This window comes from Streptomyces sp. R302 (assembly GCF_012927245.1).
Lineage (GTDB): Bacteria > Actinomycetota > Actinomycetes > Streptomycetales > Streptomycetaceae > Streptomyces.
Genome location: NZ_JABBGE010000008.1, coordinates 337,745 through 453,087 on the forward strand (window position 1 = coordinate 337,745; position 115,343 = coordinate 453,087).

Annotated in this window: 88 protein-coding genes, 1 pseudogene and 1 riboswitch (2 of these 90 running past the window's edge); of the genes and pseudogenes, 63 read left to right on the plus strand and 26 right to left on the minus strand. The window is 73.4% G+C overall.

The window, feature by feature from the left end:
- The 12 genes from HHL19_RS25770 to HHL19_RS25825 all read left to right on the plus strand — a co-directional run.
- Positions 1 to 154: the 3' end of a dihydroorotase gene (locus tag HHL19_RS25770; RefSeq protein WP_169092719.1), read on the plus strand. Its footprint begins 1,133 nt before the window's first position; the window shows 154 of its 1,287 coding nt (coding positions 1,134–1,287); its start codon lies beyond the left edge, outside the window; the stop codon is at positions 152 to 154.
- The gene (locus HHL19_RS25775) at positions 151 to 732 is read left to right on the plus strand and encodes a hypothetical protein (protein ID WP_346768484.1); all 582 of its coding nucleotides are present in this window, start codon (positions 151 to 153) and stop codon (positions 730 to 732) included. The genes HHL19_RS25770 and HHL19_RS25775 overlap by 4 nt, the downstream gene beginning before the upstream one ends.
- Positions 729 to 1,868 (plus strand): glutamine-hydrolyzing carbamoyl-phosphate synthase small subunit, encoded by a 1,140-nt coding sequence (gene carA / locus HHL19_RS25780; RefSeq protein ID WP_169092720.1) that lies wholly within the window; start codon positions 729 to 731, stop codon positions 1,866 to 1,868. The genes HHL19_RS25775 and carA overlap by 4 nt, the downstream gene beginning before the upstream one ends.
- Entirely contained in the window at positions 1,861 to 5,169 is a 3,309-nt protein-coding gene (carB, locus tag HHL19_RS25785; protein ID WP_169092721.1) for a carbamoyl-phosphate synthase large subunit, read from the plus strand. Before carA ends, carB begins: the two co-directional genes overlap by 8 nt.
- 55 nt (positions 5,170 to 5,224) lie before the next feature.
- Positions 5,225 to 6,337, plus strand: coding sequence for a quinone-dependent dihydroorotate dehydrogenase (locus HHL19_RS25790; protein ID WP_169092722.1), 1,113 nt, complete (start codon positions 5,225 to 5,227; stop codon positions 6,335 to 6,337).
- Positions 6,334 to 7,179 (plus strand): orotidine-5'-phosphate decarboxylase, encoded by an 846-nt coding sequence (gene pyrF, locus HHL19_RS25795; protein WP_169092723.1) that lies wholly within the window; start codon positions 6,334 to 6,336, stop codon positions 7,177 to 7,179. Before HHL19_RS25790 ends, pyrF begins: the two co-directional genes overlap by 4 nt.
- Positions 7,180 to 7,485: 306 nt before the next feature.
- A complete protein-coding gene (locus HHL19_RS25800; protein WP_030493613.1) occupies positions 7,486 to 7,809 on the plus strand; it encodes an integration host factor in 324 nt (107 codons plus the stop codon).
- A 73-nt stretch (positions 7,810 to 7,882) separates the two neighbouring features.
- On the plus strand, positions 7,883 to 8,446 hold the full coding sequence (gene gmk, locus HHL19_RS25805; RefSeq protein WP_169092724.1) for a guanylate kinase: 564 nt from the start codon (positions 7,883 to 7,885) through the stop codon (positions 8,444 to 8,446).
- A gap of 46 nt (positions 8,447 to 8,492) precedes the next feature.
- On the plus strand, positions 8,493 to 8,765 hold the full coding sequence (rpoZ, locus tag HHL19_RS25810) for a DNA-directed RNA polymerase subunit omega (protein ID WP_018564174.1): 273 nt from the start codon (positions 8,493 to 8,495) through the stop codon (positions 8,763 to 8,765).
- Positions 8,766 to 8,872: 107 nt separating this feature from the next.
- Positions 8,873 to 10,087, plus strand: a complete 1,215-nt coding sequence (gene coaBC, locus HHL19_RS25815) for a bifunctional phosphopantothenoylcysteine decarboxylase/phosphopantothenate--cysteine ligase CoaBC (RefSeq protein ID WP_169092725.1) — start codon at positions 8,873 to 8,875, stop codon at positions 10,085 to 10,087.
- 261 nt (positions 10,088 to 10,348) lie between these two features.
- Positions 10,349 to 11,557, plus strand: a complete 1,209-nt coding sequence (metK, locus tag HHL19_RS25820) for a methionine adenosyltransferase (RefSeq protein ID WP_169092726.1) — start codon at positions 10,349 to 10,351, stop codon at positions 11,555 to 11,557.
- 97 nt (positions 11,558 to 11,654) lie between these two features.
- Positions 11,655 to 13,793, plus strand: coding sequence for a primosomal protein N' (locus HHL19_RS25825; RefSeq protein ID WP_169092727.1), 2,139 nt, complete (start codon positions 11,655 to 11,657; stop codon positions 13,791 to 13,793).
- 77 nt (positions 13,794 to 13,870) lie between these two features.
- Here HHL19_RS25825 and HHL19_RS25830 read toward each other — a convergent pair whose 3' ends face one another.
- Positions 13,871 to 14,389 (minus strand): hypothetical protein, encoded by a 519-nt coding sequence (locus HHL19_RS25830; protein WP_169092728.1) that lies wholly within the window; start codon positions 14,387 to 14,389, stop codon positions 13,871 to 13,873.
- A 345-nt stretch (positions 14,390 to 14,734) separates the two neighbouring features.
- Between HHL19_RS25830 and fmt the strand changes: the two genes are divergently transcribed.
- The 12 genes from fmt to HHL19_RS25890 all read left to right on the plus strand — a co-directional run bounded on the left by fmt (position 14,735) and on the right by HHL19_RS25890 (position 25,356).
- Complete coding sequence (fmt, locus tag HHL19_RS25835) at positions 14,735 to 15,667, plus strand: methionyl-tRNA formyltransferase (protein WP_169092729.1); 933 nt, start codon at positions 14,735 to 14,737, stop codon at positions 15,665 to 15,667.
- Positions 15,664 to 16,002 (plus strand): hypothetical protein, encoded by a 339-nt coding sequence (locus HHL19_RS25840; protein WP_169092730.1) that lies wholly within the window; start codon positions 15,664 to 15,666, stop codon positions 16,000 to 16,002. The genes fmt and HHL19_RS25840 overlap by 4 nt, the downstream gene beginning before the upstream one ends.
- A 58-nt stretch (positions 16,003 to 16,060) precedes the next feature.
- Positions 16,061 to 17,473: a transcription antitermination factor NusB gene (locus HHL19_RS25845; RefSeq protein WP_169092731.1), complete on the plus strand. Its 1,413-nt coding sequence runs from the start codon at positions 16,061 to 16,063 to the stop codon at positions 17,471 to 17,473.
- A gap of 118 nt (positions 17,474 to 17,591) precedes the next feature.
- Positions 17,592 to 18,275, plus strand: a complete 684-nt coding sequence (rpe, locus tag HHL19_RS25850; protein WP_169092732.1) for a ribulose-phosphate 3-epimerase — start codon at positions 17,592 to 17,594, stop codon at positions 18,273 to 18,275.
- 121 nt (positions 18,276 to 18,396) lie between these two features.
- Positions 18,397 to 19,461, plus strand: coding sequence for a sugar-binding domain-containing protein (locus HHL19_RS25855; protein ID WP_169092733.1), 1,065 nt, complete (start codon positions 18,397 to 18,399; stop codon positions 19,459 to 19,461).
- 120 nt (positions 19,462 to 19,581) lie between these two features.
- Positions 19,582 to 20,019, plus strand: coding sequence for a ribonuclease domain-containing protein (locus HHL19_RS25860; RefSeq protein WP_169092734.1), 438 nt, complete (start codon positions 19,582 to 19,584; stop codon positions 20,017 to 20,019).
- Positions 20,006 to 20,311 carry a barstar family protein gene (locus HHL19_RS25865; RefSeq protein WP_169092735.1) on the plus strand — a complete coding sequence of 102 codons (306 nt, stop codon included), beginning with the start codon at positions 20,006 to 20,008 and terminating at the stop codon, positions 20,309 to 20,311. The genes HHL19_RS25860 and HHL19_RS25865 overlap by 14 nt, the downstream gene beginning before the upstream one ends.
- A 149-nt stretch (positions 20,312 to 20,460) precedes the next feature.
- Positions 20,461 to 21,141: a DUF998 domain-containing protein gene (locus HHL19_RS25870; protein WP_169092736.1), complete on the plus strand. Its 681-nt coding sequence runs from the start codon at positions 20,461 to 20,463 to the stop codon at positions 21,139 to 21,141.
- Between the two features lie 47 nt (positions 21,142 to 21,188).
- A complete protein-coding gene (locus HHL19_RS25875) occupies positions 21,189 to 22,550 on the plus strand; it encodes a histidine kinase (protein ID WP_169092737.1) in 1,362 nt (453 codons plus the stop codon).
- A 5-nt stretch (positions 22,551 to 22,555) separates the two neighbouring features.
- On the plus strand, positions 22,556 to 23,239 hold the full coding sequence (locus tag HHL19_RS25880; RefSeq protein WP_169092738.1) for a response regulator transcription factor: 684 nt from the start codon (positions 22,556 to 22,558) through the stop codon (positions 23,237 to 23,239).
- Between the two features lie 156 nt (positions 23,240 to 23,395).
- Positions 23,396 to 24,838 carry a GuaB1 family IMP dehydrogenase-related protein gene (locus HHL19_RS25885; RefSeq protein WP_346768485.1) on the plus strand — a complete coding sequence of 481 codons (1,443 nt, stop codon included), beginning with the start codon at positions 23,396 to 23,398 and terminating at the stop codon, positions 24,836 to 24,838.
- Between the two features lie 86 nt (positions 24,839 to 24,924).
- Complete coding sequence (locus tag HHL19_RS25890; RefSeq protein ID WP_169092740.1) at positions 24,925 to 25,356, plus strand: hypothetical protein; 432 nt, start codon at positions 24,925 to 24,927, stop codon at positions 25,354 to 25,356.
- On the opposite strand, the gene HHL19_RS25895 is transcribed toward HHL19_RS25890, so the two are convergent.
- Positions 25,322 to 26,356 (minus strand): GDSL-type esterase/lipase family protein, encoded by a 1,035-nt coding sequence (locus tag HHL19_RS25895; RefSeq protein WP_346768486.1) that lies wholly within the window; start codon positions 26,354 to 26,356, stop codon positions 25,322 to 25,324. The two genes, HHL19_RS25890 and HHL19_RS25895, sit on opposite strands and share 35 nt — an antisense overlap.
- Positions 26,357 to 26,689: 333 nt before the next feature.
- Between HHL19_RS25895 and HHL19_RS25900 the strand changes: the two genes are divergently transcribed.
- From HHL19_RS25900 to HHL19_RS25915, 4 genes are all read left to right on the plus strand, one after another.
- Positions 26,690 to 28,177, plus strand: a complete 1,488-nt coding sequence (locus HHL19_RS25900; RefSeq protein ID WP_169092742.1) for an amino acid permease — start codon at positions 26,690 to 26,692, stop codon at positions 28,175 to 28,177.
- A 10-nt stretch (positions 28,178 to 28,187) separates the two neighbouring features.
- A complete protein-coding gene (locus HHL19_RS25905; RefSeq protein WP_043223665.1) occupies positions 28,188 to 28,643 on the plus strand; it encodes an Lrp/AsnC family transcriptional regulator in 456 nt (151 codons plus the stop codon).
- A 276-nt stretch (positions 28,644 to 28,919) separates the two neighbouring features.
- Positions 28,920 to 29,726, plus strand: coding sequence for a carbon-nitrogen hydrolase family protein (locus HHL19_RS25910; protein ID WP_169092743.1), 807 nt, complete (start codon positions 28,920 to 28,922; stop codon positions 29,724 to 29,726).
- Between the two features lie 63 nt (positions 29,727 to 29,789).
- On the plus strand, positions 29,790 to 31,490 hold the full coding sequence (locus HHL19_RS25915; RefSeq protein WP_169092744.1) for an NAD(P)/FAD-dependent oxidoreductase: 1,701 nt from the start codon (positions 29,790 to 29,792) through the stop codon (positions 31,488 to 31,490).
- A gap of 12 nt (positions 31,491 to 31,502) precedes the next feature.
- Here HHL19_RS25915 and HHL19_RS25920 read toward each other — a convergent pair whose 3' ends face one another.
- A complete protein-coding gene (locus HHL19_RS25920; RefSeq protein ID WP_169092745.1) occupies positions 31,503 to 32,210 on the minus strand; it encodes a DUF5995 family protein in 708 nt (235 codons plus the stop codon).
- 521 nt (positions 32,211 to 32,731) lie between these two features.
- On the opposite strand from HHL19_RS25920, the gene HHL19_RS25925 reads away from it, so the two are divergent.
- Positions 32,732 to 35,614, plus strand: coding sequence for a LuxR family transcriptional regulator (locus tag HHL19_RS25925; RefSeq protein WP_240981862.1), 2,883 nt, complete (start codon positions 32,732 to 32,734; stop codon positions 35,612 to 35,614).
- A 132-nt stretch (positions 35,615 to 35,746) separates the two neighbouring features.
- On the opposite strand, the gene HHL19_RS25930 is transcribed toward HHL19_RS25925, so the two are convergent.
- Both HHL19_RS25930 and HHL19_RS25935 read right to left on the minus strand, forming a co-directional pair.
- On the minus strand, positions 35,747 to 37,147 hold the full coding sequence (locus tag HHL19_RS25930; protein ID WP_240981863.1) for an MFS transporter: 1,401 nt from the start codon (positions 37,145 to 37,147) through the stop codon (positions 35,747 to 35,749).
- A 296-nt stretch (positions 37,148 to 37,443) separates the two neighbouring features.
- Positions 37,444 to 38,721 carry a cytochrome P450 gene (locus HHL19_RS25935; protein ID WP_169092747.1) on the minus strand — a complete coding sequence of 426 codons (1,278 nt, stop codon included), beginning with the start codon at positions 38,719 to 38,721 and terminating at the stop codon, positions 37,444 to 37,446.
- A 204-nt stretch (positions 38,722 to 38,925) separates the two neighbouring features.
- Between HHL19_RS25935 and HHL19_RS25940 the strand changes: the two genes are divergently transcribed.
- Together HHL19_RS25940 and HHL19_RS25945 are read left to right on the plus strand one after the other, a co-directional pair.
- The gene (locus HHL19_RS25940) at positions 38,926 to 40,236 is read left to right on the plus strand and encodes a cytochrome P450 (protein ID WP_169092748.1); all 1,311 of its coding nucleotides are present in this window, start codon (positions 38,926 to 38,928) and stop codon (positions 40,234 to 40,236) included.
- The gene (locus HHL19_RS25945; protein WP_169092749.1) at positions 40,233 to 41,969 is read left to right on the plus strand and encodes an acyl-CoA dehydrogenase family protein; all 1,737 of its coding nucleotides are present in this window, start codon (positions 40,233 to 40,235) and stop codon (positions 41,967 to 41,969) included. Before HHL19_RS25940 ends, HHL19_RS25945 begins: the two co-directional genes overlap by 4 nt.
- A 94-nt stretch (positions 41,970 to 42,063) precedes the next feature.
- Here HHL19_RS25945 and HHL19_RS25950 read toward each other — a convergent pair whose 3' ends face one another.
- The gene (locus HHL19_RS25950; RefSeq protein WP_240981864.1) at positions 42,064 to 42,774 is read right to left on the minus strand and encodes a TetR/AcrR family transcriptional regulator; all 711 of its coding nucleotides are present in this window, start codon (positions 42,772 to 42,774) and stop codon (positions 42,064 to 42,066) included.
- Between the two features lie 125 nt (positions 42,775 to 42,899).
- Here HHL19_RS25950 and HHL19_RS25955 point away from each other — a divergent pair, with 125 nt between their 5' ends.
- Positions 42,900 to 43,799, plus strand: coding sequence for an aldo/keto reductase (locus HHL19_RS25955; protein WP_169092751.1), 900 nt, complete (start codon positions 42,900 to 42,902; stop codon positions 43,797 to 43,799).
- Between the two features lie 19 nt (positions 43,800 to 43,818).
- Complete coding sequence (locus HHL19_RS25960) at positions 43,819 to 44,211, plus strand: DUF427 domain-containing protein (protein WP_169092752.1); 393 nt, start codon at positions 43,819 to 43,821, stop codon at positions 44,209 to 44,211.
- A gap of 82 nt (positions 44,212 to 44,293) precedes the next feature.
- On the opposite strand, the gene HHL19_RS25965 is transcribed toward HHL19_RS25960, so the two are convergent.
- The 8 genes from HHL19_RS25965 to HHL19_RS26000 form a co-directional block, all read right to left on the minus strand.
- Positions 44,294 to 45,853: an FAD-dependent monooxygenase gene (locus HHL19_RS25965; RefSeq protein WP_169092753.1), complete on the minus strand. Its 1,560-nt coding sequence runs from the start codon at positions 45,851 to 45,853 to the stop codon at positions 44,294 to 44,296.
- Positions 45,850 to 51,513, minus strand: coding sequence for a type I polyketide synthase (locus tag HHL19_RS25970; protein WP_169092754.1), 5,664 nt, complete (start codon positions 51,511 to 51,513; stop codon positions 45,850 to 45,852). Before HHL19_RS25970 ends, HHL19_RS25965 begins: the two co-directional genes overlap by 4 nt.
- A 113-nt stretch (positions 51,514 to 51,626) precedes the next feature.
- Positions 51,627 to 56,708 (minus strand): type I polyketide synthase, encoded by a 5,082-nt coding sequence (locus HHL19_RS38215; protein ID WP_346768488.1) that lies wholly within the window; start codon positions 56,706 to 56,708, stop codon positions 51,627 to 51,629.
- Between the two features lie 54 nt (positions 56,709 to 56,762).
- Complete coding sequence (locus HHL19_RS25980) at positions 56,763 to 65,945, minus strand: type I polyketide synthase (protein ID WP_169092756.1); 9,183 nt, start codon at positions 65,943 to 65,945, stop codon at positions 56,763 to 56,765.
- Positions 65,946 to 66,086: 141 nt separating this feature from the next.
- Positions 66,087 to 67,049 (minus strand): 3-hydroxybutyryl-CoA dehydrogenase, encoded by a 963-nt coding sequence (locus HHL19_RS25985; protein ID WP_169092757.1) that lies wholly within the window; start codon positions 67,047 to 67,049, stop codon positions 66,087 to 66,089.
- Positions 67,046 to 68,053 (minus strand): ketoacyl-ACP synthase III, encoded by a 1,008-nt coding sequence (locus HHL19_RS25990; protein ID WP_169092758.1) that lies wholly within the window; start codon positions 68,051 to 68,053, stop codon positions 67,046 to 67,048. The genes HHL19_RS25985 and HHL19_RS25990 overlap by 4 nt, the downstream gene beginning before the upstream one ends.
- A gap of 1 nt (position 68,054) precedes the next feature.
- Positions 68,055 to 69,398 (minus strand): crotonyl-CoA carboxylase/reductase, encoded by a 1,344-nt coding sequence (ccrA, locus tag HHL19_RS25995; RefSeq protein WP_169092759.1) that lies wholly within the window; start codon positions 69,396 to 69,398, stop codon positions 68,055 to 68,057.
- Between the two features lie 420 nt (positions 69,399 to 69,818).
- Positions 69,819 to 71,039, minus strand: a complete 1,221-nt coding sequence (locus tag HHL19_RS26000; protein ID WP_169092760.1) for an MFS transporter — start codon at positions 71,037 to 71,039, stop codon at positions 69,819 to 69,821.
- 107 nt (positions 71,040 to 71,146) lie between these two features.
- On the opposite strand from HHL19_RS26000, the gene HHL19_RS26005 reads away from it, so the two are divergent.
- Positions 71,147 to 72,277, plus strand: a complete 1,131-nt coding sequence (locus HHL19_RS26005) for an ROK family transcriptional regulator (protein ID WP_169092761.1) — start codon at positions 71,147 to 71,149, stop codon at positions 72,275 to 72,277.
- A 244-nt stretch (positions 72,278 to 72,521) separates the two neighbouring features.
- Here HHL19_RS26005 and HHL19_RS26010 read toward each other — a convergent pair whose 3' ends face one another.
- The gene (locus HHL19_RS26010) at positions 72,522 to 73,280 is read right to left on the minus strand and encodes an SDR family oxidoreductase (protein WP_169092762.1); all 759 of its coding nucleotides are present in this window, start codon (positions 73,278 to 73,280) and stop codon (positions 72,522 to 72,524) included.
- Positions 73,281 to 73,416: 136 nt separating this feature from the next.
- Positions 73,417 to 75,810 (minus strand): chitinase C-terminal domain-containing protein, encoded by a 2,394-nt coding sequence (locus tag HHL19_RS26015; RefSeq protein WP_169092763.1) that lies wholly within the window; start codon positions 75,808 to 75,810, stop codon positions 73,417 to 73,419.
- 245 nt (positions 75,811 to 76,055) lie between these two features.
- Positions 76,056 to 76,186, plus strand: a riboswitch (FMN riboswitch).
- Between the two features lie 175 nt (positions 76,187 to 76,361).
- On the opposite strand from HHL19_RS26015, the gene ribD reads away from it, so the two are divergent.
- From ribD to HHL19_RS26065, 10 genes are all read left to right on the plus strand, one after another.
- Positions 76,362 to 77,447 carry a bifunctional diaminohydroxyphosphoribosylaminopyrimidine deaminase/5-amino-6-(5-phosphoribosylamino)uracil reductase RibD gene (gene ribD / locus HHL19_RS26020; protein WP_169092764.1) on the plus strand — a complete coding sequence of 362 codons (1,086 nt, stop codon included), beginning with the start codon at positions 76,362 to 76,364 and terminating at the stop codon, positions 77,445 to 77,447.
- 2 nt (positions 77,448 to 77,449) lie between these two features.
- On the plus strand, positions 77,450 to 78,058 hold the full coding sequence (locus HHL19_RS26025; RefSeq protein ID WP_169092765.1) for a riboflavin synthase: 609 nt from the start codon (positions 77,450 to 77,452) through the stop codon (positions 78,056 to 78,058).
- A gap of 56 nt (positions 78,059 to 78,114) precedes the next feature.
- Positions 78,115 to 78,690, plus strand: coding sequence for a nicotinamide mononucleotide transporter family protein (locus tag HHL19_RS26030; protein ID WP_206325562.1), 576 nt, complete (start codon positions 78,115 to 78,117; stop codon positions 78,688 to 78,690).
- On the plus strand, positions 78,687 to 79,958 hold the full coding sequence (locus HHL19_RS26035; RefSeq protein ID WP_169092767.1) for a bifunctional 3,4-dihydroxy-2-butanone-4-phosphate synthase/GTP cyclohydrolase II: 1,272 nt from the start codon (positions 78,687 to 78,689) through the stop codon (positions 79,956 to 79,958). Before HHL19_RS26030 ends, HHL19_RS26035 begins: the two co-directional genes overlap by 4 nt.
- Positions 79,959 to 79,993: 35 nt before the next feature.
- A complete protein-coding gene (ribH, locus tag HHL19_RS26040) occupies positions 79,994 to 80,491 on the plus strand; it encodes a 6,7-dimethyl-8-ribityllumazine synthase (RefSeq protein ID WP_169092768.1) in 498 nt (165 codons plus the stop codon).
- A gap of 46 nt (positions 80,492 to 80,537) precedes the next feature.
- Positions 80,538 to 80,810 (plus strand): phosphoribosyl-ATP diphosphatase, encoded by a 273-nt coding sequence (locus HHL19_RS26045; RefSeq protein ID WP_031005643.1) that lies wholly within the window; start codon positions 80,538 to 80,540, stop codon positions 80,808 to 80,810.
- A gap of 99 nt (positions 80,811 to 80,909) precedes the next feature.
- Complete coding sequence (gene hisG, locus HHL19_RS26050) at positions 80,910 to 81,758, plus strand: ATP phosphoribosyltransferase (RefSeq protein ID WP_169092769.1); 849 nt, start codon at positions 80,910 to 80,912, stop codon at positions 81,756 to 81,758.
- A gap of 35 nt (positions 81,759 to 81,793) precedes the next feature.
- On the plus strand, positions 81,794 to 82,246 hold the full coding sequence (locus HHL19_RS26055; RefSeq protein ID WP_169092770.1) for a PH domain-containing protein: 453 nt from the start codon (positions 81,794 to 81,796) through the stop codon (positions 82,244 to 82,246).
- A 256-nt stretch (positions 82,247 to 82,502) separates the two neighbouring features.
- On the plus strand, positions 82,503 to 83,840 hold the full coding sequence (locus HHL19_RS26060) for a hemolysin family protein (RefSeq protein ID WP_169092849.1): 1,338 nt from the start codon (positions 82,503 to 82,505) through the stop codon (positions 83,838 to 83,840).
- Entirely contained in the window at positions 83,837 to 84,892 is a 1,056-nt protein-coding gene (locus HHL19_RS26065) for a hemolysin family protein (RefSeq protein ID WP_169092771.1), read from the plus strand. The genes HHL19_RS26060 and HHL19_RS26065 overlap by 4 nt, the downstream gene beginning before the upstream one ends.
- A gap of 4 nt (positions 84,893 to 84,896) precedes the next feature.
- Here the strand turns inward: HHL19_RS26065 and HHL19_RS26070 are convergent, their stop codons facing one another.
- The gene (locus HHL19_RS26070; protein WP_169092772.1) at positions 84,897 to 86,831 is read right to left on the minus strand and encodes an AAA family ATPase; all 1,935 of its coding nucleotides are present in this window, start codon (positions 86,829 to 86,831) and stop codon (positions 84,897 to 84,899) included.
- Between the two features lie 308 nt (positions 86,832 to 87,139).
- Positions 87,140 to 87,769: a hypothetical protein gene (locus HHL19_RS26075; protein WP_169092773.1), complete on the minus strand. Its 630-nt coding sequence runs from the start codon at positions 87,767 to 87,769 to the stop codon at positions 87,140 to 87,142.
- A 181-nt stretch (positions 87,770 to 87,950) separates the two neighbouring features.
- Between HHL19_RS26075 and HHL19_RS26080 the strand changes: the two genes are divergently transcribed.
- Positions 87,951 to 89,312, plus strand: coding sequence for a peptidase C39 family protein (locus tag HHL19_RS26080; RefSeq protein ID WP_169092774.1), 1,362 nt, complete (start codon positions 87,951 to 87,953; stop codon positions 89,310 to 89,312).
- 753 nt (positions 89,313 to 90,065) lie between these two features.
- Here the strand turns inward: HHL19_RS26080 and HHL19_RS26085 are convergent.
- The gene (locus HHL19_RS26085; RefSeq protein WP_169092775.1) at positions 90,066 to 90,866 is read right to left on the minus strand and encodes an alpha/beta hydrolase; all 801 of its coding nucleotides are present in this window, start codon (positions 90,864 to 90,866) and stop codon (positions 90,066 to 90,068) included.
- A 116-nt stretch (positions 90,867 to 90,982) separates the two neighbouring features.
- Between HHL19_RS26085 and HHL19_RS26090 the strand changes: the two genes are divergently transcribed.
- Positions 90,983 to 91,618: a TetR/AcrR family transcriptional regulator gene (locus tag HHL19_RS26090; RefSeq protein ID WP_240981865.1), complete on the plus strand. Its 636-nt coding sequence runs from the start codon at positions 90,983 to 90,985 to the stop codon at positions 91,616 to 91,618.
- Positions 91,619 to 91,675: 57 nt separating this feature from the next.
- Here HHL19_RS26090 and HHL19_RS26095 read toward each other — a convergent pair whose 3' ends face one another.
- Positions 91,676 to 93,991: an ATP-dependent RecD-like DNA helicase gene (locus tag HHL19_RS26095; RefSeq protein ID WP_169092776.1), complete on the minus strand. Its 2,316-nt coding sequence runs from the start codon at positions 93,989 to 93,991 to the stop codon at positions 91,676 to 91,678.
- 617 nt (positions 93,992 to 94,608) lie between these two features.
- On the opposite strand from HHL19_RS26095, the gene HHL19_RS26100 reads away from it, so the two are divergent.
- From HHL19_RS26100 to HHL19_RS26150, 10 genes and pseudogenes are all read left to right on the plus strand, one after another.
- Positions 94,609 to 95,295 carry a hypothetical protein gene (locus tag HHL19_RS26100; RefSeq protein ID WP_169092777.1) on the plus strand — a complete coding sequence of 229 codons (687 nt, stop codon included), beginning with the start codon at positions 94,609 to 94,611 and terminating at the stop codon, positions 95,293 to 95,295.
- A 5-nt stretch (positions 95,296 to 95,300) separates the two neighbouring features.
- Positions 95,301 to 95,726, plus strand: a complete 426-nt coding sequence (locus HHL19_RS26105; RefSeq protein ID WP_169092778.1) for a hypothetical protein — start codon at positions 95,301 to 95,303, stop codon at positions 95,724 to 95,726.
- A gap of 2 nt (positions 95,727 to 95,728) precedes the next feature.
- The gene (locus HHL19_RS26110; RefSeq protein WP_169092779.1) at positions 95,729 to 96,703 is read left to right on the plus strand and encodes a DUF6083 domain-containing protein; all 975 of its coding nucleotides are present in this window, start codon (positions 95,729 to 95,731) and stop codon (positions 96,701 to 96,703) included.
- A 563-nt stretch (positions 96,704 to 97,266) separates the two neighbouring features.
- On the plus strand, positions 97,267 to 97,518 hold the full coding sequence (locus HHL19_RS26115) for a hypothetical protein (protein WP_169092780.1): 252 nt from the start codon (positions 97,267 to 97,269) through the stop codon (positions 97,516 to 97,518).
- 73 nt (positions 97,519 to 97,591) lie between these two features.
- A complete protein-coding gene (locus tag HHL19_RS26120; protein ID WP_169092781.1) occupies positions 97,592 to 98,437 on the plus strand; it encodes a helix-turn-helix transcriptional regulator in 846 nt (281 codons plus the stop codon).
- A gap of 49 nt (positions 98,438 to 98,486) precedes the next feature.
- A complete protein-coding gene (locus tag HHL19_RS26125) occupies positions 98,487 to 99,086 on the plus strand; it encodes a hypothetical protein (protein ID WP_169092782.1) in 600 nt (199 codons plus the stop codon).
- The gene (locus HHL19_RS26130; RefSeq protein ID WP_169092783.1) at positions 99,083 to 99,358 is read left to right on the plus strand and encodes a hypothetical protein; all 276 of its coding nucleotides are present in this window, start codon (positions 99,083 to 99,085) and stop codon (positions 99,356 to 99,358) included. Before HHL19_RS26125 ends, HHL19_RS26130 begins: the two co-directional genes overlap by 4 nt.
- 234 nt (positions 99,359 to 99,592) lie before the next feature.
- Positions 99,593 to 102,079 (plus strand): hypothetical protein, encoded by a 2,487-nt coding sequence (locus tag HHL19_RS26135; protein ID WP_169092784.1) that lies wholly within the window; start codon positions 99,593 to 99,595, stop codon positions 102,077 to 102,079.
- A 298-nt stretch (positions 102,080 to 102,377) separates the two neighbouring features.
- Positions 102,378 to 102,518 (plus strand): annotated as a pseudogene (locus HHL19_RS37695) (peptidase C39 family protein); the annotation flags it as partial.
- Positions 102,519 to 102,593: 75 nt separating this feature from the next.
- On the plus strand, positions 102,594 to 102,749 hold the full coding sequence (locus tag HHL19_RS26150) for an SCO1431 family membrane protein (RefSeq protein WP_169092785.1): 156 nt from the start codon (positions 102,594 to 102,596) through the stop codon (positions 102,747 to 102,749).
- Positions 102,750 to 102,761: 12 nt separating this feature from the next.
- Here the strand turns inward: HHL19_RS26150 and HHL19_RS36870 are convergent, their stop codons facing one another.
- Positions 102,762 to 103,151 (minus strand): hypothetical protein, encoded by a 390-nt coding sequence (locus tag HHL19_RS36870; RefSeq protein WP_206325941.1) that lies wholly within the window; start codon positions 103,149 to 103,151, stop codon positions 102,762 to 102,764.
- 355 nt (positions 103,152 to 103,506) lie between these two features.
- On the opposite strand from HHL19_RS36870, the gene HHL19_RS26160 reads away from it, so the two are divergent.
- Both HHL19_RS26160 and HHL19_RS26165 read left to right on the plus strand, forming a co-directional pair.
- Positions 103,507 to 104,571 carry a hypothetical protein gene (locus tag HHL19_RS26160; protein ID WP_206325934.1) on the plus strand — a complete coding sequence of 355 codons (1,065 nt, stop codon included), beginning with the start codon at positions 103,507 to 103,509 and terminating at the stop codon, positions 104,569 to 104,571.
- Positions 104,572 to 104,581: 10 nt separating this feature from the next.
- Positions 104,582 to 105,685, plus strand: a complete 1,104-nt coding sequence (locus HHL19_RS26165; protein WP_169092787.1) for a phosphotransferase family protein — start codon at positions 104,582 to 104,584, stop codon at positions 105,683 to 105,685.
- An 11-nt stretch (positions 105,686 to 105,696) separates the two neighbouring features.
- Here the strand turns inward: HHL19_RS26165 and HHL19_RS26170 are convergent, their stop codons facing one another.
- Positions 105,697 to 106,065 (minus strand): hypothetical protein, encoded by a 369-nt coding sequence (locus HHL19_RS26170; RefSeq protein WP_169092788.1) that lies wholly within the window; start codon positions 106,063 to 106,065, stop codon positions 105,697 to 105,699.
- Between the two features lie 225 nt (positions 106,066 to 106,290).
- On the opposite strand from HHL19_RS26170, the gene HHL19_RS26175 reads away from it, so the two are divergent.
- The 4 genes from HHL19_RS26175 (at position 106,291) to fxsA (ending at position 110,270) form a co-directional block, all read left to right on the plus strand.
- Complete coding sequence (locus HHL19_RS26175; RefSeq protein WP_030493658.1) at positions 106,291 to 106,731, plus strand: Lrp/AsnC family transcriptional regulator; 441 nt, start codon at positions 106,291 to 106,293, stop codon at positions 106,729 to 106,731.
- 9 nt (positions 106,732 to 106,740) lie between these two features.
- Positions 106,741 to 108,369 (plus strand): amidohydrolase, encoded by a 1,629-nt coding sequence (locus HHL19_RS26180; protein WP_169092789.1) that lies wholly within the window; start codon positions 106,741 to 106,743, stop codon positions 108,367 to 108,369.
- Between the two features lie 444 nt (positions 108,370 to 108,813).
- Positions 108,814 to 109,590 carry a polyprenol monophosphomannose synthase gene (locus HHL19_RS26185; protein WP_169092790.1) on the plus strand — a complete coding sequence of 259 codons (777 nt, stop codon included), beginning with the start codon at positions 108,814 to 108,816 and terminating at the stop codon, positions 109,588 to 109,590.
- Positions 109,591 to 109,673: 83 nt separating this feature from the next.
- The gene (gene fxsA / locus HHL19_RS26190; RefSeq protein ID WP_169092791.1) at positions 109,674 to 110,270 is read left to right on the plus strand and encodes an FxsA family membrane protein; all 597 of its coding nucleotides are present in this window, start codon (positions 109,674 to 109,676) and stop codon (positions 110,268 to 110,270) included.
- A gap of 139 nt (positions 110,271 to 110,409) precedes the next feature.
- Here the strand turns inward: fxsA and HHL19_RS26195 are convergent, their stop codons facing one another.
- The 4 genes from HHL19_RS26195 to HHL19_RS26210 all read right to left on the minus strand — a co-directional run bounded on the left by HHL19_RS26195 (position 110,410) and on the right by HHL19_RS26210 (position 113,892).
- On the minus strand, positions 110,410 to 110,784 hold the full coding sequence (locus HHL19_RS26195; protein ID WP_015032218.1) for an RNA polymerase-binding protein RbpA: 375 nt from the start codon (positions 110,782 to 110,784) through the stop codon (positions 110,410 to 110,412).
- A gap of 255 nt (positions 110,785 to 111,039) precedes the next feature.
- Positions 111,040 to 112,413: an MFS transporter gene (locus tag HHL19_RS26200; RefSeq protein WP_169092792.1), complete on the minus strand. Its 1,374-nt coding sequence runs from the start codon at positions 112,411 to 112,413 to the stop codon at positions 111,040 to 111,042.
- Between the two features lie 49 nt (positions 112,414 to 112,462).
- Positions 112,463 to 113,227: a glycerophosphodiester phosphodiesterase gene (locus tag HHL19_RS26205; RefSeq protein WP_169092793.1), complete on the minus strand. Its 765-nt coding sequence runs from the start codon at positions 113,225 to 113,227 to the stop codon at positions 112,463 to 112,465.
- Positions 113,224 to 113,892, minus strand: coding sequence for a hypothetical protein (locus tag HHL19_RS26210; RefSeq protein WP_169092794.1), 669 nt, complete (start codon positions 113,890 to 113,892; stop codon positions 113,224 to 113,226). The genes HHL19_RS26205 and HHL19_RS26210 overlap by 4 nt, the downstream gene beginning before the upstream one ends.
- 133 nt (positions 113,893 to 114,025) lie before the next feature.
- On the opposite strand from HHL19_RS26210, the gene HHL19_RS26215 reads away from it, so the two are divergent.
- Positions 114,026 to 115,343: the 5' portion of a PLP-dependent aminotransferase family protein gene (locus tag HHL19_RS26215; protein WP_169092795.1), read on the plus strand. It continues 182 nt past the right edge of the window; only the first 1,318 of its 1,500 coding nucleotides appear in the window; it begins with the start codon at positions 114,026 to 114,028; the stop codon falls past the right edge of the window.

Sequence of the window (115,343 nt, forward strand, 5' to 3'; positions counted from 1 at the left end):
CCTGGTCGATCCGGCTTACCGTGGGACGGTGGACCCCGCGGACTTCGCCTCCCGCAGCCGCAACACCCCCTACGAGGGCCGTGAGCTGCCGGGTCGCGTCACCCACACCTTCCTGCGGGGCCGGGCAACGGTCATGGACGGGAAGTTGGCGTGACACACACCATCGCAAGCGCGGCCCTCGCCGCGGAGCAGAAGTCGGCCGAGGTGACCGACTGGGCCGGCCGCATCGGCTGGGTCGTCGGACTCCTGCTCTTCGTCGCCTTCGTCTACTGGCTGATGCGCCAGGGCTGGAAGTGGCGCGGCAGCCTCCAGTCGGACCTCCCGCCGCTCCCCGAGGTGCCGGAGACGACGGGTGACGCCAAGCTGACGATGGAGGGCCGCTACCACGGCTCCACCACCGCCGGGCAGTGGCTCGACCGGATCGTCGCCCACGGCCTCGGCACCCGCAGCCGCGCCGAGCTCACGCTCACCGAGGCCGGGATCTCGGTCGTCCGCCCCGGAGCGAACGACTTCCTGATCCCCGCCGCCGCCCTGCGCGAGGCCCGTCTCGACAAGGGCATCGCCGGCAAGGTCCTCGCCGAGGGCGGGCTCCTGATCGTCACCTGGGAGCACGGCTCCACCCTCCTCGACTCCGGCTTCCGCTCCGACCGGGCCGCCGAGCACACGGCCTGGGTCGAGGCCATCAACTCCATGAACCCCGCAACCACCACGACGGAAGGCATCGCACGATGACGACCTCCACAAGGGGAGCCCAGGCTCCCGCCGTACTCGTCCTGGAGGACGGCCGCACCTTCCGCGGCCGCGCCTACGGGGCCGTGGGGGAGACCTTCGGCGAGGCCGTGTTCTCCACCGGCATGACCGGCTACCAGGAGACCCTCACCGACCCGTCGTACGACCGCCAGATCGTCGTCGCCACCGCCCCCCAGATCGGCAACACCGGCTGGAACGACGAGGACGACGAGTCCAGCCGCATCTGGGTCTCCGGCTACGTGGTCCGCGACCCCGCCCGCATCCCGTCGAACTGGCGCGCCAAGCGCAGCCTCGACGACGAGCTGGTCGCCCAGGGCGTCGTCGGCATCTCCGGCATCGACACCCGCGCCCTCACCCGCCACCTGCGCGAGCGCGGCTCCATGCGCGCCGGTGTCTTCTCCGGCGAGGCCCTCGCCCCCGAGGCCGAGCTGCTCGCCCGCGTGCAGGCCCAGCCGCACATGAAGGGCGCCAGCCTCTACGAGGAGGTCGCCACCAAGGAGCCGTACGTCGTCCCCGCGATCGGCGACAAGAAGTTCACCGTCGCCGCGATCGACCTCGGCATCAAGGGCATGACCCCGCACCGGATGGCCGAGCGCGGCATCGAGGTCCACGTGCTGCCCGCCACCGCCACCGCCGACGACGTGTACGCGGTGAACCCGGACGGCGTCTTCTTCTCCAACGGCCCGGGCGACCCGGCCACCGCCGACGGCCCGGTCGCGCTCATGACCGCCGTCCTGGAGCGCAAGACCCCGCTCTTCGGCATCTGCTTCGGCAACCAGATCCTCGGCCGCGCCCTCGGCTTCGGCACCTACAAGCTGAAGTACGGCCACCGGGGCATCAACCAGCCCGTCCAGGACCGGACCACCGGCAAGGTCGAGGTCACCGCGCACAACCACGGCTTCGCCGTCGACGCGCCCCTCGACAAGGTCTCGGAGACCCCCTTCGGCCGCGCCGAGGTCTCCCACGTCTGCCTGAACGACAACGTCGTGGAGGGCCTGCAGCTGCTCGACCAGCCCGGCTTCTCCGTCCAGTACCACCCCGAGGCGGCCGCGGGCCCGCACGACGCCGCGTACCTCTTCGACCGCTTCGTGACCCTCATGGAGGCCGAGCGTGCCTAAGCGCACCGATATCCAGTCCGTCCTGGTCATCGGCTCCGGCCCGATCGTCATCGGCCAGGCCGCCGAGTTCGACTACTCCGGCACCCAGGCCTGCCGGGTCCTCAAGGCCGAGGGCCTGCGGGTCATCCTGGTCAACTCCAACCCGGCCACGATCATGACCGACCCGGAGATCGCCGACGCCACCTACGTCGAGCCGATCACCCCCGAGTTCGTCGAGAAGATCATCGCCAAGGAGCGCCCCGACGCCCTCCTGCCCACCCTCGGCGGCCAGACCGCGCTCAACACCGCGATCTCCATGCACGAGCAGGGCGTCCTGGAGAAGTACGGCGTCGAGCTCATCGGCGCCAACGTCGAGGCCATCCACAAGGGCGAGGACCGCGACCTCTTCAAGGGCGTCGTCGAGGCCGTCAACGCCAAGATCGGCCACGGCGAGTCCGCCCGCTCGGTCATCTGCCACTCCATGGACGACGTCCTCAAGGGCGTCGACGAGCTGGGCGGCTACCCCGTCGTCGTCCGCCCCTCCTTCACCATGGGCGGCGCCGGCTCCGGCTTCGCCCACGACGAGGAGGAGCTGCGCCGCATCGCCGGCCAGGGCCTCACGCTCTCCCCGACCACCGAGGTGCTCCTGGAGGAGTCCATCCTCGGCTGGAAGGAGTACGAGCTGGAGCTCATGCGCGACAAGCACGACAACGTCGTGGTCGTCTGCTCCATCGAGAACTTCGACCCGATGGGCGTCCACACCGGCGACTCCATCACCGTCGCCCCGGCGATGACGCTCACCGACCGCGAGTACCAGATCCTCCGCGACATCGGCATCGCGATCATCCGCGAGGTCGGCGTCGACACCGGCGGCTGCAACATCCAGTTCGCGGTGAACCCCGACGACGGCCGCGTGATCGTCATCGAGATGAACCCGCGCGTCTCCCGCTCCTCGGCGCTCGCCTCCAAGGCCACCGGCTTCCCGATCGCCAAGATCGCGGCCCGGCTCGCCGTCGGCTACACCCTGGACGAGATCCCGAACGACATCACGGAGAAGACCCCGGCGTCCTTCGAGCCCACGCTCGACTACGTCGTGGTCAAGGCCCCGCGCTTCGCCTTCGAGAAGTTCCCCTCCGCCGACTCCACGCTGACCACGACCATGAAGTCGGTCGGCGAGGCCATGGCCATCGGCCGGAACTTCCCCGAGGCCCTCCAGAAGGCCCTGCGCTCCCTGGAGAAGAAGGGCTCGCAGTTCGCCTTCACCGGCGAGCCCGGCGACAAGGCGGAACTCCTCCGCGAGGCGGTCCGCCCCACCGACGGCCGCATCAACACCGTCATGCAGGCGATCCGCGCCGGCGCCACCCCCGAGGAGGTCTTCGACGCCACGAAGATCGACCCGTGGTTCGTCGACCAGCTCTTCCTGATCAAGGAGCTCGCCGACGAGCTGGCCGGCGCCGAGAAGCTGGAGCCCGCGCTCCTCGCCGAGGCCAAGCGCCACGGCTTCTCCGACGCCCAGATCGCCGAGATCCGCGGCCTGCGCGAGGACGTCGTCCGCGAGGTCCGGCACGCCCTCGGTGTCCGCCCGGTCTACAAGACGGTCGACACCTGCGCCGCCGAGTTCGCCGCGAAGACGCCGTACTTCTACTCCTCCTACGACGAGGAGTCCGAGGTCGCGCCGCGCGAGAAGCCCGCCGTGATCATCCTCGGCTCCGGCCCGAACCGCATCGGCCAGGGCATCGAGTTCGACTACTCCTGCGTCCACGCCTCCTTCGCCCTGAGCGACGCCGGCTACGAGACCGTGATGGTCAACTGCAACCCGGAGACCGTCTCCACGGACTACGACACCTCCGACCGCCTGTACTTCGAGCCGCTGACGCTGGAAGACGTGCTGGAGATCGTCCACGCCGAGTCCCTCGCGGGCCCGATCGCCGGCGTCGTCGTCCAGCTCGGCGGCCAGACCCCGCTCGGCCTCTCCCAGGCCCTCAAGGACAACGGCGTGCCGGTCGTCGGCACCTCCCCGGAGGCCATCCACGCCGCCGAGGACCGCGGCGCCTTCGGCCGCGTCCTGGAGGAGGCCGGCCTGCCGGCCCCCAAGCACGGCACCGCCACCACCTTCGCCGGCGCCAAGAAGATCGCCGACGAGATCGGCTACCCGGTCCTGGTCCGCCCCTCGTACGTGCTCGGCGGCCGCGGCATGGAGATCGTCTACGACGAGGCGCGCCTGGAGGCGTACATCGCCGAGTCCACCGAGATCAGCCCCACCCGGCCGGTCCTGGTCGACCGCTTCCTCGACGACGCCATCGAGATCGACGTCGACGCCCTCTACGACGGCACCGAGCTCTACCTCGGCGGCGTCATGGAGCACATCGAGGAGGCCGGCATCCACTCCGGCGACTCGGCCTGCGCCCTCCCCCCGATCACCCTCGGCGGCTTCGACATCAAGCGGCTGCGCGCCTCCACCGAGGCCATCGCCAAGGGCGTCGGCGTCCGCGGACTGATCAACATCCAGTTCGCCATGGCCGGCGACATCCTCTACGTCCTGGAGGCCAACCCGCGCGCCTCCCGGACCGTGCCCTTCACCTCCAAGGCCACCGCCGTCCCGCTCGCCAAGGCCGCCGCCCGCATCTCGCTGGGCGCCACCATCGCCGAGCTGCGCGCCGAGGGCCTGCTGCCGAAGACCGGCGACGGCGGCACCCTGCCGCTCGACGCGCCGATCTCCGTCAAGGAGGCCGTGATGCCGTGGTCGCGCTTCCGCGACGTGCACGGCCGCGGCGTGGACACCGTCCTCGGCCCGGAGATGCGCTCCACCGGCGAGGTCATGGGCATCGACGCCGTCTTCGGCACCGCCTACGCCAAGTCGCAGGCCGGCGCCTACGGCCCGCTGCCCACCAAGGGCCGCGCCTTCATCTCGGTCGCCAACCGCGACAAGCGCTCGATGATCTTCCCGGCGCGCGAGCTGGTCGCCCACGGCTTCGAGCTGCTCGCCACCTCCGGCACCGCCGAGGTCCTCAAGCGCAACGGCATCAACGCCACCGTCGTGCGCAAGCTCAGCGAGGGCGAGGGCCCGGACGGCGAGAAGACCGTCGTCCAGCTCATCCACGACGGCCAGGTCGACCTGATCGTCAACACCCCGTACGGCACCGGCGGCCGCCTCGACGGCTACGAGATCCGTACGGCGGCGGTGTCCCGCGGCGTCCCGTGCCTCACCACGGTCCAGGCGCTCGCCGCGGCCGTCCAGGGCATCGACGCCCTCAACCACGGCGACGTCGGCGTCCGCTCCCTCCAGGAACACGCCGAACACCTGACCGCGGCCCGCGACTAGCAGCCACCGAGGGGGACACCGGAAACGGTGTCCCCCTCTTCATGAGGACACCACCATGTACAAGCTCTTCTTCCAGCTCGTCTTCAAGCGCATGGACCCCGAGCAGGCCCACTACCTCGCCTTCCGCTGGATCCGGCTCGCGGCCCGCGTCCCCGTCCTGCGCACCTTCGTCGCGGCCGTCCTCGCGCCCCGGTACGAGGAGCTGCGCACCGAGGCCCTGGGCCTGCGGATGCACGGCCCGTTCGGCCTCGCCGCCGGCTTCGACAAGAACGCAGTCGCCATCGACGGCATGGCGATGCTCGGCTTCGACCACGTCGAGATCGGCACGGTCACCGGCGAGGCCCAGCCCGGCAACCCCAAGAAGCGGCTCTTCCGCCTCGTCCCGGACCGGGCCCTGATCAACCGCATGGGCTTCAACAACGAGGGCTCCGCCGCCGTCGCCGCCCGCCTCCACGCGCGCGTGCCCGTCTTCAGGACGGTCGTCGGCGTCAACATCGGCAAGACCAAGGTCGTCGAGGAGGCCGACGCGGCCGCCGACTACGTGAAGTCCACCGAGCGGCTCGCCGCCCACGCCGACTACCTCGTCGTCAACGTCTCCTCGCCGAACACCCCCGGCCTGCGCAACCTCCAGGCCACCGAGTCGCTCCGGCCGCTGCTCACCGCCGTCCGCGAGGCCGCCGACCGCACGGTCACCGACCGCCGCGTCCCGCTCCTGGTGAAGATCGCCCCCGACCTCGCCGACGAGGACGTGGACGCCGTCGCCGACCTCGCCGTCGAGCTCGGCCTGGACGGCATCATCGCCACCAACACCACCATCGCCCGCGAGGGCCTCGGCCTGGCCTCCGCCCCGGCGCTCGTCCAGGAGACCGGCGGCCTCTCCGGCGCCCCCCTCAAGGAGCGCTCCCTGGAGGTCCTGCGCCGCCTGTACGCGCGCGTGGGCGACCGGATCGTCCTGGTGGGCGTCGGCGGCATCGAGAACGCCGAGGACGCCTGGCAGCGCATCCTCGCCGGCGCCACCCTGATCCAGGGCTACAGCGCCTTCATCTACGAGGGGCCGTTCTACGCCCGCGCCATCCACAAGGGCCTCGCCGCGCGGCTCGCGGCCTCCCCGTACGCCACGATCGCCGAGGCCGTCGGCGCCGACCACCGAAAGGCCGCCACACGATGACCCTCTCCTTCGGCACCCGCCTGCGCTCCGCCATGGACGCGCGCGGCCCGCTCTGCGTCGGCATCGACCCGCACGCCTCCCTGCTCGACTCCTGGGGCCTCGGCGACGACGTCGCGGGCCTGGAGCGGTTCACGTACACCGTGGTCGAGGCGCTGGCGGAGACCGTCGCCGTCTTCAAGCCGCAGGCTGCCTTCTTCGAGCGCTTCGGCTCGCGCGGCATCGCCGTCCTGGAGCGCGCCACCGCCGACCTGCGGGCCGCCGGCGGCCTGGTCGTCATGGACGCCAAGCGCGGCGACATCGGCTCCACCATGGCCGCCTACGCGGAGACCTTCCTGCGCAAGGACTCCCCGCTCTTCTCCGACGCGCTCACGGTCTCCCCGTACCTCGGCTACGGCTCCCTGAAGCCGGCCGTCGACCTGGCCCGCGAGTCCGGCGCCGGCCTCTTCGTCCTCGCGCTCACCTCCAACCCGGAGGGTGCCGAGGTCCAGCGCGCCGTGCGCACCGACGACCCGGCCGGCCGCACCGTCGGCGCGACGATGCTCGCCCACCTCGCGGAGGAGAACGCGGGAGAGACCCCCATGGGCTCCTTCGGCGCGGTCGTCGGCGCCACCCTCGGCGACCTCTCCTCCTTCGACCTCGACATCAACGGTCCGCTGCTCGCCCCCGGCATCGGCGCCCAGGGCGCGACCCCGGCCGACCTCCCGGCCGTCTTCGGGGACGCGGTCCGCAACGTGGTCCCGAACGTGAGCCGCGGCGTGCTGCGCGCCGGACCGAGCGCGTCCGCCCTGCGGGACGCGGCGACGCGCTACGCGGACGAGATCCGGGCCGCCGTCGCCGGCTGACCCCGCCGACCCGCCTCCGGGCCATCCCCGCAGGTGGGAGCGGACGGCGACCCCGGGCCACGTCCCGTCGTGCCACTTGACGAAATCTTGGCAGAAATCCGGGTCGTTATGCCGGAAAAGTCCCGGTCGGCAGAGGCTGACCAGGACTTTTCCGCTGTTCTCGCTGACTGGAGCGGCCACGGCCGCTAGTCTCCGGGGCAGGGCAGGCGTCCGACGGCCACGTCGTCGGGCGTTGCTCCACTGGTGTGGCTCGACCAGGCCTCACCGGTCCGTATCCGACAGATCGACATCCGAGGTGACGTAGGCGTGGCTCTTCCGCCCCTTACCCCTGAACAGCGCGCAGCCGCGCTCGAGAAGGCCGCCGCGGCTCGCCGGGAGCGGGCCGAGGTCAAGAATCGACTCAAGCACTCCGGCGCCTCCCTCCACGAGGTCATCAAGCAGGGCCAGGAGAACGACGTCATCGGCAAGATGAAGGTCTCCGCCCTCCTTGAGTCCCTGCCCGGCGTCGGCAAGGTCCGCGCCAAGCAGATCATGGAGCGGCTCGGCATCTCCGAGAGCCGCCGCGTCCGCGGTCTCGGCTCCAACCAGATCGCCTCCCTGGAGCGCGAGTTCGGCGGCGCCGGCGCCTGACCCGGCGCACCGGTGGGTGCCCGATCAGGGACACGCGTCCCGGGCACCCCGGCGATACTGGAATAATCGCCGCATGGCAGCAGAGGTACGTCCGCGGCTGACCGTGCTCTCCGGCCCCTCAGGGGTCGGCAAGAGCACGGTCGTCGCTCATATGCGCAAGGTCCACCCCGAGGTCTGGCTCTCGGTGTCGGCCACGACACGAAAGCCCCGCCCCGGCGAGAAGCACGGCGTCCAGTACTTCTTCGTCTCGGACGACGAGTTCGACAAGCTGATCGCCAACGGCGAGCTCCTCGAGTGGGCCGAGTTCGCGGGCAACCGCTACGGCACCCCCCGCAGCGCGGTCGTCGACCGCCTGGAGAAGGGCGAGCCCGTGCTCCTGGAGATCGAACTCCAGGGCGCGCGCCAGGTGAAGGAGTCCATGCCGGACTCCCGGCTGGTCTTCCTGGCCCCGCCGAGCTGGGAGGAGCTGGTCCGCCGGCTCACCGGCCGCGGCACCGAGTCGCCCGAGGTCATCGAGCGACGCCTGGCGGCCGCCAAGATCGAACTCGCCGCCGAGTCGGAGTTCGACACCACGCTCGTCAACACCTCCGTCGAGGACGTCGCACGCGAGCTGCTAACGTTGATGCACGTAGTCTGATCTTTCTGATCTTTCTGATCTTTTATCCATCTTCGGAAGGTAGAGCGTGTCCTCTTCCATCACCACGCCCGAGGGCATCATCAACCCGCCGATCGACGAGCTGCTCGAGGCCACGGACTCGAAGTACAGCCTCGTGATCTACGCGGCCAAGCGCGCGCGTCAGATCAACGCGTACTACTCGCAGCTCGGTGAGGGCCTGCTGGAGTACGTGGGTCCCCTCGTCGACACCCACGTCCACGAGAAGCCGCTCTCGATCGCCCTGCGCGAGATCAACGCGGGTCTGCTGACCTCCGAGGCCGTCGAGGGCCCCGTCCAGTAAGCGTTGCGTTCGTCACTCCAGGCCCGGCGGTCCTTCCGCCGGGCCTGTGGTGTCTCATGGAGTCGTACGCAATCCGAGAGCGCGCACCCGCGTGGGGAGAGGCAGCCGTGACCAAGCCGAAGGTCGTCCTGGGCGTGAGCGGCGGGATCGCCGCCTACAAGGCGTGCGAGCTGCTGCGCCGGCTCACCGAGTCGGGCCACGACGTCCGCGTCGTCCCCACCGACTCCGCGCTCCACTTCGTCGGCGCCGCCACCTGGTCCGCGCTCTCCGGCAACCCCGTCTCCACCGAGGTCTGGGAGACCGTCCACGAGGTGCCGCACGTCCGCATCGGCCAGGGCGCCGACCTCGTCGTCGTCGCCCCCGCCACCGCCGACATGCTCGCCAAGGCCGCCCACGGCCTCGCCGACGACCTCCTCACCAACACGCTGCTCACCGCGCGCTGTCCGGTCGTCTTCGCCCCCGCCATGCACACCGAGATGTGGGAGCACCCGGCCACCCAGGAGAACGTGGCCACGCTCCGCCGCCGCGGCGCCGTCGTCATCGAACCCGCCGTCGGCCGCCTCACCGGCGTCGACACCGGCAAGGGCCGGCTCCCCGACCCCGGCGAGATCTTCGAGGTCTGCCGCAGGATCCTCGCCCGCGGCGTCACCGCCCCCGACCTCGCGGGCCGCCATGTCGTGGTCAGCGCCGGCGGCACCCGCGAGCCCCTCGACCCGGTCCGCTACCTCGGCAACCGCTCCTCCGGCAAGCAGGGCTACGCCCTCGCCAAGGCCGCCGCCGCCCGCGGCGCCCGGGTCACCCTCGTCGAGGCCAACACCGGCCTCCCCGACCCGGCCGGCGTCGACGTCGTCCACGTCGGCACCGCCGTCCAGCTCCGCGAGGCCGTCCTCAAGGCCGCCGCCGACGCCGACGCGGTCGTCATGGCCGCCGCCGTCGCCGACTTCCGCCCGGCCGCGTACGCCACCGGCAAGATCAAGAAGACCGACGACGGGGGCGCGCCCACCATCGAGCTGGTCCGCAACCCCGACATCCTCGCCGAGCTCTCCGCCGACCGCGCCCTGCCCGGCCAGGTCGTCGCCGGCTTCGCCGCCGAGACCGACGACGTGCTCGCCAACGGCCGCGCCAAGCTCGCCCGCAAGGGCTGCGACCTCCTCGTCGTCAACGAGGTCGGCGAGCGCAAGACCTTCGGCTCGGAGGAGAACGAGGCCGTGATCCTCGCCGCCGACGGCACCGAGACCTCGGTCCCGTACGGCCCGAAGGAAGCCCTCGCCGAGACCGTCTGGGACCTCGTCCTGCCCCGCCTGCGGGAGCTCTCCGCCTGACACCGGGGGAGGGCTCCACCGCGTCCAGAGAAGGTCCGGGGTGCGCGAAACGCCGGGGCGCGAGTGATCTCCGCCCTACGGAACGTGCTCCCCGGACCCCTCCCGCGGCCGGTTCGCCCCACCTGATCGCATTCGTCAGGCGAGACACCTGGTCCATCCGGCGACCCGGCCCGATAGACTGTCCGTGGAACGTCGCGGGGCGCAGCCCCCTGCCGGTCCGCGAAGAGATAGCCAGCAGCCGCTGCAACCCCAGGGAGCGTTGTGTCCCGTCGTCTGTTCACCTCGGAGTCCGTCACCGAGGGACACCCCGACAAGATCGCTGACCAGATCAGCGACACCATCCTCGACGCGCTGCTCCGGGAGGACCCCACCTCCCGCGTCGCCGTCGAGACGCTGATCACCACCGGCCTCGTGCACGTCGCGGGCGAGGTGACCACCAAGGCGTGGGCGGACATCCCCACCCTCGTGCGCAACAAGATCCTCGAGATCGGGTACGACTCCTCGAAGAAGGGCTTCGACGGCGCCTCCTGCGGCGTCTCGGTCTCCATCGGGTCGCAGTCCCCCGACATCGCGCAGGGCGTGGACACCGCCTACGAGAAGCGCGTCGAGGGCGACGAGGACGAGCTGGACAAGCAGGGCGCCGGCGACCAGGGCCTGATGTTCGGCTACGCCTCGGACGAGACCCCCGAGCTGATGCCGCTGCCGATCCACCTCGCGCACCGGCTCTCCCGCCGCCTCACCGAGGTCCGCAAGAACGGCACCATCCCGTACCTGCGCCCCGACGGCAAGACCCAGGTCACGATCGAGTACGACGGCGACAAGGCCGTCCGCCTCGACACGGTCGTCGTCTCCTCGCAGCACGCCTCGGACATCGACCTCGACTCGCTGCTCGCGCCCGACATCCGCGAGTTCGTCGTCGAGCACGTCCTGAAGGAGCTCGTCGAGGACGGCATCAAGCTCGACACCGACGGCTACCGCCTGCTGGTCAACCCGACCGGCCGCTTCGAGATCGGCGGCCCGATGGGCGACGCCGGCCTCACCGGCCGCAAGATCATCATCGACACGTACGGCGGCATGGCCCGCCACGGCGGCGGCGCCTTCTCCGGCAAGGACCCGTCGAAGGTCGACCGCTCGGCCGCCTACGCCATGCGCTGGGTCGCCAAGAACGTCGTCGCCGCGGGCCTCGCCTCCCGCTGCGAGGTCCAGGTCGCCTACGCCATCGGCAAGGCCGAGCCCGTCGGCCTCTTCGTCGAGACCTTCGGCACCAACGCCGTCGACAACGAGAAGATCGAGAACGCCATCGGCGAGGTCTTCGACCTCCGCCCGGCCGCGATCATCCGCGACCTCGACCTGCTCCGCCCGATCTACTCCCAGACCGCCGCCTACGGCCACTTCGGCCGCGAGCTGCCCGACTTCACCTGGGAGCGCACCGACCGCGTCGACGCCCTCAAGAAGGCCGCCGGCCTGTAGCCCACCCGCACCACCCCCCGGAAGCCCGGCACCCCACGAGGGACGCCGGGCTTCCGGCGTACTCCCGCTGTCCGAGCCGTCTGGTAGGTATGGGGCTGTGAGCAGCGAGAAGGGGAACGGGGAGAGCGGCGAGGGGCCCGAGCAGCTTGCGCTCATCCGGGAGACCGTGCGGAAGGCGAAGGTGCCGAAGGCGAAGCCTCGGACGTGGCGGGGGGCCGCGCTCGCCAAGGAGCTGCCGGTCGCGCGGGTGGTGGTGAACAAGGGGGTGCTGCACCTCGACCAGTTCTTCGACTACGCGGTGCCCGAGGAGCTCGACGAGGTCGCGCGGCCGGGTGTGCGGGTGCGGGTGCGGTTCGGGGCCGGTTCGGGGCAGGTGCGGGGCGGGCGTCGGGAGGGCGGGCGGCTGATCGACGGGTTCCTCGTCGAGCGGCGGGCCGTGTCCGACTACTCCGGGCCGCTGGCCGCGCTCGCCGACGTCGTGTCGCCCGAGCCGGTGCTCGGGCCCGAGCTGCTCGCGCTCGCGCGGGCCGTGGCCGACCGGTACGCGGGCAGCCTCGCCGACGTGCTGCAGCTCGCCGTGCCGCCGCGCAACGCCGCCGCCGAGCGGCGGGCCTCGCCCGCGCCGCTGCCGGCGCCCGGGCCGCCGGAGCCGGGCACCTGGGGGCGGTACGAGCAGGGGCCGGCGTTCCTGGAGTCGCTGGCGCGCGGCGGGACGCCCCGGGCGGTCTGGACGGCACTGCCGGGGCCGCACTGGGCCGAGGAGATCGCCCGCGCGGTCGCCGCCACGCTCGCCTCCGGGCGCGGCGCCCTCGTCGTCGTGCCCGACGGGCGGGCCGTCGGCCGCGTCGACGCGGCGCTGACCGCCGTCCTGGGGGAGGGGCGGCACGCGGTGCTCACGGCCGAGGCCGGGCCCGAGAAGCGGTACGAGCAGTGGCTCGCCGTGCGGCGCGGCTCCGTGCGGGCCGTCGTCGGCACCCGAGCCGCCATGTTCGCGCCCGTCCGGGACCTGGGCCTCGTCGTCATCTGGGACGACGGCGACGGCAGCCACAGTGACCCGCACGCCCCGCAGCCGCACGCCCGCGAGGTGCTGCTGCTGCGCGCCGCGCACGACCGGTGCGCCTTCCTGCTCGGCGCCACCGGCTGCACCGTGGAGGCCGCGCAGCTCGTCGAGTCCGGCTGGGCCCGGCCGCTCGCCGCGAGCCGCGAGGAGGTGCGCAGGGCCGCGCCCCGGGTGCGTACCGTCGGCGACGACCTGCTCGCCAGGGACGGGGCCGCCCGGGCCGCCCGGCTGCCGTCGCTCGCCTGGGAGACCCTGCGGGACGGGCTGCGCGCCGGACCGGTGCTGATCCAGGTGCCCCGGCGGGGGTACGTGCCCCGGCTCGCCTGCCAGCAGTGCCGGACGCCCGCCCGCTGCCGGCACTGCGCCGGGCCGCTCGAAGCCCCCGACCAGCGCGAGCTGCACTGCGGCTGGTGCGGGCGCGAGGCCCCCGACTGGCACTGCGAGGCGTGCGGCTCGACCCGGCTGCGCGCCCAGGTCGTCGGCGCCCGCAGGACCGCGGAGGAGCTGGGCCGGGCCTTCCCCGCCGTACCGGTACGCACCTCCGGCCGCGATCACGTCCTGGACCGGGTCCCGGACCGCCCCGCCCTCGTCGTCTCCACCCCCGGCGCCGAACCGGTCGCCGACGGCGGCTACGCGGCGGCGCTGCTGCTCGACGGCTGGGCCCTGCTCGGCCGCCCCGACCTGCGGGCCGGCGAGGAGGCGCTGCGCCGCTGGATGGACGCGGCCTCGCTGGTCAGGGGGCAGGCGGACGGCGGCACCGTGGTGGTGGTCGCCGAGCCGACGCTGCGGCCCGTGCAGGCGCTCGTCCGCTGGGACCCCGTCGGGCACGCCCAGCGGGAGCTGGCCGAGCGGGCCGAGCTGGGCTTCCCGCCGGTCTCCCGGATGGCCGCGGTCACCGGGCCGCCCGAGTCGGTGGCGACCTTCCTCGCGGGCGCCGCGCTGCCCATGGACGCGGAGGTCCTCGGGCCGGTGCCGCTGCCGGTGGTCCGCCCGGGGTCCGTCCGCCGGCCCGGCGACCCGCCGCCCGGCGAGCAGTGGGACCGGGCGCTCGTCCGGGTCCCGCCGGGCAGTGGCGCGGCGCTCGCGCAGGCCCTCAAGCGCGCCCGGGCGAGCCGTCAGGCGCGCGGCACCGGCGACCCCGTCTGGGTCAGGGTGGATCCGCCGGACATCGGCTGACGGACGACGGAGCGGACACGACGACGGCCGCCGCCCTCTTCGGCAGGGTGCGGCGGCCGGTCGTCGGCTCCGCGCGGTCAGCCGTTGCGCGGGCTGGGGAAGGCGGGGGAGCGGGGCTCCTCGCGGAGGGCGGCGCTGCCCGAGGTGGGCTGCGGCGGCATGCTGCGGGCGGCGGGCACCGACGGCAGGGTGCGGGTCACGCCCGGCTCGGCGCCGTGCTGCTCCGGCTCCACCGCGGGCTGCTGGGGCGCCCGGCGGGCACCGTAACGGCGGTGGACGGCCTGCTTGGTGACACCCAGCGCGGAACCGACGGCGTCCCAGGAGAACCCGAGGGAGCGGTCGAACTCGACGGCCGCGGTCACCAGGGTCTCGACGCTGTCGCGGAGCTCCTGGGCGAGCCGAACGGTGGGGGCGGGGGCGCGGCCGTAGACGACGAAGCCCGTGGACGGGCCGGAGCGGCGAGGGCGGTAGACATTGCCCAGCTGGGCCGTGAGCGTGCGCAGTGCGTCCACCTGCCGCCGGACCCGCTCGATGTCCCGCACCAACAGGTGCAGACTCGCCCGGGCTTGGGCGTCGTGGGTTGCGTGGTCGGCCATGTGAAAGCCTCTCGAACCGGCGATGGAAGGGCGGGCGGCCGCAGGGGGACGGCAGCCCGATTCGGTCAATCTCTCTTGACCAACGCGCCACCGGGGCTTGGGTCACGCTGCGGGGGCGTACACGCATATGCGCAGGGCGCTCACCGTCGCGCACGCCCCCTCCCTCCGCGCGCCGCCGTGCCCGTCCTCCCCGCCGTGCCCTCCCGGCCGTGCCTCCCCGCCGCGTCTTCCCCGCCGCGCCCTCCCCGGTCGGGGCCGTCTCGTCCCCCCGGGCCCGCGTCGGAGACAGCGCCTAGACTGGTGCGTCGCTCGCAACGCCCCCGGACAGACAGGCAGTCGCCACCCATGAAGCTGGTCTTCGCAGGCACCCCCGAGGTCGCCGTTCCCGCCCTGGACGCTCTGCTCGCCTCGGGCCGGCACGAGGTGGCGGCCGTGGTCACCCGGCCGGACGCGCCCGCGGGGCGCGGGCGGCGGCTCGTGGCCAGTCCGGTCGCGCAGCGGGCCGAGGAGGAGGGCATCGAGATCCTGCGGCCGGCCCACCCGCGCGACGAGGACTTCCTCGCCCGGCTGCGCGAGATCGCCCCCGACTGCTGCCCGGTCGTCGCCTACGGCGCGCTGCTGCCGCAGAAGGCCCTCGACATCCCGGCGCACGGCTGGGTCAACCTGCACTTCTCCCTCCTCCCGGCCTGGCGCGGCGCCGCCCCCGTCCAGCACGCGGTGATGGCGGGCGACGAGGTGACCGGGGCGAGCACCTTCCAGATCGAGAAGGGCCTCGACTCCGGGCCGGTCTACGGCGTGATCACCGAGGAGATCCGCCCCACCGACACCAGCGGCGACCTGCTCACCCGGCTCGCCTTCGCGGGCGCCGGGCTGCTCTCGGCGACCATGGACGGCATCGAGGACGGCACCCTGAAGGCCGTCCCGCAGCCCGCCGACGGCATCACCCTCGCCCCGAAGATCGAGGTCGAGGACGCCCACGTCGACTTCGCCGCGCCCGCCCTCCGGGTCGACCGGGTGATCCGCGGCTGCACCCCGGCCCCCGGCGCCTGGACCCTCTTCCGCGGCGAGCGCCTGAAGCTGATCCAGGCGGCCCCGGTCCCGGACCGTACCGACCTCGCCCCCGGCGAGCTCGCGGTCGGCAAGAACAACGTGTTCGCCGGCACCGGCTCGTACGCCGTCGAGCTGCTCTGGGTCCAGCCGCAGGGCAAGAAGCCCATGAAGGCCGCCGACTGGGCCCGCGGCGTCCGCATCGCCCCGGGCGAGCGCCTGGGCGCGTGACCCCGCTGCCGCTTCCCGAGGGGCCGTGGGACGCCTGGGAGCCGCGCCGCTTCGACGGCAGCCGGCTCACCCTGGTCGCCGGGTACGACCTCACGCACCACCACGGCCTGGAGGCGGAGCTCGTGGACGTCTCGTACGTCCGGTGCCCGACGGGCTTCATGGACCCCGTCTTCCGCGAGCCCACGGCGGTGGAACGGGCCGAGGTCGTCCGGAGCACCGGCGAGGAGCCGCCGGTGCTCCTCGCCTTCGAGGCGGACGGCGGCGGCACCGCGCCCGTCCCCTGCCTGATCGCCGCCGAGGACTGGACGATCCGCCAGGGGCGTTTTCCCCGGTAGCGGCGCGCGGACGTAGGCTGGGTGGGTTCGACCCCTCATTTCGTCACGCGGAGCACCTTTGAGCGAGCAGGCACGTCGCCGTCCCCCCAAGCCCCACCGCCGGCCCAAGAAGGATCCCGTGCGGATGCTCGCCTTCGAGGTGCTCCGGGCGGTCGACGAGCGGGACGCGTACGCCAACCTCGTGCTGCCCCCGCTGCTGCGCAAGGCGCGGGAGAAGGAGGGCTTCGAGGCGCGGGACGCGGCCCTCGCGACCGAGCTGGTCTACGGGACGCTGCGCCGGCAGGGCACGTACGACGCGATCATCGCGGCCTGCGTCGACCGGCCGCTGCGCGAGGTCGACCCGCCGGTCCTGGACGTGCTGTCGCTCGGCGCGCACCAGCTGCTCGGGACCCGGATCCCGCCGCACGCCGCCGTCTCCGCCACCGTCGAGCTGGCCCGCGCGGTGCTCGGCGAGGGCCGCGCCAAGTTCGTCAACGCCGTGCTGCGGAAGATCACGCGGCAGGACCTCGACGCCTGGCTGGCCGAGGTCGCCCCGCCGTACGAGAAGGACGCCGAGGACCACCTCGCCGTCGTGCACTCCCACCCCCGCTGGGTGGTCTCCGCGCTCTGGGACGCGCTCGGCGGCGGCCGGGCCGGCATCGAGGCGCTCCTGGAGGCCGACAACGAGCGGCCCGAGGTCACCCTCGTCGCCCGCCCCGGCCGGTCCACCGTCGAGGAGCTGGCCGGGGCCGCGGAGACCGAGCCGGGCCGCTGGTCCCCCTACGCCCTGCGGCTCACCGAGGGCGGCGAGCCCGGTGCCCTGGAGGCCGTCCGGGACGGCCGGGCCGGCGTCCAGGACGAGGGCAGCCAGCTCGTCGCGATCGCGCTGGCCAACGCGCCCTTGGAGGGCCCCGACACGCGCTGGCTCGACGGCTGCGCGGGCCCCGGCGGCAAGGCCGCCCTGCTCGGCGCGCTGGCCGCCGAGCGCGGCGCCGCCCTGCTCGCCTCCGAGAAGCAGCCGCACCGCGCCCGGCTCGTCGAGCGCGCCCTCGCCGGCAACCCCGGCCCGTACCAGGTCATCGCAGCCGACGGCACCCGCCCGCCGTGGCGCGAGGGCTCCTTCGACCGGGTCCTCGTCGACGTGCCCTGCTCCGGGCTCGGCGCCCTGCGCCGCCGCCCGGAGGCCCGCTGGCGCCGCCGCCCCGAGGACCTCGACGGCTTCGCGCCGCTCCAGCGCGGGCTGCTCACCGAGGCGCTCAGGGCCGTCCGCGTCGGCGGAGTCGTCGGGTACGCGACCTGCTCGCCGCACCTCGCCGAGACCCGGGTCGTCGTGGACGACGTGCTGAAGAAGCTCGGGGGCGCCGAGCTGATCGACGCCCGGCCGCTCTTCCCCGGTGTCGAGCGGCTCGGAGACGGTCCCGACGTCCAGCTGTGGCCGCATCTGCACGGTACGGACGCCATGTACCTGGCGCTGATCCGCCGGACGGTCTGACGGTTTCCACCGGACGACCTGACGGTTTGCGCTGGTCTGTACCAGTACGTCCGGTGTCGGCGGGGCCGCTCAACGGTTCGCGGCAAAGAAGTCCCCAAGAACGTGGCAGGCTTGGCTCATGGCGCAGATCAATCCCAGCATCCTCTCCGCAGACTTCGCCCGCCTCGCGGACGAGGCCAAGGCCGTCGACGGGGCCGACTGGCTGCACGTCGACGTCATGGACAACCACTTCGTGCCCAACCTGACGCTGGGCGTGCCGATCGTCGAGTCGCTCAGCCGGGCGACCGACATCCCCCTCGACTGTCATCTGATGATCGAGGACCCGGACCGCTGGGCGCCGCAGTACGTCGAAGCCGGCGCCGGCTCCGTGACCTTCCACGTCGAGGCGGCCGCCGCGCCGGTCCGGCTCGCCCGGGAGATCCGCGCCAAGGGCGCCAGGGCCTCCATGGCGCTCAAGCCGGCCACCCCCATCGAGCCCTTCGAGGACCTGCTCCCCGAGCTCGACATGCTGCTCATCATGACCGTCGAGCCCGGCTTCGGCGGCCAGGCCTTCCTCGACATCATGCTGCCCAAGATCCGCCGCACCCGTGAGCTGATCTCCAAGCACGGCCTGGAAATGTGGCTCCAGGTCGACGGCGGGGTCTCCGAGGCGACCATCGAGCGCTGCGCCGAGGCGGGCGCCGACGTCTTCGTGGCCGGCTCGGCGGTCTACGGCGCGGCCGATCCGGCCGCCGCGGTGGCCGCGCTGCGGGCCAGGGCGGACGCCGCCACGGCCGGTGCCGCCTGGGCATGTGGCCACTGAGCCTCCGGCTGGTGAACGCGGTCCGACGGGCCGCCGACAGGACTGATCAAGGCTCGCCGTTTCTGACAGGATGAACAGCGGGTCCAGAGTGTGAACGAACACGGATCGTGGACAGCGGTGCGTGAACAGCAGTGAGGAGATCGCGGTGGCGGGAATGTCGGCGGGACGGTCGGCCCTGCGGATGGGCCCCGCGGAGCTGGTGCAGGCGGCGGCCATGGCGCGCCGCTTCTACCTGGAGGGGAAGTCCAAGATCCAGATCGCCGAGGAGTTCGGCGTGAGCCGCTTCAAGGTGGCCCGGGTCCTGGAGACCGCTCTGGAGCGGGATCTCGTACGCATCGAGATCCGGGTACCGGCCGAGCTGGACGCCGAACGTTCCGACGCGCTGCGCGCCCGTTACGGGCTCCGCCACGCCGTCGTCGTCGAGTCCCCGGCCGAGGACGACGAGTCGCCCGACCCGGAGAACCTCGGGGAGGTCGCCGCCGACCTCCTCGGCGAGCTCGTCACCGAGGGCGACGTCCTCGGCCTGGCCTGGGGCCGCTCGACCATCCACATGGCGGCCGCCCTCGACCGGCTGCCCCCGTGCACGGTCGTCCAGCTCACCGGCGTGTACGACGCGGGGACCGCCGAGCGCGGCTCGGTCGAGGCGGTCCGGCGCGCCGCCCAGGTCTCCGGCGGCGAGGCCCACCCCATCTACGCGCCCATGCTGCTGCCCGACCCGGCCACCGCCGCCGCGCTGCGCAACCAGACCGGCATCGCCCGCGCCTTCGAGTACTTCGACAAGGTCACCGTCGCCTGCGTCTCCATCGGCTCCTGGGAGCCGGGCATCTCGACCGTCCACGACATGCTCACCGAGGAGGAGCGCGCCCACTACGCCACCCTCGGCGTGGCCGCCGAGATGTCCGCGCACCTCTTCGACTCCGAGGGCCGCCGGGTCGGCCGCGACCTCGGCGAGCGGTGCATCACCGTCGAGGCGGACCGGCTGCGCCGGATCCCCGAGGTCGTCGCCATCGCGGGCGGCCAGCGCAAGGCGGCGGCGATCGGCGCGGTGCTCCGCTCCGGCCTCGTCACCAGCCTCGTCACCGACCGCTCGGCCGCCGACTACCTGCTCACCGAGTTCAGCCCGGGCCCGCGCCCGGCCCTCGACCGCAAGGACCCGGACACGGGCACGGGCACCGAGGGCCGCTGAGCCCGGCAGCCACACCGGAGGGCGCCGACCGAGGGCACGGTCGGCGCCCTCCGGCGTACCCGGACGTGTCCCCGGGCGCGTCCCCGGGCCGGACCGGGCGGCCGGTGACAGCATCGGGGCATGATCGCTCGCTGCCTCCGGCCGGGGCTCGCCGTCCTGGCCGGGCTGACCCTGCTCCTCACCGGCTGCTCCTCCGGGACCGCCACGCCGACCGCCACCGCGGCCCCGTCCCGTACCGCCGCGACGGTGGCCTCCGCGCCCGTCTCGGACCTCCCCACCGTCCGGGAGTCGGAGCTGCCGCCCGAGGCGCGCCGGACCCTCGCGCTGATCCGGGCCGGCGGACCCTTCCCGTACGGCAAGGACGGCAGCGTCTTCTCGAACTTCGAGCGGATCCTGCCGCCGAGGAAGCGCGGCTACTACCACGAGTACACCGTCCGCACCCCCGGCGAACGCGACCGGGGCGCGCGCCGGATCGTCACCGGCGGGGACGGCGAGCGGTACTACACCGACGACCACTACGAGAGCTTCCGGGAGGTGGTCGGCGATGAGGCTCGATGACCCCGTCGTCCTCGATCTGCGCGGCGTCACCGACAAGGCGGGCTTCATGGACCGCTGCGCGGACGCGTTCGGCCTGCCGGACTGGTTCGGCCGCAACTGGGACGCGCTGGCGGAGAGCCTCGGCGACCTGCCCCGGCCCGTCGCCGTCGTGGTGACCCACTGGCAGGCCTACGCGCGGCGCGCCCCGCGCGACTGGGACCTCGCCCAGGAGGTGTTCGCGACGGCCGTCGAGGAGTCCGGCGAGCGGCTCTCGGTGCTGGTCGCCCTGGGAGGGGACGGGGCGGAGGAGTGAGGCCCGGCGCGTACACCGTGGGGAGTACGGCGTGCGCCGGGGGAGTACGCCGGGATGTCGGCGGACGGGGGACGCGGGTGGGGCGGCCGGATTCCTAGCGTGAGGGGCGTCGGGCGGAAGCGCCGCCCCTCACCGTCCGGAGGCTCCTCGTGCAGACTCGTTCACCGTCCTCCCCGTCCTCCTCCTCTCCGCACTCCCCGTCCTCCCCGTCCTCCTCCTCGCTCGTCGTCGCCGGGGTCGGTGCCGCCGTGGCCGGGATCGCCGCCGCCGACCTGCTGAACCCGGGGTACAGCCCGGTCACCGAGGTGATCAGCCGGTACGTCAACGGGACCGCCGGCTGGCTGATCACCGCCGCCCTGCTGGTGATCGCCGGGGTCTCCGGTCTCCTCCTTGCCCTGCTGCGGCGCGCCGGGGCGCCCCGGGCCGGACGGTGGGCGGTGGGGGTGTGGACCCTCGGCGTCCTGGTCGCCGGGGTCTTCCCCGCCGACCCGCCCGGGCAGTGGGGCCGGCCCTCCGCCTCGGACCTCGTCCACGGCACCGCCGCCGCCCCCGCCTTCCTGGCCCTGCCCGTGGCCGCGCTGGTGCTGCACCGGTGGCTGGCCCGGCGCCGGCCGGGCGCCGCCCTGGCGCTGCGGGCCGTGCTCGTCACCTCGGTCGTCTCGACCGGCGTGCTCCTTGTCTGCCTGGTGGACGTGATGGACGGGCCCTCGCTCGGCACCGCCGCCGTGCCCACCGTGGTCGGGCTCGTCGAGCGCATCGCCTTCGGCACCGCCCTGGTCTGGGTGGCGCTCGCCGCCGTCGCCGCCGCGCGCCCGCAGGAGCGCGCGTGAGGCCCGAACGGCCCTGGTCGCGGGCGGACGTTGGGCAGAATGAGCCGGTGAGCGAAGAGCGTGGCGCGGGCGAGCGGAGTGGTGGGGCGGGGACCGTCGGGGGACCGGCGGGCGCGGGGGCCGCGGGGGCCGTACGGGGCGCCGCGGCCGCCGTGACGGCGGTCGCCGTGGTCACCGCCGAGGCCCTGGCGGGAGACGGCCCGCTCCTGGCCGGCGCGGTGCCGTACGCCCTCGGGCTCGCCGTGCTGGTCCTCGCGGCCGGCCGGTGGCCGCGCGCGGCCCTCCTGGCGAGCGTCCAGACCGTCATCGCCTTCCGTGGCGCCGGGATGTCGGACGTGGGCTGGATCTGGCCCGCCTCCGCCGCGTACTTCCTCGTGGCGGCCGGAGACGGAGCCGCACCGGACGCGGCGGGGAAGCGGCTCGGCCCGCTGCTGCGGCGGGTGCCGCGCGGGCTCGCCTTCGCCGTCGCCGTCGGGGTCCTCCAGGTCGCCTTCGCGGCGAACTGGGAGCGGTACGTCGCCGGGCTCGGCGGCCGGGGGGTCGTCGCCGAGCTCGGCGCGGAGACCCTCTGGCTCGCCCTCGTCCTGGCCGCCGCGACTGCCTGGCGCAACGGCCGCAACTGGCGCCGCGAGGAGGCGGCCGGACGGGAACGCGCCGCCCGGGAGCGGGCGGCGGAGGCCCGGCGGCGGGCCGAGGCGGAGCGGCTCCGGATCGCCCGCGAGCTGCACGACGTGGTCGCGCACACCCTGACCGTCGTCGGCGTGCAGCTGCGGGTGGCCGTCGAGGCCCTCGACGACGAGCCGGCGGAGGCGCGGGCCGCGCTGCGGACCGCGCAGGAGGTCCGCGCGACCGCCGTCACCGACCTCCGCGCGCTCATCGGCGTCCTGCGCGACCCCGGGGAGGACCCGGGCGCCATGGAACTCGCCCCCGGGCGGGGACTCGACGGCCTCGGCGACCTGGTGGAGGGCGTACGGGCCGCCGGATTCCGGGCGGCCGTCGAGACCGAGGGCGACCCGGCCGGTGTCCCGGCGCCCGTCGCGCTCGCCGTCTACCGGATCGTCCAGGAGTCGCTGACCAACGCGGTGCGGCACTCCGGCGGCACCCGCGTCGACGTCCGGCTGCGGTACGGCTCCGAGGCCGTACGCGTCGAGATCGCCGACGACGGCACGGGCGCGGGGGCCGTCGGTACGGGTACGGGCGCAGGCGCAGGCGCAGGCGCAGGCGCCGGGGACGGGGCTCGGGTCGGGGTCGGGGCTGAAGGGGCCGCGGGCGAACGGGGCCCGGGCGGTGGCGGGCACGGGGTCGCCGGGATGCGGGAGCGGGTCTCCGTCCTCGGCGGCGAGTTCGCCTCCGGGCCGGGCGAGCACGGCGGACACACCGTCCGGGCCGTGATTCCTGTGCCAAGCTGACGATCATGACGATCTCGGTACTGCTCGCCGACGACCAGGCCCTCGTCCGGGCCGGCTTCCGCAGCCTGCTCCGGCGGACCCGCGACATCGAGGTGGTCGGCGAGGCCGCCACCGGCGACGAGGCGCTGCGCGCCGTCCGGGAGCTCCGCCCCGACGTCGTCCTGATGGACATCCGGATGCCCGGGACGGACGGGCTGACCGCCACCGAGACCCTCACCAAGGACCCGGAACTCGCCGGCACCAGGGTGATCGTGCTGACCACCTTCGAGACCGACGAGTACGTCTTCGCGGCGCTGCGCGCGGGCGCCGGCGGCTTCCTCACCAAGGAGATCGAACCGGACGACCTGCGCCAGGCGATCCGGGCGGTCGCCGCGGGCGACGCCCTGCTCTCGCCGAGCGCGACCCGCCGGGTCGTCGCGGAGTTCGCCCACCGCGCGCCCGCCGCCACCGTCGCCGCGGAGCGGCTCACCGCGCTCACCGCACGCGAGCGCGAGGTGGTCGCCCTGGTCGCGGCCGGGCTCTCCAACGACCGGATCGCCCAACGGCTGGTGATCTCACCGCTGACGGCCAAGACCCACGTCACCCGGGCGATCACCAAGCTGGGCGTGCGCGACCGCGTCCAGCTCGTCGTCCTCGCGTACGAGACGGGGCTGATCCGCCCCGGCCACACCGCGGAGAGCGGCGGCTGACCGAAAGTGTTCGGGTGATCCTCCGAAAGGGCGGTCGTGAGGCTCGGAGGATTCGCCCGGGGCTGGTATCCGTACCGGCGTGGGACAATGAACTACGTGCTTTTTCCCCTGGCTGAAATGCCTAGGGGCCGATCCGAACGACTGGGATGTCAGCACGTGCGTTTCCTCAATGACGTCAAGCCGCCGTACGACCTCACGTACGACGATGTGTTCATGGTGCCGAGCCGGTCGGCCGTCGGCTCCCGACAGGCCGTGGACCTCTCCGCGCCGGACGGGACCGGTACGACGATCCCGCTGGTCGTCGCCAACATGACCGCGATCGCCGGCCGCCGCATGGCCGAGACGGTCGCCCGCCGGGGCGGCATCGTCGTCATCCCCCAGGACATCCCGATCGAGGTCGTCACCGAGGTCGTCTCCTGGGTGAAGGGCCGCCACCTGGTCCTCGACACCCCCATCGTCCTGGAGCCGCACCAGACCGTCGCCGACGCGCTCGCGCTGCTGCCCAAGCGGGCGCACGAGGCCGGCGTCGTCGTCGACGAGCACCGCCGCCCCGTCGGCGTCGTCACCGACGCCGACCTCACCGGCGTCGACCGCTTCACGCAGCTCTCCGAGGTCATGTCCAAGGACCTCCTGCTGATCGACGCGGACATCGACCCCCGCGAGGCCTTCAACACCCTCGACGGCGCCAACCGCCGCTACGCCCCCGCCGTCGACGCGGACGGCAAGCTGGCCGGCATCCTCACCCGCAAGGGCGCCCTGCGCGCCACCCTGTACACCCCGGCCGTCGACGCGGACGGCAAGCTGCGGATCGCCGCGGCCGTCGGCATCAACGGCGACGTGGCCGGCAAGGCCAAGCTGCTGCTCGACGCGGGCGTCGACACGCTCGTCATCGACACCGCCCACGGGCACCAGGAGTCGATGATCTCCGCGATCAGGACCGTGCGGGCGCTCGACCCGCGGGTCCCGATCGTCGCGGGCAACATCGTCTCCGCCGAGGGCGTCAAGGACCTCGTCGAGGCCGGCGCGGACATCATCAAGGTCGGCGTGGGCCCCGGTGCCATGTGCACCACCCGCATGATGACCGGTGTCGGCCGCCCGCAGTTCTCGGCCGTCCTGGAGTGCGCCGCCGAGGCGAAGAAGTACGGCAAGCACGTCTGGGCCGACGGTGGCGTCCGTCACCCGCGCGACGTCGCCATGGCGCTCGCCGCCGGCGCGTCCAACGTGATGATCGGCTCCTGGTTCGCCGGGACGTACGAGTCCCCCGGCGACCTCCAGCACGACGCGCAGGGCCGCGCCTACAAGGAGTCCTTCGGCATGGCGTCCGCGCGGGCCGTGCGGAACCGGACGTCCGAGGAGTCCTCCTACGACCGGGCGCGCAAGGCGCTCTTCGAGGAGGGCATCTCGACGTCGCGGATGTTCCTCGACCCGGCCCGTCCGGGCGTCGAGGACCTGATCGACTCGATCATCGCGGGCGTGCGGTCGTCCTGCACGTACGCGGGTGCGAGCACGCTGGCCGAGTTCGAGGAGAAGGCCGTCGTCGGCATCCAGTCCGCCGCCGGTTACGCCGAGGGCAAGCCCCTCCACGCGAGCTGGAGCTGACGCTCCCCGCAGCGGCCGGGGCTTCGGGACTTCTCCCGGGACCCCGGCCGTTTGACGTACGTCCCCGGCGGCGGTCTGATCGAACCATGGGCCGCACCAGGGAGGACGGGGGCCGGAGGGGGCAGGGCGTCGCGCTGAAGGCCGCCGCGTGCTGTGCCTGGCTCGCGGGCCTCGGGTTCGGCGTGCCCTGCGTGTACGCGCTCGTCTATTTCGGCCGCCACGGCGAGGTCTGGACCTTCCTCGGTTTCCCCGCGTACGGCGGCGGCCCCTTCGAGCGGATCGGGCTGCGGACGAGCCTGCCGCTGCTCGGCGGGTTCCTCGCGGTCTGCGCGGCGGAGACGGCCACGGGCCGGCTGCTGTGGCTCCGCCGCCCCGCCGCCCGGCCCCTCGCCCTCGCGATCCTGCCCGCGGAGGTGGCCTTCTGGGCCGGCTTCGCGCTCCCGCTCGGCTTCGTCCTGGGCGCCGCCCGCACCGCGCTCGTCCTCATCGGCCGCCCCGGACGCGAGGGGACGGGGTGACGGCACCGCGCGGCACGAAGCCCGCCTCGCGCAGGGCGCGGGCCACCGCCGCGCCCAGCAGGGCGTGGCCCGCGTCGTTGGGGTGCAGCCCGTCCGCGAGGTGGTCCGGGGCCAGCAGGTCGCGGCCCGGGAGGACGGCGAGCCGGCGGTCGCCCGCCGCGGCCAGGTCCCGTACGGCCGCCTCCATGGCCGCCCGCAGCTCGGTGAGCGTGGCGCCCAGGGCGTTGCCGGTGTGCTCCGCCGCCGGACGCAGCACCGGGGAGAGGAGCAGCAGCGGGGTGTCCGGATGCCCGCGGCGTACCAGGGCGAGGAACGCCCGGGTGGTCTCGTAGAGCAGGGGTGCCGAACAGGGCACGGCCGCCCAGCAGTTGGTGCCGAAGGCCAGAGTGATCAGGTCGCCGGGGAGGCGGGCGAGGTGCTCGGCGAGCGGGAGTTCGCCGCGCGCCCCGCCCGCGTACCCGAGGTTCACCGGGTCGAGGCCGAGCAGCCGGCCGGCGGCCGCGGGCCAGGAGTGGGCGGGGCGGGTCGCCCACCAGCCCTCGGTGATCGAGTCGCCGTGGACCAGCCAGCGCGGGCGGCGCGGGGCGGGGGAGAGCGCGCCGCCGACGGCCCGCAGACCGCGTGCCACGGGCGCCTGGCCCTCCGGCAGATGGAGCGTGAACGTGCCGCCGCCGGGCGGGAGCGGGACGCGTACCGTGCCCTCCTCCACGGGCTCCGCGAACACCTCCGCCAGACACCGGGTGCCCCGCCAGAGCGCGAAGCCGTGCCGCAGCGGGCCCAGCGCGTCGCCTGGTGCCGGGAGGGCCGCCCGGTAGCGCAGCAGTACCGCCCTGGTGCCGGGCGCGGCCGTGAACTCCAGGCGCACCCCGATCGGCAGTTCCGCCCGCCGGGCGATGTCCCGGGGCAGCCGTTCCAGGTCGGCCGGGTCGGCCCGGACCGGGCGGTCGCCGTCCCGCCAGGCCGTGCCGCGCAGAAAGGGTTCGGGCTCCAGCCAGCTCACCGACGACCTCCGATCGGAGGGTGCAGCGTCGGGCATGCGGCCCGCGGAGTCAAGGCGCGTGCGCGGGGCGCGGTACGCCCCTGATGTGTCGATTTTTGCGGGGGAGCGCAATGTTTCCCCGTCTGCGCCCCGAGCGCGCAATGATCATCCGGCAGTGCGCAACAACACTGCATTACGGATGCGAACCGTCGCGCCGTAGGGTGGGCCCTCGTACCAGGAGTGGCGGTGACCGCCTGCTCGGCGGTCTCCCCTTCCCCTGTGGGCTTCTCCAGCCTGCCCGGGTACCGCCGCGGTCCCCGCTCCACCGACAGGCAGCGATAAGGAGCCTCCGCAGTGCTGGATCACGGCGCAGCCCCGCCGGTCGTCGACACGACCGCGCCCAAGACCACCGGGCTCTCCGCCCTCACCCGCCGCAAGCCGGTGGAAGCGCTGGTCGCAGAGGGTGGCCAGGGCGAGGGCGGTAGCCTCCGCCGCTCGCTCACGATGTGGCAGCTGACGATGATCAGCATCGGTGCGACGCTCGGCACCGGCATCTTCGTCGTCCTCGGCGAGGCCACTCCGCTGGCCGGCCCCGCGGTGGCGATCTCCTTCGTCATCGCCGGTCTCACCGCCCTCTTCTCGGCGCTCTCCTACGCCGAGCTGGCCGGCTCCATACCGGTCTCGGGCTCCTCCTACTCGTATGCGTACGCAACGATGGGTGAACTCATCGCCTGGGTCTGCGGCTGGTGCCTGGTCCTGGAGTACGGCGTCTCGGTCTCCGCCGTGGCGGTCGGCTGGGGCGAGTACCTCAACGAGCTGCTCGACGGCACCCTCGGGGTGACCATCCCCGAGGCGTTCTCCGCGCCGCTCGGCGAGGGCGGGTTCGTCAACCTCCCGGCCCTCGTCGTGGTGCTCCTCGCGATGGTCTTCCTCATGGGCGGCGCCAAGGAGAGCGCCCGCATCAACACGATCATGGTCGTCGTGAAGATCGTCACGCTGCTGCTCTTCATCGGCATCGGCTTCCTGGGCATCAAGGCGGGCAACTACGCCCCGCTCGCCCCGCTCGGCGTCACCGGCATCAGCGCCGCCGCGGCCACGCTGTTCTTCTCGTACATCGGCTTCGACGCCGCCTCCACGGCCGGCGAGGAGGCCAAGAACCCCAAGCGGGACCTGCCGCGCGCGATCATGCTCTCGCTGGTGATCGTCACCGTGCTGTACTGCCTCGTCGCGCTGGTCGCCGTCGGCGCCATGCCGTGGCAGGACTTCGAGGGCACCGAGGCGGCCCTCGCCCAGATCATGAAGGACGTCACCGGCCAGAGCTTCTGGGGCGTCGTGCTCGCTGCGGGCGCGGTCGTCGCCATCGCCAGCGTCGTCTTCGCGGTCCTCTACGGCCAGACCCGCATCCTCTTCGCGATGTCGCGCGACGGCCTCGTGCCCAAGGTCTTCGCGAAGGTCGACCCGAAGACCGGCGCGCCGCGCGCCAACGTCGTGATCGTCTCGCTCTTCTGCGGAGCCCTCGCCGCGTTCATCCCGCTGGGTGAACTCGCCAACGCGACCAGCATCGGCACGCTCTTCGCCTTCGCCCTGGTCAACGTCGCCGTCGTCATCCTGCGCTACACCCGGCCCGAGATGAACCGCACCTTCAAGGTGATGCTCTTCCCGGTCACGCCGATCCTCGGCTTCCTCTTCTGCGCCTACAACATGTACAGCCTTCCGGCCATCACCTGGCTGTGGTTCGGCGGCTGGATGATCGCGGGGCTCGTGTTCTACTTCCTGTACGGCATGCGCCGCTCCCGACTGGCCAAGGCTCCGGCCCCGGCCGAGGCACCCGCAGAGAAGTGATCCACCCGTAGTGCGACTCAACGACCTCGACGAACGCATCGTCCACGCCCTCGCGGAAGACGCCCGCCGCAGCTATGCCGACATCGGCTCGCTCGTCGGCCTCTCCGCCCCCGCCGTGAAGCGGCGCGTGGACCGGCTCCGGGCCGAGGGCGCCATCACCGGCTTCACCGTACGGGTGGACCCGGCGGCGCTCGGCTGGGAGACGGAGGGCTTCGTCGAGATCTTCTGCCGCCACAACACCTCGCCGGACGACATCCGGCGAGGTCTGGAGCGGTACCCCGAGGTGGTGTCCGCGTCGACCGTCACCGGCGACGCGGACGCCGTCGTCCAGGTCTTCGCCTCCGACATGCGCCACTTCGAGCGCGTCCTGGAGCGCATCGCGGGCGAGCCCTTCGTGGAGCGCACCAAGTCCGTCCTGGTGCTCTCCCCGCTGCTGCGCCGCTTCTCCTCGGGCTCGCCCGCCTGACCGAGCCGCACCGCCGAAGGGGCGCGCACCCGGAACACCCGGGTGCGCGCCCCTTCGGCACGGTCGGGTGCGCGTCCCTCCGACACGCGCCGGAACGCGTACACCCGCCGCTCCGCCGGGGTCGCGCAACGAATCGCCGCCCAGGTCGGACATCGCGCAACGGTTCGACGGTCGGTCCGCAACGGTCCCGTCTTGTCCGGGCCGAGCCCGGAACCGTACCGTTTTGAACGTCTCCCGAGACGTCCCTCCCTCCCCTCCGTCCCCACGAGGATCAGCATGCCCACGGTGCGCACCGCCCTGCTCCAGAGCTCCGGCCGGCTCGGTGACGTCACCGCCAATCTGCGGATCCTCGACGAGGCCGCCGGCCGGGCCGCGGCCGCGGGCGCGGACGTGCTGCTCGCCCCCGAGCTCTTCCTCACCGGCTACGCGATCGGCGCCGACATCGCCCGCCTCGCCGAGCCGTCCGACGGGCCCTCGGCCCGCGCGGTCGCGGAGATCGCCGCCTGCCACGGGCTCGCCGTCGGTTACGGCTATCCGGAGCGGGACACCGAGCGGCACGGCGTGATCTACAACGCGGCCGCGCTCTTCGGCGCCGACGGCGCCCCCCTCGCGCACTACCGCAAGACCCACCTCTTCGGCGACTTCGAGCTGAAGTGGTTCACCCCGGGCGACGAGCCGCTCGTCCAGGCCCGCATCGGCGACCTCACCGTCGGCCTGATGATCTGCTACGACGTCGAGTTCCCCGAGAACGTACGGGCGCAGGCGCTGGCCGGCACGGACCTCCTCCTCGTGCCGACCGCCCTCATGCACCCCGCCGAGATCGTGCCGCTCTCCGTCGTCCCGGTGCGCGCCTTCGAGAGCCAGATGTACATCGCGTACGCCAACCGCGCCGGCGCCGAGGGCGACTTCGAGTTCGTCGGGCTCTCCGTGCTCGCCGGCCCCGACGGCACCGCCCGGGCCCGCGCGGGCCGCGGCGAGGACCTCGTCCTCGGCGACGTCGACCCCGAGGCCCTGGCGGCCTCCCGCGCGGAGAACCCGTACCTCCGCGACCGCAGGCCGGGCCTGTACGGCTCCCTCGTCTGAGCCGCCGCCCGCCCCGCCCCCCTGAACTTCCCGTCCCACCCCCGTGCAAGGAGTCCGTACCCCATGACGTCCACCGTGCCCAACGCCGTCGAGCACGCCGACGAGCAGCAGCCGCCGATCACCATGTTCGGCCCGGACTTCCCGTACGCCTACGACGACTTCCTGGCCCACCCGGCGGGCCTCGGCCAGATACCCGCGACCGAGCACGGCGCCGAGGTCGCGGTCGTCGGCGGCGGCCTGTCCGGCATCATCGCCGCGTACGAGCTGATGAAGATGGGCCTCAAGCCCGTCGTCTACGAGGCCGACCAGATCGGCGGCCGGCTGCGCACGGTGGGCTTCGAGGGCCCGGAGACCGAGGGCCTCACGGCGGAGATGGGCGCCATGCGCTTCCCGCCCTCCTCCACCGCCCTCCAGCACTACATCGACCTGGTCGGCCTGGAGACCACGCCGTTCCCGAACCCGCTGGCCGAGGCCACCCCCTCGACCGTCGTCGACCTCAAGGGCGAGTCGCACTACGCGGAGACCGTCGACGACCTGCCGCAGGTCTACCGCGACGTCGCCGAGGCCTGGAACAAGTGCCTCGACGAGGGCGCCGACTTCTCCGACATGAACCAGGCCATGCGCGAGCGCGACGTCCCGCGCATCCGCGAGATCTGGGCGAAGCTCGTCGAGAAGCTCGACAACCAGACCTTCTACGGCTTCCTCTGCGAGTCCGAGGCCTTCAAGTCCTTCCGGCACCGCGAGATCTTCGGCCAGGTCGGCTTCGGCACCGGCGGCTGGGACACCGACTTCCCCAACTCCATCCTGGAGATCCTCCGGGTCGTCTACACCGAGGCCGACGACCACCACCGCGGCATCGTCGGCGGCTCGCAGCAGCTGCCGCTGCGCCTGTGGGAGCGCGAGCCGGAGAAGATCGTCCACTGGGCGCAGGGCACCTCGCTGGCCTCCCTGCACGAGGGCGGGCAGCCGAAGCCGGCCGTCACCCGGCTGAACCGCACGGCGGGCAACCGGATCACCGTCACCGACGCCTCCGGCGACATCCGCACCTACCAGGCGGCGATCTTCACCGCCCAGTCCTGGATGCTGCTCTCCAAGATCGCCTGCGACGACTCGCTCTTCCCGATCGACCACTGGACGGCGATCGAGCGGACCCACTACATGGAGTCCTCGAAGCTGTTCGTGCCGGTGGACCGGCCGTTCTGGCTGGACAAGGACGAGGAAACCGGGCGGGACGTCATGTCGATGACGCTGACCGACCGGATGACCCGCGGCACGTACCTCCTGGACGACGGCCCGGACAAGCCGGCCACCATCTGCCTCTCGTACACGTGGTGCGACGACAGCCTGAAGTGGCTGCCGCTCTCCGCGAACGAGCGCATGGAGGTCATGCTGAAGTCGCTGGGTGAGATCTACCCGAAGGTCGACATCCGGAAGCACATCATCGGCAACCCGGTGACGGTCTCCTGGGAGAACGAGCCCTACTTCATGGGCGCCTTCAAGGCCAACCTGCCGGGCCACTACCGCTACCAGCGGCGCCTGTTCACCCACTTCATGCAGGACCGCCTCCCCGAGGACAAGCGCGGCATCTTCCTCGCCGGCGACGACATCTCGTGGACGGCCGGCTGGGCCGAGGGCGCGGTGCAGACGGCGCTCAACGCGGTGTGGGGCGTGATGCACCACTTCGGCGGCGCCACCGACGGCACCAACCCGGGCCCGGGCGACGTCTACGACGAGATCGCCCCGGTCGAGCTGCCGGAGGACTGATCCCCGGAGGCCCTACGGCCTGGCCAGGGGCGTCAGCAGCATCCGTCCCACCAGGCCGACCGAGCGGTCGAGCCGCTCGGTGAACTCGGCCGCGATCCCGGGCAGCGCCCGCAGCTGCCACAGCGAGCGGGCGGCGAGCCAGGCCCCGTCGCGGGCCCGGTCCAGGCTCCAGCAGCCGAGCAGGTGCGTCAGCGGGTCCGCGATCTCCAGGAGGTCCGGGCCCGGCATCAGTTCCTCGCGGATCCGCTCCTCCAGGAGGACGAGCACGTCGCCGACCCGGTCGAACTCGTCCTCCAGGTCGGCCGGTACGCACTCCAGGGCGGCGCAGCTGTCGACGACGGCAAGTGCCAGGTCGTGGCCGATGTGGGCGTTGATCCCGGCGAGCGCGAACTGCAGCGGGGTGACGCCGGGGTGGCGCCGGTAGTGGAAGAGGGGCCGCCAGCAGGCGGGCCCCGGGCGGCCCGCGGCGTGGGCCTCGACGGCGGCGAGGTAGCGCTCGGCGAAGAGCACGTCCAGGGTGGCCGCCGCCCGCCGGTCCCCGAAGGCGCCCGCCTCGATGGCGTGGCCGATCTCCTCGGTGACCGTCAGGTACACCCGGTTGAAGACGGCGACCCCGTCGCCCGGGTGCCAGGCCGCCCGCAGCGACCGCATCCGGTCCACGACGGGGTCGACCGCCACGAACTGCCCGAGCCGTTCATCCGTCCACTGGGTCTGCGCCATGGGGGCAGACTCCCAGCCGCCGGGCCCGGGAGGGAGCCTCCGGGGCCCGGCTTCGCCGGAACGGGCGAATACCTCAGTTCTTCGCCGTGTCGCCGGAGCCCGTCTCGTACGACGAGGCTAAGAACTCGTTTCCACGCGACAAGATCAGCATTCCGGTCCCCTTTTCCGGGGCGGGCTCGTCGAGGAGTGCGACAACCGGCCTTCTGTGGCTGATTCACATGCGTCCCCGGGCCGGGATCTTGCCCCTGTACCTTCCAGCAGGCATGTCCCGATCCGTGTGATGTGGGTCACGGGGGCCTCTGGCGGTCCGCCCGGCTTCGGACAGGTGTCCCGATCTGCCAGGTGTGATGGATTCCCTTGTATTCAGTCTCCAATCGGAGCACCGACCTCCACCCGGAGGCTGGTTGCCCGGTTCGGGCGACCGGTATTTACTGGCCAGAGCTTGCCCGCGAGAGCTCTCTCCGACAGGTCTCGCCGCGCTTCTCCTTCGGTCCCGTCAGATAGAAGCGGAGTCGAATTTCATGCCGCCAAGCAGTGCGCCGACCGCACCGGACGAGCTTGTTCGTCCGTTCCGTCCTCGCCTCGTGTACGAGAGAGAGGAACAGTTATCGGTCCTCCGGCGCCTACTCGCCGAGGCGCTCCGGAGGAACAGCAGGATCGCCGTGGTGAGCGGCGGCATAGGCCAGGGGAAGACCGAACTCCTCGCCGCGTTCACGGAGGAGGCGCGCCTCACCGACGTGGTCCACCTCTCGGCGACGGCCTCCCGCATGGAGCGGCATGTGCCCTTCGGCGTCCTCGCCCAGCTCTTCCGCAGCATCGACCTCCCCCTGGAGACCGCCCGTCAGGTCGCCCGTCTCGTCGACAGCGCCCTGAGCCCCGACGCGGGGAACCCGCAGGAGTCCGCCGCCGTCCCGCCACGGCTGTTCCACCAGATGGGCACGGCCCTGCACGACCTGATCGAGTACCTGCGCAGGCCTCTGCTGATCAGCGTCGACGACGTCGAGTACGCCGACACCCCGTCGCTGCTGTGCCTGTCCGCCCTCTCCCGTCGACTGCGCGCGACGCCGCTCCTCATCGTCCTCAACGAACTGTCCTCCCCGCACTGTTCGAGCACCCTGCTCCGCGCGGACCTCCCCCCGGAACCCCTGTGCCACCGGGTCCTGCTGCCGCCGCTCTCGCTCGGCGGGGTGCGCGACCTGCTCTCGGCCCGCCTCGGCGGCGGGTCGGCCCGGGCCCTCGCCGCGGAGTGCCTCGCCGCTACCGGCGGCAACCCGCTCCTCGTCCGCGGCCTGGCCGAGGACACCGCCGCGGTCGCGGACGCGCGGCCCGAGCCCGTCCTGTCGGCGGGCCCGCGCTTCGAGGCGGCCGTGCTCCGCTGCCTCTACCGGACCGCCTCGCCGGTGCGGGCCGTCGCCCGGATCATGGCCGTTCTGGACGGTTCCCAGTACACCCCGCTCCTCGCCCAGCTCCCCGACACGCACCCTCACTCGCTGTGGCGCGCGCTCGCCTCCCTCGAGGAGACGGGCCTGATGGTGGACGGCGTCTGGCGCCATCCGGTCGCGCGCTCCGCCGTGCTGCACGACATGGCCGTCGAGGCCCGCACGGAGCTGCACACCCGGATCGGGACCCTGCTCTTCAGGAACGGCGCCCCGCTGACCGCGGTGGCCCACCACCTCGTCGCGGCGGGCCGGATCGACAACGACTGCGCCGCGGACGTGCTTCTGGAGGCCGCGCAGGAGGGCCTCGCCACGGGCGACACCACGCTCGCGGCCGACTGCCTGTCCGTCGCCTACCGCTACGACCGCAGCGAGGAGTTCCTCACCACCACGACGGCGATGCTCTTCCGCACCGAGTGGAGGTCCGATCCGCAGCTGGCGGCCCGCCGGCTGCCCAAGCTCCTGAAGGCGGCCGGGTCCGGGCTGCTCACGGCACGTCATGTGTCGGCCCCCGTCGACGCGCTGCTCTGGTTCGGGCGGCCCGACACGGCCCTGGAGGTCATGGAGCAGCTGGAGGGCCAGGCCCGGCGGCGGAAGGACCTGGAGGCCTCGACGTCCCTGCGCCGGTGCCGGACGACCCTCGCCCTCCTCTATCCCGATACGGCCACCGGGGAGGGCGCCGCCGACCTGGCGGCCGAGGCGCCCGATGTCGCGCCCGAGGTGTCCGAGGGGCAGACGATGTCGGAGCTGTCCCGGGTGCTGCACGGAGGCGTGGGGCCGTTCCCCGCGCTCTGGGCGGAAGGGGCCCTGGCCAGCCACCAGTTGGACGACGACACGCTCATCCCCCTCGTGATGGCCGCCGGCACCCTCATCCTCGACCGCCTCTTCGCATCGGCCGAGCGGTGGATCGACGCGCTCGCCGCCACGGCCCGGAGCCGGTCGGCCCCCGTCTGGCAGGCGCTCTTCGAGAGCCTTCGGGCGGAGCTGGCCCTGCGCCGGGGAGACCCGGCCCGGGCCGGACGGCTGGCCGAGCGGGCCATCGCCCAGCTGCCGTCCGCCAGTTGGGGCGTCCTGATCGGCCTGCCGCTGGCGGTCACCCTGGAGGCGTACGCCATCCTCGGCTCGTCCGACCGGGCGCTCACCCAGCTCCACGTCCAGCCGCCGGAGGGCATGTTCCGGACCCCGCTCGGCGTGCGCTACCTGCGCGCCCGGGGCAACGCGCTCCTCGCGAGCGGGCAGACGCAGGCCGCGCTGGACGACTTCGCCGCCGTCGGCGAACTGGCCCGCCGGTGGCGGATGGACGTCCCCGCCCTGCTGCCGTGGCGGACCGACGCCGCCCGGGCCCACCTGGCGCGTGGCGAGGTCGAGCAGGCCCGTGAACTGGCGACGGCGCAGTTCGCCCTGGTGGGAACGGAGCACCACGAGGCGCGTTCGCTGACCCTGCGGACGCTCGCCGCGACCGTCTCCTCCCAGGAGCGGGCCGAGCTGCTGGGGTACGCGCTGGAGGCCGCGCAGAAGAGCGGCAACCCGCTGGAACTCGCCTACACGCTGAACGCCCTGAGCCGGTCCCACCTGGAGGCCGGGCAGTACGGCAAGGGGCGCATCGCCCTGCGCCGGGCCCGCGAGCTCGCCGAGCGGATCGGCGTGTCGCTGCCGGCCCGGACCGTGCCGGAGGCCGAGCAGCGGCCTCAGGAGCTCGCCGTGGCGGAGGGCGGCGAGAAGCTCGTCGACGTGCTCAGTGACGCGGAGATGCGCGTGGTGGTCCTGGCGGTGCGCGGCAACAGCAACCGGCAGATCGCGGCCAAGCTCTTCGTCACCGTCAGCACGGTCGAGCAGCACCTGACGAGGGTCTACCGGAAGCTCGGGATCAAGCGGCGCAGCGACCTCGTGCTCGCCGTGAACGGCGAGGCGGCGCTCGGGGCGAGCGCCTCGACCGCCGCTACGAAGGTACGGGAGGGCGCGGTGTAGGCGTGCGCCGTGCCGGAGACGCCTCGGGGCCCCTCGCCAGGACGGCGAGGGGCCCCGAGGCTGTGCGATCGGGACCCGCGGCCGGTACGGGGGATGGCCGGCCGTGGGTCCCGAGTCGGGGGGAGGGGAGCGTCAGGAGACGCGCGCCTCGGGTCGCTCCTCGGTCGCGGCGGGGGCCGCGGCGGGAGCCTTGCGGAGGTTCAGCGCCGCCACGGCGCCGAGGAGCGCGGCCGCCGCGGTGACCCAGCCGGCCGTGCGCAGGCCCTCGATGACGTCGCCGTCCGCGGGGGCCGGGGCGCCGGCGGTCAGGTCGAGGCCGGAGTTGGCGATGACCAGGATCGCCGCGAGGCCGACGGCGGCTCCGATCTGCTGGGAGGTGGAGGCCAGCGCGGAGGCCACACCCTGCTCGGCGGGGTCCACACCGGATCCGGCGGTCGCGAAGATGGCGGTGAAGGCCAGACCGCCGCCGAAGCCGTAGATGGCGACGCCGGGCAGGACCGCCCAGTAGGTGCTGTCGGCGACCATGCCCGCGGCCATCGCGGCCATGCCGACGGCGTAGATGAGCATGCCGAGGGAGAGCGTGCTGCGCAGACCGGTCTTGTTGAGCATCGAGGCCGCGATCTTTCCGCCGGCGAGCATCGCCAGCAGGCCCAGGGGCAGGAACGCGAGACCGGCCTGGAGCGCGTTGTAGTCCAGGATGTTCTGGATGTACGTGGTGAAGAGGTAGTAGCCGCCGCTGAGGGCGCTCATGTGCAGGAAGGCCACCATCATCGAGGTGACGAGCGTGCGGTTGCGGAACATCCGGAGCGGTGCGAGCGGGGCGCTGGTCTTCGCCTCGATGAGGAAGAAGGAGGCGACGAGCAGCAGGCCGACGATCAGCGAGCCGAGCACCCGCGGGGTGCCCCAGCCGGACTCGGGCCCGCTGACCAGGCCGAACACCACGAGTGTGGCACCGATGGTGACGACGAGGGCGCCCGGGATGTCGAAGCCCTGACGGGTGCCGCTGCGCGCGGCGTCGGGGGCGAGCAGGCCGGGGACGCCGAGCAGGGCGACGGCGGCCAGCGGAACCATGAAGAAGAAGACCCACTCCCAGCCCAGCCACTGGGTGAGCACGCCGCCGAGCAGTGCGCCGGCGGCCAGGCCACCGCTGCCGGTGGCGCCCCAGACGGCGAGCGCCCGGTTGCGCGAGGGGCCTTCCTCGAAGCTGGTGACGATCAGGGTGAGCGTCGACGGGAAGAGCAGCGCGCCGCCGAGTCCCTGCACGGCACGCGCGGCGACCAGGACCTCCGCCGACTGCGCGAAGCCGCCGACCAGGGCCGAGACGCCGAAGAGGACCAGCGCCGCGACGAAGACCCGGCGGGCCCCGAGCTTGTCGGCCGCGCGTCCGCCGAACAGCAGGAAGCCGCCGAAGGCCACGGCGTAGGAGCTGACGACCCACTGGAGGGTCTGCGGGGAGAAGTCCAGATCCTTGCCGATGTCCGGCAGTGCCACGAACACGATGTTGTAGTCCACGGCGATGATGAACTGGGCCAACGCCAGCAGCGCAAGCCTCAGGCCGGACCGCTGATGCGAGCTAACGGAACCTTCCACTGGATTGGAGCCCTTCTGCAAAAGGAGAACGGCGAACCGATCTCTACATGTCGTTCGATTGCTGAGCGGTGTTCAGAGTTCGCATGGGAGATGCTACCGCCACGGCGTTCACTGTCAAGCGGAAGCGGCGTGCCCGCGGCCGGGCGCGGGGCCGTGCACGCGGACCGGCCCCGGACCGTGTGCGCGGTCCGGGGCCGGTCAGGGTGAGGTGGCGCGCCGCACGGGTGCACGCGTGCGGGTCAGGAGGAGGTGACGGGTCCCAGCACGACGGGCAGTTCACCGATGACGCGCAGCGAGACGCCGGGCCACCGCTCGATCGACCGGTCGTCGTCCAGCCGGACGTCGCGCCGGACGAGGGCGGCGAGCGCCTCCTGTCCGATCATGCGGGCGATCGGAGCCGCGACGCAGAAGTGGATGCCGTGCCCGAAGCCGAGGTTGCGGGTCTGCTCCCGGGTGACATCGAGCCGCTCCGGGTCGTCGAAGGCCTCCGGGTCGCGGTTGGCGGCGGCCATCATCACCGCCACGTACTCACCGGCGCGCACGGGGATCCCGGCGACGTCGGCATCCTCCAGGGCGGTCCGGGTCACCATCGCCAGCGTGCTGTCGTAGCGCAGCAGCTCCTCGACGGCCGCCGGCACCCGCTCCGGGTGGGCGCGCAGCCAGGTGAACTGCTCGGGGTGGGAGAGGAGGTGGTAGCTCTGGTTGCCGATGAGCGCGGCCGTCGCACCGAAACCGGCGGCCAGCAGGTTCATCATCAGCATCGCCAGCTCCCACTCGGAGAGCCGGTCGCCCTCCTGCTCCGCGCGGGCCAGGGCGCTGATCAGGTCGTCGCCGGGCTTCTCCCGCCGGGCGGCCACCATCTCGATGCCCGCGTCGATGAACACGTCACGGGCGGCGTTGCGGCCGGCCTTCTGCTCGTCGGTGAGCGTGAACCCGGGGTCGAGCCCGCGCCCGCTCTCCATGGTGTTGGCGAAGAAGAGCGGATGGTAGTGCTCGGGTATGTCCATCATGTCGCTGAGGACCCGGGCCGGCAGGGGCCGGGACAGCACCTGCTGGAGGTCGATCCGGCCGTCGGGGTTCTCCTCCAGCGCCCGGTCGAGGAGTTCCTCGGCGTACCGCGCCGCCTTCGGACGCAGGCCGGCGATCATCTTCGGCGTGAACGCCTTGGAGACCAGGCCCCGGATCCGGGTGTGGTCCGGCGGGTCCATGAACATGAGGATCCGGCCCGATTCCCCGCTCGCGGGGTTCTCCACGAACTGGTCGGCCACCATCGGGTGGATGCCCCAGCCGAACCGGGGGTCCTTCAGGACCGTCGCGGCCTCCTCGTAGCCGTACACGGCCACGACCCCGCCCGGGGTCCGGAAGGCCCGGCCGGACCGCTCCCTCGTCTTCCGGTAGTGCGGAAACGGGTCGGCATGGAAATCGGGATCGAACGGATCGAAGGGAAGCGTCCGCCTGGCCGTCTCGGGGTCGTAGGTGATGACATCGGGAAGTTTCGCGGTCGACGCCTCGGTCATTTTCCACATCCCACTCGGTTGAGGACCGTCTGCTGGGATCCGGAAATTACGCGCGCCCGCCCCCTAGGGCCAACCCCTCACGCCGCACCGCGCCCACAGGGGTGCCCTCGGGAATCTGGGGTTGGCACTAGGGGGTGGCCGTCACTACTTTCCCCGGGGAAATCGCAGAATATCGCGCAGAGAACTCACCTACACGAGGTTCGGATGAGCAGCAGCGACCGGCAGAATTCCGCGGAGCCCCCTGGTCTCCCCGCGATACTCGAAGGGTTCGACCTCACCGACCACGCCGGATTCGCCGACGGAATTCCGTACGGGTTGTTCGCCCGGCTCCGCGCGGAGGCGCCGGTGCTCCGCCATCCCGCCGGCACCCTCCCGGACGGCGAGGGGTTCTGGGTCCTGACCCGGCACGCGGACATCGCGGCGGCTTCGGTGGATCCCGTCTACTCCTCCCAGGGCGGAGGCGGCCGCCGGGGCGGCGGCTCCCACCTGGAGGACCTGCCGTTCGGCGGTGGGCTCACCGGCAGCGTGCTGGCCATGATGGACAACCCCCGCCACGACGTCTTCAAGCACCTGCTCGGCCCGGCCCTCGCCACCGGCGTGACCCGCCTGGAGCCCGAACTCCGCGCCCTCGCCGCCGAGTTGGCCGACCGGGCGGTCGCCCGCGGGCGGGTGAACCTCGTCGACGACTACACCGAGCCGTTCTCGCTGCGCTCGGTCGCCCTCCTCCTCGGCGTGCCGCGCGCGGACTGGCCGGAACTCGAGGAACGGGTGCACGCCGTCCTCGGGTTCACCCACCGCGCGACCGGCCGGGTGGACGAAGCCTCCAAGGCCGTCTACGCCGGTCTGCGCTCCTCCTTCACCGACCTCCTGAAGCGGAAGCGGAAGCGGCCCGGGGACGATCTGACCTCGGTCCTCGCGACCGGCGAGCTGCCCGCGGACAGCGGACAGCCGCCGCTCACCGACCTGGAGCGCGAGACCAACGCGAGCGTCCTCCTCGTCAGCGGCTTCGAGCAGCCGCGCAACACCATCGCCGGCGGTCTGCTGGCCTTCGCCCACCACCCCGACCAGTGGCGGGAGCTGCGCAAGGACCGCTCCCTGCTGCCGACCGCGGTCGAGGAGGTCCTCCGCTGGCTGCCGGCGAACCCCTACAACCGGCGCACCCTCACCCGGGACGTGGAACTGCACGGCCACCTCATGCGCGCCGGGGACAAGGTGACCCTGTGGTGGCCCTCGGCCAACCGCGACGAGACGGTCTTCCCGGACCCGGACCGCTTCGACATCCGGCGCGACCCCAATCCGCACCTGTCCTTCGGCCACGGCGTCCACTACTGCCTCGGGGACTCCTTCGGCAGGCTGGAGATCCGGCTGGCGCTGGAGGCCCTCCTCGACCGGGTCGAGGAGATCCGGCCGGCCGGCCCGGAGATCTGGGCGCCGAACAACAAGCACACCGTGCTGCTCGACGTGCCCGCGGAACTCGTGCCCGCGGAACTCGTGCCCGAGGAGGGGACGCGATGACCGCCGCCCACGGCGCCACCAGGCCCGCCGCCCCCGCGCCGCCCCTCTCCACCGCGTCCCCGGTCCCCGGCTTCGCCGCCGCCCTGGGGTCCGGCCGGCTCGGGCCCCGGCTGCCCGACTTCCCCGTACCGGCCCCGGCGGACCAGGAGGCGGGCGACGCGGTCGTGGCCCGGCTCGACGCCTTCCTCCGGGACGGGCTCGACCCCGACCGGGTGGATCTGACCGGGGAGCTCCCGGACGGGTTCCTGGACGAACTGCGGGCGAGCGGCTTCCTGAAGCTGCGCCTCGGACCGGAGGCGGACGGCCTGCGGCTGTCGTCGTACGACGCCTTCCGCGCCGTCGAGCACGCCGCCGGGTTCTGCATGCCGGCCGGTCAGATGCTGGCCGTGCAGGCGGGGGTCGGCGCGCCCGCCCTGCTGCCGGCGCTGCCGCCGGGGCCGCTGCGCGACCACCTCACGGAGCGGCTCGCCGCGGGCGCGGTCTCGGGCTTCGCCCTGACCGAGCCCGCCGGGCAGAACAACGCCTGGCCGGGGACGACGGCCACCCGGTCCGCCGACGGCACCGGCTACACGCTGCGCGGGGAGAAGGTGTTCACCGGCCACGGACCGGTGGCCGACGTCCTGGCGGTCGCCGCCACCGAGCACACCCCGGAGGGGCGCCGGCTCTGCGTCTGCTTCGTGGACACCGCCGCGGCCGGCTTCGAGGTGACCTCGCGCGTCGAGTTCACCGGCAGCCGGGGCCTGCCCAACGGGGCGCTGCGGCTGGACGGGGTGGAGGTGCCGGCGGAGCACGTCGTCCGCGGGGCGCCCGAGGAGCCGCGGTTCTCCGCCCGCATGTCCGACGTCCTCCTCGACGGCCAGCTCTACTTCACCGGCGCCCCGGCCCTCGCCATCTCCCGGCTCTGCCTGCGCTGGTCCGCGGAGTTCCTCGCCCGGCGCGCGGTCGACGGACGCCCCCTGATCGAGTACGACGCGATCCAGCGGCTGGTCGCGCGGACGCTCGCCGAGCTGCACGCCGTCGACAGCGTGATCCGCTGGAGTCTGATCGGCCCGGGGGCGGAGGAACGCTGGTTCGAGCGGCTCACGGCCAAGAACCTCGCCGTGCGCACGGCCTGGCGGATCGTCGACAGGACGGTCTCCCTGTACGGGGCGGAGGGCGTCGAGACGCTGCCGAGCAAGCTGCGCCGGGGCGCGCCCCCCGTCCCGCTGGAGCGCCGGCTGCGCGACGCCCGCGGGCTGCGCATCGCGGGGAACGTCGACTTCCAGCTGGACGCCCAGGCGGGACGGCGCCTGCTGGCCCTGTACCGGACGGGGGGAGGGAGCGCTCCCGACCCCACGTTCCCGGACCCGGGGGAGGGGGACGGCCTCGGAGCGGCGAACCGGGCCCATCTCGCGTCCGTACGGGAGCAGGTGGCGCGGTTCCACACGACGTGCCGGGAGCTGGTGCGGGCCCACCCCCGGGAGGAGGAGCTGCACGAGAAGGAGCACACGCTGATCCTGCTCGGCCGCATCGGGGCGGAGCTGTTCGGCATGTACGCGGTGCTCGCGCGGGCGGCCCGGGCGGATCCGGGCGTTCCGGAGGAAGGCGTCGAGGCGGGGCCGGCGGCGGACGTGTACTGCGCCGAGGCCGGGCACCGGCTCGCCGGCCTGTGGCGGAGGCTCAGCGCCGGCCCGGAGCCCGACCACGCCGGACTGAGCAGGCGCTGGCTGGCGGGGTTCGGCGACCGCGCCTGAGAAACGCCGACGGCCGGGTCGAGGGGAAGCGGACCCCTCGACCCGGCCGTCGCGTCCCGCGTGTCGGCCCGTCACCGGCGGGCCGGCCGGCGGATCACGCGGCCGCGGTGGCCTCGTCCTCGGCCGCCGGGACATGCCCGAGTGACTTGGACAGGTCGACGAGCTCGGCGCGGTAGAGCTTCTCGGGGTCGCGGACCTGGGGGGCGAGGTGGCCGTAGACCTCCAGGGACACCAGGCCGTGCATCCGGCCCCAGACGCGCAGCGAGAGGGCCACGGCCGCCGGCGGGAGGTCCGGGAACGTGCCGCGGATCAGCTCGGCGAACGCCGGGTCGAAGTCGGACCAGGTGTGGTCGCTGCCGATGTAGAGGTGCTGCGCCTTGGGCCAGGCGGCGGCGACGATGCCGGTCAGCACGGCGCAGGAGCGGTGCTCGGCCTCGGCCGCCACGCCGCCCTCCGGGGGCTGGTAGTCGGGCACGGCGTCCCCGTACACGAGGCGGAACTCCTCGGGATTGCCGACCGCCCAGCTGCGGTACGCCTTTCCGAAGGCGAGCACCTGCGCCGCGGCGTCGTCCTTGGGGGCCGCCTCGATGGCGGCTTCCAGGGTGTCGGCCAGGCCGCCGTAGACATCGGCGATCAGGACGCTGACCAGGCTGTCCCGCGTGTCGAAGTAGCTGTAGATGGCACCGGCGGTCATCCCCATGTCACGGGCGATGGCCCGCAGCGAGATGGAGGCCGTCCCACTGGAGGCCATGTGCTCCAGGGCCGTGGCCTTGATCTCCGCGGTCGTCGCCTCGCGAAGCCGCATCCTTCGGCTTTGAGTCACCTGTCCCATGCTCGCCATCTTAGCAGTGTTGAGGCATGAACACCCCACTCCTGATACTTCACACAGTGCAATTGACGTGCACTGCGTAAATGATGAACACTGTGTACATGACTCAGTCCAGCACGCCGCCGCCGGCGGGCGGCACCTTCCGCATCGGCGGCGATCTCACGGTCAACCGGCTCGGCTACGGCACCATGCGGCTCACCGGACCGGGCATCTGGGGCGATCCCGCCGACCCCGCGGAGGCGGTCCGGGTGCTCCGCCGGGCGGTGGAGCTCGGCGTGAACTTCATCGACACCGCCGACTCCTACGGGCCGTACACCGCCGACCACCTGATCCGGCGGGCCCTGCACCCCTACCCGGACGACCTGGTGATCGCCACGAAGGTCGGCCTCGTCCGCCCCGGCCCGGACGACTGGCGCCCGGTCGGACGCCCCGAATACCTGCGCCAGCAGGTCGAGCTCAACCTCCGCCACCTCGGCCTCGACACCCTCCCGCTGCTCCAGCTCCACCGCATCGACCCGGCGGTTCCCCTGGAGGACCAGGTCGGCGAACTGGCGGAGCTCCGCGCGGAGGGGAAGATCCGCCACATCGGCCTGTCCGAGGTCACCGTGGAGGAGGTGGAGAAGGCGCGGGCCGTCGCCCCGATCGTCTCCGTGCAGAACCTCTACAACCTCGCCGAGCGCAAGTACGAGGACGTCCTGCGGTACGCCGAACACCACGACCTCGCGTTCATCGCCTGGTTCCCCCTCGCCATGGGACAGTTGGCTTCCGACCGTGCCGTTCCGGCCGGCGCCCCCGAGGCGGCGGACGCCGACCGGAGCCCCGCACGCGAGGACCACGGCGCCACCCCGGCCCAACTCGCGCTCGCCTGGCTCCTGCGCCATTCCCCGGCCCTCCTCCCGATCCCCGGCACCTCCTCGGTGCGGCACCTGGAGGAGAACATGGCGAGCGCGGCGATCCGCCTGTCCGAGCAGACCTACCAGTCCGTCACCGCCGCCGGCTGACGGCACGAGAGGAACACGGATGCCGCACACCGAACACACCCACCGCGTCACGGCCGTACGCGGGGACCAGACCGTACGCGTGGTGATCGACGGCCGTACGGTCGCCGAGACCGCACGCCCGGTGCTGGTCCACGAGACCGGCCTGCCCGTGCGCTACTACATCCCGCCCGAGGACGTCGACCTGACGCTCTTCGACCCCTCGGACACCCGGACCACCTGCCCCTACAAGGGCGAGGCCGCCTACTGGTCGTTCCGCGGCGAGGCCACGTCCGGGCCGGCCCGCCCGGACGTGGCCTGGTCCTACCTCGACCCGATCGACGCCGTCCCCGAGATCAAGGGGTACCTCTCCTTCTACGACGACGTCGCCGCGGTGGAGGTGACCGGCCGGGTGCCCGCGACGCCGACGGTCTGACACCACCGCGGGCCGCCCCGGCTCGCGGGACGACCCGGCCCCCGGCGCGGACTCCGCGCCGGGGGCCGGCTCACGATCCGGGTCAGCTCACGATCTGGGCCAGCAGGTGCCCGGCGCCGGTGAGTTCGGCGGGTGTGGCACCGGAGGCGGCGACATAGCCGTCGGGCCGTACGAGGAGGAATCCGGCCGCCCGCCGCGGCACATGGGCGTGATCGACCGGCAAGGGCGCCCGCTCCGCCCACTCCCGGCCCCGCCGGGCCACGGCGCCGTCCCCCGTGGTCACGAGCAGGAACCCGGCCGGCCCGGCCGCCCGGTCCTGCGGCACCCAGTGGGGTGCCCGCCGGCCGGGGGCGGGCAGCCCCCGCCGCCGTACGGGCCGGGCGGGGCCTTCCGCGTCGGGGGACAGGGGGCCGGGGTAGTGGACGCGCCAGCCGGCCAGCAACGGCACGAACCAGCGGCGCAGCACACCGGTCGCCTCCAGCGAGCTCCACACCGTGTTGCGCACCCGGGCGGCGAAGGGACCGAGCATGAAGACCTTCAGGAACCGGTGGGTGGTCCGCACGATCTGCTCGGCGGCTCCCCGCCGCTCGGCCTCGTAGCTGTCGAGTACCCCCGGGCGCAGGGTGCCCGCGCACACGCCGGCCAGCTTCCAGGCCAGGTTGTGCGCGTCCTGGATGCCGAGGTTGAGGCCCTGGCCGCCGAGCGGGGAGTGGGTGTGGGCGGCGTCCCCCACCAGGAAGCAGCGTCCCGCGCGCAGGGTGGCGGCGATCCGCTCCTGGCTGGTGAACCGGCCGACCATGTCGAGGTCTTCGAGAGTGATGCCGCCCGGGCCGCGCTCGTCGAGCAGCCGCTGCACGCCCTCGGGCGTCGCCGGGTGGTCGTCGGGCACGGCGCCGGAGACCCTGACCCGGTCACCGGGCATCGCGGCGAAGACCACCGAGCCCTTGTGGCCCAGGAAGTAGTGCACCGCGTCCCGTTCGAAGGCGCCGTCGACCCGCCCCTCGGCGAGCAGGAAGCCGGTGGCGACCGGGGAGCCGACGAACGCGATGCCCAGCAGCTCACGGACGGTGCTGCGGACTCCGTCGGCGGCGACGAGCCAGTCGGCCTCGATGACCTCCGTGCCCCGGGGCCCCTCGGCCTTCACGGTGACGCCGTCGGCGCCGGGCGCCACGGAGGTGACGCTCACGGAGCGCTCCACCCGACCGCCCGCCCGCACGAGGGCCTCCTCCAGGAGCCGGCTGGTCTCCTGCTGGGGCAGCATCAGGGGCTCGTTCTCGGTGCCGAGCGCGACCCGCAGGGTCCGGCCGCCGGCCAGGTGGTAGCTGGTGGTGCGGATCCGCAGACCGAGCCGCTCGGCCTCGTCGAGGATGCCGACCTCGCGGAACAGCCGCAGGGTGGGCGGGTGGAGCTGGACGGCGCGCGAACCCCGGTGCGGATCGGCCTGGGCCTCGACGACCCGGGCCGGGACGCCGCGCTGCCACAGGGCGCAGGCGACGGCCAGCCCGACCGGTCCGGCGCCGACGACCAGGACGGGGGTGCGCCGGCCCGTCCCCTCCGCGCGGCCCGCGGTCCGCCCGGTCGTGCTCGTCCCGGTCGTGCTCGTCCCGGTCGTCTCGTTCTCGGACGGGTCCTTGTCGGTCATGCGGACGGCTCCTTCGCCGGTGCGGGGGCGGATGCCGCGTGGGCAGGGACCGAGCGGTCCCGCCACGCGCGGACGGCGTGCGCGGTGGTGACGGCGTCCTCCTCGATGAGCGAGAAGTGGTCGCCCGGCACCGTGACGGCCTCGTGCGGACCCGGCCAGTCGGCCTGCCAGGAGCCGTTCGCCGGGATCTCGGAGCCGGCCACGGGACGGTCCGGGCGGACCAGCAGGACAGGCGTCCGGATCTCCGCCGGCCGCCAGCCGGAAAGGAGTTCCAGGTAGCGGGTCATGGCGGTGACCCGCTCGGCGCCGAGCGGCGCGAACGCGCCGAGCCGCTCCGCCATGCCCCGCATGAGCGCGGGTCCGGCGGCGGTGAGTGCGTCGCTCCCCGGCACGTAGGTGTCGAGCAGGACCACTGCCTCGGGCGGCGTGCCCTCCGCCTCCAGCGCGGCCGTGACCGCGTGGGCGAGGACGCCGCCCGACGAGTAGCCGACGAGGACGAAGGGCGCGCCGTCGGCCCGGCGGCGCACGGCCTCGGCCACCGCCTCGGTGAGCGCGTCGAGCGACGCCGGCAGACGTTCCCCCGGGGCGAAGCCGGGCAGGTGCACCGCCGACACCGCGCCCTCGCCGCCGAGGCCCGCCGCGAGCCGGGCGAACTGGTGGGGGCCCGAGGTGGCGAGCACGGTGGGGAGGCAGACGAGGTCGGCCCGGCCGCCGCCGGCCGCGATCAGCACCGACGCGGGAACGTCCTCCGCCCCCGGCGCCTCGAAGGAGGCGCGAGCGGCCGCCGCCTCGGCGACCGGGCCCGCCAGTGCCTCGGCGCGTCCGTCGGCCGCGAGCGCGGCCAGGTAGCGGTCGGTCGGTCCGTCCGCCTCTCCTGCGCTGTTCCCACCGGTCCCGTCTCCGGCCGGGGCGTCCGCCTCCGGACCGAACACGACGGCCAGATGGGCGGCGAGGGCGTCGGGCGTGCGCCGGTCCAGGACGAGCTGGGCGGGCAGCTTGCGCCGCAGGACCTCTTCGAGCCGGTTGCGGAGCGCCACCGCGCCCACCGAGTCCATGCCGAGTTCGAGGAACTCGCGGCCGGGGGCGACGGCGTCGGGCGTGTCGTGCCCGAGGAGTTCCGCGACCTCGGCGCGCACCAGGGCGAGCAGGAGCGCGTGCCGGTCGGCCGGGGTCGCCTCCCGCAGCTCCGCGAGCACGGCGACGGCCCGTTCGCGGTCACGGGCGCCCCGGCCGGCGGCCCGGGCGACCTCGGGGACGAGATCGAGCAGCGGTTCGTGCCGCCCCGCCACCAGCACCTTCAGGTAGGTGTCCCAGTCGATGTCGGCGAGGACCTGGGTCGGGGTGTCGCCGCCGAGGGCCCGGCGCAGCGCGGCGAGCGCGCGGCGCGGTGCGAGCGGCGGCAGGCCCCGGCGGGCCAGCCGCTCCCGCCGTGTCGCGGCCTCCGCCGCCGCGCCGGGAGCGGCCGCCGCCTCGTCCCACACGCCCCAGGCGAGCGAGGTGGCGGGCAGGCCGTCCCTGTGGCGCTGCTCGGCGAGCGCGTCGAGGTAGGCGTTGGCGGCGGCGTGTCCGGCGAGCCCGATGCCCGCGCCGAGGACCGCGGTGACCGAGGAGAAGAGGACGAAGGCGGAGAGCGCGTGCCGCCGGGTCAGCTCGTGGAGGTGGCGGGCGCCGAGCGTCCTGGTGCGCAGGACGGCCTCCAGGCGCTCGGGGGTGAGGGTGCCGAGCGCCTCCTCCTCCAGGACTCCGGCGGTGTGGAAGACGCCGGTGAGCGGTGCTTCCTCGGGAAGGCCTGCGAGGAGCCGGGCCAGCGCCTCCCGGTCGGCGAGGTCGACCGGCGCGACCGTCACGCGGCTACCGGTCTTCTCCAGTTCGGCGACCAGTTCGGCGACAGGCTCGGCGACAGGTCCGGCGACGGCTTCGGCGGCCGGGTCGGTGGTGAGCAGCAGGTGCGCGGCTCCGTCCCCGGCGAGCAGGCGCGCCACCCGGGCGCCGGGCCCGGTGGTGCCGTCCGTGACGAGGACGGTGCCGTGGGCCGGTCGCGGAGCGGCGGCGGAGGAGGAGGCGGTACGGGGAGCCCGGACGAGCCGGCGGGCGAAGAGGCCGTAGGGGCGTACCGCGAGCGCGTTCTCGTCCGCCGGTCCGGAGACGATCGCGGTGAGCCGGAGCAGATCGCGCTCGGAGGGTGCCTCGGGGAGGTCGACGGTGCCCGCCCACAGGTGCGGGATCTCCAGGCGGGCGACCTCGCCGAGGCCCCACACCTGGGCCTGGGCGGGCGCGTCGACCCGGTCGGCGGTGCCGACGGCGACGGCCCCGCGGGTGACCGACCACACGCGGCGGTCGAGGCCGGCGTCGGAGACGGCCTGGAGGAGCAGCAGCGTTCCCGCGAGCCCCTTGGGCAGGGCGGGGAGCGCGGTGTCCGCCGTCGTGTCGACCGGGAGCAGGGACAGCACTCCGGCGGCCGGGGCCGCGGCGGTGGCGGCCCGCAGCCGTCCGGCGAGCTCCGCGCGGGTGTCCCCGCTCGTCACGACGACGGTGGTGGTACGGGCGCCGCCCTCCTCCAGGGCGCGGAGGACGTCGGCGACGAGGGACCCGGCACCGGCGAGCGGGTCCGTCCCGGCCGTGCCGTCCTCGGCTCCGGCCGGCACGGCCACCAGCCAGTGGCCGCCGAGCCCGGTCGCCACCGGCTCGCCGACGGCGTGCCAGGCCACCCGGTAGCGCAGCGACTCCAGTTCCGCGTCGGCGCGGCTCTCCCGCCGCCAGGACGCCAGGGCGGGCAGGACGGCGCCGAGCGGCTCGGTGCCGACACCGAGCGCGGACGCGAGGGCTTCGAGGTCCTCGCGCTCGACGGTCTCCCAGAACGCGGCGTCGAGGGCGTCGGCGGAGGTCCCGTCCTGCCGGGGAGCGGGCTCGACCCAGTAGCGGCGGTGCTGGAAGGCGTACGTCGGCAGGTCGGGGCGACGGCCGGGGCGGCCGGCGAACGCCGGGCTCCAGTCGACGGGGACGCCGTCGACGTGCAGGGTGCCGAGTGTCGTGTGGAAGCGCGAGAGGCCGCCCTGGCCGCGGCGCAGGGTGCCGGAGAGCAGCGGTGTGGCACCCGCGGCCTCGGCGGTCGCCTCCATGCCGAGGGTGAGCACCGGGTGGGCGCTGGACTCGACGAAGACGCCGAACCCCTCGGCGAACAGCCGGCGCAGCACCGGCTCGAAGGCGACCGGCCGCCGGCAGTTCTCGAACCAGTAGTCGGCGGTGAGTTCGGAGCCGTCGAGCATCTCGCCGGTGACCGTCGAGTACAGCGGGACGCGCCCGGCCCGGGGGCGTACGAAGCCCAGCAGGTCGGTGATCCGGTCCCGCAGGCGGTCGACCTGGGAGGTGTGCGAGGCCACGGTGGCCGGGACGATCCTGGCCCGGACCCCCTCGGCGGTGAGCGCGGCCACCAGTTCCTCCAGCGCCGCCGTCTCGCCGGCCACCGTCACCAGGCGGGGGCCGTTGAGGCCCGCGACCGACAGCCGCTCGCCGTAGGGGGCGAGCAGCGGCTCCAGTTCGTCCGCGGACAGCGCCACCGAGGCGACGGCGCCGCGGCCGACGAGTTCGTCGGCGAAGAGCTGCGAGCGGAGCACGATGAGCCGTGCGGCGTCGTCGAGGGTGAGGGCGCCGGAGACCGCCGCGGCGGCGATCTCGCCCTGGGAGTGGCCGACGACGGCGTCCGGTTCCACGCCGTACGAGCGCCACAGCTCGGCGAGGGCCACCATCACCGCGAAGAGGACGGGCTGGACGACCTCGATGCGGTCGATCGAGGGGGCGCCCTCCCGCTCGCGCAGCACGTCCTCCACGTCCCAGTCGACATGGGCGCCGACGGCGCGGGCGCAGGCCCGCAGACGTTCGGCGAAGGCGGGCGCGGTGTCGAGGAGTTCGACGGCCATGCCCGCCCACTGGGAGCCCTGGCCGGGAAAGACGAAGACGGTCCTGCCGTGCTCGCGGACCGCGCCCACGACGGACGCGGCGCGGGTCTCGCCCTCCGCGAGACCGGTCAGGCCTGCCAGGACGGCTTCCGGGGTGTCGCCGACGACGACGGCGCGGTGGTCGAGGCCGGTCCGGGTCGTGGCGAGGGCGTGGGCGACGTCGGCGATGTCCTCGTCGGGACGCGCCGTCAGGTGGGCCGCGAGGCGGGCGGCCTGGGCGCGCAGCGCCTCCGGGTCGCGCCCCGAGACGAGGAACGGCAGTGCCGAGGGGCCCGCTCCGGTCCCGACGTCCGCGGCCGCTTCGTCCGCCACCGCCGGGGCCTGTTCGAGGACCACGTGGGCGTTCGTCCCGCTCATGCCGAAGGAGGAGACGGCGGAGCGGCGGGCGCGGCCGGTGTCGGGCCATTCCCGCTGCTCGGTGAGGAGTTCCACGGCGCCGCTGTCCCAGTCGACGAACGGGGTCGGCTCGTCCACGTGCAGGGTGCGGGGCAGCACGCCGTGGCGCATCGCCATCACCATCTTGATCACACCGCCGACTCCGGCCGCGCCGAGGCTGTGGCCGATGTTGGACTTCAGCGAGCCCAGCCAGAGGGGTTGGTCGTCGGTGCGGTCCTGGCCGTAGGTGGCGATGAGTGCCTGTGCTTCGATGGGGTCGCCGAGTCGGGTGCCGGTTCCGTGTGCTTCGACGGCGTCGATCTCGCGGGGTTCGAGGCCGGCTTGTGCGAGTGCTCTGCGGATCACTTTCTGTTGTGCGGGGCCGTTGGGTGCGGTGAGGCCGTTGGAGGCGCCGTCCTGGTTGACGGCGGTGCCGCGGACGACGGCGAGGACGCGTCGTCCGTTGCGCAGGGCGTCGGAGAGTCGTTCGACGACGAGGACGCCGACGCCCTCGGCCCAGCCGGTGCCGTCCGCGGAGGCCGCGAACGCCCTGCACCGGCCGTCGGAGGAGAAGCCCCGCTGGCGGCTGAAGTTCACGAACTCGGTGGGGGTGGCCAGGATGGTCACGCCTCCGGCCAGAGCGAGGCCGCACTCCTCGCGGCGGAGCGCCTGCACGGCCTGGTCGAGGGCGACCAGGGAGGAGGAGCAGGCGGTGTCGACGGTGACGGCCGGACCTTCCAGGCCGAGGGTGTACGCCACCCGGCCGGAGACCACGCTGCGCGCCGCGCCCGTCATCCGGTGGCCCTCGATCTCGCCGGGGGCCTGCTGGAGAGTGAGCTGGTAGTCGTCGGTGACGCAGCCGGCGTAGACGCCGGTCGCGCTGCCGCGCAGCGTCACCGGGTCGATCCCGGCCCGCTCCAGTGCCTCCCAGGAGACCTCCAGGAACTGGCGCTGCTGCGGGTCCATCGCCAGCGCCTCGCGCGGCGAGATCCCGAAGAACCCGGCGTCGAACCCGGCGGCCTCGTAGAGGAAGCCGCCCCGGGTGGTGACGCTCCGGCCGGTCCGGTCGGGGTCGGGGTCGTAGAGGTCCTCGTCCCACCCCCGGTCGGTGGGGAAGCCGCCGATGGCGTCGGTGCCGGTCTCCACCACCCTCCACAGGTCCTCCGGGGAGCGCACCCCGCCGGCGAACCGGCAGGCCATCCCCACGATGGCGATGGGCTCGTGGTGCCGCTCCTCGCTCTCCTTGAGGCGGCGGCGCGCGTCGGCGAGCTCGACGGTGACGCGCTTGAGGTAGTCCCGGAGCTTGTTCTCGTCTGGTGTGGCGTTCATCCGTTCCTCGCTGCTGTCGGGAAGGGCTGATGTCGGGAAGGGCCGCGCGCCGACGGCGGCGGGCCGGAGAGGGGCGGCCCCGGTGCCGGGCGGGGCCGCCGCACGGCCGGGGGTCAGGCGGTGCCGAGTTCGCTGTCGATGAAGGCGAAGATGTCGTCGTCCGACGCCGTCTCCAGGCGCTCCGCCACACCCGCCGCGGAGACGTCCTCGTCGCGGTCGGCGAGGCGGGCGAGCAGGGACCGGAGCCGGGTGCCGATCCGGTCCCGGGTGTCCCGGTCCTCCGGGGAGAGCCCGCTCATCAGGGCCTCCAGGCGGTCGATCTCCTCGTCCGCCTCCTTCCCCGGGGCCTCCGGCGCCAGCTCCGCCCGCAGGAAGGCCGCGACGGCGGCGGGGGTGGGCTGGTCGTAGACGAGCGTCGCGGGCAGCCGCAGGCCGGTCACCGTGCTCAGGCGGTTGCGCAGCGACACGGCGGCCATCGAGTCGAGCCCGAGGTCCTTCAGGGCCTTCCCGGCGGGAACGGCCTCCGTCCCCGGGTAGCCCAGGACGGCGGCGATCTCGGCCCTGACCAGGTCGGTCAGCAGCTGTTCCCGCTGCGCCTCGGACCGTCCGGCGAGCGAGGCCCGCAGGCCGTCGGCGGCGTCACCGGGGGAGTCCGTGCCGTCGGCCGGGTCCTCCAGGGCGCGTACGGCCTCCGGGAGGCCGCGGAGCAGGGCGCCGGTACGGACGGTGCCGAGGGCCGGGGCGAAGCGCTCCCAGTCCACGTCGGCGACGACGTGTCCGCCGTGGGCCCGCCCGACGGACTCCACCAGCGTGTCGAGGGCGCGCTCCGGGTCGAGTTCGGCCAGGCCGAGCCGGAGGAGCTGGTCGCGACGGGTCCGCTCGGCGTCCTCGCCGGCCGTGGCGTCGGGGGAGACGGCGGTGTCCGCCCAGACGCTCCAGGCCGGCGCGGCGGCGGCACGGCCCTCGGCGCGGAGGTGGTCGGCGAGGGCGTCGAGATGGGCGGTGGCCGCGCCGTAGGCGCCCTGCCCGCCGCTTCCCCACACACCGACGACCGACGAGGAGAGCACGAAGGCGTCGAGGTCCAGGCCGGCTTCGAGGTGCACCAGTTCGTGCAGGTGGACGGCGCCCGCCACGGTGGAGCTCACGGTCCGGGCGAATCCGGCGGGGTCCGTCCCGGCCAGCGGGGCGGTGCTCAGTCCGGCCGCCGTGTGGACGACGGCGGTGAGCGGCTCGTCCTCCGGGACGGCGGCGAGCAGGGCCGCCACCGCGGTCCGGTCGCCGAGGTCGCAGGGGGCGACGGTGACCCGCGCGCCGAGCGCGCGGAGCCCGGCCACGGTCTCCTCGACGCCGAGGGGTTCGGTCCCGGGGGCGTGGGTGAGCAGCAGGTGCGCGGCGCCGAGGCCGGCGAGCCGGCGGGCGACCCGCGCACCGATGCCCCAGGTGCCCTCGGTGACCAGGGCGGTCCCCCGGGGCGTCCAGGCGGCCCCGCCCGGCCGGCCGGCCGCGGCGCGCACGAGCCGCCGGACGAAGGTGCCGGAGGGCCGGACGGCGAGCTCGTCCTCGTCCCCGGGCGCGGCGAGCACGGCCGCGAGACGGCGCGGCGCGTCCGGGTCCGGTGCGGCCGGGAGGTCGACGGTCCCGCCCAGGAGACGCGGGTGCTCCAGGGCCGCGGTGCGGGCCAGGCCCCAGACCTGCGCCTGGGCCGGACGGGAGGGCCGGTCCTGGCCGCCGGTCCCGACGGCGCCCCGGGTCACCAGCCACAGCCGGGGGTACGCCGCGGGGGTGTCGGGGCCGGCGTCGGCGGCCGCGTCGGCGCACGCCTGGATCAGCAGCAGGGTGGCGGTCGTTCCCCGGCTGACGGCCGGACGGCCGTCGAACGGGGTCTCGTCGAGGGCGAGCAGCGACACGACTCCCGCGAGCGGGCCGTCGCCGGCCGCTTCGGCGAGCTGCCGGGCGACGGAGGCCCGGTCCGCCCGTGCCGGGTCCACGACGACCCGGACGGGGTGGGCGCCGCGTCCGGCCAGCGCCGTCCCGACACCGTCGGCCAGACCGGACGTCCCGTCCCCGGGAGGTTCGACGATCAGCCAGGTCCCGGTGAGTGCGGTGTCGACGGGCTCCTCGATCGGCCACCAGGCCTCGCGGTAGTGCCACTGGTCGGCGGCGGACCGCCGGACGCTGTCCTCGCTCCACTCCGCGAGCGCCGGGACGGCGTCCGCGAGCGCGTCGGCCGTCCCCGGGCCGAGCAGGTCCCGCAGGCCGGCGAGGTCCCGCTCGCGCACGGCGGTCCAGAACCGCGACTCGGGGCCGCCGTCCGCGGGCCCGTCGCCGTGCGCCACGGTGTGCTCCAGCCAGTAGCGCTCGTGCTGGAAGGCGTACGCGGGCAGGTCGACGTGCCCGGCGCCGGTGCCCTCGAACAGCGCCTGCCAGGGCGTACCGGTCGCCCCGCTCGCGTAGGCCCGGGCCATCGCCTCGACGAGGGTGCGCGCCTGGGGGCGGCCACGGCGCTGGGTCGCGATCAGCAGCGGGGCCCGGTCGGCGACGCCCGCCTCGCCGGGAGCGCTCCAGGCGTCCGTGGCGTCCGTGGTCTCCGCGGTGTCCGAGGCGTCGGGTTCGTCCAGGCCGGCCTGGGCCATGGCGGTCAGCACCGCGTCCGGTCCGAGCTCCAGGCAGGTGTCGACGCCCTCCGACCACAGGGTGCGCAGGCCGTCGTGGAAGCGCACCGCACGGCGGATGTGGTCGGCCCAGTACTCCGGCGAGCGGGCCTCCTCGTCGGTGAGGAGACGGCCGGTGACGTTGGAGACGATCGGCACGGTCGGCGAGGCGAAGTCCAGTCCGCCCGCGACGGCGCGGAACTCGTCGAGGATCGGGTCCATGTGGGGCGAGTGGAAGGCGTGGCTGACGGTCAGCCGCCGGGTCTTCACGCCGCCGGCCTCGAGCGCGGCCGCGACGCGCAGCACCTCGTCCGTGTCGCCGGAGATGACCACGGAGGCGGGGCCGTTGACGGCGGCGATCGCGACGGCGTGTTCGCGTCCGGCCAGGAGGGGTGTCACCTCGGTCTCGGGGGCGAGGACGGAGACCATGGCGCCGTTCTGGGGCAGTGCCTGCATCAGCCGGCCCCTGGCGGCGACCAGTCGCGCGGCGTCCGTGAGCGACAGCACTCCCGCCACGTGCGCGGCGGCCAGCTCGCCGATCGAATGCCCCATCAGGACGTCGGGGCGCGCGCCCCAGCTCTCCAGCAGCCTGAACAGCGCCACCTCGTGGGCGAACAGGGCGGTCTGGGTGTAGACGGTGCTGTCCAGCAGGGCGGCCGCCTCGGTGCCCTGCTCGGCGAAGACGACCTCGCGCAGCGGTCGGTCGAGGTGGCCGTCGAGTGCGTCGCAGACGGCGTCGAAGGCGGCGGCGAACACCGGGTGGGCGGCGTACAGTTCGCGGCCCATGCCCGCGCGCTGGCTGCCCTGCCCGGTGAAGAGGAAGGCCACCCGGCCGGTCCGGTCGGCCACGTCGGCGACGACTCCGGGGGCGGTGCGTCCCTCGGCGAGAGCGAGGAGCCCGTCCCGGAGTTCCTCGGTGCCGGTGCCGATGACCACCGCGCGGTGGTCGAAGGCGGGGCGGGAGGCGAGGGAGAACCCGATGTCGGTCAGGTCGGCCGCCCGCGTCCGGCCGGCGAGGTGCTCGCGCAGCCGCCGGGCTCCCGACGCCAGCGCACCGGGGCTCTTGGCCGAGAGGACGAGGGGCAGGGGGGTGTCGGGGGCGGTCGGAAGGTCGGGGGTGTCGCCGGGAGCGGCGTCCGTGGGGAGGTCGGCGGGTGCCTGTTCGAGGATGATGTGGGCGTTCGTCCCGCTGATGCCGAAGGAGGAGACGGCGGAGCGGCGGGGGCGGCCGGTGTCGGGCCATTTCCGTTGCTCGGTGAGGAGTTCCACGGCGCCGCTGTCCCAGTCGACGAAGGGGGTCGGTTCGTCGACGTGCAGGGTGCGGGGCAGCACGCCGTGGCGCATCGCCATGACCATCTTGATCACGCCGCCGACTCCGGCGGCGGCCTGGGCATGGCCGATGTTGGACTTCAGGGAGCCCAGCCAGAGGGGTTGGTCGTCGGTGCGGTCCTGGCCGTAGGTGGCGATGAGTGCCTGTGCTTCGATGGGGTCGCCGAGTCGGGTGCCGGTTCCGTGTGCTTCCACGGCGTCGATCTCGCGGGGTTCGAGGCCGGCTTGTGCGAGTGCTCTGCGGATCACTTTCTGTTGTGCGGGGCCGTTGGGTGCGGTGAGGCCGTTGGAGGCGCCGTCCTGGTTGACGGCGGTGCCGCGGACGACGGCGAGGACGCGTCGTCCGTTGCGCAGGGCGTCGGAGAGTCGCTCCACCACGAGCACGCCGACGCCTTCGGCCCAGCCGGTGCCGTCCGCGGAGGCCGCGAACGCCCTGCACCGGCCGTCCGCCGACAGGCCCTTCTGGCGGCTGAACTCGACGAAGGTGCCCGGTGACGCCATCACCGTCACCCCGCCCACCAGCGCCAGCGAACAGTCGCCCTTGCGGAGAGCCTGGACCGCCATGTGCAAGGTGACCAGGGAGGAGGAGCAGGCCGTGTCCACCGTCACCGCCGGCCCCTCCAGACCGAAGGTGTACGCCACCCGGCCGGACAGCACGCTGGCCAGACCCCCGGTCAGGCGGTAGCCCTCGACCCCTTCGACGAGGTCGTGCAGCCGGGGGCCGTAGTCGTAGTACATCTGTCCCGCGTAGACACCGGTGGTGGTGCCCCGGAGGGATTCCGGGTCGATCCCGGCCCGTTCCAGCGCTTCCCAGGAGACCTCCAGGAACTGGCGCTGCTGCGGGTCCATCGCCAGCGCCTCGCGTGGGGAGATGCCGAAGAACTCGGCGTCGAACCCGGCGGCCTCGTGCAGGAATCCGCCCTCGCGGGTGTACGAGGTCCCCGCCCGTTCGGCTGCCGGGTCGTACAGCTCCTCCAGGTCCCACCCGCGGTCCACGGGGAACCCCGAGACCGCGTCGCGTCCCGATGCCACCAGTCCCCACAGCTCCTCCGGCGACCCCACCCCGCCCGGATACCGGCACCCCATCCCCACGATGGCGACGGGTTCCTGGGCGGTGTCGGCCAGTCGGCGGTTCTGCCGGCGCAGCCTGGCGTTCTCCTTGAGCGAGTCGCGGAGGGCGGCGACGAGATCGTCGGGCGCCGTGTTCGTCATGATTCTCTCCCGTTCGGAACGTGTCGTGCCGCGGAACGTGTCGGGCCGTGGAGCGTGTCAGTCGTCGGAGCCCTCGCGGGCCATCCGGATGAGGGCGTCGACGTCCATGTCGTCGATGGACTCGATGGCTTCGTCGTCCTCGGCCTCCCACTCCGCCCCGGCCTCCCCGCCCGTGCCGGGAGCGGGCGCGTCGGACACCGGGGGTGCCAGTTCGGTCAGCAGGTGGCCGGCGACCGCCTCGGGGGTCGGGTAGTCGAAGACGAGCGTCGCGGGCAGCCGCAGTCCGGTGGTGCGGCCGAGCCGGTTGCGCAGTTCGACGGCGGTCAGCGAGTCGAGGCCCAGTTCCTTGAAGCCCCGCTTCGCGTCGACGGAGTCGGCACCTCCGTAGGCCAGGGTCCCGGCCACCTCGGCCCGGACGAGGTCCAGGAGCAGCGCGTGCCGCTCCTCCTCGGCGCACTCCGCGAGCCGTTCGGCGAGGGTGGGACCGGCCGCCGGGGTGTCGGCCGGTCCGGCGGCCGCCTTGCGGGCGGCGGGTCGGACGAGGCCGCCGAACAGCGGCGGGATCGCGTCGCCGAGGGCGCGGAGCGCGGCCGGGTCGATCGGCAGGGGCACGGCGGTCGCCGCGTCGAGCCGCAGCGCCGCGTCCAGGAGGCGCATGCCCTGTCCGGCACCGATCGCGACCATGCCGGTCCGTGCGAAGCGGTCGCGGTCGGCGGCCGAGAGGCCGGCCGCCATGCCGCCGTCGGCCCAGGGGCCCCAGGCGAGCGAGGTGCCGGGGAGGCCGAGGGAGCGGCGGTGGTGGGCGAGGGCGTCCAGGAAGGTGTTGGCCGCCGCGTAGTTGGCCTGGCCGGCGCCGCCGAGGAGCCCCTGCACGGAGGAGTAGAGGACGAAGGCGGTCAGCCGGGCGTCGCGGGTGGCCTCGTGCAGGTTCCAGGCGGCGTCCGCCTTGGGCCGCAGGACCCGTTCCGTCCGCTCGGGCGTGAGCGACTCCAGGACTCCGTCGTCGAGGACGCCGGCGGCGTGCACCACCGCCCGCAGCGGGCGTCCGGCGGGGATCCCGGCGAGCAGCTCCGTCAGGGCCGCCCGGTCGGCCACGTCGCAGGCGGCGACGGTCACGTCCGCGCCCCGGGCGGTCAGCTCGTCCCGCAGGGCGGCCGCCCCGTCGGCGGCGAGTCCCCTCCGGCCGACGAGCAGGAGGTTCCGTACGCCGTGCTCCTCGACGAGGTGCCGGGCCAGCAGCGCGCCGAGGGCTCCGGTGCCGCCCGTGATCAGGACGGTGCCGTCCGGGTCCCACGGGCCGGTGTCGCCGTCGGGGACGACGGCCCGTTCGAGACGCGGGACGCGCGGCACGCCGGAGCGGATCGCCACCTGCGGCTCGCCCGTGGAGAGCGCCGTGCCGAGCGCCTCCTCGACGGCCTCCCCGTCCCACGCCGGGCCGGAGTCCGGTCCGGTCCCCGGGGCGGGGTCCAGGTCCAGGTCGACCAGGACGAGCCGGTCCGGATGCTCGGTCTGCGCCGCGCGCAGCAGGCCCCACACGGCGGCGTGCGGCAGGTCGCGCACGTCCTCGTCGGGTGCGGCGGCGACCGCGCGGTGGGTGACCACGACGAGCCGGGACGCGGTGAGACGGTCGTCCGCCAGCCAGGTCCGTACGAGGGAGAGGGCGCCGTCGACGGCCTCCCGGACGGGGTTTCCGCCCGCCGCGCCGTCGACGGCCTCCCGGACGGCGTCGCCGTCCTCCGCGCCCGTCCGGGCCGGCAGGAGCGGCAGCACGGCCACCGCGGGGGCGGGCTCGCCGGCGGCGACGGCGTCGCCGAGGGCGGCCACGCCGGAGTGGCGTGCGGCGGTCGGCAGCGCGAACCGGTCGTCGTCGCCGAGGACGGTCCAGGCTTCACGGCGGCGGTCGGCACCGCTCGCCGCCGCCGGGGCGGCCGGTGTCCACACCGGCCGGAACAGCGCCTCGTGGGCGCGTCCCCCGGCCGCCGCCAGCTGCTCGGCCGAGACGGGCCGGACGGCGAGCGAGGCGACCGAGGCCACGGGCGCGCCCGTCGTGTCGGCGAGTTCGATGGCGACCGATCCCGCGCCGGCCGGGGCCAGCCGGACCCGGACGGCGGCCGCACCGGTCGCGTACAGGGAGACACCGCTCCACACGAACGGCAGCCGGGCTTCGCCGGTGCCCGGCAGCACCCCCAGCTCGATGGCGTGCAGCGCCGAGTCCAGCAGGGCGGGGTGCAGGCCGAAGGCGGTGGCCTGCTCCTTCTGTCCCTCGGGCAGGGCGAGTTCGGCGAACACCTCGGTGCCCCGGCGCCAGGCGGACCGCAACCCCTGGAAGGCCGGCCCGTAGGCGAAGCCCTGCCCGGCGAGGTCCTCGTACCGTCCCGTCAGGTCCACCGGCTCCGCGTCCCTCGGCGGCCACGCGGTCAGTCCGCCGGCCGGGGCGGGCGGCCGGGGCGCGAGGGTGCCGGCGGCGTGCCGGGTCCACGGCTCGTCGAAGGCGTCGCCGTCGGGGCGCGAGTGGAGGGTCACGGGGCGGGCTCCGGTCCCGTCGGCGGCGCCCACCGCCACCTGGAGCCGCACGGCTCCCCGCTCGGGCAGCACCAGCGGCGCCTCCAGGGCGAGTTCCTCCAGGTGTCCGGCGCCGGCCTCGCTCCCGGCCCGCACGGCCAGCTCGACGAAGGCGGTGCCCGGCAGCAGGACCCGGCCGAGCACGGCGTGGTCGGCGAGCCAGGGGTGGGTCCTCAGCGAGATCCGGCCGGTGAACAGCGTCTCGTCGGTGTCGGCCCGGGTGAGGACGGCCCCGAGCAGGGGGTGTTCGGCCGCTCCCAGACCGGACGCGCCCAGGTCCCCGGCGGCACGCTCGGGCATCGCCCAGTACCGCTGGTGCCGGAAGGCGTACGTGGGCAGGTCGGCCTGGCGCGGCCCCGTGGCACCGGGCACGGCGTCCCAGGACGGGCCGGCTCCGCGCGTCCACAGCCGGGCGAGGCCGTGGGCGAGCGCGAGGGTGTCGGCACGGTCCTTGCGGAGCAGCGGGACGAAGTCCGCCTCCTCGTCCCCGTCCGCCAGGCACTCCCGGCCCAGGGCCGACAGGACGCCGTCCGGGCCGAGTTCGACGAAGGTCGTGACGCCCGCGTCCCGCAGAGTGCGGATCATGTCGGCGAAACGGACGGCCTCGCGCACGTGCCGGACCCAGTAGTCGGGCGAGCACACCTCCTCGGCCGGGATCACGTCACCGGTGACGTCGGAGACGATCGGGACGACGGGCGCCGCGTAGGTCAGGCTCTCGGCCACCGCCCGGAACTCGTCGAGCATCGCGTCCATGTGGGGCGAGTGGAAGGCGTGGCTCACCGTCAGCCGCCGGGTCCTGCGGCCGCGCTCCTCCAGCTCCTTCGCGATGGCCAGGGTGTCCAGCAGGTCGCCGGAGATGACCACGGAGGCGGGGCCGTTGACGGCGGCGATCGCGACGGCGTGTTCGCGTCCGGCCAGGAGGGGTGTCACCTCGGTCTCGGGGGCGAGGACGGAGACCATGGCGCCGTTCTGGGGCAGTGCCTGCATCAGTCGGCCCCTGGCGGCGACCAGTCGTGCGGCGTCCGTGAGCGACAGCACTCCCGCCACGTGCGCGGCGGCCAGCTCGCCGATCGAATGCCCGGCCACGAGATCGGCGGTGAGGCCCAGGCTCTCGGCGAGCCGGTAGAGCGCCACCTCCAGGGCGAACAGGCCCGTCTGGGTGAACTGCGTCTGGTCGAGGAGGCCTTCCTCCCAGTCGTCGGATCCGGCGAAGACGACCTCGCGCAGCGGTCGGTCGAGGTGGCCGTCGAGTGCGTCGCAGACGGCGTCGAAGGCGGCGGCGAACACCGGGTGGGCGGCGTACAGTTCGCGGCCCATGCCCGCGCGCTGGCTGCCCTGCCCGGTGAAGAGGAAGGCGGTCCGGCCGCCCGAGGCCTCACCGGTGACGAGCCGGGCGGACGCCCCGCCGGCCGCCAGCGTGTCCAGTCCCTCCACGAGTTCCGTACGGTTCGCGGCGAGGACGGCCGCGCGGTGGGCGAAGGCGGTCCGGCCGAGGGCGAGGGAGCGTCCGAGGGCCGGGAGGCTCACCTCGTCCAGGGCGTCGACGTGGGCGCGGAGCCGGGAGGCCTGCTCCACCAGGGCCTCCGGCGAGGTGGCCGAGAGGACGAGGGGCAGGGGGGTGTCGGCGGCGGTCGGAAGTTCGGGGGCGTCGCCGGGAGCGGCGTCCGTGGGGAGGCCGGCGGCTGCCTGTTCCGGAAGGTCGGCGGGCGCCTGTTCCAGAACGACGTGGGCGTTGGTCCCGCTGATGCCGAAGGACGAGACGGCGGAGCGGCGCGGGCGGCCGGTGTCGGGCCATTCCCGCTGCTCGGTGAGGAGTTCCACGGCCCCGGCGTCCCAGTCGACGAACGGCGTCGGTTCGTCCACGTGCAGGGTGCGGGGCAGTACGCCGTGGCGCATCGCCATCACCATCTTGATCACGCCGCCGACTCCGGCGGCGGCCTGGGCATGGCCGATGTTCGACTTCAGGGATCCCAGCCAGAGCGGCCGGTCGTCCGCCCGGTCCTGGCCGTAGGTGGCGATGAGGGCCTGTGCCTCGATCGGATCGCCCAGGCGGGTGCCCGTGCCGTGCGCCTCCACCGCGTCCACATCCCGCGCGGCGAGCCCCGCCGTGGTCAGCGCCCGCCGGATCACTTTCTGTTGTGCGGGGCCGTTCGGTGCGGTGAGGCCGTTGGAGGCGCCGTCCTGGTTGACGGCGGTGCCGCGGACGACGGCGAGGACGCGTCGTCCGTTGCGTACGGCGTCGGAGAGTCGTTCGACGACGAGGACGCCGACGCCTTCGGCCCAGCCGGTGCCGTCCGCGGAGGCCGCGAACGCCCTGCACCGGCCGTCCGCCGACAGGCCCTTCTGGCGGCTGAACTCGACGAAGGTCCCCGGCGACGCCATCACCGTCACCCCGCCCGCCAACGCCAGAGAACAGTCACCCTGACGCAGCGCCTGCACCGCCATGTGCAGCGACACCAGGGAGGAGGAGCAGGCCGTGTCCACCGTCACCGCCGGCCCCTCCAGACCGAACGTGTACGCCACCCGCCCGGACAGCACACTGGCCGCGCTGCCGGTCATCCGCTGGCCCTCGGCGCCGCCCTGTCCGGCATCGCTCGGATCGCGGAAGGCGAAGGTGCCCGCGTAGACGCCGGTGGTGGTGCCCCGGAGGGATTCCGGGTCGATCCCGGCCCGTTCCAGTGCTTCCCAGGAGACCTCCAGGAACTGGCGCTGCTGCGGGTCCATCGCCAGCGCCTCGCGTGGGGAGATGCCGAAGAACTCGGCGTCGAACCCGGCGGCCTCGTGCAGGAATCCGCCCTCGCGGGTGTACGAGGTCCCCGCCCGTTCGGCGGCCGGGTCGTACAGCTCCTCCAGGTCCCACCCGCGGTCCACCGGGAACCCCGAGACCGCGTCCCGGCCCGACGCCACCAGTCCCCACAGCTCCTCCGGCGACCCCACCCCGCCCGGATACCGGCACCCCATCCCCACGATGACGATCGGATCGTCCTCGGGGGCCGGGCCGGAGGCGGGGCGGAGAGCGGCGGAGTCCTCGGAGGCGCCGAGGAGTTCGGCGCACACGTATCCGACGACCGCGTCCGTGGTGGGGTGGTCGAAGATCAGGGTGGCCGGGAGCGGGACCCCGGTGGTCGTACCGAGCCGGTCGCGGAGTTCCACGGCGGTGAGGGAGTCGAAGCCGAGCTCCTTGAAGGTGCGCGCGGCGTCGACCGAGTCCGGCGAGGCGAGTCCCATGACGGCGGCGACGTCCGTACGGACCAGCTCCTCGACCAGGCGTTCCGCCGCCTCCCGGGACAGGCCGGCGACCCGCCCGGCGAGCCCTTCCGCGCCCGGCGCGGCCGTCGTCGCCCGCACCCGGTCGGACGCGGCGGAGCTGTCGGACGCGGCGGAGGCGGCGGCGGTGTCCGGGACCGTCGCGCGGCTCCGGACCGGCACGAGCACGGTGCCGTCGCGGAGGGCGGACTCGGGTTCGCCCGAGGCGATCGCCGCGGGCAGCGCCCGCAGCGATCCCCGCACGCCGCCCAGGTCCACCAGGCCGATGCGGCCCGGGCGCGCGGCGCTCAGGGCCTGCAGCAGTCCCCACAGCGTGGCGGCCGTCCGGTCCGGCGGGGTGTCGCCGGCTCCGGTGTCGACGGCGCCGCGGGTGACGCACACCAGCCGGGACCCGGCGAGACGGTCGTCCGCCAGGCAGGCACGCACCCGGTCGAGGATCGGGGCGAGCGCGGTCCGGACCTCCTCGGCCGGTGCCTCCTCCAGCCCGTCCTCCGCCGGCGCCGGGCACGACACGAGGATCACGTCGGGCGCTCCGGCGGCGGACGCGATCGCCAGGGCGGCCGGGTCCGGGTGGACCGTCACGCCTCCCGTCGCCGTGGTGAGGGCGGTGGCCAGGCCGAACTCGTCCCGTCCCGCGATGGCCCAGAGCCCGGTCGGCGCGTCCACCGGGGCGACGTCCAGGGGGGTCCAGGCGTCCGGGGAGAGCCCGGCGCGCGCCCCGGCGGGGAGCGCGGGGAGCGCGGGCAGCCAGTGGGAGCGGCGCTGGAAGGCGTACGTCGGCAGCGCGACGCGCCGGGCGTCCCGGCCCGCGCCAATCCGCTCCCACGCCACGGTGGCACCGTTGACGTGGATCGTGGCGAGCGCGCCGAGGAGCGCGGCCGCCTCGGGCCGGCCGCGTCGCGCGGTCGCGGCGAAGACGGCGTCGTCCCGGTCCGGCAGGCAGTCCCGCCCCATCGCGGTGAGCACCGCGTCCGGTCCGATCTCCAGGAAGTGGCGCGTGCCGCGTTCCGCGAGCGTGCGCACGCCGTCGTGGAAGCGGACCGCCTCCCGGGCGTGCCGTACCCAGTAGTCGGGGGTGGCGATCTCGCTCGCGGCGACGGTGCGGCCGGTCAGGTTGGACACGACGTCGATGCGGGGCGGGTGGTAGTCGAGGCCGGCCGCCACCGCTCGGAAGGCGTCGAGCATCGGGTCCATGCGGGGCGAGTGGAACGCGTGGCTGACCCGCAGCCGGGTGGTCTTGCGGCCCTGGGCCCGCCACCGTCCGGCGAGGTCGAGCACGACGTCCTCGTCGCCGGCGAGCACGGTCGAGAGGGGCCCGTTGAGGGCGGCGACGGAGACCCGGTCGCCCAGGCCGGCGAGGGTGGGCAGCACCTCCTCCTCGGACGCCTGGACGGCGACCATGGCGCCGCCCGCGGGCAGGCTCTGCATCAGCCGGCCCCGCGCCGCGACGAGGGCGGCGGCGTCCTCCAGCGACAGTACACCGGCGCAGTGGGCCGCAGCGATCTCGCCGACGGAGTGGCCGACGACGACGTCCGGGGCGACGCCCCAGTCCGTCAGCAGGCGGAAGAGCGCGGTCTCGTACGCGAAGAGCGCCGCCTGGGTGTAGGCGGTGAGGTCCAGCGGCGTGCCGCCGTCGCGGGCGGAGGCCTCCTCGGGTTCGGGCCGGAACATCAACTCGCGCAGCGGGCGGTCGAGATGGGCGTCGAGCAGGGCGCAGACCTCGTCCAGTGCCTCGGCGAAGACCGGGTGGGCCGCGTACAGTTCCCGGCCCATGCCCGCGCGCTGGCTGCCCTGCCCCGTGAAGAGGAAGGCGAGGCCGCCGGGGCGGGCCGTGCCGGTGACCGCCCCGAGCGGGGTGTGCCCGGCGGCGAGCCCGGTGAGTGCGGCGCGCGCGGCGTCGGGGTCCTCGGCGAGGACCAGGGCCCGGTGCTCGAAGTGGGTGCGGGTGACCGCCAGCGAGTGGGCGAGGTCGTCGAGACGCTGCCCGGGGTGGGCGTCCAGGTGGGCGCGCAGGGCGTCGGCCTGGGCGCGCAGGGCGTCGGCGGTGCGGCCGGACACCGCGAGCGGCGTGGGCGCCGCGGGCGTGCCGGCCGTGTCGTCCGCGGTGCGGAGGGGCTCCCGCGCCGGGTCCGCCGCGGCCAGGACGAGGTGGCAGTTGGTGCCGCCCATGCCGAACGAGGAGACTCCCGCGAGCAGTCGGCCGTCGTCGGGGGCGGTCAGGGGGGTGAGGCGGTCGTTGACTCGGAGGCGGAGTTCGCCGAGGGGGATGGCGGGGTTGGGGGAGCGGAAGCCGAGGCTCGCGGGCAGCGCCCGCGCGCGCAGCGAGAGGACGGCCTTGAGGAGGCCCGCGATGCCCGCGGCCCCCTCCAGATGTCCGATGTTGGGTTTGGTGGAGCCGACGAGCAGCGGTGTCCGCTCGGACCGCCCGCTGCCGTGCCCGAGGACGGCTCCGACCGCCGCGGCCTCCACGGGGTCGCCGAGGGGGGTGCCGGTGCCGTGCAGCTCCACGAAGCGGACGGTCGCGGGGTCGACCCCGGCCCGCCGGTAGGCGAGGCGCAGGACCTCCTCCTGCGCGGCGCCGTTCGGGGCGGTGAGGTTGTCGCCGCCGCCGTCGTTGTTGACGGCTCCGCCGAGGACGACGGCGTGGATCGTGTCGCCGTCGGCGCGCGCCCGGCTCAGCGTCTTGAGGACGACGAGGCCGCCGCCCTCGCCCCGCACGTAGCCGTTGGCGCGCTCGTCGAAGGTGTAGGTGCGTCCGTCGGGCGACAGGGCGCCGAAGCGTTCGGCGACCGTGAATCCCTCGGGCACCAGGTTGAGGTTGACTCCACCGGCGAGGGCCACGTCGCAGTCGCCCTTGCGCAGGCTCTCGCAGGCGGACTGGACGGCGACGAGCGAGGAGGACTGCGCCGTGTCGATGACGAGGCTCGGGCCGCGCAGGCCGAGGACGTAGGAGACGCGGTTGGCGATGAGGCCCCGGGTGAGGCCGGTGAGGGTGTGGTGGGTGACGGCGTCGGCGCCGCGCTCGTGCGCGAGTTTCGCGTAGTCGTCCCCGATCGCGCCGACGAAGACGCCGGTCGGTGTCCCCCGGAGCGTGCCGGGCACGATGCCCGCGTTCTCCAGCGCCTCCCAGGCGAGTTCGAGCATCAGGCGCTGCTGCGGGTCGACGAGCGCCGCCTCGCGCGGGGTGATGCCGAAGAACTCGGCGTCGAACCGGTCGACGTCGTCGAGGAAGCCGGCCGGCCGGCTCACCGACCCGGCGGGCAGGCCGGGACGGGCGGCCGGCGGCCGGTCGGACACCGCGCCGGCACCGTCCGTGAGCAGTTTCCAGTACGCCTCCGGCCCCGTCGCTCCGGGGAAGCGGCAGGCCGTCCCGACGACGGCGATGGGCTCCTCGGCCACTGCACTGTGCATGGTGTGCGGTTCCTTTCCGTGGTCGCGCGGGCGCGCGGGAGGCGCGGCGGGCGTGCTGAAGGCCGGCACGGTGACCGGGAGGCGACGTGCGGGGGAGGGGAGGGGAGGGAGAGAGGGTGGGGGTGGGGGCGGGGGTGGGGCTCAGCCGTACGTGTAGAAGCCCCGGCCGGACTTCTTGCCCAGCAGGCCGGTCTCGACCATGCGCAGGAGCAGCGGCGGAGGCGCGTACAGGGGCTCCTTGAACTCCTCGTACATGGCCTGGGCGATGGAGACGGTGGTGTCCAGGCCGATGAGGTCGGCGAGCCGGAGCGGCCCCATGGGGTGCGAGCAGCCGTCGACCATGCCGGCGTCGACGACCTCGGCCGTGACGCGGCCGCTCTCGACCATCCGGACGGCCGAGAGGAGGTACGGGAAGAGCAGGGCGTTCACGACGAAGCCGGCCCGGTCGGGGGAGGTGATCGGCTTCTTCCCGAGGACGTCGCGCGTGAAGACGAGGGCCCGTTCGCTCACGCGCGGCTCGGTCAGCACCGCGTCGACGATCTCGACCAGCGGCAGGACCGGCGCGGGGTTGAAGAAGTGCATGCCGATCACCTGACTGGGGCGGCCGGTGGCCGCGGCGAGCCGGGCGATCGGCAGCGAGGAGGTGTTGCTGGCGAGAATGGCGTCCGGGTCCGTGACGGTCTTGTCGAGGGTGGCGAACAGCTCCCGCTTCAGCTGCTCGTCCTCCTTGACCGACTCGATCACGAGCTGCCGGTCGGCGAACTCGCCGAGGTCCCGGGTGAAGGAGACCCGGGCGAGGGCCGCGTCGCGCTCCTCCGCGGTGAGCCTGCCCTTGGCGACGCCCCGGTCGAGGGACCGGCTCAGCCGCCGGGGGCCGTCGGCGAGGGAGGCCGAGGAGGACACCCGCACGCGGACGTCCAGGCCCGCGCGGGCGCACAGTTCGGCGATGCCGCTGCCCATGATGCCGCTGCCGACGATGCCGACGCGCCGGATGTCCGACTGCGGCGGCACGGGTGCGGCGGTCGCGGCCGTACGGGTGTCGGCGCCGGTCACCGCCGTACCGGAGTCGGTGTCGGTGTCGGTGGTCGTGTCGAGGTGGGTCATGCTCCGGTCCCCCAGGTCAGAAGCGCCGCTCCGATCGACATGCCGCCGCCGAACCCGGCGAGCAGCACCAGCTGCCCCGGGGACAGCGCCCCGCTGCGGTGGGCGTCGTCGAGAGCGACGGGAACCGACGCGCTGCCCACGTTTCCGTACGTCCGCAGGGTGCGGTGGGTCACCGCGCGCTCCAGGCCCGCGCGCTCCACCACCTCGCTGAGCAGGACTCCGTTGGCCTGGTGAGGCACGAAGTGATCGACCCGGGCGAGGTCCACGCCGGTGCGCCGGGCGAGGTCGCCGAGCGCCCGGGGCACCTCGTCGGAGACGAAGTCCCGGACCCCGCGGCCGTCCATCCGGAAGAAATGGCCCCCTTCGGCCACCGTCCGCTCGCTGGCCGGATTCCGGCTGCCGCCGGCCTCGACGCGGATCAGGTCGTGGGCGTCGCCGCGGCTGGCGAGGTCGATGCCGATGATCCCGTACGGAGCGGGCACCGCCCCGACCACCGCGGCGCCGGCGCCGTCGGCGAAGAGCACGGCGGTGCGGCGGTCGTCGAAGTCGAGGATGCGCGAGTAGAGGTCGGCGCCGATGACGAGGACGCGGCTGTCGGGCCGGGCCAGTACCAGGCAGCGCGCCAGCTCCAGCGCGTACACGAACCCGCTGCAGACGACGTTGACGTCGAAGCAGGAGGCGTTGACGGCTCCCAGGCCCGCCTGCACGAGGTACGAGGTGGGTGGTTGGGGGAAGTCGCCGGTCGAGGTGGAGACGATGATGTGGTCGATGGCGTCCGGTTCGAGGCCGGCCTGTTCGAGGGCGTTCTCGGCGGCCCGCACGGCCAGGTCGGAGGTGGCTTCGAAAGGGGCGGCGTAGCGCCGCGAGCGGATCTGGGTCTTCCGCTCGATCCACTCGGCGGTGACGCCGACGCGGGCGGCGACCTCCTCGTTGTCGACCTCGCGTTTGGGCAGGTAGGAGCCGGTCGCGAGGATCCCGATCCCGGTGGCGCCGTGGGCCGTCATGTCAGACCGTCCCACGGGCGGCGCGCAGCGGGTTGATCCGGTCCTCGCCGAGGCGGGCGCGGAGGACGGGGTCGGTGACCCCGAGGCCCTCCTCCGGCGCCAGGCAGAGCACGCCGACCTTTCCGGTGTGGCGGTTCTCCTGGACGAGCCGGGCCGCCTCGCCGACCTCGGAGAGCGGGTAGACCCGGGAGAGGACCGGTGAGAGGTGCCCGAGCTGGAAGAGCCGGTTGCACTCGGCCTGCTCCTGGAGGTTCGCGGCGTGGCTGCCGACGATGCGCTTCAGGTTCATCCACAGGTAGCGGTTGTCGTAGTGGTGGTCGTAGCCCGTGCTGGATCCGCAGGTGACGACGGTCCCGCCCTTGCGGACGACGAAGACGGAGATGCCGAAGGTGGCCCTGCCGACGAAGTCGAAGACGATGTGCGGGTCCTCGCCCACCTGGCGGCGGATCTCCCGGCCGAGCGCCTTGCCGAGCTCGACGGTCCGTTCGGGACCGGGGGCGGTGTCGCCGCCGAGACCCACCTCCGAGCGGTCGATGACGACCTCGCAGCCCAGTCGGCGCAGGAGTCCGGCCTTGTGCGGGGAGCTGACCACGCCGACGGGGATGCCGCCGGCGTTCTTCACCATCTGGACGGCGAACGCGCCGAGCCCACCGGTCGCGCCCCAGATCAGCACGATGTCGCCCTGCTTGACGCGGGCGCCGTTGTCGCCGACGAGCATCCGGTAGGAGGTGGCCGCGGTCAGCATGACGCTCGCGGCTTCCTCCCAGGTCAGGTGCGCGGGCTTGGGGAGCAGCTGGCTGGCTCGGACGACGCTGTAGTGGGCGAGGCCGCCGAAGTTCGTCTCGTAGCCCCAGATGCGCTGTTCGCCACCGAGCATGGCGTCGGCGTGGGTCGCCGGCTCCTCCGCGTCGACCTGGACGCAGCTGACGACCACGTGGTCGCCGACGTGCCAGCGGCGGACCGCGGCGCCCACCCGGACGACGACGCCCGCGGCGTCCGAACCGACGACGTGGTACGGCTGGTCGTGGCGCACCGCGTCGCCTCCCCGGCGGCCGTACCGCCGCAGGAAGTCGAAGGTCGGCTTGGGCTCGAACGTGGCCGACCAGACGGTGTTGTAGTTCACCGAGCCGGCCATGACCGCGACGACGACCTCGTCCGGTGCCGGCTCGGGCATGGGCACGGGGCCCACGTGGAGCGACTTGCGGACGTCCCGGTCCTCGGTGCCCGTGAACATGTCCACGTCCGACGCGCGCAGATGCGCCGCCGTGTACCGCGCCGGGAGCGGGTGCCGTTCCAGTTCCTCGGGTCCGGCCCCGGCCAGCAGGGCCTCGGCGAGAACGTCCATGCGTCCCCCTTCTGGATGAGCTCGGTGCGCACGGCGGAGCGGCGGACGGCAGGCGTCCGCCGACGACCTCGCGTGTGCTGCCGCCGCGTGCCGAGACGAGTGGGAAGTGGTGCGGGAACATGGGGCGCGACGTCACCGCGCTGTGAGCCACTCGATCGCCCCGGTACGGACGACGGTACGCAGGCCGGGGGCGCAGCCCCACCCTTAACCGTCCCCTAGGCGGGACCCCGACGGCCCGGTACGACCGGCCCGCGACCGGGGTCGGCGGTCCGCCGCACAGGGGTACCCCAGTGCGGTCCGTCGCACTGGGGTACCCCTGCTCCTGCTACTGGGGTGGACGCTCCGAGCCACGCCGCCGCCAGGGGACCGGCCGGGGGAGGGGGAGGGGGGAGGGGGCTCGAAGGCGCCCGCGCGACGGGGTCAGCCGACCGGGCCCGCGCTCTTCGCCGCGTCCGTCCCGGTCGGTGCGGCGGACGGGACCCGCGGGGCGGTCCGCAGTACGCCCGCGCCCAGGACCAGGCCGAAGGCGAGCGCGGTGACCAGTCCGAAGGAGAGGACCAGCGAGGTGGCGTCGGCGATGCCGCCGATCGCGGAGGGGGCGATCAGACCGGAGGTGTACGTGATGGTGGCGACGCCCGCGATGGCCTGGCTCGGGTTCGGGCCGCTGCGCGCGGCGGCGGCGAAGGCGAGCGGGACGACGACCGCGACCCCGAGGCCGACCAGGCCGAATCCGGCCATCGCCACGGCGGAGTTCGGGGCGACGACGACCATGACCCCGCCCAGGGTGGCGGCGACGCCCCCGACCCGTACGGTACGGACCGCGCCGAAGCGGTCCACGACCCGGTCGCCGATCAGCCGGGCCACGGCCATGGTGAGCGCGAAGGCGGTGGTGGACGCGGCGGCGAGACCGGCCGAGCCGCCCAGCTCGTCGCGGAGGTAGACGGCCGACCAGTCGAGGCTGGCACCCTCGGCGAAGACCGCGCAGAAGCCGATCGCGCCGATGACCAGGGCGGACTTCGGGGGCAGCGCGAAGCGCGGCGGGGCCTCTTCCTCCTCGGCGGGCGCCGGGTCGAGCACGTACTGGCAGCAGGCGAGGCCGAGGGCGGTGAGGACGAGCGCGGCGATCAGGTGGTGGAGGCGGGCGTCGGCGCCGAGGTGGGCGGCGACGGTGCCGGCCGCCGAGCCGAGCAGGGCGCCCACGCTCCACATGCCGTGCAGGCTGGACATGATCGAGCGGCCGAGCCGGTTCTCGGTCTCGACACCCAGCGCGTTCATCGCCACGTCGGACATGCCGGCCGTCGCGCCGTAGGCGAAGAGGGCCGCGCACAGGCCCCAGATGTTCGGCGCGAGCGACGGCAGGACGAGCGCGAGGGTCCACAGGGCGAGCAGCCCGCGCAGGGCGGTGCGGGCGCCGAAGCGGTGGCTGATCCGGCCGGCCAGCGGCATGGCGAGCGAGGCGCCGAGGGCGGGGAAGGCGAGCGCGAGGCCGAGCTGGCCGGCGCTCACCCCCGCGTGCTCCTGGATCCAGGGGATCCGGGTCGCGAAGCTGCCGGTCACGGCGCCGTGCACGCAGAAGACGGCGGCGACGGCGAAGCGGGCGCGCCGGAGCCGATCGGAGCTGAGGACGGTCTCCGCCGCCATGGGTCCTCCCCGGGTCGAATCGTGTGGCCGTAAACTATCAGGGACCCTGCCTGATAAATAGTGGTCCGGAGAGAAGACGGCGGGGAAGCGTCTGAGAGGATCACCGCATGGCCGCATCCCCGAGCACCGCCCGGGCCCTCAACGACCGGCTCGCCCTGCGTCTGCTCCAGGACGAGGGCCCGTTGACGGCAGCCCAGCTCAAGACCCTCACCGGGCTCTCCCGGCCCACCGTCGCCGACCTCGTCGAGCGGCTCAGCGGCTCCGGCCTGGTGCACGTCGTCGGCGAGGCCGGAGCCGAGCGCCGCGGCCCCAACGCCAAGCTGTACGGACTCGTCGCCGACCGCGCGCACCTGGCCGCGCTCGACATCCGCACCCGCTCGGTCACCGTCACCGTCACCGACCTCCTCGGCACCCCGCTCGCCGAGGCCGCCGCCCCCGTCGGGGCGCACGCCGGCACCGGCCCCGCCGTCGAGCTGGCCGTCGCCCTCCTGGAGCGCACCGCCGAGGAGGCCGGCGTCGCGCGGCTCCACTCCGTCGCCGTCGGCGCCCCCGGGCTCGTCGACCCGGCGACCGGGGAGCTCCGCGACTCCACCGGACTGCCCGCCTGGCACCGCCGGCTCGTCGCCGTCCTCCAGGAACGGCTCCCCGCCCAGGTGCTCGTCGAGAACGAGACCAACCTCGCCGCCGTCGCCGAACTCCGCGAGGGCGCCGCGGTGGGCCGCGAGGACTTCGTCCTGCTCTGGCTCGGCCAGGGCGTCGGCGCCGCCGTCGTCCTCGGCGGACGGCTGCGCCGCGGCGCCTCCGGCGGCGCCGGAGAGATCGGCTTCCTGCCCGTGCCCGGCACCTCCGGGCTGCCGTCGGCCACCGGCTGCGACGGCGGCTTCCACGAACTGGCCTGCGCGGCGGCCGTCGGGGCCCTCGCCGCCGACCACGGCCTCGACCCGGCCGACGCGCTCGCCTCGGGCCACGGCCCCTTCCTCGACGCCCTCGCCCGCCGGCTCGCGATCGGCGCGGCGGCCGTCGCCGCCGTCCTCGACCCCGGCTGCGTGGTCCTCGCCGGCGAGATCGGCCACCAGGGCGGCCCGGAACTCGCCGCCCGCGTGGAGGCCGAACTCGCGACCCTCTCCCCGCTCCGCACCGAGGTCCGCGCCACCGCCCTCGGCGACGCGGCCGTGCTCCGCGGCGCCCTGCTCAGGGCACGGGACGCGGCCCAGGACGAGCTGTTCCCGCAGGCCTAGGACGGGCTGTTCCCGCAGGCCTGGGACGGGTTGTTCCCTGCGGACCTGGGGCGGGCTGTTCCCGCAGACCCAGGACGAGCTGTTCCCGCAGCCTAGGACGGGCTGTTCCCCGCGGACCCAGAACGGGCCGGAGCGCGGACCCAGAACGGGCCGGAGCGCGGACCCAGAACGGGTCGGAGCGCGGGCCTCGGTGCGGGCCCGAGCGGCGGGCCTCGGGCGGGCCTCGGCTCGGGCCGAAGCGCACCTAGGACGGGTCGGCGCGGGGAGGCCCGAACCGCCGGGCGAGGAACTCGTCGAACGTCAGCCGGCCCACCGCCCGGTCCGGCGCCAGGTGCCCGCCGCGCCGCAGCTCCCGGTAGACACCGCCCGGCAGCGGCACCTCCACGAGCCGGCGCCGTCGTCCGCTCGCCCGCAGGTAGGCGCGGGCCAGGTCGGGGAAGGTGCGGATCTCGGGGCCGCCCAGGTCCTCCACCCGGCCCGCCGGAGGTCCGGCGGCGAGCTCGGCGAGGCGTGCCGCCGCCTCGGTCGCCTCCACCGGCTGGACCCGGACCTCCTTGGGCAGCGGCATCACGGGCGGCTTGGCGAGGATCTGCAGCAGCTGGAGGACCAGGTCGTGGAACTGGGTGGCGCGCAGCAGGGTCCAGGGGATGCCGGACGCCTGGATCATGCGCTCCACCGCGTACTTGGTCCGGAAGTACCGGCGCGGCACCCGGTCGACCCCGACGATCGAGATGTACAGCAGGTGCGGCACCCCGGCCCGCCGCGCGGCGTCGATCAGGAGGCGGGCGGCCTCCTCGTCGCCGCGGAGGATGTTGCTGCAGTGGACGACCGCGTCCACCCCGTCGACCGCCCGGTCGAGCAGCGGTCCGCCCTTGCGCAGGTCGACGGCGTACGGCGGTGAGTGCCGGCTGAGCACCCGCACCTCGTGGCCGTCCGCGCGCAGCCGCTCGCAGACGGGCGTTCCGAGCGTCCCCGTGCCACCGGTCACCAGGATCGTGCTCATGGTTCCAGCGTGACCTGCCGGGGGCGCGAACGCGACCGCGCCGCGCCCCGGACAGGGGGGCGCGGCGCGGAGGGTGCGGCCCGGCGGCGGCCAAGGGCCGTGAGACCGCCGCCGGGGGTCTTGCGGGGGTGGTGCGTCAGCAGGCGCCGAGGTCCTGCCAGACGCCCCACTCACCGGTGGTGCCGGGCGCCTCGTTCTGCGTCCACCACTTGGCCTTCCACGTGTGGCCGTTGTGGGAGACCTCGTTGCCCGCGTTGTAGACCTGGCCGGCCACGTACGCCGGGGCCGCGCAGCCCGCGGGCGGCGTCGTCGGCGGCGTGGTCGGCGGGGTGGTCGGGGGAGTGGTCGGCGGGGTCGTCGGCGGGGTCGTCGGCGGCGTGGTGGGCGGGGTGGTCGGCGGCGTGGTGCCCGTGCCGGGCTCCACCGTCGTCGTGCCGCGCGCCAGGTCGCCGGCGAGGGCGTACGTGGTGCCGTCGATGTTCACCGTCCAGTTGGAGGGGGTGGACACCGGCAGGTAGTAGTTGAAGGAGAGCTCGACGGTCGCGCCGGGGGCCAGGGTCTGCCAGGCCGGGAGCTTCAGCGAGACCCGGTGGAAGTCGCCCTTCAGACCGCCCACGTTGGAGCCCGTGTGGTCGCTGCTGACGACCTTGGTGCCGAAGCCGGACTGGTCGGAGGCGTTGGCCGGGGCCGAGGTGCCGTAGTCGAACTGGAACTCCGTGCCGCCGGGCAGCGTGGTGTTCGTCCGGTTGGTGATCTTCACCTTGGGGGTGATCGGGTAGTTCGAGTCGCCCAGCTTGAACTCGGTGAAGGCGGTCTCGATGTTCACGGCCCGGTCCGGCAGCGCCTTGTTCGACTTCTTGGCGCCGTACGGGGTGGCGGCCTTGAACTTGTCGTACATCAGCGAGGTGAGCGTGGAGCCCATCTCGTACTGGCCCTTGGCCGCGTTCCAGGAGTAGTCGCCGGCCATCTCCCAGACCATGGTGCCGCCGATGCCGCGGTCGACCACGTAGTCGGCCTTGGCGGCCACGGACTGTTCGTCCTCGGTGGAGAGGAAGACCTTCTTCTCGGCGTTCCACAGCCACGGCGCGACCAGGGTCGAGTCGTACTTGCGGGCGTAGGTGCCGGTCAGGGTGGTGTTCGCGGGGAAGCCGTACTGGGTGACGTAGTCGCCGACGATCCCCTTCTCCAGGTTCTTGGCGTGCCACATCGGGTTGGAGCCGGCGGGCGACTCCTTGCCCGCGGTGTCCTTGTCGTGCCACAGGTTGTCGATGCCGACGGCGCCGTCACCGCACTTGGTCAGACCGGCGCCGGCCGGGCAGGTGGCCGCGGTGGCCTTGCCCCACAGGCCGTCGGTGCCGCCCTGCACGTTCTTGTGGCCGCGGGTGTAGTAGGGCAGGCCGATGTTGATCCGGCCGGCCGGCATGGAGCCGCGGAAGTAGTGGTACGCCCAGTCGGTGTTGAGGTAGCCGATCCCGCCGTACTGGGACGAGCCGTAGACGTTGGCGGCGGCGAGCTCGCCGTCCTTGCCGTCGTCGAAGAGCGAGGCGTTCGGGCCGACGTACTCGTTCCAGGCGCCGTGCAGGTCGTACGACATGATGTTGACGTAGTCCAGGTACTTCTGGACCTGGAAGGTCTCCATGCCGCGCAGCAGGTAGCCGGAGGACGGGGCGGCGACGGTCAGCAGGTAGTGCTTGCCGTCGGCGGCGCCGGCCGTGTCCAGCTTCTCGCGCAGGGACTTCATGAGGGCCGCGTAGCCCTGGACCAGGCCGGCGCGCCGGGCGTTGGCGAGGGTCCAGTCGAGCGGGTTGCCCGCGTCCTTCATGGTGGTCGGGTACTCGTAGTCGATGTCGACGCCGTTGAACCCGTACTTCCGGATGAAGTCGACCGCCGAGGTGGCGAAGGTGTCGATGCCGGCCTGGTTGACCGAGCCGTCGGCGTTGGTCGCCATCGAGTAGAAGCCGCCGGAGTTCACCCGGTCGCCGTTGTCGGCGAAGTACCCGCCGGTCTCGGCCCAGCCGCCGACCGAGATCAGCGTCTTGACGTCGGGGTGCTGCTTCTTGAACTTGTTCAGCAGGTTGAAGTGGCCCTTGTAGGGGAGGGCCGGGTCCATCTCGGCGCCGGCCACGCCGGGCCAGGTCATGCCGGTGGCCGCGTTGTCCGGCCCGTCCGTGCCGACCGAGAGCTTGTTGTCGCCGCCGATGTGGCCGAAGGCGTAGTTGATGTGGGTGATCTTGTCCCACGGGATGTCCTTGGCGAGGTACGCGGGCTCGCCGTTCTTTCCGGTGCGCCAGCCCGTGAAGTAGCCGATGACGCGGCGCTGGTGGTCGGTGCCCATCTTCTCGCGGCCCTCGGTGTCGTAGACCGAGCAGTAGGGCACGTCGACGCCGGGCGTCTTGTACAGGCCGTCGGGGCGACAGGACTCGTTGTCGGCCGCGTACGAGACGCCGCCGGCGAGCGAGCTGAGCAGCAGTCCGGCGACGGCGGCACCGGACGCGAGCAGCGACGCTCTCTTGGTCGTGGGGGACAGCACGATCTGGTCCTCCTCGGGGAGGTCAAAAAACACGCAACGAACAAGGGGGTGGTACGTGTTGGGCCCGTGGTGTGCGCACACCGGCGGACCGTGCCTCGGAGGTGACACGGACATTAAGAGGACTAGACCAGTGCGTCAATAGGTCTGGACCAAATGAACATTCCAGAAGGCCGTTGTGAGCCATCGCACAGAGATCGTGTGCATGACCTTTGACAAGGCGTGGCAGACTGGCCGTGTATCAGCAGCAGCGCACTCCGGGGTCGGTGTAATTCCGAACCGGCGGTATAGTCCGCGACCCGTCCGCAAGCCAGCGGCCGGTTGATCAGGTGAAATTCCTGGACCGACGGTGAAAGTCCGGATGGGAGGCAGTGCGCGGCGGGCGACCCCTGACAGGGGTGTGCCGGCCGTACGTCCGCTGGTGGCCGCGTTTCGCGTCGGCGCACCCGTGGACCTCCGGCCGTATCGGCACACCTGCTGCGCAGTCGTCGTATCCGCTCTCTGTCGTCATCGACAGGCCCCGGAGTCCGTGCCCGAAGAGGCAGGAGGACCCGGTGGACCGGCAGGCCGACATCACCGCCATGCGACGCGCCGTGGAGCTCGCCGCCCGCGGACTCGGCGCCACCAGCCCCAACCCCGTCGTCGGCTGCGTCGTCACCGACGCCTCCGGACGGGTCGTCGGCGAGGGCTGGCACCAGCGCGCCGGAGGCCCCCACGCCGAGGTCCACGCCCTGCGCGCGGCCGGCCAGGAGGCCCGCGGCGGCACCGCCTACGTCACCCTCGAACCCTGCAACCACACCGGCCGCACCGGTCCCTGCGCCCAGGCCCTGATCGAGGCCGGGATCGCCCGCGTCGTCTACGCCGTCGCCGACCCGAACCCGCAGGCCACCGGGGGTGCGGACACCCTCCGCGCGGCCGGCGTCGAGGTCGAGGGCGGCCTCCTGGAGGCCGAGGCCGAGGCGGGCAACACCGCCTGGCTCACCTCCGTCCGCACCGGCCGCCCCTTCGTCCGCTGGAAGTACGCCGCCACCCTCGACGGCCGGATCGCCGCCGCCGACGGCACCTCCCGCTGGATCAGCTCCGCCGAGTCCCGCGCCGACGTCCACCGGCTGCGCGCCGAGGCCGACGCCGTCCTGGTCGGCGGCGGAACGCTGCGCACCGACGACCCGCACCTCGCCGTCCGCGGCGTCGACGGCGCCGTCCAGCCGCTGCGGGTCGCCCTGGACACCCGCGCCGAGCTCCTGCCCACCGCCCGGATCCTCGACGACGCCGCGCCCACGCTGCTCGTCGTCGGCGAGGACGCCGACACCCGGCACCTGCCCGGCGTCGACCTGCTCCGGCTGCCGCCGCGCGACGGCCGCCTCGGCGTGCACGAGCTGCTCGCCCACCTGTACGCGCGCGGCATCCGCTCCGTCCTCCTCGAAGGCGGCCCCACCCTCGCGGGCGCCTTCGTCGCCGCGGGCGCCGTCGACCAGGTCGTCGGCTACCTCGCCCCGGTCCTCCTCGGCGCAGGGCCGAACGCCCTCGCCGACGCCGGAATCACCACCCTCACGCGCGCGTTGCGCCTCGACATCACCGAGACCGCACACATCGGATCCGATATCCGCATCACCGCCGTCCCGACCCTCAAGGGAGTCTGACCGTGTTCACCGGAATCGTCGAAGAACTGGGCGAGGTCGTCGCCGTCGAGCAGCTGGAGGACGCCTCCCGCTTCCGGCTCCGCGGCCCCGTGGTCACGGAAGGCGCCCAGCACGGCGACTCCATCGCCGTCAACGGTGTCTGTCTCACGGTCGTCGAGCACGGCGACGGCGAGTTCACCGCCGACGTCATGGCCGAGACCCTCAAGCGGTCCAGCCTCGGCGCCCTCGACGTCGGCTCCCGGGTCAACCTGGAGCGCCCCATGGCCGTCGGCGGCCGGCTCGGCGGACACATCGTCCAGGGCCACGTGGACGGCACCGGCACCATCCTGGAGCGCACCCCCTCCGAGCACTGGGAGCTCGTCAAGGTCGGCCTCCCCGCCCCGCTCGCCCGCTACGTCGTCGAGAAGGGCTCCATCACCGTCGACGGCGTCAGCCTCACCGTCGTCGAGGTCGGCGACGACTGGTTCACCATCAGCCTCATCCCCACCACCCTCGACCTGACCACGCTCGGCCTCAAGCAGAGCGGCGCACTTGTCAACCTCGAAGTGGACGTCATCGCCAAGTACGTCGAGCGGCTGCTCGGCACGGACGCACAGGAGAACGGCAAGTGAGCTGGCTCAACTCCGAGGCGTTCACCGTCCTCGACCAGCACATCATCTGGTCGGACATGATCGGCAACACGATCGGCCTCATAGCCCTGGCCCTCGGCTGGCGCCGCTCCATCCTCACCTGGCCCGCCCAGCTCCTCTCCGGCCTGATCCTCGTCGGCGCGTACGCCTCCGCCGACCTCGCCGGAGGCGTCGGCAAGCAGCTCCTCGTCATCGGCGTCGCCGCCTGGGGCTGGTGGCAGTGGAACCGCGGCAGGCAGCAGGCGCAGGACGGCTCCATCGCCGTCCGCTTCGCCACCTGGAAGGAGCGCGGCCTCCTCGCGGGCGGCGCCCTCCTCGGCACCCTCGCCGTCGGCGGCCTCTTCACCCTCTACCCGTCGCTCTCCTGGAGCCCGTGGGCCGACGCGTACATCTTCGTCGGCACCCTCGTCGCGATGGTCGCCCAGGCCCGCGGCCTGGTCGAGTTCTGGTTCGCCTGGCTCCTGGTCGACCTCGTCGGCGTCCCGCTCGCCTTCAGCAGCGGCCTCGCCTTCTCCGGCCTCGTCTACGTCGTCTACTTCGCCCTCGTCCTGTGGGGCATGCGCGACTGGTGGCTCCGGTCCCGCACCCCCGTCCTGGAAGGAGCCCCCGCATGAACCCCTGGGATTTCGATGAGAGCCTCGCCCTCGACCCCGTCGAGCAGGCGATCAGCGACATCGCCGCAGGCCGCCCGGTGGTCGTCGTCGACGACGAGGACCGCGAGAACGAGGGCGACCTCGTCATCGCCGCGGAGAAGGCCACGCCCGAGGTCGTCGCCTTCATGATGAGCGAGTGCCGCGGCCTGATCTGCGCCCCCATGGAGCACGACGAGCTGGAGCGGCTCGACCTCCCGCAGATGGTCGAGCACAACACCGAGTCGATGCGGACCGCCTTCACCGTCTCCGTCGACGCGGGCCCCGAGCACGGCGTCACCACCGGCATCTCCGCCGCCGACCGCGCCACCACCCTCCGGATGCTCGCGAGCGGCCGCCACGAGCCCTCCGACTTCGTCCGCCCCGGCCACATCTTCCCGCTGCGCGCCCGCGAGGGCGGCGTCCTCGCCCGCCCCGGGCACACCGAGGCCGCCGTCGACCTCGCCCGCCTCGCGGGCCTCCGCCCCGCCGGCGCGATCGTCGAGATCGCCGGCGAGGACGGCGTGATGCTCCGCCTGCCCGAACTCGTCCCCTTCGCCCGCAAGCACGGCCTGACGATCATCTCCATCGAGGACCTGATCGCCTACCGCCGCTCCGCCGAGCCCACCGTCCGCCGCGAGGCCGAGGTCCACCTCCCCACCGCCCACGGCGACTTCACCGCCTACGGCTACCGCTCCACCGTCGACGGAGTCGAGCACGTCGCCCTCGTCCACGGCGAGATCGGCGACGGCGCCGACGTCCTCGTCCGGGTCCACTCCGAGTGCCTCACCGGCGACGTCTTCCACTCGCTGCGCTGCGACTGCGGCCCCCAGCTCCAGGCGTCCATGGACCGCATCCAGAAGGCCGGCCGCGGCGTCGTCGTCTACCTCCGCGGCCACGAGGGGCGCGGCATCGGCCTGCTCTCCAAGCTGCGCGCGTACGAACTCCAGGAGCGCGGCCGCGACACCCTCGACGCCAACCTCGAACTCGGCCTGCCCGCCGACGCCCGCGACTACGCGGCCGGCGCCCAGATCCTCGGCGACCTCGGCGTCCGCAGCCTCCGCCTGATGACCAACAACCCCGACAAGATCGAGGCCCTCACCCGGCACGGCCTCACCGTCGAGGGCCGCGAGCCGATGCCCGTGACGGCCGGCGAGCACAACCTCCAGTACCTGCGCACCAAGCGGGACCGGATGGGCCACGACCTCCCCTGGCTCGACGGCTCCCCGGCCTCCACCTGCGGCAACCAGTAACCACCTCCGTACGACACACACCGGCTAGGAGAACCATGAGCGGCAAGGGCGCACCCGTCCTCAGCGTGAAGAACTGCGGCGACCTGCGGGTCGCGGTCGTCGCGGCCCAGTGGCACGAGAAGATCATGGACGGCCTCGTGGACGGCGCCCTGCGCGCGCTGTCCGAGCTCGGCATCGACGAGCCCACCCTGCTCCGCGTCCCCGGCAGCTTCGAGCTCCCGGTCGTGGCGAAGGTCCTCGCGGAGCGCGGCTACGACGCGGTCGTCGCCCTCGGCGTGGTCATCCGCGGCGGCACCCCCCACTTCGACTACGTGTGCCAGGGCGTCACCCAGGGCCTGGTGCAGGTCTCGATCGACACCGGAGTCCCCGTCGGCTTCGGCGTGCTGACCTGCGACAACGAGGAGCAGGCGCTGGACCGCGCCGGCCTGGAGGGGTCGAACGAGGACAAGGGCCACGAGGCCGTCACCGCCGCCGTCGCCACCGCCACCATCCTCCGGTCGGTCAGCGAGCCCTGGCGGAAGTCCACGGAGTGAACCCTGGCGACGGGGCCTCCGGGTGAACCCGTACTCTAAGGACATCATGGCGAACAAAACCTTCGAAGAGCTCTTCACCGAGCTTCAGCTCAAGGCCGCCAACGGCGACCCCAGCACCTCCCGCACCGCCGAGCTGGTCGGCAAGGGCGTCCATGCCATCGGCAAGAAGGTCGTCGAGGAGGCCGCAGAGGTCTGGATGGCCGCCGAGTACGAGGGCAAGGAAGCCGCCGCCGAGGAGATCTCGCAGCTGCTGTACCACGTCCAGGTGATGATGGTCGCGCGCGGGATCTCCCTCGACGACGTCTACGCCCACCTCTGAGCACGGCCCGTCCCGAGCACGGGCCGTCCCCGGCACGGCCCGCCCCTGAGCACGCACCCACCGTCTCCCACCACTCCCCAGGCAAAGGAAGCCCACCCCATGCTGCGCATCGCCGTCCCCAACAAGGGTTCCCTCTCCGGACCTGCGTCGGCCATGCTCCATGAGGCCGGCTACCGCCAGCGCAAGGAGTCCAAGGAACTGGTGGTCATCGACCCCGACAACGAGGTCGAGTTCTTCTACCTGCGGCCCAAGGACATCGCCATCTACGTGGCGTCCGGCAAGCTGGACATCGGCATCACCGGCCGTGACCTGCTGCTCGACTCCGGCGCCAGCGCCGAGGAGATCCTGGCGCTGAACTTCGGCCGCTCCACCTTCCGCTACGCCACCCGCCCGGGCACCGCCAAGGGCCCGGAGGACTTCGGCGGCATGACGATCGCCACCTCCTACGAGGGCATCGTCGCCAAGCACCTCGCCGACCAGGGCATCGACGCCTCCGTCGTCCACCTGGACGGCGCCGTCGAGACCGCGATCCAGCTGGGCGTCGCCCAGGTCATCGCCGACGTCGTCGAGACCGGCACCAGCCTGCGCAACGCCGGCCTGGAGGTCATCGGCGAGCCGATCCTCAAGTCCGAGGCGATCGTCGTCCGCCGCCACGGCGCCGAGACGGACCAGCCGCAGGTCCAGCAGTTCCTGCGCCGCCTCCAGGGCGTCCTGGTCGCCCGCAGTTACGTGATGATGGACTACGACTGCCGCGCCGAGCACCTGGAGCAGGCCGTCGCCCTCACCCCCGGCCTGGAGTCGCCGACCGTCTCCCCGCTGCACAACGAGGGCTGGGTCGCCGTCCGCGCGATGGTCCCGGCCAAGGAGGCGCAGCGGATCATGGACGACCTGTACGAGATCGGCGCCCGCGCGATCCTCACCACCGCGATCCACGCCTGCCGTCTCTGATCCCCGCCGCTCCATTCCTGGCACCGAGGTACCCGATGTCCGAGCCGTCCACGCCCGCCCTCCCGGTCACCTTCCGGCCGGGCCGCACCCGCGCCGTCCTGCTGACCGTGGGCGTCGCCATGTTCGCGGCGATCACCGCCGTGGCCCTGATGCTGGAGCGGCTCGGGCCGGGCGAGCGGGCCAGCTTCGTCCTCACCGCCGTCCTCTTCCTCGGCGTCCTGGTGCTGCTGAGCCGCCCCAAGGTCGTCGCCGACAGCGAGGGCGTCACGGTCGTCAACATCACCCGCACCCGGCGCCTCGCCTGGGCGGAGATCCTCCGCGTCAACCTCCGTCCCGGCGACCCGTGGGTCTTCCTGGACCTCAGCGACGGCACCAGCCTGCCGGCCCTCGGCATCCAGCCCGGCATCGCCAAGGAGTCCGCCATCAGGGACGCCCGCGCCCTGCGGGCCCTCGCGGACAGCCGGGGCACCGGAGCCGAGGCGGCCTGAACCCCGGCCGGACCCCGATCCCGGCCTTCGGGCGAGCCCCGGACCGTCCCCCATCCGGGGCGTCCCCCCTGCCCCACGGGGCCTTCGCGTGGCTACTCTTGAGGCGGTGGTGCCGAGTGCGCCACCGCCTCGCGTGTGCAGGGCCGCCGCCGGCGGCCGGCGAGGCCACCCTACGACCCGAGGAGTGACTCCCTCCGGCAATGGACGGATCGTCCGGTAGTACATGCGCCGCCCCCTCGTCCCCCGAGGCGGCGGCATGATCGTCTCCCTGCTGCTCCTTCTGGCAGCCTTTCTCCTGATCCTCGCCAACGGCTTCTTCGTCGCCGCCGAGTTCGGTCTCGTGACCGTCGAGCGCGCGGAGGCCGAGCGGGCCGCGGCCGCCGGTGACCGGCGCGCCCGCACCGTCGTCTCGGCGCTGCGCGAGCTCTCCTTCCAGCTCTCCGGCACCCAGCTCGGCATCACCCTCACCTCGCTCGTCGTCGGCATGCTCGCCGAGCCCGCGCTCGCCGGCCTGCTGCGCGCCCCGCTGACCGCCACCGGGCTCCCCCCGGGCGCCGTCTCCGGGGTGGCCGTGGTGATCGGCATGCTGCTCGCCTCGGCCGTGCAGATGGTCGTCGGCGAACTGGTGCCCAAGAACTGGGCGGTCTCCCGGCCGCTCCAGGTCGCCCGCTTCGTCGCCGCCCCGCAGCGCCGCTTCTCCGCCGTCTTCCGGCCGGTGATCGCCCTGCTCAACCGGGTGGCGAACGGACTGGTCCGCGCCCTGGGCGTCGAGCCCACCGAGGAGCTCGACTCGGTCCGCACCCCCGGCGAGCTGGAATCCCTCGCCCGGCACTCGGCCCGCGCCGGCGCCCTCGAACAGGACACCGCCGACCTCTTCGTACGCACCCTGTCCCTGGCCGGCCTCACCGCCGAGCAGGTCATGACCCCGCGTGTGAAGGTCAGCGCCCTCCAGTGGGACGCCACGGCGGCCGACGTCCTCAACCTCACGCGCGCCACCGGCCTCTCGCGCTTCCCGGTCTACCGGGACCGCATCGACGAGGTCGTCGGCATGGTCCACCTCAAGGACGCGCTCGCCGTCGCCCCCGACGCACGCCCGCGGACCTCGGTCGGACGGATCGCCGTCCCGCCGCTCCTCGTCCCCGAGTCGCTGCCCGTCCAGGCCCTCCTGGAGCGGCTGCGCCGCGAGCAGCCGATCGCCGTCGTCGTCGACGAGTACGGCGGCACGGCGGGCGTGGTCACCCTGGAGGACATCGTCGAGGAACTCGTCGGCGAGGTCCGCGACGAGCACGACACCGCCGCCGACGCCCTCCCCGAGCTGGCCGCCGCGCCCGCCGAGGACGGCCGCCCCGCCTGGGAGGCCGACGGCTCCTGCCGGGTCCACACCCTGCGCCGGATAGGCCTCGACGTGCCGGACGGCCCGTACGAGACGGTCGCCGGGCTCGTCGCCGACCTCCTCGGCCGGATCCCGGCCCCCGGCGACCGGGCCGAACTGCCCGGCTGGCGGCTCTCGGTGCGCCGGGTCGACCGCTTCCGGGCCGAGCGGGTCCGGATCGTCCGCACCGCCCCGGTGCCGATGGCGGAGGCGGTCCGATGAGCACCCTCCAGCTCCTCCTCGCCCTCTTCCTCGTCCTGGCCAACGGCTTCTTCGTCGGCGCCGAGTTCGCGCTCGTCTCCGTCCGCCGCAGCCAGATCGAGCCGCTCGGCGGGGCCCGCGCCAAGCAGGTCCTGTACGGCCTGGAGAACCTGCCGCGGATGATGGCCGCCGCGCAGTTCGGCATCACCGTCTGCTCCCTCACCCTCGGCGCGGTCGCCGAACCGACCGTCGCCCACCTCCTCGAACCGGCCTTCCACGCCGTCGGCGTGCCGGCCGGGCTCATCCATCCGCTCGGCTATGTGATCGCCCTCGCCGTGGTCGTCTTCCTCCACCTCGTCATCGGCGAGATGGTCCCGAAGAACCTCGCGATGGCCGCGCCCGAGCGGACCGCGCTCCGGCTCGCCCCCACCCTGGTCGCCTTCGCCCGGCTCTGCCGGCCGGTGACGGCCGCCCTCGGCGCCTGCTCGGCCCTGGTGCTGCGGGCCTTCAAGGTCGAGCCGAAGGACGAGGTGGAGGCGGTCTTCACCAGCGCCCAGCTCGGCCGGCTCGTCGAGGACGCCGGTCAGGCGGGCCTCCTCGACCCGGCGGAGCAGGAGCGCCTGGAGGACGCCCTGGAGCTGGGCAGCCGCCCGGTCACCGACGTCCTCCTCCCGGCCGCGGCGCTCGTCACCGTCCCGCCGTCGGCCACCCCGGAGCAGATCGAGGAGCTGACCGTACGGACCGGCTACTCCCGCTTCCCGGTCCTCGCCGAGGATCGCGGGCAGACCGTCTTCCTCGGCTTCGTGCACGTCAAGGACGTGCTCGACCTGGAGGAGCGGGACCGGCCGGTGCCGGGCCGGCTGTGGCGCCCGATGGCGACGCTCCGCGCGGAGCTGCCGCTCGACGACGCCCTCACCGTGATGCGCCGGGCCGCCACCCACCTCGCGCAGGTCGCGGACGCCTCCGGCCGGGTCCTCGGCCTGGTCGCCCTGGAGGACGTCCTGGAGACCCTGGTGGGCGAGGTCCGCGACCCCGCGCACCGGCTGAACCCCGCCCCGGCGCCCGTCGCCTAGCGGGTCAGAACGGGGGTTCCTGCTGGGGGCCGCGGTCCGCCGGACCGCGGCCCGACAGCACCTCGCCGTACGCCTGCATGAGGTCCCCGAGCCGCAGGGTCGCCAGGTCCTCGCGGGTGAGCGTGCCGGAGTAGCCGGAGAGCCGCAGGTCGCGGTAGGCGCAGGACTTCTCGTACAGGGTGCGCAGGAAGCGGCCGTTGCCCAGCTCGTCGATCCAGCCCTGCTCGACGACGTGGCCGCTGATCGAGCGCAGCTCGTCGAGCGCCTCCTCGTCCCAGCCGTCGCCGTTCGCCGCGGCCAGCACCTCGCCGATCGCGGTGAGTTCGAGCGGCCGGTAGGACGGGAAGTCGACCCGGGTGGTGAAGCGGGAGGAGAGTCCGGGGTTGGCGGCGAGCAGCCGGTCCATGCCCTCCGGGTACCCCGCCAGGATGACGACGAGGTGGTCGCGGTTGTCCTCGGCCCGCTTCAGCAGCACCTGGAGGGCCTCGTCGCCGTACGCGTCGCCCTTGCTGTAACCGGAGTTGGAGAGCGCGTACGCCTCGTCGACGAAGAGCACCCCGCCGACCGCCGAGTCGATCAGCTCGTTCGCCTTCACCGCCGTCTGGCCGAGGAACTCGCCGACGAGGTCGGCCCGTTGGGCCTCCACGAGATGGTCGCCGCCGAGCAGGCCGAGCGCGTAGAAGACCCGGCCGAGGATCCGGGCGACCGTGGTCTTGCCGGTGCCGGACGGCCCGGAGAAGACGAAGTGCCGCTTCGGCGGCTGCACCGGCAGCCCCTGCCCCGCCCGCAGCCGTGCCATCTCCAACTGCGCGGAGAGCGCCTTGACCTGACGCTTCACCGGTTCGAGCCCGACCATGCCCTCCAGCTCGGCGAGCGCTTCGGCGAGCAGCACCGGATCGGTCGGCCCGGCCGGGAAGCGCGGCGGTGCGGGCTGCGCGGGCACCGGGGAGCTGTGCCGTACGACCTCCCGGGGCGCGGTCGGCGGCACCGGCTCCGGGGAGCGGCGCGGCCCGTCGCCGCCGGGGGACAGGGGCTCCGTCTCGGGGCCGGCGGCGGTGTCCGTGCCCTCCTGCCCGGAACCGGGGCCGGGGCCGGAGCCGGAGCCGGAACCGATCGTGCCGAGGGCGATGGCGGCGAGACCGGCCTGCTCGTCCATGCCGTCGAGCCCGTCGAAGCCGTCGTACTCGGCGATGGCGGCGAGCCGGGCGGCGGTGTCCATGAACGCGGGGTCGACGCGGTGCACCGCCCGGTAGAGCGGGAGGGCGGCGGCGCTGCGGCCGGTGCCCTCGTGGGCGCGGGCGAGCCAGTAGCGCAGCTCCTTGCGCTGCGGCTGCTCGCTGCGGCAGCGCATCAGGGCCGCCGAGAGCAGCGGCTCGGCCTGCCCGTACATCTCCAGGCGCACCCGGGCCATGCCGCCGAAGAGGCCCGCCTCGATGCCGAGCAGCGGGTCGTCCACGAGCGGTTCGGTGTGCCGGACCAGCTGGTCCCAGTCCTTGACCAGGTAGGAGCGGCAGGCGTGCAGGAAGCGGACCTGCGGGTCGGTGTCGACCGGCGGCAGCTCGGCGAGCGCCCGGTCGAGCTCCGGGACGTGCCGCCCGTCGAGCCAGTGGGAGGCGTGGGCGAGCAGCAGGTCGCGCGGGCGTTCCAGTACCGGCTGAACCCACCAGCCCAGCCAGTACCAGGAGTTGAGGGTGCGGCGGTGCCGGGCGCGCTGTTCGCCGAAGCGCTCGCGGTTGCGGTACATGCGCAGCAGCGCGGTGGTGGTGTCCACCCGGAGGGCGTGCAGCCCCAGCCAGGCGTCCGCCATGCCGGGATCGATCCGCACCGCGGCCCGGAACTCCTCCTCGGCCTGCGGATAGGCGCCCATCGTGTAGGCGTCCACTCCGCGCAGCCAGGCGAGTTCGGCGGGGGCCTGCGAGCCCTGCGTGCCGATGTCCATCGGGTCCCCCACAACCGTCGGCGTATGGACGGGATTTGACCGCACCTGCGGGCATCGTACCTGCGCAGGCGGGGTGGGCTTAAGGAGAAGCGCAAGATCCGGAAGCGGTGACCCAGGGTGAGCACGGGCGGCGGGGAAGGGCCCGGTGAGGGGTGGAGAGGGCGGAACGAAGCCCCCGATCACGGGGGAACAACCGGGGGCTTCGTGTCCGCGGCGGCTGTCGAAAGCCGCACATTGAGAACGTAAGACCTGTATGCCCCCGGGGTCAAGCGCCCTTGAGGCACTTGCGGAAGCGGAATTCCGGGGACTCAGTCCACCGCCATCAGGCCGTCACGGTGGGTGATGATCTGGTCCGCGCCCGCCGTCACAGAGGGCCCGGGAAGCCAGTCGTACCCCTCGCCCCGCTCCCGTACCAGGGTGTCGGCGAAGGGCCGCGACGGATCTTCGGCGAAATGGCGAGTCTCCGCCACCACCCAGCCGTCCCAGAACTCCGCCTGCTCCGGTCCGTCCCGGTGCCGCCCCCGCTCCCAGGACGCCCCGGCCGGCCGCTCCATCCACAGCAGCCACGCCAGGTGCGGCCGCAACTCCCGCCGCCCGGAGCCCACGCCCTCCACCAGCACCACCGGCGCCGGGGGCAGCGGGCGTGCGGGGCCGAAGGACCGCAGATTCCAGTCGTACGGGTGGTAGCGCGCCGTCTCGCCGCGCCGCAGCGGCTCCAGGACCTGGGCGCGCAGCCGGTCGGTCCAGGAGAAGAGCTCCTCGTGGGTGGCGAGGTCGTCGAGCCGGAGCACGGGCGCGCCGCCGAGCGCGGCGGCGAGCCGCCGGGCGAGGGTCGACTTGCCGGAGCCGGCGTGGCCGTCGACCGCGACAAGCCGCACCGGGCCGAGCGAGGGCGGCAGCCGGCGCAGCGCGCGGGCCGCGCGGTCGAGGTCGTCCATGCGGCCAGGGTAGGTCAGGGCCGCCCGCGCAGGTCAGCGCGGTGCCGCCGTCAGTGGTCTGCACCAATGTCGGTGGCGGCGACGCGGGCCGAAGTGCTGGCGAAGGCCCCGCGGAGCCGGGATAGTGGGCCCGCGCAGCCCCGTCCGATCGCCGTCCCGTCCTCGACTGGGGGTCCTCGCCATGCCCGGATCAGCCTCACGCCGGACCGTCCTCGCCGCGGCGCTCGCGGCCGCCGCGGGCACCGCCGGAGCCGTGTCGGCCGCGGCGGCCGAACCCGGCGACGCGGAGGCGGACACCGCCGCCCCGGCCGCCGCGACCGTCGCCAACCGCTTCTGGTCGACCTACACCGACTGGCGCTCCGGGACCGCCGAGGGCACCCGGCCCGTCGCCGGGCACCGCCCCGGCCTGGTCCTGGACGCGCCCCTGGGCCGTACCGACTACACCGACCCGCACACCGGGACGACCTCCGCCTGGGAGTACGCCCGCTGGACCTCGCCGGAGCACACCCCGGCGGTGCCCGCCACCGAGGTCATCGCCTCCTGGAACGCCCGCACCCCGGCCGGCACCTGGCTCCAGGTCGAGCTCTCCGGCACGTACTCCGACGGCACGCGGACCCCGTGGTTCGTGCTGGGCCGCTGGGCCTCGGGCGACACCGACATCAAGCGCACCTCGGTCGACGACCAGACCGACGGCCGGAGCACCGTCTGGACCGACACCCTCGCCGTCGACGACCCGGCGAGCGGCCTCCGCCTCGCCTCGTACCGCCTCCGGCTCACCCTCCACCGCCGCCCGGGCACCACGCTCACCCCCACCGTCTGGCGGCTCGGCGCGATGGCCTCGGACGTCCCGGACCGCTTCACCGTCCCGCCCTCCGCGCCCGGCCTCGCCCACGAGCTGACCGTCCCGCGCTACTCGCAGAACACCCACGTCGGCCAGTACCCCGAGTACGACAACGGCGGCGAGGCCTGGTGCAGCCCGACCTCCTCCCAGATGATCGTCGAGTACTGGGGTCGCGCCCCCTCCGCCGCGGACCTGGCCTGGGTGAACCCCGACTACGCCGACCCGCAGGTCTGCCACGCGGCCCGCTTCACCTACGACCACCAGTACTCCGGCTGCGGCAACTGGCCCTTCAACGCCGCCTACGCCGCCGCCTACCCCGACCTGAACGCGGTCGTCACCCGCCTCCGCTCGCTCACCGACCTGGAGACCCTGATCCGCGCCGGCATCCCGGCGATCACCTCCCAGTCCTTCCGCAAGGAGGAACTGACCGGCGCCGGCTACGGCACCGCGGGCCACCTGATGACGGTCATCGGCTTCACCCCCGACGGCGACGTGATCGCCAACGACCCCGCCTCCCCGACCAACGACGCCGTCCGCCGCGTCTACCGCCGCCGCGAGTGGGAGAACATCTGGCTCCGCACGAAGCGCTACGACGCGAACGGCAAGGTCAGAAGCGGCACGGGTGGTGTCTGCTACATCTTCTGGCCGGTCAGGTCGGCACCAGCTCAGCACCGCGCACTGCGGTCGCTCGGCCTGGTGTGAGCATGTGCGGCCGGGCGACCGTCCCGCCCGCTGGCCGCATACGAATCCCCTGCCCCTCGTCGCTGTCGGCCACGCGGGGAGGTACGACTCCGGAAACCCTGAGATCGGGCAGAGCCCGCTGCGTGCGAGGGGGCCCGGGCCACACGGCCGGTGGTGGCGGGGCGACCAGCATGCCGTGCAAGCCGCTGACGTCCCCCGCGCCGCCGGGTGCCGGAGTACGTCGGATTCGGCCCGGAGCCGAGGGTGCGGACCGGTGCGACGAAGCACAGGCCGAACGTCGTGAGCAGGTCGGGCAGGAACCGGGCGAGGGCGTTGTAGCGGGCGGCCGGCATCTGCTCGAAGCCGCCGGCGGGCTCTTGGGCGAGGGCCGCGCGGGCACCGGACACCGTGACCGGGGATGTGCGCAGCAGGACGGCGGCGGAGCTGCGGATGACGTCGCTCCCCTCACCGAGTCGGAGACCTCGATCGCCCCATCGGCGGCGACCGCCCGGGCGCGGGCGGCCCGCGCGGAGCGGACCAGCGCCTGGAGGCGCTCACCTGGGGGAGTCGACCACCCGTGAAGGGGCGGGGCCGAGGTCGGGCGAGGCGCGGTCGAAGAGCCGGACGCCCGAGCTTGTAGGCGCCGGCGCGGGAGAAGTTCTCCTGGACGATGTCGTCGTCCGTCACCGAGCGGGTTGTCGGGACGGGAATCGGGACCGGCGGGACCCGCGATGAAGCCGTCCAGGGACATGCCCGGACTGGCGAAGACCTTGCTCACGCCTCCCCGGTGGTGAAGAAGCCGGTCAGGACGGGGGCGAGGATCTCCGCGGCGATGTTGTGCTCCTGGCCGGGGAAGACGTGCAGGGCGAAGTTGTCCGCCAGTGCGGCGAGTTCCCGCGCCCCGGCGAGCATCTGCGGTGCGCCCGCGTCCCCGCTGCCGACGAGAACGGGCACGGCCACGGACTGCCAGCGGTCGGCGGGCAGCGGTCGGCCGGACATGGTGTCCCCCATGACCTGGCCGTCGTAGGGCAGGGTGCGGGCGGTGGCCTCCATACCCGTCCAGAAAGGGGCCTGGCGCATTCCCGCGACGGCCTCGGCGGGCATGCCCACGGCCGCGGTCATGAAGTAGGCCACGGCATCGCCGTACGCCCCCTGCTCCACGAGTTCCGTCAGGTGGGCGACGTAGTCGGCGGGCAGCGGCGGGCGACTGTCGTCGGTGATGAAGGGCGGTTCGTACACGGCCAGCCGGGAGACCGCGCTGCCCCGGGCCACGGCCTCCAGCGCCAGTACGGCACCGGAGGACATCCCGAAGACCATCGCCTCACCGCCCACGCGCCCGATCAGCGCGTCCAGGTCCTCGACCTCGCGCTGCACGTCGTACGTCGGGCTGTCCCCGCTGTCGCCGCGGCCCCGGCGGTCGTAGGTGAGCACGGTGAAGTGCTCCGCCAGCAGACCGCCGAGTTCGGCGGAATCGCCGCGCGTCATGAACGCGCCGCCGACGAGTACGACAGCGGGGCCCGAGCCCTGCTGCTCGTAGGCGATGGCCGTGCCGTCGGCAGAGAACACCTTGTCCATGAGAAAGCCACTCCAGATTTCTGCGCGGTACGCGGGGCAGGAAGCCCCGCGCCTTCGGAACTGGACGGTACAGTACCCATACGGGTACTGGTCAGTCCAGTACTCTTCTGCGGGGGATGAGGCGAATGGAGAAGGAGTCGATGATGGACAGCCGTTCAGCACGCAAGCACGAGGCGATCCTGGAGGCCGCGACCAGCGTTTTCCTGGACAAGGGGTACTCAGGAACGAGCATGGACGACATCGCGAAGCTGGCCGCGGTGTCCAAGCAGACCGTCTACAAGCACTTCTCCGACAAGGAGAAGCTCTTCGCCGACATCGTCCTGGCCACCACCGACCGGCTCGACACCACGATCGACCTGCTGGCCGACCTCCCGACCGACGCCGCCAACCTGGAAGAGAACCTCACCAGGCTCGCCCGCCGGTTCCTGACCGCCCTCACCGATCCCCGAGTGATCCAGCTTCGACGCCTGATCATCGCCAACGCCGATGTCTTCCCCGACCTGGGAACCGAGTGGTACGAGCGGGGCTTCGAGCGAGGGCTCGCCACGCTGGCGGCGACCTTCCAGCGGCTGACCGCCCAGGGGCTGCTGCGGATCGACGACACGCTCCTGGCCGCGAACCACTTCTCCGGCCTGCTGCTGTGGATCCCGGTGAACAAGGCGATGTTCACCGGCGGCGCCCAACACACCGAGGCCGACCTCGACCGCTACGCCGCCGCCGGCACCCGCGTCTTCCTCGCCGCCTACCGCTGACCACGAGGTGGCTCGGGCGCGCGAGGTGCCGTCGTCCCGCTGACGGGGGAAGGCCCCTCAGCCCAAGGCGAGTTGCCCGGCGGGAGTCTGGCCTCGTGGGGTCGGTACGGCGGACGTCGGGTGGGTGATGCGGTGGGACAGAGCTGTGTTGCGGCGCTGGGTCCGGTTGTTGGAGACCGCTCGTTCGACGGCCTCGGTCTGGCCGATGAGCATGACGCCCCGGCGGGCGCGGGTGACGGCGGTGTAGAGCAGGTTCCGCTGGAGGAGCATCGTTCCGGCCGCGCTGATCATGGGGACGATGACGTACGGGTACTCGCTGCCCTGGGACCTGTGGACGGTCAGGGCGTAGGCGTGGACGAGTTCCTCGAGATCGGAGAAGGGGTACGCGGCCGTCTCCCCGTCCGTGAAGGTGACCGTGAGCTGATGGGCCTCGGTGTCGACGGAGGTGACGGTGCCACTGCTGCCGTTGAAGACCCCCGACGTGCCTCGGTGGGGGTTGTTGCGGATCTGCTGGACGCGGTCACCGAGCCGGAAGGCCGTTCCGTCGTGGTAGTGCTGAGGCCTGTCCGGAGCCGGCGGGTTGAGACGTTCCTGAAGGCGCCGGTTGAGGTCGTTCATGCCGGCGAGGTTCTTCTTGCCCGGGCACAGGACCTGGATGTCCTCCGGGCGGGCTTCGAGATGCCTGGGCATGAGGTCGCAGACCAGCTCGACGACGCGCTGGGCGATGTCCTCAGGACCAGGGACGCGCCGGTTCCAGAATGCTCGGGGGTCATCAAGGGGGAGTCCGCCGTGCAGGATGCGGTGGGCGTTCGTCACGATGGCGGCGCTGTCGTCGTGCTGGCGGAAGACCCTGGTGAGCCTGGTGCGGGGGATGCCCTCGACGTCCAGCAGATCGCGCAGGACGCGGCCGGGGCCGACACTGGGCAGCTGGTCGACGTCCCCGACCAGCAGGAGGTGGCAGCCGTCGCGGACGGCGGCGAGGAGTCTGCGGGCGAGCGAGAGGTCGAGCATGGACGCCTCGTCGATGACCACCACGTCCGCCGTCTCCAGCGTGCCGGCGTGATCGAAGAGGGAGTCGCCGTCAGGCGGGCGGATCAGGCGGTGAACGGTCATCGTCTCCTGACCGCAGGTCTCCTCCAGGCGTTTGGTGGCCTTGCCGGTCGGCGCAGCCAGCGCGACGGCGGCGCCGGCCTGGTCGGCGATCTCGACCAGGGTGCGCAGCGTGTGGGTTTTTCCGCAGCCCGGACCGCCCGTCAGGATGGACAGGGGCTGCGTCAGCGCGTTGTGGACCGCCTGGCGCTGCTCGTCGGTCAGCCCCGCCGTCTCCGTCGAGGTGAGTGCGGCCAACCGTTCGTCCCATGGAGCGAGTTCGGCGAGCGCGGGGGAGGACGCGAGCAGGCGGCGCACGTGCCACGCGAGTTGGGTCTCATCGCGATGGCAGCGCGCGAGCTGGGCGATCTCGGTGTCCGCCACCGCGTCGGTGCCGTCCATCACCGTCAGCGGAAGTGTCTCGGTGACCACCTCGCCCTGCGCCCGCAGCGTCTCCAGCGCATGCCGTAGGACCACGTCGTCGAGGATCTCGGCGGTGGCCGGGTCGTCGTCGGACAGCAGCTGTCGGGTGTGGGCGAGCAACACGCGTAGGGGCAGGTGGCAGTGGCCCTGGCCGCAGCCCTTGTCGAGCTCGTGCAGGAGCGCGGCCTGGAGGCGTTCGTCGCTGTGCTTGGGCACGCCGACGGCGAGCGCGATCTTGTCGGCGTTGTGGAACCCGACGCCGCGCACGTCCCGGCACAGCTGGTAGGGGGTGCGGCGCACGACGTGGATCGGATCGTGATCGGTGTCGGCGTAGGCCGTGTAGATCTTCACGGCGAGACGTGGGGTGATTCCCAGGTTCTGCAGAAAGAGCATGATCTCGGCGATGGCCTTCTGTTCCTGCCAGGCGGCCGTGATCCGTCCGAGCCGGATCGTCCCGATGTTGTGCACCTCCAGCAGCCGCGTCGGCTCGGCGTCGATGATCTTCAATGTCCGCTCGCCGAACGTGTCCACGATCGCGGAGGCAAGGACCGGGCCGATGCCGCGGATCATGCCGGAGGCGAGATAGAGGCGGATCGCGCGTTCATCCGCGGGCATGGTCCGCTCACACTGCCCGACCCTGAACTGTCTTCCGTGGCGGGGGTGCTGGGTCCACGTACCGCGCAGACGCAGACTCTCCCCTGGACGCACGCCGAAGAGCGCCTTGCCGAGAGCGGTGACGGCCTCTTCGGTGCCGGCCGTGGTCAACCGGAGCACCGTGGTCTCGTCGTAGCTGATGTGCAGCAGGTGATCGACGACGCCCTCGACCACGTCCTGGGTCTCCATGGACACCTGATGTGCCACGTGTTCTGTCTCCAAGGTCATGTACAGCGACGGATCAGGCCAGGTGGTGGTGCGGTGAGGCCAGCATGAGCCCTGCAGCGATGGCCTATTGCGTGGCTGAAGGATTCTGCTCACCGAAACGAGTGACAAACAGGGACGCGTGCCCGTGATCACGCGTCTGGGGAGTCCTCGGCAACCCACTGTCCATGCGGAGGACCTGCATGCCTGGCCGACGGATTCCCGTCCAGCGCAGGGTGACGACGCTGCGGGTGGGGGTCGACACCCATGCCGAGTCGCACGACACCCGCGCCGCGATCGACGGCCGGCGCGCGTCCTCGTCGCCATGTGCCCCGGCCTTGTCGCGGCCGCCGACCGGGCCACCCGCGCGTCCTGCACCCCGTGCAGCGCCCCTGGCCCCGGCAACCCCGGACGCCCGCCGCCGCTTCGGGACCGCCCGACACGTCGCCTGAGGCCCTCCTGCCGGGTCGGCTGCCCACCGCCGTGACCCGCTAGGGTCACTCCGTGGGTCATGGTGTGCCTGGCGCCTGCACACCTGAGGGTGATTTCTTTCACCCGGAAGAAGGAACTGCCTGAGGAGGACGGGGAAGTACGGCCGGGCTGTGCGGTCTCGTGCCTTCGTGCACCTTCCGCAACATTCCACCTACCGCGTTCCGACCAACCGGCCTCCCCTGCTCGCCGAGCTCCGGTCGAAGCTGGCCAGCGTCGGCGACCACGTCCGGGCCGTGCCGGAGCAGGGAGACCCCACGGAGTACGAGGTGATCGCGGACGCCCTCTACCAGGCGTTCGTGGTCGCACGGAACCTGTCGCCGTCCCGGGACTCCACGAACTGCCGCTACCACCCGAAGGGCCCGGTCGACCCCGAGGCCCCCGAAGGATGGGGGCAGTGTCTGCTGTGCAACACCCACCGGCGCGCCGGCAACGCCGGGGCCCGCTCGGGCGCGCCCAGAGCCCTGGTCCAGTACGACGTGCCACCGCCGCCCTACACTCACGAGGGACTCATCAACCGCCTGCGGTCGCTCAACGACGCGGTCTTCGAGCTTCATCTCAGGTCATCGGACGAGGAGTTCGCCACGACGGCGGACCTGTTGCACGCGGCCTTCGTCATCGCCCGCGAACTGTCCCGGCCCCGCTCGGCCTCAGGCTGTACCCGACACCCAGGAGCGCCCACCGACCCTGCGGCAGCGGGTGGTCCGCGCTGCCTGTTCTGTGCCGCCGATGACCTGCGCCGTCAGCGCGCTGCCGCGCCGCGGCGTGTTCCCCCGCCTGCCCAGGTCCGCCGCAACGGCTCCCACACGCCGTGGTAGACACCGTGGCCTCCTCGTACGATCACCTGCTGGCAGCCGAGGAACTCCTCCAGACGGCACGCAAACTCCTGGAGTCGCGCAAGCACCGCCGGGCCGAGCCGTTGATCCGGCTGGCCTCCGGATTCCTCGAAGCGGCCGCCGCACGCGACCGCATGACGGCCGCGCCAGTGCCGGAAGCCGAGACGGGAACGGTGGCGGACCCGGTGGCGGACCCGGTGGCCGTGCCGTCGGCCCGTCCATCGCTGCCGCCCTGGTGCGGTCAGTGCGACGGCCCCGAGGTCTCCCTTCGGTGGATCTGCCTGTCCGAGGACGACGAAGGGCGTTCGCGCGCTGCGAAGTGCCCGCGCTGCCATCCCGGATCCGCCGCGTTGAGGGCCCCCTCCCCGCAGGCGGCCGTCAACCCGCGGGCAACGCCGCCCACCTGGGGCTAGCGATGGCCATGCACCTGCACCGTTCCAACGGCACCATGCTGCTGCGCCGTGACGCCGTCGCACGCTGCAAACACTGCGGGACCCCGATCGAGTGGTTCGACCGGTACGACGGCCAACGGATCCCGCTCTCCATGGAGTTCCCCGCCCGGCCGGTCCCCGTTCCCATGCGCTGGTACACGGCCCGCGGCCTGGCCCATCCCGGCGCGGACCCGAACACCGGCCAGTGCCGTATCCCGCACCCCGCGATCTGCCCGGCCCTGGAGCACACCGACCTGCCACCCGAGATCGAGGACCTCGTCGGTCGGCTCGCTGTCCGGATGCGCAAGCGGATCGACCAGGGGTTGTTCCTGCCGGAGGCGGACCGGCCCGCGGACGAACCTCGGAAGAGGGACCCTGAACCGAGCGCGAGCAGCCGGCATGTCGTCTCTCTGTACAGCACCTTGCACATCGCCCCGGGCGAAGTGCAGGACATCCGGTGTACCGCCCTCCATGACGACGGCGCGCGGTGCGAGAACCGCCTCTTCGACCGCAAGGACGGCAGATGGGAGGAGACCGCCGTCCCCCGCTCGCCGGGTCGGCAAGGACAGAGACTCCTCTCCGCGACCGGCGGGCGCATGTGGGTATGGAGTATCCGCGAGTTCAACCACACCCTTCGCTGGCGACGCCAGCTCTGCACCGATCACGACAGAGGGGACGTTCTCGCGCAGGTGCCGAACGAACTCGTCCCCTTCTCGCCGCTTGCCCACGGCGAGTACGTCCTCGGCCAGCGGCCCGCCGGCTACGACCGTCCGCCGGCCGACGAGCATCTGGAAATCCATACAGGTCCGAAGGACCGCACCGTGTGCGCGGGGGACGGCTGCAGCCATGCGTCCTCCCGCTCGGAACCGACCGGATGGCTGTGCTGGCAATGCGTCCGCGTAGCGAAACGCCGCGCCCGCATCCACCAGCAATGGCAGGCATCCCAACCGTCCGACTGAGAGAGATCGTCGCCACACGTCGTCAGGACCGAGGCCAGTGCGCGCCGGGCACAGCACCGCGGGACGCGCTCGCGATCTGCTCCGTCGTAGCCTCGGCTTGAGCCGGTTCACCCGCCTCGTGGCACCCGTGCCCCGCTGAGGGCCTACACGATGCGATCGCGGGATCCTTGCCTCGATTTGCAGCATGCTCCCGCCCATCCCACTCGTCCTTGCCGGCGATGCCCTCGCTGATCGGGTGATGCGGCCTCCTGCGGGCGCGGACAGTGATCCGTCGAGCGCCGGCACCCCTCGGCGACACCGCCACGCCCGATCACTTCGGGGTCCAGCCCGGGCGCCTTGCCGAAGTGGCTCCCCAGCCGAGTACCGGGCATGAGGGAGAAACGTCCTTTACCGGATGGAGCGACCTAACAGGCCGTTATCAGCCCCGCATGCGTGCAAGGATCCGCATGGCCCGTCCGGCGAAGGGTGAATTTCCCGCAAGCACCTGCAAGGCGGTTGCGTGGCTCATTGCGACGTCTCACTCTCGGAGAGTCAACGACCACCTGGGAGATGGAGGAGGGCCTGTGGCTCTGCATCTGCTGTGCAAAGACCCGGAAAGCCCGAACAACGGTAGTCCGACGCTCTATTACGACGATGCCACGGACAGCTACCTGCTTCAGTCGTGGAAGGTGGTGGACGCGTCGCGCCTCGCGTCCATCAGCATTCCCGACCACGAGACCATCGTGGAGTTCCCCACGCGGCTCCTGAGGCTCTTCCCGACCACGGAGAACGCCCCGCATGTCCGCACAGCACGGGAAGGTAATAATGCCCCATAAAAGGGGCTGACCGCCCAGCGGTTTTGGCCCCCGGGGGTCGTGCGCCTGCCGTGCCTACCTGCACACTGGCTGCATGCCTTCCTCCTCCAGCGTCACAGAAGCCCGTCGCGCCCTCGGGCGACGCCTGCGTCGTCTCCGTGAAGACAAGGGACTCACCACCCGCGAACTGGCGCGGCGGTGCGGCTGGCACGAATCCAAGTGCAGCCGCATCGAGCACGGCAAGGCCCCTGCCTCTCCGGACACGATCGAGGCGTGGGCGCGGGTCTGTGACGCGGAGGACCAGATCGACGAACTCGTCGAGGCGGCCCGCGGGATCAAGGGCATGTACGTCGAGTGGCGCGACATGGAGGCGGCCGGTCTGAGGCAGGCGCAGGACAGTGTGCGACTGCTGTGGGAGCGGACTCGGACGTTCAAGGCGTACGCCCAGAACCTGATTCCCGGCCCCCTCCAGACGACCGCGTACACGCGGGCCGTCCTCGAAGGGATCCGCGACCGGCGGGGACTGCGCGACGATGTCGAGGCGGCCCTCGCCGTCCGGGTCGGGCGCCAGGCGGTGCTTGACGATCCGGAGCGGCGCTTCGACATCGTCCTGGAGGAAGCGGCGCTCTACCGGCGGGTGGGGCCGCCCGAGCTGATGGCCGAGCAGCTCTGGCGGCTGCTCGAACTGGCGGCGCGCCCGAACGTACAGCTCGGCGTCATCCCCCGGGACGCCGACCGCCATCTCATGCTTCCCGTCGAGGACTTCTGGATCTTCGACGGCCGGCAGGCCGGCGTGGAACTCGTCTCCGCCTACCTGACCGTCACCCAGCCCCACGAGGTCAAGCTCTACAACAGTGACTTCGACCGGCTCGACGAACTGGCCGTGCACGGCGGTCCGGTCATCCAGCTCATGGCCTCTGTCCTCACCTCCTACAGCTGAGGCGGCGCGCCCGCCCGTGCCGGGTCCGCCGCCGGTGGGAAGCGGCGACATGACACGGTCCGGCAAGCGGCGGCGCGAAGAGGTGTTACCCGGTCCCCAGCGCGGGCCCGAGACGTTCCACGCGCACAGACCCGAACCGCTTCACGGCACCTGGCGGCGCCCGGCGACGAGCCTTCTCGCTCTGGCCGTCGCCGCGCTGGCGGTGCTCGTGCTCCTCCTGTCGGGCCGCCTGAACCCGCCCGACGAGGATGGGGGCACGGGCGATACCCAGGCCCGGAGGCTTGGCCTCCAAGAGCGGTTCCTGGTCGACCTCGCCGCCCACCGGCCCCGCAACGAGCACGTCGTCACGTCGGGCGTCACCAGGCCCGGCATCCCGGTGGCCCTCACCACGACGCCGTACGCGGCAGGCCTCCCGCACCGGATCGCCTACCGGTGCGAAGGGAGAGGGAAAGTGACGGCGACCGCCTTCACCACGGACGGCGTGCGCCGCCGTTTCCCGGCCACGGACTGCGGCTTCCCGATCGCCTCCCTCGCCGTCGAGGACTACCGGACGGTCACACTGGCCGCCGACGGCCGGGACGCCCTCGTCCTCTGGGCCGTCACCGTCACCAGACCCCGTACCCCGCTCGGACGGGCGGACCACGCATGAAGCCGCCCAGCTTCCGCTGCCCCGTGCCCGAACACCCCGCCGCGTGCATCCTCGAAGCCCTCGCCGTACGGGAAGCCGTCCTGTGCGAAGCCATCGGTACCTCGGTCGTCGTCCACACCGAGCACGGCGAGGAGATCCTGGAGGTCTTCCTCCCGATGATCCGCGCCGGCCACCCCACCCGCCACGTCACCCTCGACGACAACGTCCTCGTCGTGTGGCCCGAAACGCAGGGCCATGGCCGTCGAAGAGCACACTCGCCCCGAGAGGAGTAGAGGACCACGTGGCCACATCAGGGTCGAGGCGATGCCGTGGTCGTCCCAGGGAGGGCCTCGGCAGACCGTGCCCACCTAGGTGAGGTCGCGAGGAGAGTCAGGAGTCAGCGGTGCCCGAAGTGATGCTCTGCGGTTCACAGTTCACGGTTCACGGTTCACGGGCCGCGGTCGGGGGCAAGGCGCTCTACGGTGGGCCTCGGATGTATGAGGCCGGGCGAATCAAAGGGGGTCCGGGTGGATGCAGAGCTGGCCGCGCTCGTGGCATCGGGGGCATCGACGCTGGTGACGTTGATGGTGACGGATTCCTGGGAGCGGGCCAGGGAGAGAGTGGCCGGCTTCTTCCGTCGACGGGGTGCCGAGCAGGCGGCGGCTGAGCTCGACGAGTCGAGCGAGCGTGTCCAGGACGCGTCACCAGACGCCGCGGCCGTCGTCACGGCCGAGGTGGAGGAGGACCTGCGTCAGCGCCTCCTGGAGGTCGTACTGGACTACCCCGATGCCGCAACCGAACTGGCGGCTCTACTCCGCGACTTCGTCTCCGACACGCGAGGTGTTCACCTTCACGGCGAGGTCAATCCGGGGCCCTCCTTTCACGGGGCGCACATCCACGGCGGGATCACCTTCTCCGTACCTCCACCTCTTCCCGTCGCGGCCGGGCGACTCGTCCCGCACCAAGTGCCGCCCCTGACGGTTGATTTCATCAACCGCACCGCCGCCCTCGAGCGTCTGGATGCCGCGTTCGGGGGCGAGGGCTCCCGAGTCGGACTCGGCGTGATCGGTGGGTTGTCCGGCGTCGGGAAGTCGACCATGGCGAGCCGCTACGCCGACCGGTCGAACGACCGGTTTCCGAATGGGCAGGTCTACGTGGACTTCGCCGGGCTCGACGGGGCCGCCGCCACGCCAGTCGGCGATGTCCTGGAGGCTCTCGCCATGTGCCTCAGAGCCATCGGGGTCAGCGAGGAGATCCTGCCACCGACGCTGGCCGAGCGAACCGCGTTGTGGCGCTCGCACACGGCCCGGTCGAGGATTCTGGTCGTGCTCGACAACGTGACGGATCCGGGACAGGTGAGACCGCTTGTTCCCCGAGGGCCGGGCAGCGCTGTGCTCGTCGCCTCCAGCGTGAGACTGGGCGAGCTTGCGGCGGTTGACGGGGCGCAGCTGATCAGCCTCGAACCGCTGGACACCGAGGCCGGCCTTGCCCTGCTCGCCGGTCGCTGCGGTGAGGAGGTCGTGGCGGCCGATCGTACGGCCGCACTGCGGATCGTGGAGCTGTGCGGCGGCCTGCCCATCGCCCTTCAGGTGGCCGCTGCACGTCTCCTGATGAACCGTCACCTGACCTTGGCCGCACTCGCCCGGGAGCTCGACGACGAGTCGAGCCGACTCGCCGGCTTGGCGCTGAACAGGGGGCAGTCTGTGTCCGCCGTGTTCGAGCCCTCCTACCGGCTGCTCGACCCTGACGCGGCCCGGCTCTACCGAGCCCTCGGGCTGCTTCCGCTGTCCGCCTTCGACGCGGGTGTGGCTGCCGTCGCCTTGGCGACGGGGGCGGACCAGGCGCGACGATGGCTGGAAACGCTCGCGGACGCGAGTCTGGTGGAAGCGGGCGCCGACGGCCGGTACCGGATGCACGGCCTCGTACGGCTCCACGCCCGCGAACACGCGGTGCGTGAGGAAGGTTCCGGTGAGGAAGCGGCCCTCCTCGGCAGAGTCCTTCGGCACTATCTCGCTCTCGCGGCGCTGGCCGACCGGACGATCCGCGAGGACCGGCTGCGGATCGTCGATCTCAGGGTGCTCCTGCGTGACGTGGCGGACCCGTTCGCGGTCGAGGACGGGCCGGCTCCGCTGGAGTGGCTGGACGCGGAGCGGACCAATGTTCTCTCAGTGCTGCGCGCGGCCGTCCGCCAGGGGCGTTTCACTCCCGCATGGCAGCTCGCCGAGGTCTTCACGGTCCTGTTCCTCCACCGGCGCTACGTGGTCGCCTGGCGGGAGTCGCTGGAGCTGGGGATCCAGGCGGCGGTGGCCGCTGCGGCCGAGGCGGCGAGTGCGGCCGAACTGGACGCGGCCATGGCGGCCGAGGCCCGCCTGCGCAGCCTGCTGTCGCGTCCACTGATGGACCTCGACGAGCACGAGCGGGCGCGCGCCGAGCTGGAGACCGCTGTCGTCAAGGCGGGCACCACGAGCCGGCTCGACCTGCGCGGATCCGTCCAGGAGTTCCTGGGGCGCTACTGGGACCACTTCGACACGGCTCGTGCGATCGAGGCGTACGAGTGCTCCATCGACCTCAATGAGCGGGCGCACGAGTGGCGTGGAGTCGCCATCGCCCGGCTCTTCCTCGGGCGCGCTCAGGAGGCTGCCGGTGATCCGGCCCGGGCTCTCGCCACACTCGAGCGGGCACGCCGAGAGCTGATGGGGTGTCGGGACCAGCGCATGGCGGCCCGGGCGACGGCCGCGATCGGCGGGGTCCACGCGCGGCACGGCGACGTTGCGGAGGCGATGCGCATCCTCCAGGAGGCGGTGCTCGCCCTGGGCGCGGCGGACGCTGTGCACTACAAGGCACAGGCCCTCGTGCAGCTCGCCGACATCGCCGAACGTGCGACGGAGCCGACGGAAACGGCGGGGCAGGTACGGCAGTGGCTGACCCAGGCTCTGGCGATCCACGAAGCCGTTTTGAGTCCGATCGCGGACACGCTCAAAGACCGCCTGGAGCGCCTGGAGCCGGATGCGTAGACGCGTCCACGACCCAGGCATGGTCACTTACACGCGGCTGCACCAAGTGGGTGGAGGGTCTGTGGGGGGGGGGGGGGGGGGGGGGCGGGGGGGGGGGGGGGGGGGGGGGGGGGGGGGGGCACCGGGTCGGTACCGATCCAGCGCGACGCACCCCGAACGGACCGGAACGGGCGCCAGTGGAATTCGGCACCAGGTCGGCACCATGGCGACCGCGCTCGATTCGTCTCACGGGGTTCGAGCCTGTGACCTGCATGTTTGGGCGGGACAATGTCTCGTGGTACGTGGCGCCCCCCATGTGGAGAACATCTGGCTGCGGACGAAGAGGTACAACGCGAGCGGGAAAGTGGTGTCCGGCACAGGTGGGGTCTGCTACCTGTACTTCCCCGACCGGCCGACTCCCGCGCAGCGCAAGGCGCTTCAGGCCGTGGGCGTGCTCTGAGGCGCCCGGGGGCCGGGCGGGGGTGTGAGGGACGTCTCTGGTGGCGGGGCGGGGGCCTGGCCCATGGTGGTGGGCATGAGCGCCACCACCACCTTCGCGGCCCGTCTGTTCTCGCGCACGCGCACCGGCGGGCCCCAGGACGACCGGGGCCCCGAGCTCCTGGAGCACGTCCTGGGCTGGACCCTCGTCGTCCTGCTCGCCGTCCTCGTCACGCGCGCGGGTCTCATGTGACCCGGCGGGCCGTCAGCGGGTGCCGCCGCCCGGGGCGACCAGGACGCCGCTGACGCGGACGGTCCGGTCGGCCCAGACGGGGCCCGCCGCGAGCCGCGCCCACTCGGGGTCCCGGCGCCCGGGCAGGGTGCGGCCCTGGCTGGCCCAGAGGGAGTACAGCGCCTGGTAGATCGGCGGGTCGGGGTGGACCTGTACGGGGACCGGCGCGGGCACCGGCACGGGGGCGACGACCGTGGGGGCCGGGGTGGGCGGGGATGCCTCCGGTGCCGGCGCGGTGCCGTCGGGGGCGGGGTCTGAGGGGCCCGAGGCCTCCGGGATCCAGTGAAGAACCGATTCTTCACCGTGCGGTTCGGTCTGCCGATGCCGACCGACTCCGCTGGGTGTGGAGTACAGCGTGGTCATGCCCGGACCAACGCGCCCCGGGGGTGCCGGGTCACCGCTCGACGGATTCGAGCGCCAGTTCGCGCCCTACCCGTCGCTTTATCCAGCCCTTATGTGCGCCCCTCTCCGTGCGCCCCTCTCCGTGCGCCCCTGTCCGTGCGCCTCTCTCCGTGCGTCGCCCGCGCCGTCGCCCGCGCCGCGGTTTACGCCGCCGTCTGCCCCTCCCACCCGCGCCCCCCGCCCCGCGCACGCCTCTGGTCCTCGCCGTGATGGCTGACGTACCGTCAGATCCTCTTCGAGGACCAGGAGGTCAGCCGTGGACGACGACCGGCCCGTCGCGCTCGACGAATACCCCGTGCACCAGGCCCCGCTGTCGATGAAGCACCACGTCAGCGGCGACCGGAACGCCTACGACCGCTGCATCTTCCACGTCTTCGACCATGCCGGCCGCGCCTTGCTCATCGCGGGGCTCGGGGTCTACCCCAACACCGGGGTCGTCGACGCCTACGCCACCCTGCGCACCGGCGACCGGCTGCACGCCGTCCGCGCCTCCGACGCCCTCGGCGACGACCGGATGCGGCTGGAGGTCGGCCCGCTGCGGATCACCGTCGACGAACCCCTCCGCCGCTTCACCCTGAGCTGTGCCCCCGACCCCGCCGACCCCGACGGGCTCTCCTTCGACCTCACCTGGACCGGCGACTTCCCGGCCCTCTGGGAGCCCCACCACCTCCAGCGCACCGGCGGCCGGCTCACCCTCGAAGGCCGCCGCTTCGTCCAGGCCGGGCACTGCGCGGGCACCGTCACCGCGGGCGGCGAGCGGTTCGAGGTCACGGCGGGGGAGTGGACCGGGACCCGCGACCGCAGCTGGGGAGTCCGCCCGATCCCCGGCGAGGAGCCCGGCCGGGCCGCCGAGTCGCGTCCCGAGGGCTTCCACTGGCTCTGGATACCCATGCGCTTCGACGACCGCTTCGTCATGGTCGTCGCGCAGGAGGACGCCGACGGCTACCGCACCCTCAACCAGGCCCAGCTCGTCCGGAACGGGCAACGGGACGCCCAACTCGGCTGGCCCCGCACCGAGATCGCCTACCGGTCCGGCACCCGCCACCCCGAGAGCGCCGTCGTCCACCTCACCGAACCCGCCACCGGCAAGCCCCTGGAGATCGGCGTCGAGATCCTCGCCTCCTCCCCGCTCGCCGTCGGCGCCGGCTACCCGCCCGCCGACGACTGGCAGCACGGCACCTGGCAGGGCCGGGACTGGACCGACCGGCGCGTCTACGACCTCTCCGACCCGGCCGCCCACCCCCTCGCCGCGTACGGCGTCACCGACCACTCCGCCCGCTTCACCCTCGACGGCCGCACCGGCCACGGCATCTTCGAGCACGGCTCCTTCGGCCGCCACGACCCCAGCGGCTTCGCCGACTTCACCTCCACCGCGCCCTGAGGAGACGCCCATGGCCACCGCCCCCCGTCCCCGCACCACCACCCGCGATCCCGAGGAGCTCGCCGCGCGGCTCACCGCCTGGCTGCACCGCGGACTGCCCGGGGCCACCGTCTCCGGGCTCGCCGTGCCCGGCTCCAACGGGATGTCCAGCGAGACGCTGCTCTTCGACCTGGAGCACCCGGACGCCCCGGTACGCGGCTGCGCGCTGCGGCTGGCCGCCGACCCCGGCGCGTACACCGTCTTCCCCGTCTACGACATGGCCCGCCAGCACCGGGTGATGGGGCTGGTCGCCGAGCACACCGATGTGCCCGTGCCGCGCGTGCTGTGGCTGGAGGAGGACCCGGAACCGCTCGGCGCGCCCTTCTTCGTGATGGCCCGCGCCGAGGGACGCGTCCCGCCGGACGTCATGCCCTACACGTACGAGGGGAACTGGCTGCACGTCGCCACCGATGCCCAACGGGCCGCCCTGGAGGCGGAGTCGGTGGGGATCCTCGCCCGGCTGCACGAGCAATTCCCGGCGAAGGAGGCCGAGTTCCTGCTGCCCGAGGGGGAGGGGAGCGCGCTGCGCCGGCACGTCGACGCCCAACGCGCCTACTACGCCTGGGTGGTGGAAGGGCTCGCGCCCTCACCGCTCATCGAGGCGGCCTTCGCGCGTCTGGAGGAGCTGTGGCCGGACGACGAGGGTCCGGCGGTGCTCTGCTGGGGCGACGCGCGGATCGGGAACATCGTCTACGACGGCTTCGCCCCCGCCGCCGTCCTCGACTGGGAGATGGCGGCCTGCGCGCCCCGCGAGGTCGACCTCGGCTGGACCGTCTACCTCCACCGCTTCTTCCAGGACCTGACCGTGGGCTTCGGCCAGCCGGGCCTGCCCGGCTTCCTGCGCCGCGAGGCGGTCGAGCGGCGGTACGCCGAACTGACCGGGCACACCCCGCGCGCGATGGAGTTCCACACCCTGTACGCGGCGCTGCGGCACGCGATCGTGATGCTGAGGATCGCGTACCGCCAGGCGTACTTCGGCGAGGTCGAGGTCCCCGCGGACCCCGACCGGCTGATCCTGCACCACGCCACGCTCGCGGCGATGGTGCGGGGAAGCTACTGGACCGACGTGGACTAGGGTCCCGGGCCTCAGGCCGCTCGGCGCAGCTGCGCCGAGCGGATCGGCCGCGAGCCGGGGCCGCCGATGTGCGAGAACGGCTGGGTCCGCCAGTCGAGTCCCTGGGGGAGCGTCAGCAGGAGCGCGGTGTCCTGCTCCTGGACGCCGGGCTCCGCGTCGGCGGAGTCCGCGTCGTCGGCGGCCCGGCCGGTGCCCGGACACACCGTCAGGGTGAAGGGGTTCCACGGAGACGGGCAGAGCGCGTGCTCGGGCAGCGCGTCCTCGTCGGCGAGCAGGGCGATCGGCTGATCGCACTCCGGGCACACCACCCGGTACATCTCAAAGGTGTCGTACGCGTCGAACTCGTCGGACGGCTCGACGGAATCAACGGGCTCCTGCATGGAGAATCTCCCCCTCGGACCGGTCGGCCGATACTGTGCGGCCGGAACCACAGCAAGCCCTTCCCATACGGAACTCCGCATAACCGTGAGCGGAGCTCGGATGCCCCGGGCAAACCTGTGGCGTTCGTCACATGCCTGTCGCAGGTGCCCCGTGAAGGCCCATAGCGGTCTATAAGGCTCCCTCCCGGCTGGGCCCGGGACCCTTCGGCGCAATAGGGTCGGCGCATGGAGGAGCTGGATCGTCAGATCGTCGAGTTGCTCGTCAAGGACGGGCGCATGAGCTACACCGACCTGGGCAAGGCCACCGGCCTGTCCACGTCGGCCGTGCATCAGCGCGTCCGCCGTCTGGAGCAGCGCGGAGTCATCCGCGGCTATGCCGCCGTCGTCGACCCCGAGGCGGTGGGCCTGCCGCTGACCGCCTTCATCTCGGTCAAACCCTTCGACCCCAGCGCCCCCGACGACACCCCCGACCGGCTCGCCGACATCCCCGAGATCGAGGCCTGCCACAGCGTCGCCGGCGACGAGAACTACATCCTGAAGGTCCGGGTCGCCACGCCCCTGGAGCTGGAGCACCTGCTCAGCCGGATCCGCTCCCAGGCGCACGTCTCCAGCCGCACCACCGTCGTCCTGTCCACCCCGTACGAAGCCAGGCCGCCCCGCATTTAGCCTGGTCGCATGAGCGAAAGCCTGAACTCCGGCGAACACCGCACCGTGCTGCTGCGCGGTGGAGAAGTCCACAGCCCCGCCGACCCCTTCGCCACCGCCATGGTGGTGGAGCGCGGTCACGTCGCCTGGGTGGGCGAGGAGGGCGCCGCCGACGCCTTCGCCTCAGGCGTGGACGAGGTGATCGACCTGGAGGGCGCGCTCGTCGCCCCGGCCTTCGTGGACGCCCACGTCCACACCACGGCCACCGGCTTCGCCCTCACCGGCCTCGACCTCTCCTCCGCCGCCTCGCTCGCCGAGGCGGCGGAGCTGATCCGCGCGCACGCCGCCGCCCGTCCCGGGGACCGCATCCTCATCGGGCACGGCTGGGACGCCTCCCGCTGGCCCGAGCGGCGCCCGCTCACCCGCGAGGAGCTGGACGGCCTGACCGGCGGCCGCCCGCTCTACCTCACCCGGATCGACGTCCACTCGGCCGTCGTCACCACCGCGCTGCTCGACCTCGTCCCCGGCGTGCGGGAGCTCGACGGCTTCCACGAGGGGCGCGCGCCGCTCACCGGCGACGCCCGCCACGCGGTCCGCGCCGCCGCCTTCGCCGCCGTCTCCCCGGCCCAGCGCGCCGAGGCCCAGCGCGCCGCCCGCGCCCACGCCGCCTCCCTCGGCATCGGCACCCTCCACGAGTGCGGCGGGCCGCGGATCTCCTCCGAGGACGACTTCACCGGCCTCCTCGACCTCGCCCGCAGTGAGCCCGGCCCCCGGGTGGTCGGCTACTGGGCCGACCTGGACATCGAGCGGGCCCGGGCGCTCGGCGCCCTCGGCGCGGCCGGCGACCTCTTCGCCGACGGCTCCCTCGGCTCGCACACCGCCTGCCTCCACGAGCCGTACGCGGACTCGGCCGGTCACACCGGGGCCGCCCACCTGGACGCCGCCGCGGTCGCCGCGCACGTCGTCGCCTGCACCGAGGCGGGGCTCCAGGCCGGCTTCCACGCCATCGGCGACGCCGCGGTGAGCGCCGTCGTGGACGGCGTCAGGGCCGCCTCCGAGAAGCTCGGCCTGGCCCGGATCCGGGCCGCCCGGCACCGCGTCGAGCACGCCGAGATGCTGACCCCCGAGACGGTCGCCGCCTTCGCCGAGCTCGGCCTGACCGCCTCCGTCCAGCCCGCCTTCGACGCCCTGTGGGGCGGCGAGGACGGCATGTACGCCGAGCGGCTCGGCGCCGAGCGGGCCCGCACCCTCAACCCGTACGCGGCCCTGCTGCGGGCCGGCGTGCCGCTGGCCTTCGGCTCGGACAGCCCGGTCACCCCGCTCGACCCGTGGGGGACCGTCCGGGCCGCCGCCTTCCACCGCACCCCCGAGCACCGGATCTCGGTCCGGGCGGCCTTCACCGCCCACACGCGCGGCGGCTGGCGCGCGGTCGGCCGGGACGACGCCGGCATCCTGGTGCCGGGCGCGCCCGCCGACTACGCGATCTGGCGGACCGGCGACCTGGTCGTCCAGGCGCCCGACGACCGGGTGGCCCGCTGGTCCACCGACCCCCGGTCCGGAACACCCGGTCTGCCCGATCTGTCCCCCGGGGTCGAGCTCCCCGTCTGCCTGCGGACGGTCGTGTACGGACAGACGGTTTTCGTACGGCCGAACGAGTGATGTGCGGTTGACGATCACCCGGATGTACGCACCACGGGTTCGTCCCCGACCTGCGGATCTTCCCGTCCGGCCTGCGGCTTCTCGGGAACCCCGCAGGTCAAACGGGTGTTGACAGCCGACCGCCATGGCCCGGTAGGTTCTCCCGCGTCCACCACAGGACGTCCGACCGGACCACACCTCCTCGCCCGCGCCGACCGCCGCCCGCGCCTCGGCCCGCGAGGGAAGGTTTCACCGGCGGAAGGTGCGACCCGGGTGGGGCCCGGACGTTCAGTAGACAACGGCCTTGTGTCGATCCGCAGCCGGCGGGTCCCGGGTCGGACCGAAGGACGTCGGGCCCCGCACCGCACCCCGTACCGGGGTCGCACGTCTCACACCCCGCAGGACCAGACCACGTCGGAGACCTCGCTAAGGTGGGGGCCTGTGTCTGTATCCGAAGGGGCAGTAGTGAACGACGGTGGCGTGAGGCGTTACGGCCCGCTCGGCAAGGCCTTGGTGATCATTCCGACCTACAACGAGGCGGACAACATCAGGCCGATCGTCGCGCGGGTGCGGGAGGCCGTCCCTGAGGCGCACATCCTCGTCGCCGACGACAACAGCCCCGACGGCACCGGCAAGTTCGCCGACGAGCTCGCGGCCGACGACGACCACGTCCACGTCCTGCACCGCAAGGGCAAGGAGGGGCTGGGCGCCGCCTACCTCGCGGGCTTCCGCTGGGGCATGGAGCACGGCTACGAGGTCCTCGTCGAGATGGACGCCGACGGCTCCCACCAGCCCGAGGAGCTGCCCCGGCTGCTCACCGCGCTCAAGGGCGCCGACCTCGTCCTCGGCTCCCGCTGGGTGCCTGGCGGCCGGATCGTGAACTGGCCGAAGTCCCGCGAGTTCATCTCGCGCGGCGGCAGCCTGTACTCCCGCCTCATGCTCGACGTACCGATCCGCGACGTCACCGGCGGCTACCGCGCCTTCCGCAAGGAGACCCTGGAGGGCCTCGGCCTGGAGGACGTCGCCTCGGCCGGCTACTGCTTCCAGGTCGACCTCGCCCGCCGCGCCGTCGCCGCCGGCTTCCACGTCGTCGAGGTCCCCATCACCTTCGTCGAGCGCGAGATCGGCGACTCCAAGATGAGCCGCAACATCGTCGTCGAGGCCCTCTGGCGGGTCACCGGCTGGGGCGTCACCGCCCGCGCCGAGAAGCTCTCCAAGGCCCTGGGCCGCAAGAGCGCCTGACGTCACGGACGGCCCGGCCCCACGGGGCCGGGCTGATCTTTTCCTTACGACGTTTTTCCGGCGTCCCAGGCACACTGGAGCGCATGACGACCGGCGTACCGTCCTCCTCCGCTCCCCGGCGCTCCCGGGCCCGCACCCTCCTTCCGCTGGGCCTGGCCGCCTGGCTGGTCCTGGAGATCTGGCTGCTCACCGTCGTCGCGAACGCGGCCGGCGGGCTCACCGTGCTGCTCCTGCTGATCGGCGGCGCCGTGCTCGGCACCGTGGTGATCAAGCGGGCCGGACGCCGGGCCTTCGCCAACCTCACCTCCACCTTCCAGCAGGCCCAGGCCGCCGCCCAGAGCGGTACGGCTCCGAGCGAGGCCGACCGCAAGGGCGCCGAGGACCGCAACGGCTTCCTGATGCTCGGCGGGCTGCTCCTGATGATCCCCGGGCTCCTCTCCGACGTCGCCGGACTGCTGCTGCTCGTGCCCCCGGTGCGTACGGCCCTCGGGCGTGCCGCGGAGAGGGCGGTCGAGCGCCGGATGGCCGCGGCGCCTCCCGGCAGCCTCCAGGACGCCTTCCAGCAGGCCCGTATGCACCGCCCGGACGGGAAGGTGGTGCAGGGCGAGGTCATCCGCGACGACGCCCCCCAGGGGCCGTACGGCCCCGCCGACGACCGCCGCCCGCCGCTGACGCCCTGACCGGGCGCGTACGACCACCCCCCGAAGAGGCCGGGTACGGGCCGACCGACCCGGCCGCGTGCGAGTGCGGGAACGCCGAGGGGCCCGGTACACGGATCGTGTACCGGGCCCCTCGGCGTTTCTCTTGCCGGGTCGTCCGTCAGGCGGACTTGCGGCTGTCGCGCGGATGCACCGCGATGTTCATGGCGCCGGAGCGCAGGACGGCCAGCCTCTCGGCGAGGACCTCCTCCAGCTCCTCACGGGTACGCCGCTCCATGAGCATGTCCCAGTGCGTACGCGCCGGCTTGCCCTTCTTCTCCTCGGGTCCGTCGCCGTCCACCAGGAGAGCCTGGATTCCGCAGACCTTGCATTCCCACTCCGGCGGAATTTCCGCCTCCACCGAGAAGGGCATCTCAAAACGATGGCCCTTCTCGCATGCGTACTCCACGGCCTGGCGAGGTGCCAGATCGATGCCGCGGTCGGTCTCGTAGCTGGTCACCACGAGGCGCGTGCCGCGAAGAGCTCGCTCACTCATGAATCGTGCCTCCCGGGCTTGTCGCCCACAGGACAGGTGTCGCTGTCGTCGTCATCCGGTCAACGTCCGGTCGGCGAGAAAGATTCCCGTTCCGGGTAATGCGTCGCCCGTCGTGCCGCCCCTTGTTGTACCCACCAGTGCCCGTTTTGTCACATCTGGCGGCAGATGTAACTTGTGGTCTTCACCAAAGCAGCACGCAGTAACGGTCCGCCTGGCAGGCCAAACGCGTACACTACCGGCCTTTCACTTCCGCGTCTAAATTCGCTCGGGTACGACATTGCCCGCCTCCCGTGCCGCCTCGCGCACCGGCACCCGCGCGAGGAGGACGAATCCGGCCACGAAGAAGATCACCAGGGAGATGATGGCAGCTCGATAGCTTCCGGTCAGCTGGTTCACGAGCCCGAACACCAGAGGGCCGAGCCAGCTCAGTCCCCGGTCGCTCAGCTCGTACGCCGAGAAGTACTCCGCCTCCTTGCCCTCGGGCACCGTGTGCGAGAACAACGAGCGCGACAGCGCCTGCGTCCCGCCCATCACGAGGCCGATGGCCGCCGCCAGGCAGTAGAAGAAGAGCGGCGCCCCGGCCGGCAGGAAGTACCCCCCGAGCAGGATGAGGGTCCACACGACCAGCGCGCCCAGGATCGTCCGCTTGGCTCCGTGCGTCCGGGCGAGCCGGCCCATCGCGAGCGCTCCGGCGACCGCGAGCACCTGGACGAGCAGGACCGCCGTGATGAGCGTCGTCTGCTCCAGGCCCAGCTCGTTCTTGCCGAAGACGGCCGCCTGCGAGATCACCGTCTGGACCCCGTCGTTGTAGACCAGGTAGGCGAGCAGGAAGGCGAGCGTCTTCGGGTGGTTGCGCATGTCCACGAGCGTCGCCCGCAGCTGGCGCCAGCCGGCCCCGACCGCGCCCGTCCCGTCCGCCGGGGCCGCGCCGGCCGGTGGCAGCCGCCGGTCGCGCAGCCGCCGCAGCGGGATCAGCGCGAAGGCGCCCCACCAGAGCCCCGCGGAGGCCAGGCAGATCCGGACCGCCTCGCCCGCCGACAGGCCGAAGGACTCGTGGCCCGAGTACAGGACCAGGTTGAGCACCAGGACCAGCGCGCCCGAGGTGTAGCCGAAGGCCCAGCCGCGCGAGGAGACCGCGTCCCGCTCCTCCGGCTCGGCGATCTGGGGCAGATAGGAGTTGTAGAGCATCATCGACACCGCGAGCGCGGCGTTCGCGACGATCAGCAGGAGGGCGCCGAGCAGATAGCGGTCGTCCTTCAGGAAGAACATGCAGGTCGTCGCGATCGCCCCGAGGTAGGCGGCCGCCGCGAGCAGCGGCTTCTTCCGGCCCGACCGGTCGGCCGCCGCGCTCATCAGAGGCATCGCGACGATGGCCACCACGAGCGAGAGCGACACCGCGTAGGCGAAGAGCGAGTCGACGTGCACCGGGATGCCGAGCGGGTACACGTGCGTCCCGCCGCCGGCGGCCGTCTTCGCCAGCTCGTTCAGGTACGGACCCAGGAACACGGTCACGACGCTGGTCGAGTAGACGGAGCAGGCGAAGTCGTAGAAGTACCAGCCGCGCTGCTCCCGTCTGCGCTCGGCCGGATCGGTGATGGGCCCCTCGGGCCCGGTCGTCTCGGCGGTCACGGCCGCACGCCCCCCTCGTTCGTCCCCGTCCCCGGATGCCCGCTCGCCCTCAGGCCCATGCCCCGCGGGCGGTGAGGACCTCGCGCAGCGTCTCCAGATGATCGGTCATGATGCCATCGACCCCCAGGTCGAGGAGAGAGTCCATGCGCTCCGGGTCGTTCACGGTCCACACGTGCACCTGGAGGCCGCGCGCGTGCGCCGCCCGGACGAAACGGCGGTCCACCACGCGGATCCCGCCCTGCGTCTCCGGGACCTGCGCCGCCACCGCGCCGGCCCGCAGCGGGGCCGGCAGGCCGAGCGAGCGCAGCCGCAGGGCCGCGACGCCGGTCACGCCGTACGAGGTGGCCAGGCGCGGGCCCGCGACGCGCTGGGCGCGGGCGATCCTGGCCTCGGTGAAGGAGCTGACGAGGACCCGGTCCCAGGCGTCGGTGCGGGAGATCAGGTCGACCAGCGGGGCGAGCGCCGACTCCGTCTTCAGGTCCACGTTCCAGCGGGCCTCGGGGAACTCCTGGAGCAGGTCCTCGAAGAGCGGAAGCGGCTCCTTGCCGGCCACCCGGGCCTCCCGCACCGCCGCCCACGGCAGGTCCCTGATCCGGCCCGGGGCGTCCGTCACCCGGTCCAGGGTCGCGTCGTGGAAGGCCACCAGAACGCCGTCGGCGGTGGTGTGCACATCGGTCTCGAAGTAGCGGTAGCCCGCCGCGGCGGCCCGGCGGAAGGCCGCCGCGGTGTTCTCCAGGCCGTCCGCCGTGCCGCCCCGGTGGGCGAAGGGCAGGGGGAGCGGGTGGTCGAGATAGGGGTGTCGTACGCGAGTCACCGCCGCAGTATGGCGCCTTCCGGTGACTCCGTGGCGACCTCGGCGCCGACGGCGTCCGGCTCGGGGACGGCGAAGAGGCGCAGGAAGAGCTGGGCGAGCGGACCGATCGACAGCGCGTAGAGGACCGTGCCGACGCCGACGGAGCCGCCGAGCAGGAAGCCGGTGGCGACGACCGTGACCTCGATCAGGGTGCGGATCAACCGGATCGAGCGCCCGGTGAGGCGGTGCAGACCGGTCATGAGGCCGTCGCGCGGCCCCGGACCGAAGCGGGCCGCGATGTAGAGACCGGTCGCCACCCCGTTCAGCGTGATACCGAGCACCAGCAGGGCGATGCGCGCGGGCAGCCCGTGGCCCTCGGGCAGCAGGGCCAGGGCGCCGTCCATCGCCGCGCCGATCACGAGGACGTTCGAGACCGTCCCCAGGCCCGGCCGCTGCCTCAGCGGGATCCACAGGAGCAGGACGAGGGCGCCGACGATCGTCAGGACGACGCCCATGGAGAGACCGGTGACCTCCGACAGGCCCTCGTGCAGCACGTTCCACGGCTCCAGACCGAGGCCGCTGCGGACGAGCATCGCCGAGCTCACGCCGTAGAGGACGAGACCCGCGTAGAGCTGGACGAGTCGGCGGGTGAGGTACCGGCCGCGCGGGCCGGAGGCGATCGACATGGGCGTGCCCCCTGTGGGTGGTGGTGACGGTGGATCGTGGCCCCCTGTGGTGCGGGTGGACCGACCCATGACACTCTGTGGCGGGAGAACAGATGCCAACCATGGCCAATTCGAGGAAGGTGGACTGATTTCCATGGCTCAGTGGACTTCGGCCGTCGGGGCCGCCCAGCTCGCCCGGCAGCTCCAGGCGCAGCAGCCCCGGCCCGCGGGCCCCGGCGCCCGGAAGCCGCCCGCCTACCGCGCCCTCGCCGACGGCATCCGCCTGCTCGTCCTGGAGGGGCGGGTGCCGGTCGCCGCCCGGCTGCCCGCCGAGCGCGAACTCGCCCTCGCCCTCACCGTCAGCCGCACCACCGTCGCCGCCGCCTACGAGGCGCTGCGCACCGAGGGCTTCCTGGAGTCCCGGCGCGGCGCCGGCAGCTGGACCGCCGTGCCGGCCGGCAACCCGCTGCCCGCGCGCGGCCTCGAACCGCTGCCGCCGGAGACCCTCGGCTCCCTCATCGACCTCGGCTGCGCCGCGCTGCCCGCCCCCGAGCCCTGGCTGACCCGCAGCGTCCAGGGCGCCCTGGAGGAACTGCCGCCGTACGCGCACACCCACGGCGACTACCCCGCCGGGCTCCCCACGCTGCGCGCCACGCTCGCCGAGCGCTACACCGCCCGGGGCATCCCGACGATGCCCGAGCAGATCATGGTCACCACCGGCGCCATGGGCGCCATGGACGCCATCTGCCACCTCTTCGCCGGACGCGGCGAGCGGATCGCCGTCGAGTCCCCCTCGTACGCGAACATCCTCCAGCTCATGCGGGAGGCGGGCGCCCGGCTGGTCCCCGTCGCCATGTCCGAGGGGCTCGGCAGCTGGGACCTGGGCAGCTGGCGCCAGGTGCTGCGCGAGGCCGCGCCCCGCCTCGCGTACGTGGTCGCCGACTTCCACAACCCGACCGGCGCCCTCGCCGACGAGGACCAGCGCCGGGGGCTCGTGGAGGCCGCCCGGGCGGCCGGCACCGTCCTGGTCGTCGACGAGACGATGACCGAGCTGTACCTCGACGACGACGTGGCGATGCCCCGGCCGGTCTGCGCCTTCGACCCGGCCGGCTCCACCGTCCTCACCGTGGGCTCGGCGAGCAAGGCGTTCTGGGCCGGGATGCGGATCGGCTGGGTCCGGGCCGCGCCCGACGTCATCCGCTCCCTCGTCGCCGCCCGCGCCTACGCCGACCTGGGCACCCCGGTCCTGGAGCAGCTCGGCGTCAACTGGCTGATGCGCACCGGCGGCTGGGAGCAGGCCGTCGACCTGCGCAGGGCGCAGGCGCGCGAGAACCGGGACGCGCTCGTCGCGGCGGTCCGCAGGGAGCTGCCGGAGTGGGAGTTCGAGGTGCCGCAGGGCGGTCTGACGCTCTGGGTGCGCACCGGCGGGCTCTCCGGCTCCCGGGTGGCGGAGGCGGGCGAACGGGTCGGCG

Bases quoted from the DNA above. Each gene is read 5' to 3' on its own strand.
- carA (WP_169092720.1), top strand. From the start codon at position 729: ATGACGACCTCCACAAGGGGAGCCCAGGCTCCCGCCGTACTCGTCCTG.
- HHL19_RS25790 (WP_169092722.1), top strand. From the start codon at position 5,225: ATGTACAAGCTCTTCTTCCAGCTCGTCTTCAAGCGCATGGACCCCGAG.
- pyrF (WP_169092723.1), top strand. From the start codon at position 6,334: ATGACCCTCTCCTTCGGCACCCGCCTGCGCTCCGCCATGGACGCGCGC.
- gmk (WP_169092724.1), top strand. From the start codon at position 7,883: ATGGCAGCAGAGGTACGTCCGCGGCTGACCGTGCTCTCCGGCCCCTCA.
- HHL19_RS25830 (WP_169092728.1), bottom strand. From the start codon at position 14,389: ATGGCCGACCACGCAACCCACGACGCCCAAGCCCGGGCGAGTCTGCAC.
- fmt (WP_169092729.1), top strand. From the start codon at position 14,735: ATGAAGCTGGTCTTCGCAGGCACCCCCGAGGTCGCCGTTCCCGCCCTG.
- rpe (WP_169092732.1), top strand. From the start codon at position 17,592: ATGGCGCAGATCAATCCCAGCATCCTCTCCGCAGACTTCGCCCGCCTC.
- HHL19_RS25860 (WP_169092734.1), top strand. From the start codon at position 19,582: ATGATCGCTCGCTGCCTCCGGCCGGGGCTCGCCGTCCTGGCCGGGCTG.
- HHL19_RS25865 (WP_169092735.1), top strand. From the start codon at position 20,006: ATGAGGCTCGATGACCCCGTCGTCCTCGATCTGCGCGGCGTCACCGAC.
- HHL19_RS25880 (WP_169092738.1), top strand. From the start codon at position 22,556: ATGACGATCTCGGTACTGCTCGCCGACGACCAGGCCCTCGTCCGGGCC.
- HHL19_RS25890 (WP_169092740.1), top strand. From the start codon at position 24,925: ATGGGCCGCACCAGGGAGGACGGGGGCCGGAGGGGGCAGGGCGTCGCG.
- HHL19_RS25910 (WP_169092743.1), top strand. From the start codon at position 28,920: ATGCCCACGGTGCGCACCGCCCTGCTCCAGAGCTCCGGCCGGCTCGGT.
- HHL19_RS25915 (WP_169092744.1), top strand. From the start codon at position 29,790: ATGACGTCCACCGTGCCCAACGCCGTCGAGCACGCCGACGAGCAGCAG.
- HHL19_RS25920 (WP_169092745.1), bottom strand. From the start codon at position 32,210: ATGGCGCAGACCCAGTGGACGGATGAACGGCTCGGGCAGTTCGTGGCG.
- HHL19_RS25925 (WP_240981862.1), top strand. From the start codon at position 32,732: ATGCCGCCAAGCAGTGCGCCGACCGCACCGGACGAGCTTGTTCGTCCG.
- HHL19_RS25935 (WP_169092747.1), bottom strand. From the start codon at position 38,721: ATGACCGAGGCGTCGACCGCGAAACTTCCCGATGTCATCACCTACGAC.
- HHL19_RS25940 (WP_169092748.1), top strand. From the start codon at position 38,926: ATGAGCAGCAGCGACCGGCAGAATTCCGCGGAGCCCCCTGGTCTCCCC.
- HHL19_RS25945 (WP_169092749.1), top strand. From the start codon at position 40,233: ATGACCGCCGCCCACGGCGCCACCAGGCCCGCCGCCCCCGCGCCGCCC.
- HHL19_RS25950 (WP_240981864.1), bottom strand. From the start codon at position 42,774: ATGCGGCTTCGCGAGGCGACGACCGCGGAGATCAAGGCCACGGCCCTG.
- HHL19_RS25955 (WP_169092751.1), top strand. From the start codon at position 42,900: ATGACTCAGTCCAGCACGCCGCCGCCGGCGGGCGGCACCTTCCGCATC.
- HHL19_RS25960 (WP_169092752.1), top strand. From the start codon at position 43,819: ATGCCGCACACCGAACACACCCACCGCGTCACGGCCGTACGCGGGGAC.
- HHL19_RS25965 (WP_169092753.1), bottom strand. From the start codon at position 45,853: ATGACCGACAAGGACCCGTCCGAGAACGAGACGACCGGGACGAGCACG.
- HHL19_RS25970 (WP_169092754.1), bottom strand. From the start codon at position 51,513: ATGAACGCCACACCAGACGAGAACAAGCTCCGGGACTACCTCAAGCGC.
- HHL19_RS25980 (WP_169092756.1), bottom strand. From the start codon at position 65,945: ATGCACAGTGCAGTGGCCGAGGAGCCCATCGCCGTCGTCGGGACGGCC.
- HHL19_RS25985 (WP_169092757.1), bottom strand. From the start codon at position 67,049: ATGACCCACCTCGACACGACCACCGACACCGACACCGACTCCGGTACG.
- HHL19_RS25990 (WP_169092758.1), bottom strand. From the start codon at position 68,053: ATGACGGCCCACGGCGCCACCGGGATCGGGATCCTCGCGACCGGCTCC.
- ccrA (WP_169092759.1), bottom strand. From the start codon at position 69,398: ATGGACGTTCTCGCCGAGGCCCTGCTGGCCGGGGCCGGACCCGAGGAA.
- HHL19_RS26000 (WP_169092760.1), bottom strand. From the start codon at position 71,039: ATGGCGGCGGAGACCGTCCTCAGCTCCGATCGGCTCCGGCGCGCCCGC.
- HHL19_RS26005 (WP_169092761.1), top strand. From the start codon at position 71,147: ATGGCCGCATCCCCGAGCACCGCCCGGGCCCTCAACGACCGGCTCGCC.
- HHL19_RS26010 (WP_169092762.1), bottom strand. From the start codon at position 73,280: ATGAGCACGATCCTGGTGACCGGTGGCACGGGGACGCTCGGAACGCCC.
- HHL19_RS26030 (WP_206325562.1), top strand. From the start codon at position 78,115: ATGATCGGCAACACGATCGGCCTCATAGCCCTGGCCCTCGGCTGGCGC.
- HHL19_RS26035 (WP_169092767.1), top strand. From the start codon at position 78,687: ATGAACCCCTGGGATTTCGATGAGAGCCTCGCCCTCGACCCCGTCGAG.
- ribH (WP_169092768.1), top strand. From the start codon at position 79,994: ATGAGCGGCAAGGGCGCACCCGTCCTCAGCGTGAAGAACTGCGGCGAC.
- HHL19_RS26045 (WP_031005643.1), top strand. From the start codon at position 80,538: ATGGCGAACAAAACCTTCGAAGAGCTCTTCACCGAGCTTCAGCTCAAG.
- hisG (WP_169092769.1), top strand. From the start codon at position 80,910: ATGCTGCGCATCGCCGTCCCCAACAAGGGTTCCCTCTCCGGACCTGCG.
- HHL19_RS26055 (WP_169092770.1), top strand. From the start codon at position 81,794: ATGTCCGAGCCGTCCACGCCCGCCCTCCCGGTCACCTTCCGGCCGGGC.
- HHL19_RS26060 (WP_169092849.1), top strand. From the start codon at position 82,503: ATGATCGTCTCCCTGCTGCTCCTTCTGGCAGCCTTTCTCCTGATCCTC.
- HHL19_RS26065 (WP_169092771.1), top strand. From the start codon at position 83,837: ATGAGCACCCTCCAGCTCCTCCTCGCCCTCTTCCTCGTCCTGGCCAAC.
- HHL19_RS26070 (WP_169092772.1), bottom strand. From the start codon at position 86,831: ATGGACATCGGCACGCAGGGCTCGCAGGCCCCCGCCGAACTCGCCTGG.
- HHL19_RS26075 (WP_169092773.1), bottom strand. From the start codon at position 87,769: ATGGACGACCTCGACCGCGCGGCCCGCGCGCTGCGCCGGCTGCCGCCC.
- HHL19_RS26080 (WP_169092774.1), top strand. From the start codon at position 87,951: ATGCCCGGATCAGCCTCACGCCGGACCGTCCTCGCCGCGGCGCTCGCG.
- HHL19_RS26085 (WP_169092775.1), bottom strand. From the start codon at position 90,866: ATGGACAAGGTGTTCTCTGCCGACGGCACGGCCATCGCCTACGAGCAG.
- HHL19_RS26090 (WP_240981865.1), top strand. From the start codon at position 90,983: ATGAGGCGAATGGAGAAGGAGTCGATGATGGACAGCCGTTCAGCACGC.
- HHL19_RS26110 (WP_169092779.1), top strand. From the start codon at position 95,729: ATGGCCATGCACCTGCACCGTTCCAACGGCACCATGCTGCTGCGCCGT.
- HHL19_RS26120 (WP_169092781.1), top strand. From the start codon at position 97,592: ATGCCTTCCTCCTCCAGCGTCACAGAAGCCCGTCGCGCCCTCGGGCGA.
- HHL19_RS26125 (WP_169092782.1), top strand. From the start codon at position 98,487: ATGACACGGTCCGGCAAGCGGCGGCGCGAAGAGGTGTTACCCGGTCCC.
- HHL19_RS26130 (WP_169092783.1), top strand. From the start codon at position 99,083: ATGAAGCCGCCCAGCTTCCGCTGCCCCGTGCCCGAACACCCCGCCGCG.
- HHL19_RS26150 (WP_169092785.1), top strand. From the start codon at position 102,594: ATGAGCGCCACCACCACCTTCGCGGCCCGTCTGTTCTCGCGCACGCGC.
- HHL19_RS36870 (WP_206325941.1), bottom strand. From the start codon at position 103,151: ATGACCACGCTGTACTCCACACCCAGCGGAGTCGGTCGGCATCGGCAG.
- HHL19_RS26160 (WP_206325934.1), top strand. From the start codon at position 103,507: ATGAAGCACCACGTCAGCGGCGACCGGAACGCCTACGACCGCTGCATC.
- HHL19_RS26165 (WP_169092787.1), top strand. From the start codon at position 104,582: ATGGCCACCGCCCCCCGTCCCCGCACCACCACCCGCGATCCCGAGGAG.
- HHL19_RS26170 (WP_169092788.1), bottom strand. From the start codon at position 106,065: ATGCAGGAGCCCGTTGATTCCGTCGAGCCGTCCGACGAGTTCGACGCG.
- HHL19_RS26175 (WP_030493658.1), top strand. From the start codon at position 106,291: ATGGAGGAGCTGGATCGTCAGATCGTCGAGTTGCTCGTCAAGGACGGG.
- HHL19_RS26180 (WP_169092789.1), top strand. From the start codon at position 106,741: ATGAGCGAAAGCCTGAACTCCGGCGAACACCGCACCGTGCTGCTGCGC.
- fxsA (WP_169092791.1), top strand. From the start codon at position 109,674: ATGACGACCGGCGTACCGTCCTCCTCCGCTCCCCGGCGCTCCCGGGCC.
- HHL19_RS26195 (WP_015032218.1), bottom strand. From the start codon at position 110,784: ATGAGTGAGCGAGCTCTTCGCGGCACGCGCCTCGTGGTGACCAGCTAC.
- HHL19_RS26210 (WP_169092794.1), bottom strand. From the start codon at position 113,892: ATGTCGATCGCCTCCGGCCCGCGCGGCCGGTACCTCACCCGCCGACTC.